Consider the following 115,343-nt stretch of genomic DNA (forward strand, 5'->3'; position numbering starts at 1 on the left):
TAAACTGATAGAGGCAAATAAGCGATATTGCCATCATTTAGTGCTTTTTGTGTCTCTGCAATACTTTTACAACTTGGAATGTTTAACTTATCAATCACTTGAGATACGTGTTCACGTGTACTGCCTAATTGCAAATGTCCGTGAATAAGCACTCTAAAGCCTTTATTTGCAAGAATTTGTGCTGCATATAGCTGCCATGATGGACCTTGAACCTGACGTTTACCTGCAAAACACGCCCAATCAATATCAACGTTAAGATCTTTTAATTCAGGTGTTTGAACATAACGAATAAACTCACGAATGGCCGTGGTAAATCCGCTGATTTCATCAACCGTTTCATTCTGAACACGAATAAGCATCATCAACATCGCCATTTTATCGTTACTAATATCGCCAGAAAGATACTCTTTCATCACTTGATAAGCTTGTTCAAACGTCAATGGTTTACGGCTGCGTTCACCACGCCCTACCGTTCTAATGCATTCTATAATTGAGCTCATGACTGTCCTTGTATTTTCTTTATAATTTTCAACTACACAGACGTTATCACATAAACAAAAAAAGCCAAGAGGTTCGTAATAATCTACACACCTCTTGGCTATTTACTCAATCATTCAATATGTTAATGTGCTTTCTCTTCTCGCTCGACACCTCGAAAGAAAATAGGAAACAGCTTAATTAATCGATAGCAAACCCAAATTAAAATACTAGTGACAATAACAGCAACAACAATAGACGACACTCGATATAAAATAGAGAAGAATGCGTCTTTTTGTCCCGGAATTGCACCTGTAATTGGTATTGTTAATGCTGCCATCGCAGAGAACCCTATTCCTTTAATGGCCGGATTTTCACTGGCTAACCATTTACAAAAATAACCTGAAGCAATTGCAAAACTTAAAATATATAAGATTGGATTATCGTATAGATCATATAACACTAACTGAATAGCCATAGCTGCCACACAACCGGCTAACGTTCCTACGATTCGGATACGAGCCATCATCAATGAACCTACAAGTGTCATCGGCGAAAGCATAATTAGCATTGATGCTTGAGCGGATAATGAATCATTTAAATTTGCAATTTCGAAAATCAAAAACACAATCATAGCTACCATCCACCCCAACGCGGTTTGCTCTAGCATGTCTCTTGGATCTTTACTTTGGCCTTCTACTTTCAGGATTGGTGTGTGCTCTTCAATTGGGTCAGGAAACAAATAGAAAGCCATGGCGCAAATTGGCACCATCATAATGGCGGCAACCCATACGCCAATAATAAAGTTCTCTAAATCAAAGGTAGGATATGAGCCGAAATTCAACAAAATTGAACCCACCAATAATCCCGTATATCCAAATAAATAGCTGGCTTTATAATGCATTGCATGGCATTTAAACAGCAACATAATACCAACGGCAACCGTCATCAATAGCGGGTATGGCTGTAAAAAGCCAACGACCAATGACACTTGGATCCCTACCCAAAAAATACTGATTAACAGCTGTATAAACATTTGAGCATTCCAACGGTTCAAATTAGATAAAATGAACAATGGAAACAAAGTACCAAACATACCATTTGACCAACCAAATACGGTACACATGGCAAACCCAACAACGCAACCAAACCAAATTCGTAATGCTTTCATGTAAGCCTCACACTAATAAATATAATGTAAGTAGCTGATCATGGTAATTAAACTATGGCCAATGTAATCAATCACACTGTTTCCTGAAGTGTAAATAATGACGGTTGCACGTGAACCGACAAACAATCTCGGAGACAATGGCGTATCGCTCGTTAAATTAACACGTACACGCTGTGCATCACGCACCCAACGATTACTCACTTCAACACTACTTAATTGACCATTGGCTTTTTGTTGTGCAGAAGCAACACCATAATCACGGCTCTCTACAATTAATGGAAAGACTTCGCCAGGCATTGCATCATACGCGACCTCAGCTCTCATTCCTTTAACCATTTCAGAGGTTGCTTTCTCACGATAATCAGCAGAAACCCACAATGAATCTGTTGGTATGAAAGTTAGCAATGGTTGATTAGCATTTGCAAACACACCCACATGCAATTGCATATTGGTAATGATCCCTTCATTCTGTGCAACCACTTGCGTATGCTCTAAATCTAGCTCCGCTTGTTTCAAGCTGTTTTTCGCTGATAGCACAGCACTGCTTTGCCCATTTCCTTTACCTAACTTCACTTCAAGTGCATGAACTTTCTGCTGTGCAGCCATTAAATTCGCCGCCGCTTGATCTCGTTTAGTTAGTGCTGAGTCCAACCCTGAAGCTGAAACTGCGCCAGAATTCGCTAAACGCTTAATACGATGATATTCACGGTTGGCATTATTCGCCGTCACTTGCGTTGTTTTTACATTTGATCGTGCAGCCTCTATATCTGCAACTAATGACGCTTCTTGTTCTTTTGCTTGCGCTAACGCTATCTTCGCTTTTTGCACAGCAAGTAGGTATTTTTCATCATCAATTTTAAATAACAACTCCCCCTTCTTAACCAACTGATTATTTGTATGGTTAACCTCTACAATACGGCCTGACACCTCAGGAGAAATTTGAACAACAAACCCTTGAACTTTACTTTGAGTCGTTAATGGTGTGAGTCTATCCGCCATCACTAAATAAGCGGTAACGATAAGAAACAATACAATTAGAATTCGCATCCATTGTTTAAATTTTTGTTCTGCAGCTTGCATATATATTCTCGATAAAACCAAAATTGACGTGATCTAGCTCTCATTATAAGGCGTGATTTCAAAACGAATAGATGGCAAAATAGAGCACATAAGACCTATAAATAGGACAATACTATGTATGAAAACCGTAAATCCTTACCTTCATTTGATGATGTTTATCTTTTTGTCCTTGTAGTAAGGCACAAAGGGATAAGTGCTGCAGCACAATTCTCAGGCCTACAACGCTCGAAAGTCAGCCGTCGATTACAAGAATTAGAAAAAGCGTTAGGTCATCAATTATTAATCAGAACCACAAGGTCAATTGAGTTAACCAAACAAGGAGAATGGTTATATCAACAAGTATCAAACCCAATTAACACCTTGGTTGACGCAAGTTTATTAATGAGAGATCACCATGTAACACCAAGAGGAACTTTAAGAGTCGCAATACCTCCTGCTCTTGGTATGACAGAAGTATTCTCAACCCTTATTGAAAAATACATAGAAGAAAACACTGAGGTTAAATTAGAAATTGAGCATCATGTTCAATCATTAGACTTACGCAGAAGCAATATAGACTTACAAATATTACCAAGCTACATCGAACCACTGCATAACGATTACATCCAGCAACGTTTAATTCAAATCCCATATAGTATGGTGGCTTCTCCAGATTATTTACGTGTTAATGGTCACCCAGATAACGTTACTCTATTGGATCAATTCCACTTATTGGCTAGTCGATATAATAAAAGTTTATTGCCTCAAGGGTTAAATTATCAGCTATTTAGTGATGATTTGAACTTATTACAAAAATTAGCAATATCAGGAAAAGGGATCGCTTTACTGCCATCCATTCTAATTGAAGAAGATATTAAGCAAGGATTGCTTGTTGAAGTATTACCCAGAAAATCATTTACTGATTTAACTATTACTCTAATTTATCCGACACCGCATTATTTACCTGAAAAAACACGAGCAATGGTGAATTTATTCAGAGCCACCTTCTCAGATTTACCTTAATAATCAGTAAAATAACTGACAAGGACTTAAATGTTAGCATTTTAAATAGAATCGATTTTTAAAATGCTATGTTCTAGATTTTTGAGCAATATATTATTAACCACATGAATAGGACGGGTTAGCAAAAACGGAAATAAATGTCCATAAATGCTACAACCTTTGTCTCAAAAATACGATTTTTTTGACAGTTTGTCAGAGAGATAACCAAATTTAGGGCACGTTATTTTTTATTATAACTACTCAACTAGCCCAAGTGAGCCCTAAATATAAAGCCAATATCATCAAATGATATTGGCTTTATTCTTTTTACTTAAACTGTAAACTGTAAACTGTAAACTGTAAACTAAATAATTAATTATCTAGAGCTTCAAGATGAATGTATTTACCCATATTTTTGCGTTTCACACTTGGCATATATGGGATTTCACCTAATTTTGGTGCAGGCATTTTATCTTCTAGCATCTTAATAATTTCCGCGTAGTTTTCTGTGCCTGGGTTTACACGGTTAGCTACCCAACCAATGATCTCTAAACCATCATGTTGAATTGCTTCAGCAGTTAGCATTGCATGACTTAAACAGCCTAGTTTAATCCCAACAACCAATACCACTGGCAATTTTTCTTGCTGTACCCATGTTGATAAGCAATCATCTTTAGAGACAGGAACACGCCATCCACCTGCACCTTCAACTAAAACAACATCTGATTTCTCTTTTAATGAAGCTAAACCTTCAGATAATACGGAGTAATCAATAACCACATTTTCTGCTTCTGCTGCAATATGTGGTGATGCTGGCATTAATAACGCGTATGGATTTACTTCTTCATAACTTAATTCAACATTGGCTACAGCACGTAAATGGATTGCATCAGAGTTTTGAACACCTTCGCCTTTGTCTTCAGAGCCTGCAGCTACTGGTTTATAAGCAGCTGTTCGTAAACCTTTCATGTTTAACGCATCTAAAATCGCTTTTGAAGCAACGGTTTTACCCACATCTGTATCTGTTCCTGCAATAAAAAATGCATCAATCATTACTTATAACTCCGTAGCCTACCTGATATGTAGCAGGTAAGTGGTTTAATTCACTTCTAAATATTTGATACGCTTCTTCCACTGCTAATAGCTTTTCTTTGCTCAATAATCCTGAGCTGCGACCATTAGGTAAATGCGTTGCTCCAATTCCTTTTAAATCTTTCATTAAAGCAAGAGCGGAAGAATACGTCATCTCGACAGAGGTGCAGTGTAGTGTAAAGTTGTTGCATTCAGATTGCGCTAACGCAATTTTTACCATAGATGGCGTAATAAAATCGTTAACATGTTGATATAAATCAACCTTTGACCATGCCTTTTTCAATTCAAACAGTGAGCCATCTAACAAAGTTGAGAAAATAACCTTGCTTTTATTATGGCTAATTCGTTTCATTTCTTTTAATGGTACCGATAAATCTTGGCACCATTGCAGCGCTAAACTGGATACGACACCATCAAATTCATCATCCATAAATGGAAGATCTTCAGCATCACCTTGAATATAGGTAATATTGTGCTCACCACATCGCTCTTTCGCTTTCTCTAACATGACAGACGATAAATCAAACGCTACGACACGTGCTCCACGTTTTAATAAGGCTTCGCAGCAATAACCTGTTCCACAGCCCACATCTAAAATCCGTAAACCAGTGAGATCATTTGGTAAATAAGACAAAAGCGTATCTGCCACTTGGCGTTGAAATTCTGCTGAACGATCATACGTATGCGCCGCTTTACTAAATGCGGCTTGAATCGCTTGTTTTTCTTTATTTGATGTTGAATTAAACATATCGATGGCAACTGCTGGATTCACCATAACACCTCATCCTAATTCGTTTATCGCTTGTGTCAGCGCTGATATATCTTCTGATGAATGATTAGCACTTAAGGTCACTCTTATTCGAGCTGAACCGACTGGAACTGTTGGAGGACGAATTGCTGTTGTCCATAACCCTTGTTCTTTTAATGAATCAGCGAGTATCATCGCATCGGTTGCTTCACCTATGATAATAGGCTTAATTGGTGTTGGTGTTTTTACAGCACCAACAAAATTCATTAATTCTGACTCGAATTGTTGACTTAATTCATTGAGTTTTTCACGTCGCCATTCTTGTTGTTGGATCATCAATAAAGCGTGTGATAAAGCATGTGCTTGAGCTGGAGGCATTGCCGTAGAGTAAACATGATGACGTGCAAATTGCGATAAATAATCACCACACTCTTGGTTGCAAAGCACTGCTGCACCAGAAAGTCCAAATCCTTTACCAAAAGTCACAATTAATATATCTGGTGTTATAGAATAAACATCACAACAGCCTCTACCATTGCTACCTAACACACCACACCCATGGGCATCATCCACCATTAACCAAGCATCATTTGCCTTAGTAAGTTGTGCAATATCGGCTAATGGAGAAAGATCCCCATCCATACTAAATACACCTTCCGTCACCACCAATGTTGGCGTATCTGATGAACGGTTTAGCAAATTATTTAAATGCTCAATATTATTGTGTTTAAAACGTTTCATGACTGCGGGAGATAACATTCCCGCTTCCATTAGCGAAGCATGGTTCAATTTATCTTGTAATACGATGTCACCCTTTTCCAATAATGAAAAGAGTACCGCTTGATTGGCACTAAAACCTGAATTAAACAAAATCGCACAATCAAAACCAAGCCATTCTGCCAACTGAGATTCCAAATTGGCATGCGGCTTTGAGTAACCAGTGACTAATGGAGAGGCGCCACTGCCACTTCCATATAAAGATAAGCCCTCCTGCCACGCTTCCATCAACTCTTTACTACTAGCCAATCCTAAATAATCATTTCCAGAAAAATTCAAATAACTTTTTCCATCAACAACTAATGTGGCCTGGTTTCCTTGCGACACCACTCGACGTGAGCGATTTAGCCCTGCTTGCTTACGTTGATTAAGTGCAGAGCTAATACGTTGATTAAACGCTTGCTTCATAGAACAAGTCATCTTTATTTGGACGAGCTGCAACACGTTCTGCCACTCTATCAAGCAACTCATGCTCTTGAATTTGATCAGGTTTTTGCGCTACTTGCTCACTATTCACACCCAATTTTTTGAAAAGTTGCATGTCTGTGTCTTCATCTGGATTTGGCGTAGTGAGCAACTTACATCCATAAAAGACTGAGTTAGCACCCGCCATAAAGCATAGCGCTTGCATTTGTTCATTCATACTTTCGCGTCCTGCAGAAAGACGTACAGCAGATTCAGGCATCATAATGCGAGCAACAGCGATCAAACGAATGAAATCAAATGGGTCAACGTCTTCAGCGTCTTCTAATGGGGTTCCTTTTACTTTTACCAACATATTCACAGGAACCGATTCTGGATGTTGAGGTAGATTAGCTAATTCAACAAATAGACCAGCACGATCACTTGCACTTTCCCCCATACCAATGATGCCACCTGAACAAATTTTCATCCCAGCATCGCGGACATGAGATAGCGTATCTAAACGATCTTGATAGGTACGAGTGGTAATAATATTGCCGTAAAATTCAGGAGAAGTATCGAGGTTATGGTTATAATAATCCAAGCCAGCTTCTGACAGTTCACCCGCTTGATCGGCAGTGATCATACCTAGCGTCATACACGTCTCAAGGCCCATTTCTTTCACGCCTTTAATCATATCCAATAGATATGGCATATCACGTTCTTTTGGATTCTTCCAAGCCGCCCCCATACAGAAACGAGTAGACCCTGAATTCTTTGCTTTTTTCGCAGCGTCTAAAACACTCTCCACTTCCATTAAACGTTCACGATCAACATCAGTGCGGTAGTGGGCGCTCTGTGGGCAGTACTTACAATCTTCAGGGCAAGCGCCTGTTTTAATTGAAAGTAGTGTGCTCACCTGTACATGGTTAGCTTGTTGATATTTTCTATGTACCAATTGAGCCTCAAAGATCAAATCCATAAACGGCTTGTCCATCAAGGTTTGAACTTCAGCTACGGTCCAGTTATGTCTCACTTCCACGTGTAAATTCCTTTATTATTTTATGGCTCAACAACCATGTAATGACTGTTTTTATACTTGGCTAGTCTACGGTTAAACGTTACACTGTCAACCTAAAGAAAAGAATAAAGTTTACAACTGGTGAATAAATGAGCATTAGCGTCGATTTGGATTTTGACCGTCAACACATCTGGCACCCATATACTTCAACATTAAACCCACTGGCTTGCTATCCAGTAACTCATGCAAAAGGGGTTAATATTTATCTAGAAAATGGGACCGAACTTGTTGATGGCATGTCGTCATGGTGGTCTACCATACATGGATACAGCCACCCTCACCTGAATCAAGCATTAAAAGATCAAACCGACAAAATGGCACACGTGATGTTCGGAGGCATTACTCATCAACCGGCTGTTGAACTTTGTAAGAAACTGGTCGAGCTCAGTCCATCTCGATTAGAGCAAGTATTTTTAGCCGATTCAGGCTCAGTAGCCGTTGAAGTCAGTTTAAAAATGGCACTTCAATATTGGCATGCAAAAGGTCAGCCTCGATCTAAATTCTTAACCGTGCGTCATGGTTATCACGGTGATACCTTCGCAGCCATGTCAGTAACCGACCCTGACAATTCCATGCATGGACTTTATAAAGGCTTTTTACCTGAACATCTGTTTGTTGAATCACCAAGCAGTAAGTTTTGTGGAGTGTGGAATCCTGAGGATATCCTTCCGTTAGAAGCCATGTTGGCAGAGCGACACAATGACATTGCCGCCATGATCCTTGAGCCTATTGTTCAGGGTGCTGGCGGAATGCGTTTATACCACCCTCAATATCTAAAAGAAGTACGCCGCTTGTGTGATAAATATGGCTTACTTCTGATTTTAGATGAGATAGCAACAGGGTTCGGACGAACAGGAAAGTTATTTGCTTGCGAACACGCAGGCATTGAACCCGACATTATGTGTATTGGTAAAGCGCTCACTGGGGGTTACATGACGCTTTCAGCAACACTCACCAGTAAAGTGGTTGCAGACACGGTATGCAGTGGTGATGCAGGATGTTTTATGCATGGTCCTACATTTATGGGCAACCCACTTGCTTGTGCCGTTGCCAATGCCAGCCTAGAGCTAATCCAACAAAATCATTGGCAAACTCAAACCAAACAGATAGAAACCTGCTTTTCTGAATTATTACCCCAACTTAAAAAACATAACGTTGTAGCAGATGTTAGATGGTTAGGCGCTATTGGTGTGGTAGAGCTAACCACGCCCGTTGATATGGAAAAAATTCAAGCACACTTTGTTGAACAAGGGGTTTGGATAAGGCCATTTGGGAAACTCATTTATATGATGCCACCATTCATTTCTCAACCTGAGCACATCACGAAATTGGTTAACTCCATTGATAGTGCCCTAGAAACTCTGTTCTAATAATAAAAAAACCGATGCCTTTACAATAAAGGCATCGGTTTTTTAGACGCTCAAATTCAACGTCGATATTTGTCGTTATTTAACTTTAGGCTCATTAGTAAAATCATCTTCTACTAACTTATAAATAATAAAGATAGCAAGCTCGAGTAATGCAGTAAGAATCAAGCTCATGATCACGTAGCGTTCAGTGAAAACACCAATACCGTGTAAGATTGTTGATTGAATAACAAACGCGCCAACTACGCCTAAAATCAACAGCTGTAAAAATTTAATAAACTTCAGCATTTAAATTCCTTCTTTATCATTATCTTAAATAATTGAAATCAACCTTTATAGAGTACACCAAAACAGTGATGACATAATGATTAATTTCAATAAGATGCTTTATCTTTTCCTTTAGAAGCGACTTTTCTTACTTTTATGACGTATTACTCTGGCTTCCAATCATCATTAATTTTAGACGTTAAGATGTGATCTTCCCATTTACCATTAATATATAAGTACTTTTTCGCTTCACCTTCTTTAGTAAAACCAAGCGCAGCAAGTACTTTTGCACTCTTTTCGTTACGCGGAATATAAGCGGCCATAATTCGATGTAAATTTTGAGCTTTAAACATCCAATTAACAGTAAAATTCACCGCTCGTCGCATGATCCCTTTTCCTTGATACTCTGAATCCAAAGAATAGCCAACATGCCCAGCATGAAAAGGAAAACGAGTAATATTACTGTAACTTACCGTCCCTATTATCTTATGCTCGTTTTTATCAACCACTACAAAGTAAAAAGCCAAGTTATGTTTATGCAATTCAACAAGCTGCAATAAACGTTGCTTCCAGCCTTCAGGCGTAAAAAAAGCGTGGCTTCGTTTAGGCTCCCACGGAGCAAGATGATGGCGATTGCGCATAAAATAGTTAGCAATCGTCACTGCGTCACTGCTTTTTATTAAACGAACTTGGTAATGATCAAACTCAAAACTTACATCCATGTCGTTTCTCTCTATTTTTTACCAATTCCATAATCACGCAATTTATTTGCAATTGCAGTATGTGATACACCTAAACGCTTAGCTAACTTACGACTTGATGGGAACTCATTATATAAACTAGATAAAATACTCGACTCATAAGATTTCATGATTTCATCCAGTGAACCATCAGTATTAATATTAAGACTTCTTGGCGCATTTTTATCAACAATTGGAAGCATAAAATGAGAGGTAGATAGTTGATTTCTATCCATTTGCGTTAATGCTTTTAATGTTGTACTTCTTAGCTGGCGAACATTGCCCGGCCACGTATAACTTGCTAGATAATCGTATACTTCTTCGTCTATGCTTGGCTTAACAATTCCTAGCTCTTTACTTAGTTGCGCTACAAAAAAGTCAAACAAGGTTGCCACATCAGAAATGCGATCACGCAATGGCGGTATCTCTAAAAACAGCACGTTTAGACGATAGTACAAGTCTTCACGGAATAAGCCTTGCTCTACTAATTCAAGTAGCTCTTTTTTACTTGCTCCGATGATACCTACATCAACATGGATCTCTTTTTCTTCACCTACTCGACGGAAATTACCATCTTGAATAAAGCGTAAAAGTTTAATTTGAAGTAGCGGACTCATCTCACTGATTTCATCAAAGAAAACCGTACCACCATCAGCTTGTTCAATGATCCCTTTCTTCCCTTCTGGCATATTAGGGAACGCACCTGGTGCATAACCAAACAGCTCAGTTTCAGCCACATCATCAGGCATCGCTGCACAGTTCACAACCATAAAGGCTTTACCTGACCGAATAGATGCATTGTGACATGCACGAGCCAGCATCTCTTTACCCGTTCCTGTCTCTCCTTGGATCAATAATGATTGATCAATATCAGACAGTTTTTTCGCTTGAGAAATAAGTTGTTTATATTTAGTTGATGAACCAACAAAGTGCTCAAAACCTAAATTTGATGATTCCGGTATAAATGGGCGTGCGTTTTGGGCTTCAATAGCGGGTTTGATAATGACAACCGCACTGGTCAAAATTGAGGTATTACTGTCATCTGTAATGTAAACTGGCATAATTTCCATGATGTAGTTCATGCCATCAATCAGTATAGGTTCACGTTGTCGAATACGAGATTCTTCTAACCATAATTGAACATTAAAGTCTGGTAATAAAACCGTAGCTGATTGGCCAATAAGCGACGTTTTATCCAATTTAAAGAGCGATACTACCGCATCATTAATTGTGTCTATCTTGCCTTTTAAATTGATAGAGAAAACAGGGTCTGGCAAGGTACTTAATACGGCTAATAACTCAGTATTTCGACGTTCACTTGGTAAAAATTGAATTTTTCTGACATCCATCACACCATCAAGTCGACGAATTTTCGCCATTAATTGACTAAACTCATCGAAATCGATTTCTGGAAAGTTAAGATAGATTAAGCCAGATTTATCAATTTCAATGTCACGTAAATCAATATGTTGAGAAGCTAAAATATCTAATAACTCACGAGTAAGACCTAAGCGATCCTTGCATTGCACTTCAAGACGCACAAAAATTCCTCAATAATAAGGGTGTCAAAATATGTTTACACCAGTTTGCGTGAGAGAAAAAAAAGAGTCAAGAAAGAAGTGATCTAAAAACTGTTTTAATTCGTTATACTTTTTAGTACATGGATGGGGGGAAATTATCATGGCTATTAATGTTGGTATCAGTTCTTGTGTTATCGGAGAAAGTGTTCGTTTTGATGGCGGGCACAAGAGCAATAAATTCGCATCAAAAGTATTATCACCATATTTTAATTACATACCAATCTGCCCAGAAGTAGGCAGCGGTATGTCTGTACCACGACCAACCATCAGATTAATGACAAACGATGAACGCATCGCCTTAGTTGATTCTAAGGATTCAAGCATTGATTACACGGATTCCATGCTTGAATTCTCAAATAAAACCGTTGATGCCCTGATGGATGCAGAGCTATGTGGCTACATTGTCTGTGCCAATTCACCAAGTTGTGGCATGGAACGCGTTAAAGTTTACAGTAAGAACAATGCCACTAAAAATGGCGTTGGCTTGTATACCGGAACGCTAATGAAAAAAATGCCGTGGTTACCTGTTGAAGAAGACGGTCGATTAAATGATCCCGTTTTAAAAGAAAACTTCATTACACGTGTTTTTTGCTTACACGATTTATATCAGTCTATGGATGGACAACCTACCGCTGGAAAAATTGTCGCTTTCCATTCTCGTTATAAGTACACATTAATGTCCCACTCTACTGTCGGCTATAAAAACCTTGGTAAATTGGTGGCTCGTGTTGCTGAATACGATATTCACGAATTTTTCAATCTATACCGAACTCAGCTAATGCAGACTATGAGTATTCGAGCTACCCGTAAAAATAACACCAACGTATTAATGCACTTACAAGGTTATTTCAAGAAAGATTTAGATTCACCTCAGAAGCAGGCTTTAGCTGAGCTCATTCAAGAGTATAATCAAGGTTTATTGCCTTTATTATCTCCTATCACTTTGATTAAACACCATTTAAGTATGCACAATAATGATTACTTAAAACAACAATCCTTCTTAAACCCTTACCCACAAGAGCTAAGATTACGCTATGGATTATAAACACAACTTACAATGTGTTTGGTTCCGACACGATTTGCGAACCATTGATAACCCAGCATTACAGGCTGCTGTTGAGAATCAGCAGCCTACTTTTGCTCTATTTATTTATTCTGAATCTCAATGGAAAAAGCACAATAAAGCGCCGATTCAAATCGATTTAATCAAAAGACGGTTAGTGGAATTAAAAAATGAATTAGGGCAACTCAATATTCCATTAATCGTTATTTCTAGTCCTTTATTTTCAGAGATACCAGCAAAGATAACTGAGCTATTTAGCGAACTCAGTGTTAATGCATTATTTGCAAACAAAGAATACGAGCATGATGAACGACTTCGTGATACTCAAGTATACGAATCATTACTCAATACAAACTGCTATTTTTTCGACGCCAAATGCATACTACCCGTTGGTACTATCATTAACCGAACTCAACAGCCTTATAAAGTGTTCACGCCATTTAAAAAAGCGTGGAAAGCCTCGTTTTATCAACAACAGCCACATATTACCAAAACCGGAAAATCCGTTCTGTGTGATCCCAAATTGATTAAAAAGCTATCCCTAAATAATGATGACTCTTTTGCTTTTTCATCTTCAAATGAAAGCGGAAGTTGGCCTGTTTCGACAAAAGCAATTATTGATATATTACGTCAATTTTGCCGTCAAAAAGTAAGCCAATACCATAACAATCGAGATTATCCCGAGATACAAGGCACAAGTCAGTTATCCCCTTATTTGGCAATCGGCGCTATATCAGCAAAGCAATGTGCGTTGCGTTTACACCTAGAAGCGAATTATGAATTAAATCAAGGAGAGGATATTTGGCTTGATGAATTAATATGGCGTGAATTTTATACGCACCTACTTCATTTCTATCCTAATTTATCAAAAAATCAGGCATTTCTTTCTTATGATAAATACATTAAGTGGGATAACAACCTAGACAATTTTGAACGTTGGTGTAAAGGTGAGACGGGCTTCCCGATTGTTGATGCAGCCATGAAACAGTTAAATACCACAGGTTGGATGCATAACCGATTACGCATGATCACCGCCAGTTTTCTAGTTAAAGATTTACACATTGATTGGCGTTGGGGCGAACAATACTTTATGTCAAAGTTAATTGATGGTGATTTTGCATCGAACAATGGTGGTTGGCAATGGTGTGCGTCTGTTGGATGTGACAGTTCTCCTTACTTTCGCATCTTTAACCCAATAACTCAGGGGAAAAAGTTTGATGCAGATTGCACCTTTATTAAGCATTGGCTTCCTGAATTAAAAGCGCTAAGCAACAAGGAAATTCACCATCTCAATCCAGCACCGTTATTGAAATCTGATAACTATCCTGATCAAATTGTTGATCATGCTCAGCAAAGAATCAAAGTTATCGAGGTTTATAAGCAGGCAAAACAACTGGATATTGCAAGTTAACCACGCTTGAGTATGATTAATACATCTATTACTAAGAGATGTATTAATCGATGCCTTTACCTTTTGTTCTCGCAGGTCCTATTGTTCGAAAATCCTCAGAAAGTGAAATTAATTTGTGGATTTCAACATCTCAAAAATTAACAGGGAAAGTACTCATTACTGTTAAAGGGCATCAGCAATGCTTCGATATAACCCCATCGCAAGGAATCCAATTAGGAACCAACGCATGGGTTTATCTTTTACATTGCCAAGCCACATTCCCTGCAAACGAAGCTATCTCTTACGATATTGATACTCAATATGGATTGCTCTCAAAACTATTACCTCATGCTCTGTATGATAATGAATCTTCATTTACACTCATCATCAAAAATACAGCCGACTACGTGTTACATGGCTCGTGCCGCAACCCACACTATGCAAGTAAAGACAGTTTAGTTATTGCTAATCAACAACATCAAGCGCAGCAACCAGAAGAAAGAGCAAGCCTATTGATGATGAGTGGTGACCAAATCTATGCCGATGATGTGGCAGGACCAATGCTTTACGCTATTCAGCAAGTAATACCTAAACTGGGCTTATTTGAAGAAACCTTGCCCCACTCTGAAATACAAAATTGCTCAGAACTCTTTGTGCACCCTCATAATTTGTATCATAGGGATAAAATCCTACCCCATTATGTAGAGAAGAATAATTTCTTATCCCGCTGCAATTTGTATCGCTCTCGTCCAATATTCAGTTCGACTAAGCATGAAAATCATTTAATAAGTATCTCTGAGTTCTTTGTTATGTACTTATTAGTATGGTCTCCAACGCTTTGGGAAACGATTTCTTTACCAGAAAAACACCCTAATTTAGAGGGTAAATGGCAAAAGATGTGGCAACAAGAGAAACAACAAATTGATCTTTTTGTCGATGGACTAACTGATGCGCAGCAATTATTTGCGCACATACCGACTTATATGATTTTTGATGACCATGATGTTACTGATGATTGGAATCTAACCATTGGTTGGGAGAATGCCGTAAATGGCCACCCACTTGCCTCTCAAGTCATTGGTAATGGATTAATTAGCTACTTTCTTTGTCAAGGTTGGGGAAATAACCCAGAGCAGTTTGATGCTGAGTTTTTAGATGCATTTAGAGATCTTTTTTCTCAATATAACAATGAAGAACATCAAAAATTAATTTGGACTCTAACTCGCTTTGAACAATGGCATTACTCAATTCATACTACTCCGAAAGTTGTGGTTCTGGATACTCGTACTCGTCGTTGGCGATCAGAATCAAATACCAATAAGCCTTCTGGATTAATGGATTGGGAGGCTTTACTCGATTTACAACACGAGTTAATCGATCAAGAGTCGATCATTATTGTGTCAGCTGCACCCATTTTTGGGGTTAAGTTTATTGAGGCATTACAAAAAACCATGACATTACTAGGTCAACCTTTGGTTATTGATGCTGAAAACTGGATGGCACATCCAGGCTCTGCAAATACCTTGCTGAGTATTTTAACCCACCCTAAAACACCACAAAACTTTGTTATTCTATCTGGCGATGTGCACTACTCATTTGCCTACGATATTAATGTACGTCACAGCAAATCAAGCCCTGATATTTACCAAATTACGTGCAGTGGGTTCAAAAATGAATTCCCTAATGCTCTCTTACGTTTTTGTGATTTTATGGACCGTATTCTTTATAGTCCGCACTCACCATTAAACTGGTTTACAAAGCGAAAAAATCTATTGGTATCAAAACGAGATCCATCAACATCAAATCAGCATAAGTTGATTAATCAAAGTGCGATTGGAGAATTAAAGTTAGATGATAAAGGCAAGCCAACACAGATATCCATTCTGACTGCAGAAGGAAAATCTATCTCGTTCTTGCCTAAATAAACGCTAGAAAACTAGCTTGGGGAAATTAATCGTTGAGTGTTGCGTCTAAGTCGCACTCAACTTCCATTGAATTATGGAAATACAGACCGGCTTCAATTGCATCTAGCCATTCTAATTCCATCTCTTCACGATATTTTATTTTATCGAGATAATTATTACTCATCTATCATTTCCTTATTTGAGTATATGAGTGTTCTGATTATACAAACCTGCTATGACATTACTGTGACAGAGTTAAAACTACCATTCTGTAAATTTTAAATTCATCACACATACTGAGAATGATTCTTATTTATATTGATAATCATTTCCATTTAACCTAAGCTATAGGTTTGTTATCTAATGAATTCTTATTATGAAATCCACACCACTACTGTCACTTATTTCATTATTGCTTTTGTCAGGATGTAGTCAAAACATTCACCAAAAGACTGACGTTGAACCTTCTGTAGAAAGCTTTTACGATTACCAACTGCATTCTCCTCGTAGTGACGTCATTGCGCTTACCTCTCTACCTGACGAAATACGCAATGCTGATGTTGTTTTGATTGGTGAATGGCACACACATGCGGGTATCCATCGTTTCCAAACGGATTTATTTAAACAATTAGCGCAAGAAAACCCAAACTTGGCGTTATCAATGGAACAATTTACCCGTGATAAACAAGAGATTCTCACTCAGTATCTGTCTGGGGAAATTGGTGAACAAACCTTAATGAAAGAAGCGAACGCTTGGCCAAATTATGAAAGTGATTATCGTCCATTAGTTGAGTTAGCCAAATCTTATCAACGTGATGTTATTGCATCAAACGCGCCAAAACCGATTGTAAAGTGTATTGGCCAGCAAGGTATTGGTTATCTCGACAAACTCAATGACACCGAGCGTACATGGCTTGCCGCTAACATAGATACGGCTGATTCTGCTTATAAAACGAAATTCTTTAATTCAATGCACCATGGAGATGAATCTCAAACCAAAAAACAGTATGCAGCTCAGATAACATGGGATGCAACGATGGCTGAAAGCATTGTTAACTACATCGATCAGCACCCAAATTCACAAGTCATGCATATTGCTGGTAAATTTCATATTGAAAACGGATTAGGTACCGCAGCGCAGGTTCTAAAACTGAACCCAAACCTGAACGTGGTTGTAGTGACACCAACTGAAACGATAAGCCCAGAGAGTAAAGATTATCAATTAAAGGTATTAACACCGCCTAAGCGTTTCGTTAAAAAAGAAAACATGATGAATGCTTATAAAGATCTAAAAAACCGTAATAAAGATCTGGTGTGTAAATAATAATAAAAAAAACCACCTACCTTTGACGGGGGAGTAAAAAGGTAAGTGGTTTTTGTGTTTTTTGAGTGCGCTATTTTCGGATCACAAGTACAACTTCACCGACTTGTATTCCCCATTTATAAATGGCGGTTTGATTGATAACCACTGACTCTGATATTTGATAAATCCAATCATCAAATTCCACTTCATATTGTGAATCATCCACCTCCAATACCATGGCATATTTCCAATGTAGCGCATTACCCGCACTTTCTCCGGTCGCTTGTTCAAGAATGTCATTGGCTTTACCTGTATAGGTTTGGTTACCTAAATCTTGAATAACCCAAGTACGATTTTGTTTTTCACCATCGTTAAATAAAAACTGTTCATCTAACGTTAATGTGTTTTCTTTCCAACTGGCTTGCAAATCAACCGTGAATGTTCTTACTACTTTGCCATCAAATCCTTTGACTATTCCCTCTGCTTTTAAGTCGCCTTGAAAAAATTCTTTCATTGAAAATGATGGGGTAACCTCAGCGTAATCACTGACCTCTTGAGATGAACACCCCATTAAAACGAAACTGAGCAGCACAAAAATAAGCTTTTTCATTACTCGGCTCCTATCAGTTCTAATCGCAGATCGGGATACGTTGTTTTTTCTGACACCCAAATATCCAAGAACAGCTGTGAGAAATCGGAATTTGCGATGCTTCCTATGGGTTTATTATTTAAAAAGAATGCATTTGTTCCGTTTTCATCAATCGTAAAAACCAGTTTATCTTCTGGTTTAACATCAGGAAAAACGTTCTCTAATTGCGCTAACCAACGATTTAACTCTGGATGGTTGATGGCTTGTTTTTGCCATTGCTCTTTTGTCGCTTTTATTAAGTTTTCTTTGGATATATTACGGTAATACTCTATTTCTAATGCTTGTGGGTACTCACCATAAGTAAATTGACCAGATGAAGTAAAAAGTTGTGCCTGATAAACAGAAATAAGATACCAAGTTAATTCCGATTTACCGCTACTTTCTAACCCAGATAATGGCGCAGATTGAACACTACTTGTTATTAACAACCCTGCTAGAATGAGCATGTTGATTCGCTTCGACATGTGAACTCCCCCTTTCCTGTATTCTTTGATTTATTCGTTTCTGAATAATAATAAATACGGGTAAATTGATAGCCCAGATCACCGCAACGGCAAATAAAGTGATATTTAATGAATAAAAAAACTCAACACCGCCAAGTCGTTGTCCAGCGAGATAGTTTAATGGCCCTGCAATAGCACCAAATAAAGAGATAGCGACAATATGAAAACGGCTTAACCATTTTAAGCTATGATTTAAAGCAATAGAGAAGTGAGCCCAAATCATAATTAACCAAATAGGAATAATGACATTATTGGCAAAAGAAAAGATATTAATTAACGATAAGAAGGAATCACTAATCACACCAATAATGCCTACAACCGTGATCATGATTACATCTTGTTTTCGGCTTGGGGATACCCACAAATGGATCAATACAGAAAGTAATAAAAAAGGAATGGCTTGCTGCTTGTAAATGATAGCAGCAAGCCAGGCAAGCTGAAACCACACGGCATTAATCAGAGGGAAATAACGTTGCATGGCAGCCTCCTAAACGATAATTTGCAAACATTAATCTATAAAATCATTTGCAAAAAAACTTCACTAACAATCTATATTAATGGACTTAAATAACACCATGTTGTGGTTTTGCGGCCACAAGGTGAACAGTACTGATTTTTCTTTCAAGAAACCCACCTTCGCAATAACATAAATAGAATTTCCAAAGACGAATAAAGTCATCACCATATCCCATCTCTTTTAACTCACTGGCAGATTTATCAAAACGTTGATACCAGTGATTCAATGTTTTGGCATAATCCAGCCCAATATCATGCAGCGACGTGATCACCATATCCGTGTTCTCAGCCACTTTATTTGCCATGACACTCACTGAAGGTAAACACCCACCAGGGAAAATGTATCGCTGGATAAAATCAACACTCTTACGGTATTTGTCATAACGCTGATCAGAAATGGTAATTGCTTGAATAAGCATCTTTCCTTCCGGCTTTAAATGCTGGCTACAAACATCAAAGAAAGTACTTAAATATTCGTGTCCTACTGCTTCTATCATTTCAATCGACACTAACTTGTCATATTGACCTTCTAAAGTACGGTAGTCTTGTTTTAACAGGGTAATAGAGTCTTCCAAGCCCAGCTGTCTCACTCGCTGCTCGGCATACTCGTATTGAGCGTCCGATATGGTGGTGGTTGTGACTTTCACACCATAATTCTGTGCAGCATAAATGGCTAATGCTCCCCAGCCGGTGCCGATCTCAAGCAATGTTTCACCGGGTTTTAGCTCCAAACGTTCACAAATGGTTTGTAATTTAAATAACTGAGCTTCTTCCAAATTCGCTTCTTGATGAGGATAAATGGCACTTGAATACAGCATTTCTTTATCAAGGAATGTTTTATACATTTCATTACCTAAATCATAATGAGCCAGTATATTTTTCTTTGAGCCATGCTCGGTATTCTTATTACGTTTATGGTTTAACAAGTCGAAAAATTGGATGAATTTACTAAAACTGTTTTCAACTCTGTCTAACACACCCTGTTCACGACCTAACACTTGAATCACTTTGGTTAAGTTCGGACTTGTCCACCATCCAGCGACATAGGCTTCACTAGCTCCAATACCACCACCGAATAAAATTTTTCGATACGCTTGCGTATTATGAATCTCAACAACGGCTTCTAACGTTGCATCTGGATTTCCTAGCGTGACTTGGCTAACTTGATCGTAAATGGTTAAAGACGATTGGGACATTTTTCCCAGATAATCTATTAACACCTTTCTAGCTAACCCATCAATCCAACTCATCGGTTCTACTTGTTGATTTTCTATCGAAGCAGAATTCATTTGATTATTAGACATGGTTCCCCCTATTTTTCTGGATGAGGCACAAACGGTATTCGTTTTAAGCATAATTTCAGTGCCTGCCAGTAAATTCCATATACTATTTTTACGGTCATCATCGGAATTGAGATCACTTGTTGTTTAATATTTTTTGAATTAAATGCCTTTCTTGTCATAGAAATGGTCGCATCGAAGATTTTTTCTTGGTTTTTGTCCAGGCCGCGATTTTCTAAATGCAATGAGAGGTGTTTATTCGGTGCTTTAACAAACCAATGATATTTCATATCTAAGTTTAAAAAAGGTGAAACATGAAAGGCTTTATCAATGATTTTTTCTGAGTCCATTTCTATTAAATAATAATGGGTTTGATTCCATGGTGTATTACTCACTTCCGCTAACAAATAAGTCAATTGGTCATTTTTGTCGTAACAGTAATACAAATTAATTGGACTAAAATAGACGCCAAAACAGCGCACTTGACCAACAAATAACACTCGTGTTTGAAGTGATAAACCACCAAGTTCTTCCACTTTATCCCACACCGCTTGTTTTAATGGTTGATCAGTTTTGCCGAGATAATCTGAACGGCGAAACGACAACGGTGAAAAACGATTTTTCCTAAACCAGCCAACGGATTCTGTTTGCTCTAACTCATCAAGATCTAAAGCAATAAAAAACATTTCATAACTAAAACTGTGCTCACGTGTTTGAAAACGGCGATGTCTAACATCACCGTGATAAATGCATGAGTGAATCAAATCTGCTTGATGCGCACTCATAAACTTATCCCAAAGCGTTGGCACACATCTAACGCACTTCTTACTCCATCTTCATGGAATCCGTTGTACCAATAAGCGCCAGCAAAGTGCGTATGATTATGTCCGCACACTTCTTCTCTGCGTTGCTGAGCTTCTAATGTATCTAAATTAAATACTGGATGATCGTATTTATACATTCCCAGTATTTTATCTTTATGAATAAGCGGTGAATTGTTCAACGTTACGCAAAAGGTGGTTTCTTTGGTTTCTAGGCCTTGAAGAATATTCATATTATAGGTCACGCTAGAAGGACGGTTTTTGTCGGTCACATCCAAGTGATAATTCCATGCTGCCCATGCTCGCTTTTGCATAGGTAACAAACTCTCATCCGTATGCAGCACCACTTCATTCTCTTGATAAGTCAGTTTAGACAGAACTTCTTTTTCTTGCTCTGAAATATCAGTTAGCATCGCGAGTGATTGGTCACTATGACAAGCCAAAATCACCTCATCAAATTCATGCTCGTGCTGATTATCAATGGTTAATGTCACTCCATTATCATGACGAACAACACCAGTAACGGGACTGTTAAGATGGATATTATCTTTAAATGACTCAATCAAAGGGGCGATATAAGAATGCGATCCGTTAGGAATAACATACCATTGTGGACGATTTGCTATATCCAATAAGCCATGATTATGGAAAAAACGAACAAAGAAATGCAGTGGAAAGCTTTTCATATCTTGCAGGCTAGATGACCAAATTGCGGCTCCCATCGGTAAGATATAATGCTCAGCAAAATAGGTACTGTAACCATCTTCGTGCAACATATCACCCAAGGTACAATCAGCATCAATATGCTCTTTGTGCCATAAGGCTTTACATTGCTTATTAAAACGTAGAATTTCGCTAATTAAAGAGAGAAATTTAGTATTAAAAATATTTGAGCGTTGAGCAAATAACGTGTTTAAATTATGTCCATTATATTCCAAACCCGAAATCACGTTTTTTACACTAAAACTCATTTCTGTTTCTTGCCCAGATAAACCAAGTTGAGTTAACAGCTCAATAAAATTAGGATAAGTTCTATTATTAAAAACAATAAAGCCGGTATCAATATCCCACTCTTTTCCTTCCGCTTTTACTGTTTTTGTTGCAGTATGCCCACCAATGTAGTCATTGGCTTCAAATACAGTAACTTGATGCTCTCGACTTAATAAATGTGCGCAAACTAAGCCCGAAATACCTGTTCCAACTACGGCAATTTTTTTCATTTTCGTTTCATCCTTAAAGCCATCCATTGCCAGATACACGAAGGAAGCGCTCCCATTAAGATGAGAAAACGAGTAAAAGGAAATGGAAAATGAATGTGTTGTTTATTGTTATTAATTCCATAAATAATGTGATCGGCGGCTTTCTCCGGCTCTATCAACATTGGCATGGGGAAATCATTTTTATCGGTTAATGGTGTTTTTACAAAACCAGGCGCGATAACGCTGATGGTTAACCTATCTTTTGGTATATCAAGTTGCAGTGATTGTGCTAAATAATGAATAGCGGCCTTACTTGCTCCATAAGCTTCAGCCCGTTGAAAAGGGACAAAAGCAGCACTTGATCCCATTAATGCAAGATGGCCTCTTTGCTTCATTTTGGGAAGTAACGCTTGCAAGCAATAACCTATAGATATCACATTGGTATTAATGACTCGCTCAAATAACTCAGCGTCAAATTGCATGGCATCATCAATATATTCACAAGTACCCGCATTAAGAATCGCAATATCTAAAGACTCAACCTCGGTAAGTACATCAATAATTGCATCATGATGATTCATATCAAATACAATCTTAACTAACTGATCACTCTTCTCTGCATCAATAAGAAATGATGATTTAAAGTACGTTTGGAAATTGCGACCGCACGCATACACTTTGTCACCTGCTTGTAGGTACTTTTCAACTAAAGAAAGTCCAATTCCGGAAGTGGCACCTGTAATTAATACATTTCTCATGCTTGTACCCTCTTTTTAATGAACTTAACCATAGGGCCAATAAGAGGTAAATGCTCGTAAACCATTTGCCCCATATCAAGAAAGTCTCTGTGGTAAAAGACTTTATCATTGAATTTAATATGAGAGACACCTTCAACACTGATGCTTTTACCTTTGCCTATTTTGGGATGCTTATAATTCATCGTCCAAAAAAGCGTAGCTTCACCTTGTGTTAAATTAATATCTTCAATTACATGATGAATCGTAAATTTGCATTCAATAAGATTAGTGTACAGATGAGTGAAATAGTCGGTGAGTTCATCAATTCCATTAATTTCGTGGACAGCATCAATGAACTGAACATCATAAGAATAGATTTCTGAGAGATGATGCAGTGTATGTTTATTTAGCCCGCCGTATAAGGCGATAAATTTTTGAATAAAGCCAGAATGATCCATATCTGTACTTCCTTTTATCTTAGTCATACACCTATATACGCTTAGTGAAATATAAAAGATCACATCCTGTGATCTTTTATATTCATTATTTAAGTATGGTTGTTAATACAATAAATTTCCAATTGGATTGAATAACTTACTTAGCCCTTGTTTAAAGTATAGTGGTGCATTTTGAACCGTGTAACACAAACAACCTTCTGACGTTTTAGGACTGTGACTATTTGATGCGTCTAGCCAAATAAAATCCCCTTTCTGGTAATGACCAGATTCATCTTCAAAGCTGCCATCGAGTAATAGAGTTAGCTCAAATCCTTTGTGGGTATGATGGGGAATTTCACCACCGGGCTTGATATGAAGTAGGTTAGAACGCGTGTCTTGTTCTTCATTTAAACGAGTTCGACTCACTGCACCTAAATGGTTCCATTTTAAGTTATCGTATCGATGCAAAATATAAGGGACCTGATACTCTTTATCATCAATAAATAATGTGTATACAGGTTCTGGAGCTAAATGAGTGGGCTCTATTTCTAATGCCATGATATTAGCCAGCATGGAATCGAAACCATCATTATCATTTGCTTCGTTATTCGCTTCGTTTTGTTCTTTACTGGCTGTTGAATCCCAAGTTTTGCTCGCAAGACGATTTGTAATAGCATCAACCTTGTTTTGGCACTGTGGACACAATTCACAATGTAACGAAATGGCCACTGCTAATGACTCAGGTAAATCACCATTTGCATGAGAACTCAAAAGCTCATCTTTGGGGTGGTAAGTGATCTTATTCATGCTCATACTCCTGACGCAATTTAGTTAACGCTAAACGTAATCGAGATTTTATCGTTCCTATTGGCTCAGCAAGTTGTTCTGATAACTCTTGTTGAGTTAATCCTTGCACGTACAAACCTTCAATAACAATCCGTTGAGGTAATGGTAGTTGTAGAAGTGCCTTTTCAAGATTTTTGTTTTCAAGAAAATCGACCGAATTGGTTTCAATTTGCTTGTCGTATAGCGGCCACAAATCCTCACTAATTGTATCTTCTTTATTCGTTTGAATTTTTCTTAACATATCGAAACTATGATTACGCATGACAGTAAAAATCCAACCAGAGGCATTGCCTTTGCTTCGGTTGAATAATGTGGCTTTTCGCCAAACTAGCGTCATAGTTTCTTGAACTAAATCCATGGCTAAACTTTGATCGTTAAATCGCTTTAAACCATACATTTTAATCTTAGGAGCAAACCACTTAAAAAGTTCAGCGAATGCAACTTTATCTTGCGTTTCACCGACTTTCCTTAACCAAGAATCTATCTGAACCGAACTGTCTTTGTCACTGTTCGGTCTATCTGCAATGCTCACTCGAGTGACAACCTCTACCTGTTGAATATGCATATTGACTCCCTCTATTTTTTATCTATTACGAGAGAGAGAATAAAAAAGATCACTATAAAATATATAACATCTTATTTTGAGCATAGTTGAATGATCACAAAACCGGAAGAAAACTGAAAAAGTAATAATATAAATAAGTTAGCAAGTTAAATGTACTTACAATTAATCAGTTGAATTACTGGCAGATTAAATAATAATGAATTTTTTTAATCGTGATTTTCTATGAAAAAATTCATTCTGCTTCTTCTAATTTCATTTTCTGCGTCTGTTTCCAGTTATGAATATGGAGATCCTATAAAAGGAAAAATAAAAGCGCCTAGTTGCATTTTCTGCCATGGTGAAACAGGTAAAGCAAACAATAGTGCATACCCAAATTTGGATATGCAAAATGAAATGTATTTATATTTATCGATGAAATCCTATCAAAATGACGAAAGAAAAGGCCCTCTTGCACAAATGATGAAGGCCCAATTACAACGATTAAATGATCAAGATTTAAGAGACATTGCGGCTTTCTATGCAAAGGCATCTAAAAGCAAAAATAAATAATCGATTTCTTCTATGGTGTTGTAGTGCATAAAACCAATGCGTACAACACCTCCTCGCTCATAGAAACCTAGTTGTTTAATTAAACCAATCGCATAAAAATGACCACTCCACACGCACACATTATGCTCAGCGAATACTTTTGCGATCTCTTCTGGCTTTGTGCCATCAATACGAAGTGCAAACGTTGGAGTACGCTCTGAAAGTTTATTCTTATCACTGATACCATATAAATGTACCCACGGACGTACCGCAATTTTATTTAAAAAATGTTGTGTTAATTCATCTTCATGTGTTTGGTATTGTTCAAAACTCTTTTTCAATCTATCCCTTAAAGAAAGGGACTCGTCTCCCCACTGAGCCAAGTATTCAACAGCACTCGTTAAACCCGCTAAAGCCTCAAAACTTTGAGTTCCCGTTTCAAATCGCCCTGGTCCAACATTTGTCGCAGGCTCAACTTTATAGGGGGATAATGCATACATCCATTTTGGTGAAACATAAGCAATGCCTACATGAGGCCCAAAAAATTTATATGCCGAACACGCTAAAAAGTCACACCCAAGCGCTTGAACATCGATAAGATGATGCGGTGCATAATGAACAGCATCAACATAAACCATTGCGTTGACTTTGTGCGCCGCTTCAACAATCGATTTAACATCAACAATTGACCCTGTTGTGTTAGATGCATAAGTGGTTGCGACTAATTTAGTCTTTGCTGTTAATAGTGAATAAAAGTGTTCCATATCCAAAGTACAGTCATCTTCTTTGATTCTTACTTGGTGAACAATCACTCCTTTATCTTCTGCAGCTTGCTGCCAACTTGATACGTTTGAATAGTGATCAAGTGCCGTAACAATAATCTCATCTCCTCTTTTCCAGTCTCGGCTAATAGAACGGCTCAGCTGAAAAGTAAGTGAGGTCATATTAGGGCCAAAGATGATGTTTTCTTCGCTCTTCGCATTGAGCAATGCCGCGCAAGAAAGTCGAGCTTGATTTAATACATCATTCGTATTTTTACTGGAAAAAAAATGCCCGCCCAAATTTGAATTGGAAAAACCAAGATAGCGAGACATGGAATCAATCACCTTTTGAGGCACTTGTGATCCACCCGGCCCATCAAAAAAAACAACGGGTTTATTGCTAACTTCTTGCGTTAAAGAAAGAAACTGCGTTCTAACGTTATTAGGAGTGAAATTCATCAACATTATCCTTAGCAGTTAAAACAAAAACATCCATATGACCTTCTTTTTGCTGATCAATTAAGCGGATTGGTTTTCCGTTGTGCCAAAGTTTTCTATCGTCAACAAGAGCAACATCACCATCGGCTAAGATCTTTTTAAAGAATGGGGTTTCATCAGAATTTTCATAAACCAATAACTCTCCACCATCTATATTAGAGCGATCGATACCAATAATGGCAATGTGGTCGAAACCATCTTGGTGCACACCTTCTGGCGCTATTTCAGTTTCATCATATATCGCAGCAATGCGCATTTGATGAATTTCAATTTCTTGTCCATTTGGAAGATCATTTAAATCCATAAAGATCTGGCACATTTCTAACATACCGTCACTATGTAGAATACATGACTCTATGGCTTCAAACTCACGAAGAACATCACCTTGAAAATGATTTAGATCTTCGCTTTGAACAAAATTATGCTTATTAGTTTCGATGATTTTTTCATTAACAATGCGGATAACTGAATACCGTCGTAAACGATAATTACCATCTGCATGAGTTGTTTTTGGAAGGCCAGAAAAGGAAGGTGCAAGTTGATGAACAGCATCATGACTTAAATGAGTAAGCTGTAATGACATTTCGTGTGAGTGATACATAATGCCTCCTGCATAATATATTTAACAATTAAGTTACACTTTATTATTTACGCAGAAATCCTGATAAATCAAACTAAACAGTTATTTCATTCACTCAAATATGCAAACTCAAGATATAAGTTCAACTTTGTTGATTTATTTAGTCATTAACACCAAAAACAAATAAGCTAAAGATGAAGTTGCAGCATCCTTCACTAAAATAACTCTAACGCTTTAATTTAAAAGATTTTATTCAACTTGAGTCCTTTTATTCCACAATAAAACCAACAACATGCTTATTGTTATTATTAAATAAAATATACCTAAACTTGTTTGGTCTGTTACCCAGTTTTTTACTAAATAACCACCTAAAAGGCCTGAAAGACACATTTGCACTGAGCCTGAAAGAGCTGAAATGGTGCCTACTTTATGTGTATGTGGTGCAAGTAATAAATTGATCGATAAAGGAAAGCTGATCCCTTGTGCTATTGCTAATAAAGTAAAAGCAAAAACCAGTGAAAATATCGATGTTGAAGATAATAATAACCACAAGCCTGAAATAGTCATAATGACTAATGCTAAGCACATTAATTGATTAATCGACCATCGTTTATTTAAGCTATTAAGCAAAAAGCTTCCCATCATAAGCCCCGCGGATGGAATGATCATAGTTTGACCATATTCTGCAGCAGTTAGACCAAAGCCGTCTTGTAGTAAAAATGGCAAAAGAGAAACGGAAACTAAACTTGCGAGATAACTTACCCAATTTAATCCTGCACTAGAGATAATCTGAGGGTTTCTAATTAATGCAGTGTAATCTCGTAACGTCTGAGTAATACTGAACTTTTGAGGAGCATAAGGTAACGTTTCAGGCAAAATAAAGTAACCGATTACCAATATTGAAATTAGATAAATAAGTACAAATCCAAATACCCATTGCCAACTAAAATGCCATGCAATCCATCCACCAATAACAGGTGCAAGAATAGGTAAAATAGACGCAGTAATCGATATATAAGACATGGCTTTAGTTAGGTGATAACCACTATAACTATCTCGTAAAACACTCCGCCCTAAGACTGATGCACTACCGGCTCCCAATCCTTGCAATAAACGCCCTAAGACTAAAGCTGTAAAATTATCTGTCATTGTGAAGCAAAGTAAGGTACCAACTAAATACACGCCCTGACCTAATATAAAAATAGGACGTCTTCCTAACGCATCAGATAATGGGCCATAAAATAGCTGTGAACCACCAAATCCGACCAAAAATAACGTCACAAGTAACTGAACATCAGCAGAAGATATACCCAGTTCTTGACTAATAAGTGGTAAAGACGGCAAATAGATACTCACACCGACTTGCCCCGTAGCGATGATCATCATAGCTAAAAGCAAAGGTGTTTTATTTAATCGGCTTGGTGACAATGTATTCGTATTATTTTTATTCATAGTGTTAGTTTACATTGACCCTATATAAATGATAATAGACTATATAGGAATCACATTAATTCCTAACAGGACTGAATTATGGATTGGATTGAGAGTGTTAAAAGTTATATAAAAGTCGTTGAAGAAGGCAGTTTTAATGCAGCAGCTTACCAACTAAATACTTCAGGTTCTGCAATTAGTAAACGTATTAATTGGCTTGAAGAACGTGTTGGAGTTCAACTCTTAACTCGAACCACACGCTCTGTTCATCAAACAGAAGCTGGGCTGCTTTTTTATCAACGAGCAAGGTTACAGTTAGATCAATGGCAACATTTAGTTGATGAAACACGTGCCATAAACCAAACTCCTGCTGGCCTATTAAAGATCGGCGCAACACTTGCTGTTGGTTCCAAATTTATTATTAAATATCTTGATGAATTCTTAGCAACTTACCCAAAAATCAAAGTACAGCTAATTACCACCCTTCCGGGGCAAGTTCCTGAACATAATGTCGATGTGTTTATCAGTCGTGAATTAGAGCAACTCAACACGTTTAGCTACAAAGCCACGCATTTATTTGAGCATCACTCTGGTTTTTTTGCTTCTAAAGATTATCTCGATAAATATGGTACACCAAGTAACATTAATGAATTAAAGAAGCACAATATGCTCATTTGGGGTGAACGACCAATAAGGGAAATTAAGCTAGCTAACAATAAAAGAGTTACGTTACGCGGTAACTTTGCGACCACCAATCCAGAAGCTTTATTTCATGCTGCAAAACGTGGAATGGGAATATTATTAACCAGTCAACAAATGGTGATAGATGATATTCAATCTGGTGCCTTAGTTTCTATTCTTCCAGACATTACGGCCGACCATACCAGAGTAAATGCGTATTACCATGCTTTAGATTATGAGCACACAAGAACTCAATTATTTATTAAATATCTAAAAACTAAACTAAGTTGAACTTACATCACATTATTAACCAAAAGGATGTATTGCATTAGATTATAAATTCCGTACTCTGTGCCTTTACCTTTGTTGATTAAGTTGTAAGTAAATGAATACGGCAATTCTTTGGGCTTTCATCCCCACTTTCTTTTTTGTATCTGTGACTCCGGGTATGTGTATGACCTTAGCATTAAGCCTTGGGATGAGTATTGGGTATAAACGCACTCTTTGGATGATGCTTGGTGAGCTAATTGGCGTGGCTCTTGTTGCCGTCTCAGCTGTATTAGGGGTTGCTGCAATTATGCTTAATTATCCATGGTTGTTTACAGTGTTTAAAACCATCGGAGCGAGTTATTTAGCCTATATAGGCATACAAATGTGGCGCTCTAAGGGAAAACTTGCCATGTCAAGTGAGCAAACCGAAGTCGTGAAAGGTAAAGATTGGGATTTAGTTGTTCAGGGGTTTGTTACAGCGATTGCAAATCCGAAAGGTTGGGCATTTATGATATCTTTATTACCACCGTTTATTGATGGCAATCATGCAATTGCACCACAATTACTGGCTTTGGTCTCAATTATCTTAATATGTGAATTTCTGTGTATGACGCTTTATGCGGTTGGTGGGAAAGGGTTAAAACGTGTTCTTGGACAATCCAATAACGTCAAAATCATGAATAGAATTGCGGGTAGCTTAATGATTGGCGTTTCAGTATGGTTATTCATGAGCTAAATCTGATTTACACTCAATAATACAAATCGGTGCTAGTTCTTCATCACTAGAGCTAGCATATCCAACTCTTCATCAGTAAGAATTGCATTATCTACACGCTCATTTGCTGCCGTTTTTTCTTTCAGTTTTTGACTTACCATTGACTGAAGATTGCGCAGTTGTTGTATACTTAAGCTATTCAATTCAATTTTTACGCTTTCTTGATGATTCATAAATATTCCCATTCATTTTTTATTAATCATTGACAACATTGATAGTAGTTTCCTTTTCCCTACACATTGTCAGACAAATGTAAAAGATAAAAGTTGCAAAAATAAGTTAAACTGATCGCACTATTGTTATATGGAGGAAACAAATGCGCATTCAAGTAGATACACACACCCATACTTATGCTAGTGGCCACGCATACAGTACAATAATTGAAAATGCATTTGCTGCATCGAAACTCGGTCTACCGATGTTCTGCACAACCGACCACGCCTCTTCCATGCCTGGCGCACCACATTACTGGTTTTTTAATAACCAACGAGTTCTTCCTAGATTTATACATAACGTTGCTATCGTTCGTGGCTGTGAAGCAAATATTTGCAATGATGGTGAAATAGATATTCCACTTTCAGTTGATCCTCATCTCGACTGGGTCATTGCTAGCTTCCATGAGCCTGTATTTCCATCTAAAGATAGCCTAGTACACACTCAAGCATTGATCAAAGTAATATGTTCAAATCGAGTGGATGCTCTGGGGCATTTAGGAAATCCAAATTTTGATTTCGATTTTGAGGCTGTTATTGCTTGTGCTGCAGAATATAATGTTGCTATAGAGCTAAATAACACCTCACTAAAAGGTGAAACTAGAATTGGAAGTATTGATCGTTGTTATGAAATAGCCAAAGTCGCAAAAAGACTGGGGGCTTACGTAACAACAGGCAGTGATGCGCACTTCTGTGAGGACATTGGCAAATTTAATAAAGTTGAACAACTTATTAATGATATTGATTTTCCACTGGATAAAGTGATTACCCATACACCTAAACAATTTTTAGACTTCTTGGCGCTTAGAGGAAGAGCTCCGATTGAAGAATTTAAAAAGTTAATGGTTTAAATAAATTCATCAGGAAAGTGTATTAGCACTTTCCTGGCTTAAACTTAACTTTATATACTAAGAATCTTCACTTACCTTTCTTAGATTTGATAGATAATTAACCCAGCCTTTTGTTTCATTTGTACTGGTAATATCATTGGCTTTTTTAGCTTTAATTAAGCTTTCTTCTATACGATTTAACTTATAGTATGCTTTTGCTTGTGCAAGTAAAACCGCTTGTTTTTTCTTAGGATCCTTCACTTTAGCTAATGAAGCCAAAGCCAATTGGTACTCTCTTTGTTGAAGCAATAACTGAGCTTCTTGCCAATAATATCGTGGAGAGACTTTAGCCGCTTTCCCCCAATAAAGAATTGATTGCTGCCATTCTTTTGCTTGTTGCCAATACACAGCTTGTTCAACCAATAAATCAACATCTGTATTTGCTTTTGATAAACGCTTCAACGTAATAGCAGCTTGCTCTGGAATACCTTGCTTTGCATATAGTTGAGCTAATAACATAATATCTTGTTCAGGCAAGGGTAAGCCTTTTCTATCTGCTAATACCAAAACACTTAATGCTTGTTTTGTTTGATGTAATTGTAAATGTGCAGTCACAAGTTGACGCCACCATGTCAATTTTTCTGGTTCAAGTACAATGAGTCGCTCTAAAGTTGGGATCACAGATTTCCATTGTTTTAATTGCACTTGAGAGCCAAATTTTAGTGATAAAGGCGTTAACGAATCTGGTTGGCGATAAGATTCATATCGCTGAATCGCTTTTAGTGTAGAGCTAAATTCCGAGAGCTGATAATGAATTTGAGCTATTCTAAGCCAAAGTTCATTTCCTTTTTCATTCTTAGGTATAGATTTAACTAACTGATAGTAATGAGGGAGTGCTTTTTTATATTGTTGATCCATTAATAAAAGATCAGCAAGCATTCTCTCCGTTACCCATGCTTGAGTATCTTTTAGTTCTCCACTGGATACTGCGTAGTCTAAATTTTTTATCGCTAACGATTTTTGGTTATTTTCCCAATAAAAAACGCCAAGCATACGCGCAACAAACGCTTTATCATAAGCTTTCGATGTATTGACACCATCAAGCACTTCTATTGCTTCATTTAACTTTTCTTGCTGTTGTAAGCTTTGTGCTCTTTGCACTTTATTGGCTGTATATTTGCTTAATTCAGCCGAATGTACATTCACAGCCCACGCAACTAACATGCTCATTAGTACTAATTTCTTCATCATTCGGCTAATTTAAACTCCAATCTTACGGTTTGGTTTTGCTGAATAATCGCTTTTCCTTCGACTAACTTAGGCTGATATTTCCACTGTTTTAACGCACGCATCGCATCACGATCAAATAGTCGTTTTGGCTTTGCTTCTTGTACAGAAATCGCAAATGGCTTCCCTGTTTCATCAATAGAGAATGACATAATCACATAACCTTCAATACGTCGTTTTAAAGCACGGCTTGGATATTTAGGTTCAACTCGATACAAAGGCATCGCTTGCTGATTTGTTTTAAAACTTCCAAATGTTGGGGCGCTAATTTTTAAACCATTAATTGCGGTATCTAAGCCAGATGAAGACATTGGTGTCACAGGCATCACTGAAGAAACTTCAGATTGAGACTGTGAAAACTTTGCTTCTGGCGGCTGCTCTAATGGTTTAGGCTGCTCAGGTACAGAACGTTGGCGACGCTGTATCTCACTTTCCGGTTCAACCATCATCATGGTAAAGCTTAACTGTTCACTTGCATCTGGCTTTGCTTGATTACCATTATCAACCATCCATGCCATTAAAGAAAACAAAGCAATACTAATGGCAACAGCAATAGGCAAAGCCATTAATAACCTAAACATTATCGCTTCTCCGCTGCTAATGCGATTTGCTTTACACCAGCACCTTTTGCAGCATCCATTACTTTTACTACCGTTCCGTTATAGGCATGTTCGTCAGCTTGAATCACTAGTGAGGCTTCAGGTTGTTCTAATAACAAATGCTCAAGAGTGGCTTGCACACGCTCTACATCTACCACTCTCTTATCAATATAAATGTCATTTGACGAATTAATCGCAACAAATATGCCTGCGTCTTTCTGGCTAACCACATTCGATGCTTCAGGTCGATTGACCTCAACCCCTGATTCACGCACAAACGAACTGGTTACAATGAAAAAGATCAACATAATAAATACGATATCTAACATGGAAGTAAGATCGATTTGTGCTTCTTCTGTTTTTGTATCACGTCTTCCGAGTCTCATTTCGGACTCCTTAATGATTTTTCAAGTTTTAATTCACGTAAATGGCAGGTCTTTGAAAGTCGAGCATGAACAAATAGGCCAGCTAGTGCTGCAACCATTCCAGCCATTGTAGGCAATGTCGCTAAAGAAATACCGGATGCCATTAGCTTAGGCTGACTACTGCCTAATGTTGCCATCACATCAAACACGGAGATCATTCCTGTTACTGTGCCTAATAACCCAAGCATTGGGCAAATTGACACTAACCATTTAATAAAATTCAAATGCTGATTAAGTTCTATATGCGCTTGATTTAGCCAACTATCTCGAATTGCATGGGCATGCCAAGAATCATGCTCTTCACGTTGATGCCATTGCGAGATCCATAATTGACGTCGCTTTGGAAAGTAAAAAAACAAATAAATTACTCGCTCAACGACAAACAACCAACATACAATTACAACAGCAGCAAGCCACCACAGAATATGTCCACCCTGCTCCATAAACTGCATTAAGGTATCAAGCCAATTATGTAGCCATGACACTGCCATTAGATCTCATTTCCTACAGTCGATTTTGCTTGTTGTATTTCAGCTTGAATAGCTACTAAACCAATACCTTGTTTTTCTAAAATACTACGAACATTTTCAGCTTGAGTGCTTAAAATATTGTGTGCAAACAGTAAGGGCATTGCTGCGACTAAACCAAGAACTGTGGTAACAAGTGCCATGGATATTCCGCCAGCCATCACTTTAGGATCACCATTACCAAACTGAGTAATCACTTGGAAAGTTTCAATCATACCTGTTACGGTTCCTAATAGACCTAACATCGGAGCCAGTGCTGCAAGTAGCTTGAGCATTGAAAGTCCTTTTTCAAGCCCTTGCTGTTCATCTACTATCGCTTCTAATAGTCGTAACTCAAGAGACTCTACATTACGATGCTTTTCTTCATCATAAACAGATAAAATTCTTCCTAATGGGTTATCTGTAGGGGTTTCGGGTGTCTTTAACTGTTTTTTGATTTGCTGCTGTACAAGAGCAAGTTTACTTCCTCTAAATATCGCAATAATTAAGCCGATAGCAAGTAAGGTAAGAATAATCTGACCAACGACACCACCTGCTTGTAATCTCTCAAATAAGCTCGGTGTTAGTGCCAATTGATCTAGCATAAAACCTCTTGAAGGATCGACAATCATAGTCTCGACATTACCTTCTGACAGTTCTGATAGAGAGCTTAGCGTTGGTCCATTTTCAGGTTGTTTACTGTAATAAGTGGCGTCTTTACGTTTACCATCCCAATGTAAATAACCTTGCTCAGAGATTAAACCAATAGAACCAATACGGTAGGCCAACTGTGGAACGATATTCCCTTCTCCATCAATCACCTTTACCTCTGATTCTTTTAGTTCAGCACTTGCTTGAATCTGCTCATCCATACTTAGCCATAGATCCGTTAACTGAGGTAACGTAGGTAATGTTTTTGCAGCAACTATGCTTGTGACCGCCTGCGAATATTGCGAGCTATCCGCTCCAGTAACACTGGTTTGGTTTTCACTTTCTAACTCTTTTGCTGCCTGTCTAACCACGCCAAATAGCTCACCTAAGCTCCCTGTATCTAGGCGTAGTTTTTCTTCCTGTTTAGCTAATTCACCTTCGTTTTTACTGAAAGTTTTAGCTAGCATATCGATTTGATTTTGAACCTTGCGTTTACGCTCTTCTAGCGCTTTCTTTTGAGCTAAGTATTCTTTCTCTGTTAATTTAAAACCAGACTCTCTTTGAGCATTATGTGTTGCTTGTTCTTTATTATGGGTCTGTGCACTCTTTGTTAACTCACTTTGAGCACTCGCAGTAAAAGAAAGGCTTAATAAACCGATGCAAAGAAGTTTTACTACATAATTCATTTTATTTCTTCTCCGCAATATTTAGTGATACAGGTAAAGTAAGCAAACTTGGGGCGATTTCTTTATTTGCTACCGCATAAGCTTTATCTAACTCAGAATTCAACGAGGAATCTAATAAGACCCACGCTTTTACTTTCTGATCCCAAGTCCAATATTTATCTTGGTTAAAGTTACGTGCAATTAAGGATATGCGACCTAAATAAAGGATATTTGCTTGAATTTTCTTACCATTATCAAAAGAAATTTCTCCCTGATAAACTCCAAGCTTAGTTCCATAATCTAGCTCTATTTGATACGCCTCTAAAATACGACGATATTTCTCAGCATCGCTCACATTTGCAATAGTCATCATTGTTTCTAACTTTTCAATACGCTGATAACGTTGTTCTGCACGAAGTGGCTTGTCATTTTTAACCGTATTTTTCAAACCATCGATCATTTTATACATCAAAGGCACAACACCTTGTCTTGTTTGCTCAATGTCTGAAATTTGTTGATTAATGTTCTTTAATTCACGATGCTGATCATCAACTAACGCGGTTAAATGCTTACGATAAACATCTAAATTTTTTAACTCATCTTCTAGTTGTTCAATATCAGCTTGATATGACAGTGTATTATCTGCACTCTTATTGATACGCGTTTGGCTTTGAGATGCTTCGGTATTTGTTTTATTTTGAATTGCTTGAGCCGAGCTTAAATCACTCGCATTCGCGACTACCGTTTGGGTTATTGCTATCAACAACAATGCTTTTTTCATCATAATCAAATTCTTTATTAAAAATAGTTTAGCTACTACCTTTACAGGTTAGCCATGAGTGAACTCTATAAGTCCTTAATATTTAGAACGCTGTCCTTTTATCAGCAAACCAATAAAATACAGCCCTCCGATCACTGAAACTAATGTTCCTGCAGCTATTTGGGATGGGAACAAAATATGCTGACCGAACCAATCCGCAATAATCATTAATAATGCTCCAATCAATGCCGCAACAATGATTTGTTCTTTGGCTTTTTTAGCCCCTAAAATAACCGCCATATGAGGAGCTAATAAGCCAATAAAAGCAACAGGTCCCATGGTAGCAGTAACCGCACCACAAAGTAATGCAACACAAATAAGCAATGCGATAAAACTCTTAGTTACGCTTAATCCTCTCGCTTGTGCGAACAATCGTCCTGCCGAAATTAACGTTAACCAGCGATGTGTCAGCAAAGCAAACATCAGTAATAAAACGATACAAACAAACAATATCAACGCTGATTGCGCCGATACTCGATACGTAGAACCTGCAAGCCAATTAAGTAAGATGTACGAATCCTCATTTCCCTTGGCTAATGAGAACTGGACTAACGCATCAATTAAGGCTGTTAACGCTATCCCAGTTAAAATTAACATAGAGGGAGCATACCCATGTCGGTTGCCTAAAATTAGTAGCAAAACTAAAACCGTTAAACTTCCACAAAAGGCAACTAACGGTGCAGCCTCAAAAATATTAAATCCTAAGAAAACACTACCGCCAATCAGTGCAAAAGTGGCTCCCGCAGAAATTCCCAAGATATCAGGGCTCGCTAACGGATTATAAATCAGTCTTTGCAACAACACTCCTGCAACCGCTAAACCAGAGCCTGCAGATAATGCAGTTAATAATCTTGGCCACTTCAACTCCCAACTAAATTCACTTGGAATAAGAACTGTCCATGGATGAAGTGTTTGAGTCGAATCTTTTGTTACTATCACGGCCAAAAATAACACCACAATTAAACCAAAGCCCAACGAAGGAATTAGCCATATTGGTAATATTGATTTTCCTTTTGGCAAGCTAATCGACAATTGATCTTGTGAACTCATGGTTCGACGTGTAAACCAAATCAATGCGGGTGCTCCAATCAACGCAGCCGCTGTTCCGCTTGGTACAATATCAGTTGTGTATTGGCTGATAATACTAGCTAAAAGATCAGTACCAACTAAAAGAGTTACCCCTAATAACAAACTAAAAAACAATTCATCTCTTGGGGTTCTTGCTCCTAGATGACGAGCAATATTCGGGGCTAATAATCCGATAAAACTAATTACCCCCACCGTTGTTATTGACGAAGCGACTAACCACAAGCCTAAGGCAAACAGTCCAAAGAAAGCAGGAATAACATTTAAACCACGAGCGGCAGCACCTACATTACCTAATCGTAGTAACGCAAGAATTCTTGGGGCAAAAACAAATATAAGTAGAGAAACGGAAAGTTTAGGAAGTAACCACTGCACTTGCTCCCATCCATTTTGAGCTAAATCACCAGCTCCCCAAATAAACAAATTCTTCGCATACTGATCATTTAGTAAAATAATTGCCGTCGCTACTGCACCCAGGAAAATATTAACTGCCATACCAGAGAGTACAATTGGTAGCCCAGATAAATTATTAACTCCAGCGATCGCAACAACCAATGCAAAAGTGATTAAGGCACCAAATAATGCAGCTATTGAAGCATAATCTGCAACATAGTCAGCAAACCATACATTCATTACAACGAGCGCTAACCATGCACCAGAAGCCGTACCTAACGTCATTGGCGACACAAGTGAGTTTTGAGTTAATTGTTGCATCAAACTACCCACTAAGCCCAACATCCCTCCAATTAAAATAGCCATTACCAAACGTGGTAATTGTGATTCAATAAAAATTATCTTATCAAAATCATCTAATGAAGAAGGGTTAGCAATAACTTGTAGTATCGCATCAATTTGTTGAGGCAAACTCAACGTTGCATTCCATTGAAATGACATCCACACAACAAGGAATAGCGAAATAAAAGCCAATAAATATCTAATGGGAGTAGTAATAAATGAATTAGACATAATTACTTAACACTATTGCTCAACATTTTTGATTGAGGTGCTATCTCTAGCAAACTTTTAGCCAGTGCCTTTGCAGTATATTTAATCGACATTGCCCCACCATAACTCCAAACAGGTTCAACACTGCTAACCTTATTTGCTTTAACGAAAGGCATCGCATTCCAAATTACTGATTTATCTAATTTGCTTTCTTCATTAAAAGGCTCGATATACAGCGCTATACCATCATTAACTTTTCTGAGTTCAGGTAATCGAATTTGAGTGACTCCCCATTGAGTACTCTTTTGAGGAATCGCACTTTCAAACCCAAGCAAATTTAAAGCATATTGAGCGGTTGAATTATCACCATAAAGATAAACAGAAGTCATATTTGCAAAACGAAACAAGGCTACTTTTGGCATTTTGGTTCCGTAAGCTTCTGCAAGTTGTTGCTTTAGTTGCGCGATCTCAACATCCATTTCAACTAATTTTTTCTGTGCTTCAGCTTCTTTTCCTAATATGACAGCAATAGCTTTAAAGTTATTAACTGCCATCAAACTATTATCATGATTTTCTGAATAAGTGTGAAAATACAAAACAGGTGCTATTTTTTCTAATTGAGGAATTAAATCCGCTTGAGGTGAAGCGACCAAAATAACATCTGGGTTTACTGCTGCAATCTTTTCAAAGTTAGGTTCTGCACGCATACCTACATCTTGCACATCACTTGGTATATCAGGTTGCACAACCCATTCTTTATATCCGGCAATATCGGTTACTGCCACAGGAGTAACACCAAGCTCTAGAACTTGTTCTGCGATATCCCAATTTAATGCGACGACTCTTTTAGGCACAGATTCTAAAACTTGCTCTCCTCTACTGTCTTGCACCACAAACTGAGCCATTGCCATGTGACTAAACAAAACAATAAAAAGAGAGGCAATAGTGGAAGTGAGATTTTTCAACATACGATAGCTACTTTATGGTTGTATTCAGGATGGTCGATAAGTTTGATAGATGTGGCATATAAATCGGATAATAGTGTCTCATCAAGTAAATGATGAGCTTTACCATGAAACGCAATGTCTCCACTTTTTAAGGCAATGATATCGGTGGCATAACGCAAGGTTAAATTTAAATCATGCAGAATAACAATGATGCCTTTTCCTGTTTTTTGATTCAAATCGCTCAGTAATTCCATTAATTGGTATTGATGATGGATATCCAAGGCTGACGTTGGCTCATCCAAAATTAAAATATCCGATTGCTGAGCAAGTAACATTGCAACCCAAGCTCGCTGTCTTTCTCCACCAGATAATTGATCCGCTAAAGTATTACGAAATCCGTTTACACCAGTTTTAAGCATTGAGTCTTCAATAATTACTGCATCATCTTTATTAAAGCGACCAAGTACGCCACGCCAAGGATATCGACCTAAACGCACTAGCTCTTCAACATTAAGTCCTGCTACTTCAGGTAACTTTTGAGGCAGAAATGCCACTTTTTTAGCAAACTCTTTAGCGTTTAATGCCGTTAATTTTTGTTGGTTTAGCATGACTTCTCCTTCTTCAGGAGCAAATTGATTCGCCAACAAATTAACCAATGTCGATTTCCCTGAGCCATTGTGTCCAAGAACAACGGTCAATGCATTTGGATCTATGGTTAGATTTTCCACATTCAAAATAACTCGTTCTTCTCTAACGACTTTAACGTCTTTTAATTGATACATGCTTTCTTCTTCAATAAGCTTAGCTAATACTTATACTATTCTCTGTTAAATAAAATGCAGAAAAGAAGTACGCAAGATCCACGTACTTCTCTCTATTTTTAAATCAACTTCACTTAGAAGTTATAATTAATGCTCAGTTCAACGGTTTGTTCTGCACCGTACCAGCAGTTTGCTGAATCGTAACAGCTATAATATTCAGTATTAAACAAGTTAGTCGCACTCAATTGAGCCGTTGCTCCTGTTAATGATTCACTGATCCCATCAAGCTCATAACCAATAGAAACATCAGCAAGCGTATAATCTGGTACTTTGTCCGTATTGGCTGCATCCATTTCCATTTCACCTACATAGCGTAAGCCACCACTGATACGCGTTCCAGTTAAGATACCATCATAAATATAGTAGTTAGACCATAAGCTCGCCGCATGTGTTGGCACATAGATAGGTGTTTTACCTTCTAAATCGTTACCGCTGTCTTTAGTTATCTCCATATCAATATAAGTATAATTAGCTGCAATATCCCAGCTATCATTGACCATCCATTGACCTTGCAGTTCTAAACCTTGTGAACGGATCTCACCTATTTGCAATTGAGGTCCCCATGGGTCTGAAGGATCAGACATTAGGGCATCACTTTTTACTATTTTAAAGACAGATGCTGAAGCCGTTTTTGTATAATCTGCTGATTCATATTTTACACCAGCCTCAATTTGCTCACCCAATTCAGGGTCATATGCATTACCTTTCGCATCTAAGCCTGCTGCAGGTTCAAAACTCGTTGCATAACTAATAAATGGAGAAAAACCACTTTCTAATTCATACAACGCACCTACACGGTAAGAAAACTGACTTTGATCCGCATCTTTAGATGTTGTACTTGTTGTATTGCTAGATTTATATTGATCAAAACGACCACCTGCAATTAATACTAAGCGATCAATTCTGATTTGATCTTGGGTATAAAAACCTAATTGTTCGACACTGATCTTTTCCTTAGACTCATAAGATTGAGTTAATTTACCTCGATCAATCATGTTGTTATTAGGGTTAAATATATTAAAATTCCCAAACTGACTTGTCGTACCAAATTCTTGATATAGTGAATCACCATCCAGTTTTTGATAATCAATACCGAACAATAAATTATGCTCAACACTTCCAACCATCACTCGACCTGATAGCTGGTTATCAATGGTATAGCCCGTTGAGCTTTCATCGGTACTATAAATATTGCGATCAAGATTACCCGTTGATGGATCAAAGTTACTTTCAATATGATAAGTATTTTCTTGATACAACGACGCATTCATATAACGGAAATTTTGTAAGAACGACCAATTATTATTGAATTCATGGTTGATCTTATAGCCAGCCATAAAGAATTCACGTTCAAACGTACTCCAATTTTTATCACCTACAAATGTAGACGGATCTGTACTTCCATTTGGGTTATCGTAAATCATGCCTGAAGCTGGCATTGCAGAGTTCATACCCATTGATGGATCATTTTGATAATACATATTGAAGTTAATTAATGTACGATCACTAACTTGCCAATCAACCGACGGAGCTATTACATAACGCTCTTCTTCTGTGTAATCAACTTGACCGTCTTTTTGACGTGCTAATGCAATAAAACGATATGAAAAATCACTGTCACCAAATTGACCAGTTGTATCAATAGAAGCTTCCACTAAATTACCAGTACCCGTCGCAACTTTTACGTCTGTACTTTTTTCTTTTTGTGGTGTTTTAGCAATCATATTTACCATGCCACCAGGTGGCATAGAACCGTACAAAACTGACGTTGGACCTTTAAAAACTTCAATTTGCTGAATCGCAATTGGATCAATTTGTGGCTGTAAATTCCATCCATTTAAATATTGCAATACTAAACCATCATAATAACTTTGGTTTACATCAAAACCTCGAATGTTAAACGTATCGTACATCGTCACCGCACCACCCTTTTGTTCAGTGGTTACGCCAGGTACATAACGTAATGCCTCATTCAAAGATTTAACACTGCGTTGATCTAATACTTCACCATCAAGTACAGTGATCCCTTGAGGGGTTTCTTCTGGTTCTAAAGATGTTTTGGTTGCTGTATTACGGTAGGCTTGACCAAATATTGAAATGGTTTCAACATCATCAGAAGCACTATCATCATTAGCCATTGCTGAAATAGGAAATAGAAAAGATGAAGCAATTGCTGTTGCCAAAAGAGTGACATTAAATTTTGAATATTCTGTAGATACGTTCATTATAATCCTGCTTACAACGCTTAAATCAAAATGCAAATGAGAATGATTCTCTTGCGCAAGAGTATAATGATTTATCCTTAATGAAAGTTAACAATTTGGTGCATGAAGAAAATTATTTATTGATAAATTGATTTATAATAAAAATCACAAACTGCGGATAGGCAACCAATATTCGACATCTATTATCCCTTGAGTCGTATCTGATCGATAAATTTCCAAATCAAAGCCCTCGATACCTTGATGGCCTGATGTCGGTAACCATTCAGATATGAGCCATTCAACAGATTTAGAAAAATCTTGGGCAGCACCTTTAAAGGGCAAAACAGCATACTCTTGTTCTGGAATCGTGATTATTTGTAAATCAGCTTTGTGCAGGTTCAACTCATCACTAGAAAGAGCGTCACAACTAATACCAGCCCAATAAAGTAAAGAGTCAGCATTCTCTTCACGAGTATCAATAACCGCATATTTCTGCTCTGGAATAGATGATAAACACGTAATATACGTATCTAATGCATTCCACACTGAAGGGACTTTTTCGATAAAATCTGGAGTATCAGATAAGATACCTTGTACCATTGTGCTTAATCCTAGCACTTTGAAACTGGGTTTATATTCAAGACGAACACGATAAAAATGTGAGTTAAGTAATGGGTCTGCATTTACTTGCTTTAAAAATGGTTTTTGAATCCCTATTTTTTTCGCTTGCTTTTGATACTCACGTGGTGACTTATGAAAATATTGTTTAAATGCACGACTAAATGCAATTTCAGAAGTAAATCCATAAGAATAAGCGATATCTAACATACGCTTTTTTTTATCCAAAACCTCCAGAGCAGACATACTTAGACGTTGTTCTCGAACATATTGTGCAACATTCATACCTGTGTAATTCTGAAACACTCTTTGTAATTGCCATCTAGACCAACAACTCATTTCTGCTAAAATTTCGACAGTTAATGGCTTATCTATATTTTGGTGGATAAATACCAAAATATTCTCAATTCGATTAAACGATTTATCTATTTCAAAATCGGTCGACATATAAAACTCCAAACACATTAACTCTATATAGCTTACATTGTGTTCTATGGCTTATCAAAAACATAACCGAGAAAATAGTAAAATAAAAAACGGAAGACCCATTTGGATCTTCCGCTTTAAAAGTGAATCAAATAATACAGTTACAAATTGTACTTATCGAGAATCTGATTCTTATATATCTCCGCTTGTGTGCCGTAAATAATTTGAACACCATTACCAGAGCGGATTACCCCTTTTGCTTGTAGTGAACGCCAAACCTCGTCAGAAGCGACAATATCCGTGTCTTTTACTGTGACTCTCAAACGAGTAATACATGCATCAAGGCTCTCAATATTGTTAATGCCTCCGAGTTCCTTCACGATATCGTCAATTAATTCTGATGATTTGTTCTTTTTATAGCTGTCTCTTGTTTGCAGTTTATTATCTGCATCATTTCGCCCTGGAGTTGAATAATTGAACTTACGGATCATAAAACTAAAGATAAAGTAATAAACCAGTGAATAAATTGGTCCTAAAATCAGAATCCATTGATAATCCGTTTTCTCTGTACCTTGTAATAGACCAAAGAAGGTAAAATCAATCAGACCTCTTGAGAAAGTAATGCCTACCGCCACATCTAGCATGTGCATTAACATGTAAGATAAACCCTCAAGTACGGCATGAATCGCATACAGTGCAGGAGCAACAAATAAGAAGGTAAACTCTAGTGGCTCAGTAATACCGGTCAAAAATGACGTTAGCGCTGCCGAAATTAAAATGCCTTTAACCATCTTTTTATTTTTGTTATCGGCACAACGATACATAGCAAAAGCTGCAGCAGGCAAACCAAACATCATAGGTAAAAAGCCACCCGTCATTGTTCGAGTTGCTTCAGAGCTAAAATGCGTTACTGTTGGATCAGCAAGTTGTGCAAAGAATATTTTCTGACCACCAGAAACCATTTGCCCAGCAACTTCCTGCACTCCACCTAATTCGGTATACCAAAATAGAGGATAAATAGCGTGATGTAAGCCAAATACATTAAGAATACGCATTCCAGAACCATAGAAGAATGTACCTATGTATCCCATGGCGGAGAATGCCTCACCCGCTGCTACAATGCTTTTAAAAATAGTTGGCCAAATAATCGGAAACAAAAACGCCAGAGGAATAAAGTAAAGCATTGTCATTACTGGGACTAAACGGTTTCCACTAAAGAATGCCAGATAATCTGGTAACTGTTTATTTGAGTATTTATTCGTTAAATATGCTGCTAATAAACCACAGATGATCCCACCAAACACCCCTGTTTGTAAGGTAAACATTCCTAATTCATGCGTATAAAGAGATGACAGGCCTACTGCTTCTACTGGGTCATATCCCGAAGCAATTAACCCATCAACCGTTGTCGTTTCAGGCGTTAATCCTTGAAAACCTAATATTGTTCCAATAACAGTGTGAAATAATAGAAAACCAATCACCGCAGAAATTGCAGCCGTTTCTTTGTTTTTGTTTGCCATTCCGATTGCAACACCAACAGCAAATAAGAGCGGTAAATTCATAAAAACAAACAAACCGGCTTTGAAACAAAGAATCAAAAATTGGTTAGCCACAGTACCGGGCTGTAAAAAGGTTAGATTATATGTATCAATAAGTGGTCCACTGGTAAACGCTCCACCGACTCCCAGTAAAATACCAGCCATCGGCAACACTGCTATTGGTAGCATAAATGCTCGACCAATCCTTTGTAGCATTGAAAATATGTTTTCCATTTTTATCTCCAGTTAACAAATAGACCCAACCAATAGACAATCTGATTTTTATTTCACTAAATAAATTATTATGAAGTTATGCTCCAAAAGATAACATTATGGAGTTTAACTTCAAGATGTAAAAATTGTAATGTAGATCTACTTCAATGAATTTTTGATAAAACGAAAATTAACTGTGATTTAGAGCGGATTAAATCGAGGAGGGAACATTTTTCTATAATGCCAAATTTAGAACAAAAAAATGGAAGCGATGAGTCGCTTCCATTTAATTTGATTAAAGGAAAATCAGGAATTAACCTTTAAGACCTTGTTTCTTTAAGTATTCTTCGTATGTACCGTGGAAATCGTTCACGCCATCTTTTGTAATTTCGATGATACGTGTTGCAATTGAAGATACGAACTGACGGTCATGAGATACAAACATTAATGTACCTTTGTAGTTTTCTAGCGCCAAGTTCAATGCTTCGATTGATTCCATATCCATGTGGTTTGTTGGTTCATCCATAAGAAGGATGTTTGGCTTTTGCATGATTAGCTTGCCAAATAACATACGACCTTGCTCACCACCTGAAATCACTTTAACTGATTTCTTAATGTCGTTTTGAGAGAAAAGCATACGACCAAGAATACCACGAACTACTTGCTCATCATCACCTTCTTGTTTCCACTGCCCCATCCAATCTAATAGGTTTAGATCTTCTGCGAAGTCGTGACCGTGATCTTGAGCATAGAAGCCGATATTGTTGTTTTCAGACCATTTGATCATGCCTGACATTGGTTCCATTGCACCAGCTAACGTGTTTAAGAACGTTGATTTACCGATACCATTCTCACCGATGATCGCGATACGCTCACCCACTTCAACCATTAGATTTACACCATTGATTAAAATGTTTTCGCCGTAGCCTTGCTTCAGACCTTCTACTTCTAACGCATTACGGAAAAGCGGTTTTTCTTGGTCAAAACGAATAAACGGAGATTGACGGCTTGATGCTTTGATCTCTGTTAATTGGATTTTATCTAATTGCTTTTGACGAGAAGTTGCTTGTTTCGCTTTTGATGCGTTTGCAGAGAAACGGCTTACGAACGTTTGTAAGTCAGCAATTTGTGCTTTCTTCTTCGCATTATCTGCCTGAAGTTGTTCACGAGCTTGTTCTGCTGCTGTCATGTACTCATCGTAGTTACCTGGGAACAGGCAAAGCTCACCGTAATCTAAGTCAGCCATGTGCGTACATACTGAGTTTAAGAAATGACGGTCGTGCGAAATGATGATCATTGTACAGTTACGAGCAAGAAGAATATCTTCTAACCACGCGATAGTGTGCATGTCCAAGTTGTTCGTTGGTTCGTCAAGAAGCATGATGTCAGGTTCTGCAAATAGAACTTGTGCTAAAAGAACACGAACTTTAAGACCAGGAGCAACTTCACTCATTAAACCAAAGTGCTGTGATTCAGGAAGACCTAAGCCTAATAGAAGTTCACCCGCACGAGCTTCAGCAGAGTAACCATCCATTTCAGCGAATTCAGTTTCTAAATCACCAACACGCATACCATCTTCATCAGACATTTCTGGTAAAGAATAGATACGGTCGCGTTCTTCTTTGATTTTCCACAGTTCTTTATGACCCATGATAACAGTGTCAATTACTGTGTATTCTTCAAATGCGAACTGATCTTGACCTAATTTAGCCATACGCTCATTAGGATCAGTTGATACTGTACCAGCTGATTGCTCCAACTCTCCACCCAAGATTTTCATAAAGGTAGATTTACCACAGCCATTCGCACCGATTAAACCGTAACGGTTACCGTTACCAAACTTAACAGAAATATTTTCAAAAAGTGGCTTATCGCCAAATTGCATTGTGATGTTAGCAGTCGTTAGCACAGTACATTCCAATTATTGATCAATGAGACAGAAAAAAGCTGGCACAAAAACCAGCTTTTCAAATTTAGGAGGAGTATAGCAGCATTTGTGATTTCCATCACTTTTTATTCTGTTTCTGCTTAATAAACGCTAGAGGTGTCTGCCCTACTTGCTTTTTAAAGAAGGAAATAAATGCACTGTCTGATGAAAAATCAAGCTGAAATGCAACATCACTTACTTGCGTATTCTCACACAGTAATTCGATTGATTTTAACACTCTCCATTGTTGCTTCCATTCCTGATATGACATTCCAGTTTCTTTTTTAAATAATCGAGTAATCGTTTTACTGCTCGCACCTATCTTTTTAGACAATGTTTGCAGATCTGGAGCAAGAAAATCCGGTTTCTTTACCTGCTCACTAAATGTGATTAAACGTTTTTTTGTCGGTAAAGGTAAGCTAAACGGTTGTTGATGTGCTTCATAAAAAGATTCCCAAAAGAGTGCCGTTGTGTGTAACGTTTCTGATTTGGGTTTATCCCATGCCCACATTGCCATCTTATTAATTAACGCTCTAAGTAATTCGTCCACCTCGATCATCATAATGTCTTCAGGGCATGGGAACTTATCACAATCAAAATACAATGATCGGTATGCTACAACATTGGTCATAAACGCTCGGTGAGGTGTATTAGCTGGTATCCAAACGGCTTTTGTGGGTGGCAAAACACACATTGAATGAGATAAAGCAAAACTCATACAACCTTCAGGAGCATACAGTAACTGCCCTTTCTGATGGTAATGCATACCTGAATCATGCCGACCTACATCAGCAGCAATACCAATCACATCCGCAGGCAATCTATCTGCATCAAATTTAGTCTCATCTGAAATAATAGCCATAATGTCCGAATCTTATTGTTTTTGGTTTTAATGTTGTTAATAGAACAATCGTAATTACAAATATACTGTTTGCCAAGTTAATTCACACGAGACACACAATGAACACAAAACCTTCACTCTGGCTTATGGTACTTCTTTTGATGTTTCCTCAAATCGTTGAAACCATTTACAGCCCAGCACTTGGCTCAATAGCAGATTCATTTGCTGTAACTTATTCACAGGCTTCACAGACTATTTCAATTTACTTTTCAGCTTTTGCTTTTGGTGTCGTGGTATGGGGAATATTAGCGGATAAATTAGGCCGCAGGCCCACCATGCTACTCGGCCTAGTCATTTACAGTTTAGCTGCCTTATCTGCTGTGCTAACAGACAGTTTTATTTATCTGATGATCGCTCGTGCTGTTAGTGCATTTGGTATAGCAGTAGGCTCAGTAATCACACAAACCATGCTACGTGATGCGTTTAATACCAAAGAGCTCAGTAAAGTATTCAGTTTGATGGGAATGGGGATTTCTATTAGTCCCGTTTTAGGGATGCTACTTGGTGGTCAACTTACGCAATTCGGTGGGTATCATTATGTATTTATTGCTTTATTTATTATGGCTCTAGTACTAGTTGCATATAACCTCGTGGCTTTACCTGAAACTCAAAAAACAAAACAACCTTTAAAATTAAAACAACTCGGACTAAAAATGCTAAGAGATATCAATATCTGGCGTTCTGGTTGCCTTGTCGCTTTATTTAATATTGCTTTGTTTTCATATTACCAATTGGGAGCTTTTAAATTCGAGCAGTTAGGACTGTCCTCACAAGAGTTTGGTTATAGCGGAATCGTGTTAGGTCTAGGTACATTTATAGGGAGTTATTTAAATAAGTATCTTATTTCTAAACAAGTTTCATTACTGCGTTTATTGCAACTATCTGCCCTCTTATTGATTTCAGGTGGAGCATTAGTCACTTATTTAATCGATTCAATCTTGTTTTTACTGCCTATGATCTTAGTTGTTATGTCTTTTGGTATCGCCATTCCAAATATTCTTAGTGTGGCATTAATTGACTATAAACAACAAGCAGGTAGTGCTGGGGCTCTGTTTGGACTTATGTATTACTTAATGATAGGTGCAGGGCTTAGCTTGGCAGGCTCAATTCAACACCTTGGCATTGTTTTACTGATGTGTGGAGTTATCTCATCTCTGCTTGTAGCTTTTAAAAAATAATAACATGCTCGCTCTTACATTAAATGAGCGAGCATATCTAATTTAGTGAATAGATTTAATATCTTATCAACGACTTACACGATAACCAATTAATGAAGGAACTTCACAATCCATGGTTTCTATATAGATATTTCGCTCTCTCCACATCACTTCCATATCGTATAGACAAAATGAATATTGTTTAGGATCAATCAGCCATTTATGTTTAATTTTTACTGATACAGACGTAAATAACTCATTATCATTTCCCCACCATGCTAAAACTAAATACTTATAGTTCTCTCCATCATGATAAATAGCAAACGCGGCGGTTTCTCGCCAATTAACCTCTGATTGAGACTTAACTGTAGCAAGTCGTTTATTAAACATTGAGATATTAATTGGTTTATTTGTCGCTGATATTGTATAAATTTTAATTCCATCAATATCTATCCAATGCACATCACTTTCTATTGTTCTCGGTTGGTACATGACTCATCCCTAGCCAGTAAATAAAAGATATAAAACAGTTGTCATTATTATAGGTTATGGAAATAGAATAAGATGACCAATCTATATTGTGTATAAATTAGCCACTAAAACCTTTGCAATGCGATCAACTACTCTTTTATCTGAGCTTTTATTGCAACAAATACTTTTAATAAAAATACAGTACATAAAAAAGGCCTAAACCGAAGTCTAAGCCTTAATCATCTTAATTTTACTCGTACTCAGCAGAATACGTTTCTTTATATGTATGAGAATAAAGTTCAAATAAGTTGCCAAATGGGTCTTCTAAATACACCATTTGTGATGTGTTGTTATCATCCTCTGGGTGGTAACGCATAATATCCATTCGTACTTTACCACCAAACTCTTCAGTACGAGCGATCACGCCGTGAAAGTCATCTGTTTGAAGACAGAAATGGAAGATACCGATTCGAGAGAAATCAACTTCGTGACGTTCTTGACGCTCTTTCATTTCAAATAACTCAAAACCAATGCCGTCTTTTGTTAATAAGTGCGCAATATTGAAGCCTTTAAAGCCTTCACCAAATACAGCAATACACATTCTGCCAATTGCGGTTTCACGCTCTTCTTGAACTTTTGTGTTACCCATTACCACTTCAAGACCAAGCGCTTTTGTGTAAAATTCAACCGCTTTGTCCATATCGCCAACCATGATGCCTACGTGATTCATTTTCATAATTTACCTCAAATTCAGTTTTATAATTCGTTGTTCGTTTCGATGAGGTAATAATAGTAAACTCTATGGATAATATGAAATTATCAATATTTATTATTTTAATAATTTATTGTTATATAAAAGTAAGAGGCTCAACCTAAATCAGAGCCTTTAAACTAATATCAATTAAGAGCGTACATTCTTTATAAAATACCGCTCTAATTCTTCAATGTGACCACTACATAGAATCTCCACTGCATTTTTAATGTGTTGCAGTGGCCAATCCCACCACTTTATGGCTAATAATATTTGAATTAAGTTTTCATCAAACCGTTTTTTAACCACCACATTATTTCCTACCACAACGGAATAAGGTGTCACATTTTTAGTAATAACGGCTCTAGCTCCAATGATTGCCCCATCTCCAATATGAACGCCAGGCATAATCATTGCCTCACTACCAATCCATACATCGTTACCTACAATGGTATCGCCAGCTCTTTGAAAGCCATCTTTCACCCCTTCACCAAACTCTTTTTTTGAAAAGGGAAATGTTGATATCCAATCGGCTCTATGTCCTTGATTGCCAGCCATCATAAATGTTGCCCCTGATGCAATAGAGCAAAATTTACCTATTCGGAGTTTATCAACCTCTCCAAACTGCCCGCTCTCCCACACCTCTTGTGTAGAAGCATCTCCTAATAAGTAACGAACAGCTTGTTCCTCAAAGGTCTTAGAATGATAAAAACCCGAATAATAGCTATAGTCTCCAACTTCAATATTTGGGTTTTTAACATGATCTTTGAGGTTTTGACCTTCAAGCCAACTATTAAACGCTTCCATTTATTCTCTCTCTTAAATTAATCTTGCTGAAAGTATAATCAGTCTCTATTATTTCCAGTAGAGACCATTCAGATAAACAGAATTACCATATGGAAATAAAGTGGCTTAACTATGTCCCTATTTATGTCGCCTTATGTGAAGAAAAAAGCATTGCTGGAGCAGCGAAAAAATTAAAGTGCTCGAATGCACACATAAGTAGACAACTACAACAATTAGAAAGCATTTTATCTGTTCAACTCATTCACAGAACAACGCGACAATTCAATCTTACTTATGATGGAATTGAGTTTTACAAACAAGCAAAGCATCTACTAGACAGTGCCGAAGCCATCAACGCAAAATTATTATCACCAGAAAGCATGGCTAGTAAGTTACGTATTGCTGCTTCTGCGTCATTTGGTTCGATATTACTAACAGAACCCCTCGCTGAGTTCTGTCGAACATACCCGAAAATAGATATTGAAGTTATCTTTACAGAAAGTCCTTTGGATCTTATCGAGTCTGGTTTTGATGTGGCTTTTTATCTGACTAATTCCCCAACGGAAGGCTATGTAGGGCATTATTTTCGCTCATTGCAGTGCAAACCCTTTGCTCATATAAATTATATGCGGAACCAAGGGGAAATTACCCACCCTTCACACTTAAATAAGTTAAATCATATTCTTTATAAAAATACAGATTTCACATTAAATAATTGGACCTTTAACAAGATAAAATCAAAAGAGAATATAACGATTAATCTTGAAGGCTCTTTTAGCGTTAATTTAGTTGCATCTATGGTAGACGCAATGCTAAATGAGTGCGGTGTTGCTATGTTGGATGAGTTAGCCTTGTCTAAATTGTCACAAACAAAAAGAAATGAAATCGTTCAATTAATCCCAAGTTGGGAAACACAGCCAATACTCCCTTTATATCTTCTCTATCCTAAAAGAAAACATTTACCTCAACGAACAAAACTATTCGTTGATTTCTTTCGGGATTACTTAGGTAATATTTAATAAAACACACAGTTTGAGTAATGTTGTCGTATTTATTCAATATATAAAAAAATACCTCTCGTAGACTTAAATCCAATAACGAAGCTACAAATGCTTCAGTAGTAATTTAATAAAAGTACGAGTGTTTCAACAAATGTTAAAAATAAAAAAGATAATCAATATTAATGACTTAACCTTACTCAAAGAGCACTATTTTTCTCATTCAATAGGTCCTCTAGATGGTATGTGGCATTTTGGTTTCGTTCCTATGTCTGATCATTTTGGTTTTTATGAAGAGAACAAATTGATAGGTTATTGTTGTATTAACAGCGATGGTTTTCTATTACAGTTTTATTTATCTAAAGAAGCACAAACCAACATCTCTGAACTATTTAAACAACTTATAAATAATGAGATATCTACTATCAATATGATAAAAGGGGCGTTTGTCAGTACTGCTGAACCTGAATATTTATCATTATGCTTGGACAATGCCAACACTGTAAATGCTCATTCAATGATGTTTCGCCATGAGGATTCTATAAAAACGAAATCAATAGCACAGATTCAAATGGATTTAGTAAAAACAGAAGAACTTGCAGAATTAGTTGAATTTGCATCACAAACCATTGGAGCACCAAAAGAGTGGTTAAATGTATATTATAAAAACCTCATTACACGCCAAGAACTTTGGGTATATCGGAAAAACGACCATGTGATTGCAACAGGTGAATGTCGCCGATTTGATGAGTATCAAAAGAATTATGCTGATCTAGGTATGATCGTCTCACAAAATCATCGAGGTAAAGGCATTGCTACTCAAGTCCTTAACTTTTTAGTTCAACAGGCTAATAGACATAATTTACAAGCAATATGCTCAACTGAGAGCATGAACATTGGCGCACAAAAAGCGATATCTAACGCAGGGTTTACCTCAAAAAATCGCATTGTTCGATTTGATTTTAACTAAAACAAACTCTTCTTTTATAAAGCCTATATAATGTCTATATGGGCTTTATTATTTCGAGTACATATCTAAACATACAAAATCGTATTGTTCGTAATATACTCATTAAACATTGGAAAAGTTATGTTGCATTGGTTAAAGACACCTCAATCACCTATTGTTGCTCAATATATTGAGTGTTATTGGACCATAGAGAAAACAGCAAAAACAAATCTCAACGACTTTCCAAAATTAAACCCTGATCCAGCAACTCATTTAGTTCTATCACCAAGTGAACAATCTTTTACCTACAAAGTCGATGATACAGCGATTACAGGTAAAGGAAGTCATTGGCTTTATCCTCATCGTAATACATTTCAGTTAGATCACTCACAACCATTTATCCATTTGGGGATTAAGTTCCGAACAGGAGCGCTTTACTCATTAACACTCCCTAACTACGAACACCCAACATTAGATGATGTGCATGGACTAAAAAGTGATATCCCTATCCAACAACAAGATATTCCTAACCTTATTGAGATGGCAAAAAACAACGTTGATATGTGTTGTCAGAAACTGGATGAACTTCTCATTCCTTGGTTAATAAAGAGTAAGCAAGATCGTCACTCTGAGCTTGTAAAAAAAGCGCTTTCATTATTAGACTCAGTCTCTATAAATGAGTTAAGTGAAAAACTATTTTGCTCTCAACGCACTCTCGAACGCAGTTTTATTCGTGTCACTGGGTTAACTCTAAAGCAATGCCAATCCATGAACAAACTAGAGGTCATTTTAGAATACCTTTATCAACGTGATGCTGACGATATTGATTGGGCTGAAATCGCTATAATGTTTGGCTTTAGTGATCAACCTCATTTAATTCGTTATCTAAAAAATCAACTAGGTTTAACCCCAAAAACCTATGAAAAAGAACGAGGATTAACCATTGATGTTTACGGTGGCGTTGATTCTTTATAGCTCAATTTCATACGACAAAAAAACAAAAAGCGAGCCATCATAGCTCGCTTTTCAATATTCTGTATATTATACCAATCGTAGTAAATAACTGATCGCTCTAGCTTGTTAAAATGCTCGATAACTACGTTAGAATTTTTGATTGTAGAATAACTACTTATCGAAAAATTCTGCCTTATTCTCAAGCATTTTTCCTTCGCTATTTCTAATCACTTATTCACTGTGATTGGCATTAGAAGAAATTACAGCAGTTCAACAGATTGTTGAGCAATTACGAATTCTTCGTTAGTTGGGATAACCATAGCAACAGCATTCAGCATTTCTGATTTAGCAATAATGCCATCAGCGCCAAAACGAGCACCTTCGTTACCTGCAACATCTTCAACAAAACCAAGAATCTTAAGATTGCTTAAGATCTCACGACGGATTGGTAATGAGTTCTCACCGATACCACCAGTGAAGATGATACCATCTAAAGAATCTAATGCCGCTAGGTAAGAAGCCACGTACTTAGCAACACGGTATGTAAATACTTGGAATGCTAGTGTCGCACCTTCGTGTCCCTCTTCCATAGCTTCAAGGATACCACGAGCATCACTTGTTAGACCGGACACACCTAGGAAACCAGACTCTTTATTTAGAGAGTTAAACACTTGCTCTTGTGACCAACCTTTCTTAAGTAGGTATTCAATGATACCTGGGTCTAAGTCACCACAACGTGTACCCATCATTAGACCAGAAAGCGGAGTGAAGCCCATTGATGTGTCTACACTGTTACCGTCTTTAATTGCACAAACTGATGCGCCATTACCTAGGTGAACAGAAATAAAGTTCGACTCTTCAATCGGTTTATTGATCATTTTTGCAGCTTCACGGCTTACAAAGTAGTGACTTGTACCGTGGAAACCGTAACGACGAACACCAAAATCAGTATATAACTCTTTAGCAATAGCACCAGTGTATGCACGCTTAGGCATAGTTTGGTGGAACGCTGTGTCAAATACCGCAAATTGAGGGAGAGAAGGGAAGGCTTCAACAGCAGCACGAATGCCAATAGCGCCAGCTGGGTTATGAAGAGGAGCTAAGTCAGATAGACTTTCAATTTCTTTTGTTACTTCTTCATTAATACGAACTGTCTTAGTAAATTTTTCACCGCCGTGAACGATACGGTGACCGATAGCAACGATACCATCAGTAAAACCTAACTCTTCGGTTAGACCTACTAATTTACCAATAGCTATCTTATGGTGGTTTTCATTACCTTCAATGGCAATTTCTGTTTTCTGTCCTTGATACTTCCAGCTCATACGAGCATCTTCAAGGCCAAAACACTCACCTAACCCGCTTAATACTGCATCACCAGAAACAGAATCGATTACAGCAAACTTAAGTGAAGAGCTGCCTGAATTGATAACTAATACGTATTCGTTGTTCATCATTATTCTCTTTTATAGATATGTAGGTTGCACATTAGAGTCGTGCCTTTTGTTGCTACAACCCATTATTCAACTATTTTTTAATGATTCAACTTTTGTTTTAGCACCTATCTACATTTTTGTCATAAACATGTCTTAGATCAATTTTTGAGAAATTATTTTTTAACTATGTAAACGTTTTCTTTAAATAAATTTTACAAACATTCTGTTAACTAGCTCGTACTTGAATTATTCAATATAGGATATTTATTGATTTGTAACTAACATCACTTAGGATGATGTAACGACTGTAATTAACTAAAAATAGTAATGAAAATATTAATTTGCGATGATTCAAAAATCGCTCGGAAATCATTAGCTCGTAATATAAAAAACACCAGTGAAGTTAATGTTTTCTATGCTGAAAATGGTAAAGAAGGATTACAAACTTTATCTGAGCATGACATTGATATTCTCTTTCTTGACCTTACCATGCCTATCATGGATGGCTTTGAAGTATTGGCTTCTTTACCGGTAAATTCTTATCAAACTCATATCATTGTTGTCTCTGCTGATATACAAGAAAAAGCCAGACAACGATGCTATGAGCTTGGTGCAAAAGAGTTTATTGAAAAACCATTTAGCAATGACGTTATTCAACAAGTATTTAAAAAATATCAAATACCATTACTCAGCGCAGTTACATCTTCTCAATCAAACAGAGCAAAAAACAGTTCATCCATTGACATTATCTCCAGTATTAAAGAAATCAGTAACGTAGCTCTTGGTGCCAGCGCTGCCCTTATTTCTGAACAATTTGATCGCTTTATTGATATGCCATTACCAAATGTCGCAACACTGCATCGTTCGGAACTAAAAATGGTACTTCAAGATATTATTAATAATTCAGAATACCGTGCTATCTCTCAACGTTTTGTTGGATATGGGATCAACGGAGAAGCTCTTGTTTGTTTGCATGGCGATAACTTAAAAGAACTGCTTAATGCCAACGATGAAGGAAAAAGCACAACAACGAACGAAGCCATTCTGGATATCGCAAACCTGTTGGTTTCAGCCTTCCTTCTCTCTTTTAGTAAGCAATTAGACATATCTATTTCATTACGCCAACCCATTGTCTTAAATAGCGAACAATTAAAAATAGCACTCAAAGATAATCATCAATTCTTAGGTGAATACGAAAAAGATATTTTTACCATTGAGTTTGTTTATTCAGCAGAAAGTATGGATTTAAAATGTGATGTTATTTTCTTAATGGATAACGATTCTTTATCTGCCATCAAGTCAATTTTAGAGAGTGTTTTATAATGAATTCTGATATGAGTGATTTTCATTGGGCCATGCAGATCATAGGCGATTTAGATGCAGGATTAATTGTAGTAGATAAAGATTTTAAAGTATGTGCTTGGAACAACTTTATGCAATCTTATAGTGGTATTACTGCTGAAAAAATTCTTGGCAAAAATCTATTTGAGATAGTTCTTGATTTACCCAAATCTTGGTTAATTAAAAAAGTCATGACCTCCTTTAGCTTAAATACTCGTGGTTTTTCCTGCTGGGAAGATAGACCTTATCTATTTAAATTCAAGAACTTTACGCCTATTTCTAATGGGTTAACTGAAATGCGTCAAAACATTACGTTCTCTCCTCTAACAGACGTAAATGGTAACGTTTCTCACATCAGTTTGATCATCCATGACGTTACAGAAATAGCAAAAAATAAACTCCACCTTGAACATTCAAATCACCAACTTTCAACATTGAGTAAAACCGACGGTTTAACTCAACTTTTTAATCGAGCCTATTGGGAATCACGTTTAAAAAAAGAATTCAATGAAGCAAGAGCAGCAGAAAGAGTATCATCCATTGTTATTTTTGATATAGACCACTTTAAGCAAGTTAATGATAACTATGGGCATACCGTTGGTGATGACGTTATTCGTGATGCAGCAGAACTATTGAGAAAAACCTCTCGTAACACGGATATTTGTGGTCGATATGGCGGTGAAGAGTTCACCGTTATCTTGCCCTACACTAATGCCGAGCAAGCGTTATACTTTACTGAACGGTACGTAAACGCATTGAAAAAAGTACCATTTCAACAGAAAATGGAGAGATCCATTATCGTGTTAGTTTAGGGGTCTGTGAGCTATCTAATGAACACTCTGATTATTTATCATGGTTAGAAGCGGCTGATAAAGCACTTTATTATTCAAAAGAGAATGGACGAAATCAATCTAACGTATTTTGCACGACCTTAATGCCATAAATCACATCAATCCATTTCATACAGACAGAAAAAAACCGAAGTGATAATACTTCGGTTCTGATTACAACAAGTAAAGTCGCTTCCTGCAACACTTACCCAGCTATGCGTAATGCCAATATTGCGCTGAACACTTTACCGATCGGCGACCAAACCATCATAAAGCTCTTCACGCAGTGGACCCTGCCCAAAAATGTACGGGTCCGTATAATTATCGTTATCCTTTTACACCACCGGCTGTCAAACCACCTACGAGGAACTTCTGAGCTAGTAAGAAAACCAATGTAATAGGTAATGCTGATAATACTGCAGCGGCCGCAAAATCACCCCATAAGTAGTTCTGAGGGTATAAATATTGTTGCATACCAACTGCTAATGTGTATGAGTTTACATCAGAAAGTAGTAAAGATGCTACAGGAACCTCAGTAATTACACCAATAAATGACAAAATAAATACAACCGCCAAAATTGGAACCGATAACGGCAGTAAAACTAAACGGAAAGCTTGCCATGGTGTAGCACCATCTAGCGCTGCTGCTTCTTCTAACGAACCATCAATCGTTTCAAAGTACCCTTTGATCGTCCATACATGCAATGCTATCCCACCAAGATAGGCGAAGATCAAGCCACCATGCGTATTTAAACCTAAGAATGGTATGTACTGACCTAACTTATCAAATAAGGCGTACAGAGCAACCAAAGCCAATACCGCAGGGAACATTTGAAAGATCATCATGCCTTTTAGTAGTGTTTCTTTACCTTTAAAACGCAGACGGGCAAAAGCATAAGCACTGGTTGTTGATAAAGCGACAATTAATACAGAGCTGATTGCTGCAATTTTAACTGAGTTCCATAACCAAGTTAACACCGGAAATGGAGGCTGAGTGGTTGAACCATCAGCATGCTCGACGGCAATACCTAGTGCAAGTTTCCAGTGCTCTAACGATGGACTTTCTGGAATAATACTCCCTGTTGCAAAGTTACCTTCACGGAATGAAATAGTAATAACCATCAATAATGGGAAAATGATCATTGCTAAAAAAATCCACATTGCAATGTGTGTTGCCCAAACGCGATATTTTAAGTTTTTTCCTTGAACCATTGGCATATCAATGAATCCTTATTTTTTGAAGTTAAGTAGCTAACTACCCCGTTGGATAGATAGCTACTCAAACATTAATTATTTGATAATTTAGTAAAACGTAGGTTCAGTAGTGCCAAACCACCTACCAGTAAGAAGATCAACGTCGCTATCGCACTTGCCAGACCAAAGTCTTGACCACCACTGCCTTCAAATGCAATTCGGTAGGTATAACTCACTAATAAATCCGTATAACCAGCAGGTTCTGTTGTGCCGATCATATTTGGACCACCTTTAGTTAATAGGGCAATCATTACGAAGTTATTAAAGTTAAAAGCAAACGCAGCAATTAATAACGGAGTTAATGGCTTCACCATCATAGGAACCGTGATTTTCATGAAGTTTTGGAATGGTCCAGCACCATCAATTGCCGATGCTTCATACAAGTCTTCCGGAATCGACTTCAATAACCCCATACATAAGATCATCATGTATGGAAAACCTAGCCATGTATTTACAATTAACACCATCACTTTTGCGGTGAACGGGTCAGAAAACCAATTTGGTTGAATCCCAAACATGCTGTCTAATAGCATATTGATCTCACCAAAGCTTTGGTTAAACAAGCCACGGAAAATCAAAATAGAAATAAACGCAGGTACCGCATAAGGAAGTATCAGTAATAAACGATAAACGGCACGTCCTTTTAATTCTTCCCATTGTACAACGGCAGCAAGTACCAAACCGATCGCTAGTGTGAACACAACGGTACAAGTTGCAAAAATTACTGTCCAAATAAAGATACTGATGAAGGGCTCTTTGATGCCGTCATCTTTCCAAATTCGCTCAAAGTTTGCGCCACCAACATTAACGATAAAACCAGGAGAAATTGGGTCACCAACAAATGCATCGTTATCATCTACTTCTTGATAAAAACCCGTATCGTGATTCGCTTTAAAGTACGTTTCTGTTTTGTTGTTATAGAGCGTTTCGCCATCTTCTTGCATAACGAACAATGGACCAACCGCTGCAAACTTGCGTAATCCGCTCATTTGGATCTCTTCACCTGATGGTAAAGAAAGCGTAATAAGGTTTAAATTTGGGCGCTTAGCAATAATCTGTTTAATGGTCGCTTTTTTTCCTTTTACAGAATCAGTAGGAGTCAATTCCAGTTTACGCTCAACAGCCTCAGCTAAATTAAAGGTTTCTGTTGCAAATAATTGTCCAGAATCTTTAATCGTTAACGCATACCCATTACCTTGGTTCATCAACTGAAAACTATAACTTTTTCCACTTTGATAAGTTTTAGATAAATGTACCGCTTGTGCTCGCTCAAGGGTGACTTGGTTTGTTGCACTGTAGTTTGTAAATGCCAAACCTACCGTATAAACCAATGGAAAAATAATAAATAAAATCATCCCTGCGATACCTGGATAGGTATAACGGTGAGCGTAATTCTTTTTACTACCAAACACATAAACTGCTAATGCTGTTAATACCAGCGTTAGCATTGCAAATGCAGTTTCACCACGAGAATACATAAGAACACAAACGTAACCATTAAGCGCTGCTACGGCAGATAAAATCCCCCATTTCAGTACCGATTTATAATTCGTTTGAGAAGCAACTGCTGTTGTCATAAGCTTCAAGACCTTTTAAAAATACCAACCTAGTAAGCCCACTTAGATAAAATAGGCTTACTCATGTGGATATTAAAAAGAGATAATTTGAATCGTTATTATTAGGAGAGAAGCAAGCCTCCCCTCCTAATGTTAAGACTAATAATGCGTTATTTAGTCATACGTTTTTCAGCAGCAGCTAATGCATCAGTCACCATTTGACGACCGTCAACAACGTTACCTAATGCTTCTTCCATGCTGTACCAGAAAGTAGTGAATTGAGGAATGTTTGGCATGATTTCACCATTCATTGCATTATTCATTGTCGCAGCGATACGAGAGTCAGTATCAAGTTGCTTTTGGAATGAGTTTAAAGCTACAGCACCTAGAGGTTTATCGTCATTTAAGCTTTTTAGGCCTTCATCAGTTAGCAGATAACTTTCAAAAAACTCAACCGCTAAATCTTTGTTTGGAGATACCGCACTGATACCACCAACCCATACACCAACGAATGGTTTAGATGCCTGACCATGGAATTTAGGCAGTGTCGTTACCCCATAATCAATGCCCGCTTTTTCGATGTTTGCCCAGCCCCAAGGACCGTTAATCATCATACCCACATTGCCTTTAACAAATTCAGATTCAGCAACGGAGTAATCCATGTCAGCTGAAATGGTTTTGTCTTTCACCATGGTTTCGATGAACGTCATTGCATCTTGAACGCCTTTTTGGTTTACACCAGCGTTTTTAATGTCGTAACCTTCAGCAGTTTTCTTAAAGGCATATCCGCCATCAGCTGCTAGTAAAGGCCAAGTGAAATAAGCGCCACCGCGAAGTGGCCACATGATCGCTTTTTGGCCATTCTTCATCATTTCTTTATCTAAAGCAGGAATTTCTTCCCAGTTTTTAGGTGGGTTTTTAATAAGAGCTTTATTGTAAATTAGAGATACAGATTCAATTGCAACTGGATAAGCAATTGTTTTACCTTTGTATTCTACTGCATCCCATGCAAAATCAACGATTTCAGACTTCAACTCTTCTGAAGGTTTAATTTCCGCTAATAGACCCGCTTCAGCAAAGCCACCAAAACGGTCATGTGCGTAAAAAATCATGTCAGGACCATCGCCTGCTGCAGCTACTTGTGCAAATTTTTCTTCTGCTTTATCTGGGAATGATACCGTCACTTTAATACCTGTATCTTCTTCAAAGCGTTTACCTACTTCAGCCATACCTTCGTAAGCTTTATCACCCGTTACCCAAATAGTTAATTGACCTTCTTCAATTGCAGCAGAAGCGTTAATAGAACCAAGAGCTGCCATTGTGCATAATGCGACAGTACTGAGGACTTTTTTCATTGTGAATCCTTCCTTTTATAATTAATGAATCATCGGTAGGGTTGAAGTAAAAGTAGATGATGATTCAATTCTCAAGGTGTATTTTCATCAATTCATCACTCTTATTCATCCTCCTACTCTCTACGCCTTTTTAGTAGCCAACCAAAAGCGTGATCTCCATCCTGATATGTGTAGTGTAAGTTCACAAAACCAAGTTGAAATGAGATCGCGTTCACATTGAAATTTAAAAAAAGTTTGAACTCCATCTAATTAGTCTAAAAACGTGATCCAAGTACTCCTCCCCCCTACTCCCCCAGAAAAAAAACAAAGGAGGAGGATGACTCAACCCGTCTTTTGCTTAAGAATGGAGTCATAAAGCCAATTCCATTGGTAACGAATTTTTAAAATTGAATGAGGATGGACACAATGACGAGTGTCACTTTACGCAACGTTTGCAAATCCTACGGCGACGTTAAGATCTCGAAAAATGTAGACTTAGATATCAACTCTGGCGAGTTTGTTGTATTTGTTGGCCCATCTGGCTGTGGTAAATCTACATTATTACGCTGTATTGCAGGCTTAGAAGACATTACCTCAGGCGATCTATACATGGGTGATAAACGCATGAATGATGTTGAACCGTCTAAACGAGGTGTCGGCATGGTTTTCCAATCTTATGCTCTATACCCTCATCTTAACCTATTCGATAACATGTCTTTTGGCCTTAAATTGGCAAAAGCGGATAAAAATGAAATCAAAAAACGCGTTGATCATGCTGCTGATATTCTGCAATTAGGTCACTTGCTAGAGCGTCAACCAAAAGCCTTATCTGGTGGTCAACGTCAGCGTGTTGCCATTGGACGTACTTTGGTTTCTCAACCTGATGTGTTTCTTTTAGATGAGCCTTTATCAAACCTTGATGCAGCATTACGCGTTCAAATGCGTATTGAAATTGCCAAGCTGCATAAAAAATTAGGCTGCACCATGATCTACGTAACCCATGATCAGGTTGAAGCGATGACAATGGCTGAAAAAATTGTCGTACTTGATGGTGGTTACGTATCGCAAGTTGGCGCCCCTCTTGAGTTATATCATTACCCTAAAAACCGTTTTGTTGCTGGTTTTATTGGTTCTCCAAAAATGAATTTTATTAGTGTCTTTATTGAGGAAGTTGAGAAGAGTCAGGTTAAAGTTCAATTTAAAAATGGTGCTTCATTCTGGATCCCAGTTGATGGCTCAAACGTAAAACGTGGTGAACGCATGTCTTTAGGTATTCGTCCTGAGCATTTAGTTCCTGCTGAAAACGGGGATGCAGTCATCGATGGCGATATTTTAGTCGTTGAAAAATTGGGATATGAAACACAAATCTACTTAACAATAGAAGATGGTGATGCGGATATGATATACCGTGTTCCTGATACTGCTCTAGTAAAAGCAGGAGAACAATTCTCCGTTGGCATACCTGCTCACCGTTGCCATTTATTCCATAACGACGGGAAAGCTTGCCAAAGACTCTATAAAGAAGCTGGCGTATAACAAAGTAAAAAAAGAGCCCAACAATGTATTGGGCTTTTGTTGTTTTATGCCAATACTATACTTAACAGACTAATAGTAAATTGGTATTAGTATGAGAGGAATATTGTGAACACACATCAAGCTTTTCCCTTTCCTTTAGGGGCAACATTAACTAATACTGGATGCAATTTTGCTGTTCATCATGATTCTGCATTCCCTTTATCTCTTATTATCTTCAAAGAAGATGGAAGCCATACTGAGCATTCCTTTACTGAAGAATACGGTACAATCAAATACACACACCTAACAGGTATAAAAGAAGGTACCGTGTATGGTTTTAAAATTATTAAAGATGAAGAAGACCTACTGCTGCTGGACCCTTACGCTAAAGCATTAAAAAATAAGCCAAATTACCAAGTCCCATACACGGCAAAGCAAAGCTGGGCTTTAGCGCAATCTATCGTTGTTAATGACACTTTTGATTGGCAGAACACTGCTATGCCAATGATCTCTCGTTCAGAAACCGTTTTACTTGAAACGCATGTAAAGGGTTTTACGTTTTTAAACCCTGATATTGATGCAAATGTTCGCGGTACTTATTTAGGCCTAGCCGATCCAACAACGATTGCTCACCTAAAAGATCAAGGCATTACAAGTGTTCAGCTTCTCCCTATTGCTGCTTGTATGCACGAACCACATTTGCTTGAAATGAATATGGTGAATTATTGGGGTTATAACTCCCTCTCTTTTATGGCACCGGATCCTCGATATGCGATTAATGATGCAGTTACTGAATTAAAAACAGCCATAAGAGAATTGCATAAAAACAACATCGAAGTCATTTTAGATGTGGTATACAACCATACTGCTGAAGGTGGAAATGGAGGCTGTACTTTTAATTTAAAAGGCTTAGACCAAGATTATTATTTACATCACAATGGTAATTACACCAACTATACAGGTTGCGGTAATACATTAGATATCACGCACCAACCTAGCCTTAATTTAGTAATGGACACATTAAGATATTGGGTTGAACATTATCATATTGATGGTTTTAGATTTGATCTGGCCGCAACTCTAGGTCGTGAATACGACCAATTTAATCCCCATAACGCCTTTTTCAAAGCCGTCGCTCAAGATCCTATCTTAAAAAATACAAAATTGATTGCTGAACCTTGGGATATAGGCCCTAATGGTTATCAAGTTGGCGAGTTTCCTGATGGTTGGAACGAATGCAGTGATAAGTTTAGAGACACAACAAAAAGTTTTTGGTGTGGTGAACAAAACTACTTAAAGTCCATGGCAACACGTTTGATGGGATCTCGAGATCTTATCAGTGCTTCTCGCTGGCCTCACAAATTACCAGTTAATTATGTCAGCTATCATGATGGGTTTACTCTTCAGGATTTAGTGAGTTACAAAAATCGTCATAATCATGCCAACGGTGAAAATAATCGTGATGGCCATGGTGATAACCGCTCTGATAACTATGGTGTTGAAGGTCCTACAGATAACCCAAGGATTATTGCCTTACGTGAAAAACAAAAACGCAATATGATGACAACCCTATTATTTAGTTTTGGTATACCTCATCTTTTAGCCGCTGATGCATGTTCACACACACAGCAAGGCAATAATAATGCCTATTGCCAAGACAGCGAAATCAGCTGGATAAATTGGGATTTAGATTCAACTGCACAGGAATTTAAATCTTGGCTGTCAGACATGATTCACGCAAGACAAAAACATATTGTTCCAATTATTAATGCTTTTAGTGGTTCAAAAAGAAGTCAGCAAAAAGTGGAGTGGTACACCCCGGATGGAAGAACCATGACACATAACGATTGGCATGGAGCAAAATCACTGTGCTTACATTTGAATATTTACGATGGTGAAAAAGAGCTATTAATTATGATTAATCAATCAGATATACCGACTCGATTTGTTCTCCCTAAACTGAGTAAACAAGTGAATTGGTCTTTAGTCTGTGATACCCAATATTCCAAAATCAAACCAAAGCCGATTGTTTTCGATTACAGCTTATCTCCTCTTTCTATCGCTGTATTCTGCAGCAAATGAAATAAATAAACCAAGTATCACACAAAGTACATAATAAAAAAGGAGGCTAAAAATAGCCTCCTTTTTGATAACTAAGCTGAAATTAATCGTCTTGCTTAACCTCAGATTTCACACGTCCTTTGTGATATGTCCTATACGCTAAAACCGTCAGCGTTATTATTAATTTGGATGTCATCCAGATCATATGCGAACAATCTACCTTTATTCAAAATGGTGTGTAAAAGAGAAAGTCTCTTGTTCTTAGTAGCCCCAATGTCATGGAACAGTCAAAATTATATCAAACCACACAACTTTTGTCACACAAGCACACATAAAAGCAACAATGCGTACATTTTTATATAAAGATATCGCTTTTACTGCTAGATAATTTCAGCCAAACGATCTTGCACTACACCTACGATCAAGTCTGGTTGGAATTTTGAAATAAAGCGGTTACAGCCTACTTTTTGAACCATTGCATCATTGAAACTGCCACTTAATGAAGTGTTCAATGTGATGAATAAATCATTCATACGATGATCGTTTCGCACTTCATGAGTTAATCGGTAACCATCCATCTCCGGCATTTCGGCATCAGTGATCATCAATAATATTTCATCATTAACGTTTTTGCCTTCATCACACCAACTTTTCAACAGATCTAAAGCTTGGCGGCCATCACTTCTTTCTATCACTTCAAGCCCTAGTTGTTGTAATGTATTTCGAACTTGAGCTCTAGCTGTACTTGAATCATCAACAATAAGTACTTTTCTTCCATGCATATGAGCAGCTAAACGCTCATCTAGCACACCCTCTGAAATAGTAATGTCATAATCAATAATATCCGCCAGCACTTTTTCTACATCGATAATCTCAACAATACGTGTTGTATTTGGTTCTACTTCAACTTGAGTCAATGCGGTTAAGAAGTTATTACGACCTACCGTTTTTGGTGGCGGTTGGATGTCTGCCCACGTTGTATTAATAATGTTCTGTACTTGCCCGACTAAGAAACCTTGAGTGGTACGATTATATTCAGTAATAATTAAGTTCGTTTCTTCTTCACTCCCCATCGGTCTCATACCAATGGCGCCACGCAAATCGATAACAGGCACTGATTCACCACGTAAACTTGCTACGCCAGATATATGATGGTGTGAACCTGGTAATTTGGTTAATGCTGGAACTTTTAAGATTTCTTTTACTTTAAAAACGTTAATTGCAAAAATCTGAGTGGTATTAAGTTTAAAAAGTAACAATTCCAATCTATTTTCACCCACTAGTTGGGTACGTTGATCAACGCTATTTAACATTCCACTCATAGATATAGCTCACTTAATAATATAATGCCGTTCAAAATAAACGACGATGATTTTTATAACACTTTAATATATAGGTTATCGGCAGATTTGAGATGTCTTTAACAAGTTAGTGCAAAAAAATAGACAATAATGTTACTATTCTTCGCATAAGCACCAGATAAGGTGTGTGTTGTACTAAAATTAAAGGAATTTATATGTCGCAAGCCCAGCCATTACTCGTTCGTATGATGAATACAAACATCGTTATACAAATTTTAATAGGTATTATTGCCGGTGTTGCATTGGCAACATTAGCTCCTGATTTAGCTATCTCTGCAGGACTTTTTGGTGAACTATTTGTTAGTGCATTAAAAGCCGTTGCTCCAATACTTGTATTCATTCTTGTTGCTGCTTCTATCGCTAATCAAAAGCGTGGACAAAACTCGAATATGAAACCAGTTATCGTATTATATCTTGTTGGTACGTTCTGCGCTTCATTAACTGCTGTCGTAATGAGTTTTCTTTTTCCTACCACGTTAACTCTTGTTATCGACGCAGCAACTAACACCGCTCCAGAAGGTATTGTTGAAGTCATTAATACTCTGTTATTTAAAATCATTGATAACCCAATCAATGCATTAATGACGGGTAACTTTATTGGTATTCTTGGTTGGGCAGTTGCTCTAGGCTTAGGTCTACACTCAGCTTCTGATGCTACAAAAAAAATCTTTGTTGATTTATCAAACTGTATCTCTGCAATCGTAACGGTTGTAATCCGTTTTGCACCAATCGGTATCTTCGGTCTTGTATCTCATACTTTTGCGGAAACAGGTTTTGCAGTACTTGCTGGCTACTCTCATCTGTTGGCAGTATTACTTGGTTCAATGGCGTTCATTGCTTTAATCGTAAACCCATTAATCGTTTATATCCGTACTCGCCGTAACCCTTACCCATTAGTATTCTTATGCCTACGTGAAAGTGGTGTAACTGCATTCTTCACACGAAGCTCTGCGGCAAACATCCCAGTTAACATGGCATTATGTGAGCGTCTTAACCTACATAAAGATACCTACTCTGTATCTATCCCACTAGGTGCAACCATCAACATGGCAGGTGCAGCTATCACAATCACAGTGCTAACACTTGCTGCTGTAAATACTGCAGGTGTAGAAGTTGACCTAGCAACAGCACTATTACTAAGTCTTGTAGCAGCAGTGTCTGCATGTGGTGCATCAGGTGTTGCTGGTGGCTCACTACTACTAATTCCACTGGCTTGTAGCTTATTTGGTATTTCAAATGACATTGCGATGCAAGTTGTTGCTATCGGCTTTATCATTGGTGTTGTACAAGATTCAGCAGAAACGGCTCTAAACAGTTCAACAGATGTATTGTTCACTACAGCGGCGTGTCGTAAAGCTGATAACCCATACAAGCCACTGGTTCAGCCAACTAACTAATCACTGGTTTATAAAACACATAGTAAAATGGCCGCTCGTTTGAGCGGCCATTTTTGTTTTTAAACCAACCTAAATATCTTTATGTTGATACAAATAAATAGAATACGACATAGCTAATAGAGCACATAATGTTGCAGGTATCGCTAATGTATTAATTTCTAATAATGGATAAAAATAACCGCCAATCGTACCGCCAAAAATAAATCCAAACGTAATATAAAGATATAATGCTAATCGACGATGATGAATAGGTTCCCCTTTAATCTTCATTCCAAGCATGATACCTAAATCAGTTAATACACCAGTTACATGTGTCGTTCGAACAACTGCACCACTATACGTAGTTACCAAACCATTCTGTAAACCACACGCAGCAGAAGCAAAATAGTGCCCCCATTGACTACCCTCATTAAGAACAATCATTGCAGCAAACAACAACCCACTTTCAATAATTAAAGCAAAATTATAACGACGACCAAGCTTTAATGCTGAACATCCAACGATCAAACTACTCAACGAAGAACCTAATATAAAACTAATAATAATAAATAATAAGTGCCAAGTCGTATCATTAAACCCAAGTAATTGAGTGCCTAATAATGTTGCAGTCCCTGATAAATGCGAGATAGATTGATGTTGAAAACCAAGTAAACCAACAGAGTTTGTAATGCCTGCTAATAAAGCGAGAAAGAAGGTGCCGTATTCGACCCATTTAGGAAGTTTTGAAATCACGATACATTACCTAGCCAGTAAAGAGCGTTATTCTATACCTTAGAATCAAAATGTGCATGATCTACCGCAAAATAAAAGGAAGACATTACGCCTTCCTTTTAAAGTTTATTCATTTTTGGTTATTTATTAACTATTTATAGCTGTTCGATACATTTCTATGTATTTTAATGCTGCTTTATTCCAACAAAAATCTTGTTTCATAGCATGTAATTGAACTCGTTTTACTTCATTGAGGTTTTGACTATAAAGCAACAATGAGCGCATAAGTACGAGCAATAACTCCATAGGCTCCGGATTCTTAAAGCTAAATCCTGTCGCATTTTCAACATCATCGTCGTAATTATTTACGCTGTCTTTCAACCCTCCTACTTCACGAACTATTGGTAAAGTCCCATAAGCCATGCTGTAGATCTGATTTAAACCACAAGGTTCAAATTCTGACGGCATGATAAAGAAGTCGGATCCAGCCTCTACCCAATGAGCAAGTTTATTATTATATGCTTCAACAAAAGCAAACTTATCACTATGTTCTTGCGCTATTTCTGTTAGGTGAGTTGCAAGTACGGGATCTCCAGTACCAACAATGACAAGCTGCAAATCGTTTTTCAAAAACTGCTCTAAAATAGGCAGTAAATACTGAATACCTTTTTGATTCGTCAAGCGGCAAACCATACCGTACATAGCAACGTCTTTTTGCGGTAATGAAACTTCTTGCTGCAACGCTGCCTTACATGCCTTTTTACCTCGAACCATACTTATTCGATTCGCTTTAAATTGCTTAGGAATATAACTGTCTTTTTCAGGGTTCCATTCGCTGTAATCACAGCCATTTAATATTCCAATCAAGTCCGATTCGCGATCTTGAAAATCACTTGCCATACCATGAGAACCTAGCTCAGTAAGCAGTTCTTTTGCGTAATTTGGACTCACCGCATTAATTTTATCGGCGCACTGAACCCCTGCCTTGAGCATACTAATATGCGTATGACTTATCGATGCTTCTGGAACAAAATGAGATTTAAATTCAGACAAACAAGCTATTTCATCGTAATGAAAAATACCTTTAAACACTGCATTATGAATTGATAATACACTTCGAGTTTGATGATAAAAGTCATTTCCTGCATAGCGTTTTTTCAATAGATAAGGAATAAGTCCTGTATGCCAGTCATTTGCATGAATAATATCAGGAGCCTTACCCAATAATTTAGGAAGTAAGTCTAATGTCGCAGCACTAAAGAAAGCAAAACGTTCGCCATTATCAGGATAGGCTTGATTATTTTCAGCATACATTTCAGTACGTTCAAAATAATCTCCAGATTCGATGGCAAATACTGATATTCCATCAACATTAAGCGAACGTACTTGATACGCAGTATGAGGCCAATGCTCTAATTGCGTCGTTAGAGTAATTTCAGCATCATCTCGACCAGCAATCGTCTTATAAGCAGGCATAACAATCTGAACATTATGCCCTTGCTCTTTTAATGACTTAGGTAGAGCCTTGGCAACATCTGCCAAGCCTCCACTTTTTATTAACCCGTCAACTTCAGATGCTACAAATACAATTGATAGCGTCTTAGTAACCAACTCTCTCTCCTTTAGGGATAACAACAATACCCTCATCTGATACGTGGTATTTTTTCTTATCTTCTTGAAGATTTACACCAATTTCAGTTCCAGGAGCAATATCAGCGCCTTTATCGACAATCACTCGACGCAATACGCAGCCTTTACCGACTTTCACATTACCTAAAAGAATACTTTCACTAATATCACATGCCGATGCAATATTACTTCTAAAGCCCAGTACTGATTTTTCGATACGTGAACCACGGATGTAACTACCACCACAAACAAGACTATCAATAATCTGCACTCGACCATTATCTGAATCAGAGAAGGTCGCAGGCGGTAATGGCGGGTAATAAGTATGAAGTGGCCATTTACGGTTATATAAAGAAAATGGCGCATCTTTCTTTAATAAATCCATATGAGCTTCCCAATACGATTCAATCGTACCTACATCACGCCAGTAAACCTCTTTCTTTTCACCAGTAATATGATTAGTACTGAAGTCATAAACATAAACATTGCCTTCAGGAAACATTTTAGGAATGATGTCTTTACCGAAATCATGTGAAGAGTCGTCAAGCGCAGCATCATGAATCAATTCTTTACACAAACTTTCTGCTTCAAAAATGTAATTCCCCATTGATACCAAAGCGATGCCTGGTTGGCCTGGAATGCATTTAGGATTGGACGGTTTTTCCTCAAAGCCGATCATTTTGCCATGTTCATCAACTTCAATAACACCGAATCCAGAAGCATCTTTTGCAGGCATACGTAGTGCCGATACCGTTAATGCTGCTTTTTTCTTTTTATGAAAATCGAGCATTTGGCGAATATCCATTTTATAAATATGATCAGAACCAAAAATACATACGTGCTCTGGATCCGTTGATTCTATAAAACTGATATTTTGATATATCGCATCAGCCGTTCCTTCATACCAACGCTTACCTGTTCGCATTTGAGCAGGAACGGGATCAATAAAACGGTCTGTTATTCCATTCACATTCCAACCTTTTTTCATATGTTGAAAAAGCGATTGAGATTTAAATTGAGTTAATACATAAATTCGCATTAAATCTGCATTTACAAAATTATTTAATGCAAAATCAATTAAACGATAACTGCCACCAAATGGTACTGCAGGTTTTGTACGTGATTCCGTTAATGGGCGTAGACGTGAGCCTTCGCCACCAGCCAAAATCATCCCTAATACACCAGCCATGTGTTCTCCCTGAGATTATTATTAATATAGATAGAATTTCTTGAATTCTTTATTTTGAGATTAAGTTAACATAATTTTTTTACAAATCTGTGAAATGTTTCATTTATATTCACTTGCAAAATAGATTCATTCAATACTGTGCTCTAGCTCAATCTTTAGCCCACAAGCAACACAATTAGTTAACATTACATTTACCAAGCCAATATATCATCATGCATACTTTAAAATATGTATTGAAACTTAACTATCTCAGTGCAATGATTTAAATACATTCGCTTTCAGGAAGAATAGATATGGCAGTAAGTCTTTTTAAGCAGTTGCAAACAGTTTGGGATTACCATCTTGTAAATCAAGAAGTTAAGAAATCAGATGCTATTTTTGTTTTATGTAGCTACGATCTGAGAGTGGCTGAACACGCAGCTCAGCTTTATTTAGATGGTTATGCTCCGTTGATTATTTTTTCAGGGGCACAAGGCCGAGCAACAGAAGGATTGTTCACATTAAGTGAAGCAGAAACGTTTGCAAATGTAGCGAAAGACATGGGGGTTCCCTCCTCTGCAATTATCCTTGAAACAAAAGCAACAAACACTGGTGAAAATATCTTTTTCACTCAAGCATTATTAAAAGAAAAAAACATCTCTGTTTCATCGCTTCTTTTAGTTCAAAAGCCTTATATGGAACGTCGATTATTGGCGACATTCTTAAAAAACTGGAATGATATAGAATTCTGTATAAGCTCTCCTAATATTAGTTTTATCAATTACCCTACCGATGAAATTACATTTGACCATATCGCAAGTATTATATTAGGCGAGTTACATCGTTTAAAAGTTTATCCCACATTAGGTTATCAAGAAGCACAAGAAATACCTGATGAAGTATGGCATGCATTCGAAAATTTAACTCAACTTGGATTTGATGAATATTTATTACCTAACGATTAATTAATACCAAGTGAAATAAAACCTGATCATTCTTTCTATTAATAAAAAAGCCCTAAATCAAAAACTGACTTAGGGCTTTTTTCATTCATACTTTGTTATTTTAAACGATAAAAAACAGTAGAAAGTGGTGGTAATGTAATAATGATAGATTGAGTAAGCCCTTGAGATTCAACTTGTTCTGTAGATACATTACTTACAACAGAGTAATCACTGCCACCGTAAAAATGAGCATCACTGTTTAAAATCAATTCATACTCACCTGCGATTGGCATCCCTAAACGGAACCCCTCTCTTGGGGCTGGCGTAAAGTTACTGACAACCAAGATTCGTTCGCCATTATCACCCAAACGTTCATGAGCTAATACACTCATTTCAGCTTCATCTTGTAGTCGCCACTCAAAACCAGCAGGCTCACAATCTTTTTGATAAAGTGCAGGCTCTGTTGTGTATAATTTATTTAAATCACGCACTAACGATTGCATGCCAGAATGACGTTCAAATTGAGTTAAGAACCACTGTAATTGACCATCATGATCCCACTCTGCACTTTGAGCTATTTCAGCCCCCATGAAATTTAATTTCTTACCCGGCTGACCATACATATACCCCATATAGGCACGTAAGTTTGCCGTTTTTTGCCATTCATCACCAGGCATTTTATCTAAAATAGATCCTTTACCATACACAACTTCATCATGTGAAAGTGAAAGAACAAAGTTTTCACTAAATGCGTAAACTAGCGGGAAAGTAATGGTATCGTGATGATATTTTCGATGAATTGGGTCTTCTTGAATGTAATTTAAGCTGTCATGCATCCAACCCATGTTCCATTTAAAACCAAAACCTAAACCGCCAGCAAAAGTAGGTGCAGAAACCCCAGGGAAAGCCGTCGATTCTTCAGCAATGGTCATCGCATTCGGAAAATGAGAGTAAACTTCTTCATTCATCCACTTTAATAAAGCGATAGCCCCATGGTTATGGTTTCCCCCTTCCCAGTTAGGGATCCATTCGCCATCATTACGCGAATAATCAAGGTAAAGCATTGATGCTACAGCATCGACACGTAAACCATCGATATGGAAATGCTCAAACCAATATAAAGCATTAGAAACTAAAAATTCACGCACATGAGCTTGATCATAATTATAGATAAAGCTCTGCCAATCATTGTGCCACCCACGACGAGGGTCTGGATCATTAAACAAGGATGTTCCATCAAAATTGGCCAAACCATGAGAATCAGATGGGAAATGAGCAGGAACCCAATCTAATACTACACCGATGCCAACTTGGTGGCATTGATCGACAAAATATTTGAAATCATCAGGCGTACCAAAACGACTCGTTGGTGAAAATAACCCAATTGGTTGATAGCCCCATGAACCATAAAACGGATGTTCTGATACAGGCATTAATTCGATATGCGTATAACCCATATCTAAAATATAAGGAATTAATTGCTCGGCTAATTCACGATAGGTTAAGAAATCGCCATTTTCATTTCTCTTCCAAGACCCTGCATGCAGTTCATAGAATGAAAGCGCTTCTTTTTGCTTTTCAGTTACTGGTCTTTGCTGCCATTTGGCATCATTCCACTGATAAGAGGTTTGATCATATACCACTGATGCAAATGATGGATATTGCTCATTATGAGCTCCATAAGGATCCATTTTATGAGGAAGTGATTCGCCACTTGGTCCTTTTAACTCAAATTTATACTTAGTACCAACAGCATGTTCAGGTATAAATAACGCCCAAAGTCCGTTATCTATCCGTTGCATAATATGACGACGACCATCCCACTGGTTAAAATCACCAATAACGCTAGCTGAAGAGGCATTAGGAGCAAAGACTAAATAGCGAACGCCTTGAATTTGCTTACCTTCACGAACAACGCTAAATAGATGCGCACCTAAATGGTTATACATCTCTTTTGGTGTATGAACTTGCGCATCCGTAGGGGAAATATTGTGGTATTGATATGGGTCATCAAGAATTTGTTCCGTTCCATTCCAATCGATAATTAATTGATAATGAACTTCTGTCATATCAATGCTTTCATTTAATACAAAAACACCTGAATGTTTCGGGTCTGAAAGCAATTGATATTCAGCATGGTCAGCTAGTCGTACTTTTACCGATGTGGCGCCTGGAAGCCAAACTCGTAGTGCAATAGTTTGACTTTGATATTGTGGACCTAGAAAAGAAAATGGATCAGAAAAAGCAGCCCTTTCGAGCTGCATGTAGATGTCCTTTTCTTTACGTTCAACAAGTAAGTTCAACGTAAATACTCCTTTTATTTTTGACTTGCTTGAGCGCGAATGTCGGTTAGTCGTTTGGTTAATTCATTAACCTGTGGACGATTAAAAATGTCGTCCAGAGTAACAGACAATTTACGACGCCAGTTTGGATATTCATTTACCGTTCCCGGTATGTTAACTGGTTTATCCATCTCTAGCCAATCTTCAAGCTGTAAACTGAGAAGTGTGCTCGATCCCGCTGCAAGATGACATTGCAACGCATCGCTTAAGTATCTATCCATAGGAACAAACGAAGCATCACGTCCCACACCTTCTGGTAAGTAGCCATGGAAATCAACGCTGTTTAAGATCTCTTGTTTTGATTCTGCACGAGTATTAAACAATTCTTTTAATTGCTCAGGATCAGGATATAAACCAATCTCTTCACCCATTTTTAAATCATCACAATGCCAGAAGCCACGTAACGTTGGCATATCGTGTGTACATAAAGCCGACATTGATTGCTCTTGGTAATGCGTTGGTGAGTAGAAACCACCATCTTCAGCTGTTTCAAAGAAGAACACTTTGTACGAGTGAATCCCTGCATCAGCAAGTAAGTCAACAATCTCATCTGGAACCGTACCAAGATCTTCACCAATCACAGAACACTGGTAACGATGGCTTTCTAAAGCAAGAATTGACAGCATATCTTCTACAGGATAGTGCATGTAAGCACCTTTCGTTGCATCCTCACCTTTAGGGATCCACCACAGGCGTAATAAGCCTAATACGTGGTCAATTCGAAGAGCACCACACGCTTTCATGTTGGCACGTAGTAATTGAACATATGCTTCGTAACTTGTCTCTTTTAACACATGAGGATTTAACGGTGGTAAACCCCAGTTTTGTCCTAATGGCCCTAAGATATCTGGTGGTGCACCAATGCTTACATCCAGACATAGATTACCGTGGTCAGCCCATGTTTCAGAACCTGAATCAGCCACACCTACAGCTAAATCACGATACAAACCAACATCCATACCTTTGTTTTCAGCAAATTGTTGAACATCGTTAATCTGAGTAAATGCCACCCACTGCAAATACATATACAAATCGACTTGATCACGGTTATCCGTAATGTATTTTTGTACCGCTTTATTATCAAAATGCTGTAGTTCATTAGGGAATACAGGCCAACCCCAAACGCTGTTATCTTGGCTGTATAAACTATTATGTAAAGCATCAAATGCAGCTTGATGTAATAAGCTCTCTCCGCCTTCTGCAACAAATTCTAAAAATGCTTTTGCTCGTGCGCTTTTCTTATCTAAATGACGAGTTTTAAACTCTTTAAATAACAATGGAAGCACACTCATTTTTAACGCAGAAACTTCAGAATAGTTCACCCAATGAGACTGACGCGCATCCGCTAAACGTTGTTGGAATTCTGCACTGCCAACCAATTCTTGCGCTTGATTACACAATGCGAATTCAGGCACTGAACACACATCGATATATAAAATGTTTAACCAACGACGAGACGATGGGCTGTATGGGCTCGCACCTTCAGGGTTTGCAGGAAACAATGAGTGAATTGGGTTTAGACCAACAAAATCACCACCACGAACCGCAATATCACCTACTAGTTGCTTAAGATCGCCAAAATCACCAATCCCCCAGTTATGTGCGGTTCTCAATGTGTATAATTGCACACTTGGGCCCCACATTTTTTTGCCTTTATGCATCGCTTCTTGTTTGAAACACGCTTGAGGTGTCACAATTAATGTCATTTCATAAGGCGCTTTACGACGCTTACGAATCACCTCTAATTTATGATACCCCCACGGTAAAGTTGGCAAAGAGAATAACAATGTACCATCATTTTCACGCTCATCAGAAACGATTTGAGACTGTAAGTATCCTTCTAATACTTCACCTTCTTCAGTAGTAATTTTCCAACTAAATTCACTGATACGAGCACTTTTACCAAGATTCATTTCTACTTGAAGTGGTTCACTATCACGAACAACTTGTACGGTAGAAAGTACGTCTTTTTTATGTTTCTTTTCAGCAGAACTTAAGAGTGTTTTATCATTCTTAGTGTCATAACCTAAAGAAGCCAGTAGACGAATTAAGGTTTCATCACTGACTTTTGCTTCATTGCCCCAAGCACTTACATAGCTATTTTTTAACCCTGCCAGTTCTGCGACTTGATGGAGTACATTGTTATTATCTTTCATCGCTTTTCTCCAAGGGCAGCACAACACTGCCCTCATATTATAATTTTATTAATTAACGGTTTACTGATTCCAGTTTCCAAATGTTATTCACATAATCTCGGATACTGCGGTCTGAACTGAATTTACCAACCAAAGCAGTGTTTAAAATAGCCATTTTCGCCCACTGTTTTTGGTCACGGTATGCTGCATCAATGTCGTTCTGAGCACGAACATAATCAGCGAAGTCCGCAAGAACTAAGTATGGGTCGCCGCCATACAATAAGTTATCGCGTATTGCAGATAGAAGACCCATTTGACCCGGAGTGAATTCATCCCCTGCTAATAAATCTAATGATGCTTGTAATAATGAATCAGCTTCATAATATTTGTATGGGTTGTAACCTGATGCTTTTAACGCCTCAACTTCATCAACTTCTAAACCAAAGATGAAGATATTTTCGTCACCTACTTCTTCACGGATCTCAACGTTTGCACCATCCATCGTACCAACAGTCAATGCACCATTAAGCGCCATTTTCATGTTACCTGTACCAGATGCTTCTTTACCTGCGGTAGAGATTTGCTCAGATACATCCGCTGCTGGAATGATGATTTCAGCCATACTCACACGGTAATCAGGAATGAAAACAACTTTTAGTAAATCAGACACACGAGGATCGTTATTTACTTTCTCAGCTACTTTATTGATAGCAAAAATGATCTCTTTTGCTAAGTGATAGCCCGGTGCGGCTTTTGCTGCAAAGAAGAACACTCGTGGGTGCATATCAAAACCAGGTTCATTCAATATGCGGTGGTATAAAGAAAGAATATTTAATAAATCTAAATGCTGACGCTTGTATTCATGAAGACGCTTAATTTGCACATCAAAGATCGCATCGGTATTTAGTTCAATACCCATGTTCTCTTGTACCCAATCCGCCAAACGTTGTTTGTTTTGTTTTTTCACTGCCATGAATTCTTTTTGGAATTTCTCATCATCGGCAAAAACAGCAATGTCACTTAGTTGATCAAGATGTGCAGGCCACTCATTCCCAATTTTTCCAGAAATAAGGTTTGAAAGACCAGGGTTACAGAATTTCAGCCAACGACGAGGAGTAACACCATTAGTTACGTTCGTCAGTTTTCCTGGGAAATATTCATTAAACTCTGGGAATAAATCACGCTTAACTAACTCAGAATGAAGTGCTGCCACACCATTTACGGCATAAGATGAAACCACACATAAATTCGCCATGCGAACCATGCGATGTGTGCCTTCTTCGATGATTGATAACTTGCGTAATTTATCAACATCACCAGGCCACTTCAGTTTCACGCCTTCTAAGAATAGGTAGTTAATCTGATAAATGATTTCCATGTGACGAGGTAAAAGTCGAGAAATGAGTGATTCACTCCATGTCTCTAGTGCTTCAGGTAATAACGTGTGGTTGGTATAAGCAAACGTGTTTGAACAGATTTCCCATGCCGCATCCCACGATAAACCACGTACATCGATAAGTACGCGCATTAACTCAGGAATACCAATTGTTGGGTGTGTATCGTTTAATTGGATCGTTTCATATTTAGAAAGATCTTCAATCTTATGACCCGCAGCATCATGACGACGTAAAATATCAGCGATAGAACATGCACAGTGGAAATACTGTTGCATCAAACGTAATGTTTTGCCTTTCTCGTGGTTATCATTTGGATACAGAACTTTCGTTACGTTACCAGCATCAATTAAAGCGTGCTGTGCTTCAAAGTAATCGCCATTATTAAAACTTGCAAGGCTGAATGGTGCTTTTGCACGACATTCCCACAAACGTAATGGATAAACTGTATCACTTTGGTAACCAACAATTGGTAAATCCCAAGGCATACCTTCAACAGACATACCTGGCACCCAACGACGTTTCTCTTGACCATTTTCAGTGTAGGTTTCTACATGGCCATAAAAACCAACGTGTTGTGCAAAATCAGGACGAGCCACTTCCCAAGGATAGCCTTCTACACCACACCACGCATCAGGCGCTTCTTTTTGGCGGCCATCTTCAAAAGATTGGCGGAACAAACCGTACTCATAATGCAAACCGTAGCCAATCGCTGGATATTCTTGCGCAGCTAATGAATCCATAAAACACGCAGCTAAACGGCCAAGACCACCATTGCCTAATGCAGGATCACGCTCTTCTTCTAATAAATCCGTTAAATTATAACCAAGCTCACCCATCGCTTCAGTGATCTCTTCATAAAGACCCATACTGATTAGGTTGTTTCCTGTTAGACGTCCAATTAAAAACTCTAAAGATAGGTAGTTTACGCTGCGTGCGTTTTTAATTTTTTCATCATTTTCTGTCGCAACAAGATCAAATGTCGTTAATTCAGCTAGAGCTTTACCCATTGCTAAATACCATACTTTAGCACTCGCTGTTTTTTCATCTGCAGCGAATGTTGTCACTAAGTGCTGCTTTACAGAGGCTTTAAACGCCGCTTTATCGAATTTCTCTATGTTATTCGTTTTCATCTTAAATCTCTCACGAAGGTTCATAATCAACTGTTATCAATCCTGCCTTGTTCGTATAAGAGTCACATCCTCCTTTTTGGGGGATGAGATAAGGGTGAGATAAAGGCGTAGTCCTAATTAATCAAATAACGTGTGACACGACTCAAAGTTTGTAGGCTGACAGTAAAAACCCGCGTGATATTGGACACGTTTTTACAGCATAAAAAACAAAATGATAACAAGGTCACAAATTTAAAGATTAAATAAAACTATTTAAAAAACGTATTAAATAAAACTCATGTATAAATTCATCAAGATAAAAATAAAGGTTTGATCACATTTATAGGGCGTAGTGGATAGATTAAATCTCATTATTGGGGATAATCAGCTCAGTATTTTTTAAAAGAACAATAATTATGTTAATACCATCGAAACTGCATTTTCCAAGACGATTACATAATGCCATTCTCCGTCAACGTGTTTTAGATACGCTAGAGAATGCGATGCATTACAAACTTGTTTTATTTCGATCTCCGGCTGGCTACGGAAAAACAACCATGGCTGCACAGTGGTTATCAGACAAAGACGCTACTGGTTGGTATAGCCTAGATGAGAGTGATAATGATGAATATAAATTTGCAAAATACTTTGTACAAACAATAAGTAATGCAACTCATACTGAATTATCTCACTCCAAAGCGTTAACTGAAAAACGTCAATTTGCTTCATTATCAAGCTTATTTTCGCAAGTATTTACTGAGCTAATCTCGTTTCAAGATGAAGCTTATATCGTTCTCGACGATTACCACTTAATTACCAATGACACCATTCACCTTGGTCTAAAATTCTTCTTAAAACACCTTCCAGACAATTTGACACTGGTAATAACAAGTCGCTCTCAGCCACCTCTAAATACAGCAAATCTACGTGTGAGAGACTTATTAATTGAAATTGATAATCAAAGTTTAGCATTTGACCAATCAGAAACATCTCTATTTTTCAATCAACGTCTAAACGAAAATATTGACCAAGAAGCCATTACTCATGTTCGTGAACATGTTGAAGGCTGGCCATCTGCACTCCAATTGATTGCACTGCACAGTATTCAAAACAATCAATCTTTAAATAATTCAGCACAAGTCATGGCGCAATTAAACCATGCGCATTTATGGGATTATTTAGCGGAAGAAGTGTTTGATCATTTGGATCAAGAAACGCAACAATTTTTAATGCGTTGTGCTGTTTTTGATCATTTTAATACCACACTACTATCCAAAGTAACGCAACGGAAAGATGCGCAGTTGCTTATTGAAAATCTAAACCGATTTGGATTGTTTATTAACACAAATGGTGAGCAAGGTGATTGGTATAAATTCCATAATCTCTTTGCTGAGTTCTTAACCCATCAAAGACAAAACCACCTAGCACATGAAGAAATTGATCTACAAAAATACGCAGCAGAAGCTTGGCTTGAACATGACAATATATATCAAGCACTTCGTCATGCTAAAAACGCCAAAGATGATATTCTGATCGCTAATATACTTACGCAACATGGCTGGCATTTATTTAATAATGGGGAACTTTCTTTATTAGAAACCACCATTTCAGATCTTCGTCCTGAGGTATTATTTACCTCTCCTCGCCTTGTTATTATTCGCGCATGGTTAGCTCAAAGCCAACATAATTATCTACAAGTGGATGATCTACTTTCTGAAGCCCAAAGAGAAATGGCAGATCGCAACATTGTTCTTGATAGACATATGCAAGGAGAGATTGATGCACTTCGAGCACAGGTTGCTATCAATAAAAATGAACCTGAAGCTGCACTTGCCTTTGCAGAAAAAGCACTTGAAGAGTTAGAAACCAATAAATACCGCAGCCGCATCGTCGCAACATCTGTTATTGGTGAATATCACCACGTTTCAGGAAACCTTGCACAAGCACTCGCTCTAATGCAGCAAACTGAAAAAATGGCCATGACCTATGGCATTTATCATCAAGCTTTGTGGGCAATCTTACAACAAAGTGAGATTTTAATGGCACAAGGGTTTATGCAAGCGGCTTTTGATCTTCAAGATAATGGATTCAAATTAATTGAAGACCAAGATTTACACCAGTTGCCATTGCATGAATTTTTACTTCGCTCTCGTGCACAAATTTACTGGTTCTGGTTCCGTTTTGATGAAGCTGAACAATGTACTTGGAAAGGCTTAGATGTTCTTTCTCCTTTTGATGAAACAAAACATTTACGTGGCTATTCAATGCTTGCACGCTTGGCCGTTGCTCGTGGTGAACTCGATAAAGCTGAACGATATCTAGATAAATGCCAACAGCTACTTGGACAATCTGATTATCATATTGACTGGAAAGCAAATGCCTCTTCAGCTCAACTTTTCTATTGGCAAGCGAAAAATAATTCAGAAGCCATTCAATATTGGTTAGCCCAAGCAGAAAGACCAGAAACTCGCTGTAATCACTTTACCCAACTGCAATGGCGCAACATTGCACGAGCTCAATTCCACCTAGGTGATATTGATACTGCAATTGAAACACTACAAACATCTCAGGCTATTGCTCAACAACATAAATTGCTCACCGATATCAATCGTAATGCGATCTTAGCTGCAATATTACTGTATGAAAATAAACAGATTGATGAAGCGGTTGAAGCAATGCACCTTGCAATTAAGCAATCAAACCAAACTGGAATCATCGGTAGTTTCTTAATGGCGGGACGAAACGTTTTAAAACCACTTGGAAAATTACAACAAAAAGGTAATGTTACTGAGCTTGAAAAACATCGAATTGAACAATTACAGAAAGCACTCTCAAACAATGAACGCTCTCGCTCTGCGCATTTTGACGAAGCTTTTATTGAAAAAGTATTAAATACACCAGAGGTTCCCGAACTAATAAGAACGAGCCCACTCACCCATCGTGAATGGCAAGTGTTAGGTCTTATTTATTCTGGCTTTAGTAATGAACAAATTGCAGCTGAATTTGATGTCGCACCAACAACAATTAAAACTCACATTCGTAATTTGTATCAAAAACTGAATCTTCCAAATCGAAAAGCCGCTATCGCTATGGCTGACGAATTAGTAGGAATGATGAAGTAATCAAATTTACGACATTTTTTACACAGAACTTATGTATAATCATGCCATCTTCATGCATTGTGCATAAGTTTTTTATTTGTATCGAGATAAAATGAATTATTTAACAACGTTCTTTAAAGGTATGGCAATGGGAGCTGCTGATGTGGTTCCGGGTGTATCGGGTGGTACGATTGCTTTTATTACTGGCATTTATGATACGCTTCTAGAAAGCATTCGACGTATTAATCCATCAATTCTAGGTTTATGGAAACGCGAAGGTTTTAAAGCAGCATTTAACCACATTAACGGCTTCTTTCTTATTTCTCTATTTGGTGGGATCTTAACAAGTATTCTGACATTAGCGAAATTCATTACGTGGATGTTGCACACTCACCCTATTCCATTATGGTCGTTCTTCTTCGGCTTGATCCTGATTTCAATCGTACATATTGCGAAACAGATTGAAAAATGGTCTTTAGATCGCTTTGTTATGTTATTTGCCGGAGCAGCGTTTGCTTATAGCATTACGGTTCTCAACCCGATGACAATGACTCCATCGACATTCACTTATATTCTTGCGGGTTCTATTGCTATTTGTGCGATGATCTTACCAGGTATTTCAGGAAGCTTTATTCTTCTACTTATCGGTATGTACGGTCCTGTACTTGGGGCTGTTAAATCTCTTGATTTGGTGACTATGGGACTGTTCGCATCAGGCTGCTTAATTGGCTTATTAAGTTTCTCACATGTCCTTTCTTTCCTACTAAGAAAGTTCCGTGATATTACGCTAATTTTCCTTACAGGCTTAATGGCAGGCACATTAGGTAAAATCTGGCCTTGGAAAGAAGTGTTAGAATGGCGCATTAATTCAAAAGGTGAGCAAGTTCCACTAATAGAGCAAAACCTATCTCCATTTAACTACGAACAAGTAACGCAGCAACCTGCACTCATTGGTTTCGCAGTATTTGGCGTTATTTTAGGTATTGGTTTAGTTCTAGGGCTTGAAATGTACGCTAAGAAAAACGAGAAAGAATCGTAATTGATTGGTGCAAACTGATACATCAATAGATACAAAAAAGGAGCATTCAATATGCTCCTTTTTTACATCTGTAATACGACTAATATTAATTAGTGATGATTTGGCTCACGAAGATAAATAATCCAGTAACCCATACCAACGAAGATGCCACCACCAATGATATTACCAATCGTTACTGGGATAAGGTTATTAATCACAAAATTATGTAATGTTAAATCTGCAAAATCCAATGCAGAATAACCACTTGCTGCCCAAAACTCAGGAGAAGCAAAAGTTTTAATGCCAATCGCCATTGGGATTTGGAACATATTCGCAATACAGTGCTCAAAACCTGCTGATACAAACATTGCTACAGGTAAGATCATAACCAAAATTTTATCTGTTAATGTACGACCTGAAAACGTCATCCATACGCCAACACAAACTAATACGTTACACATAAGACCGAGTGCAACTGCTTGCCAAAAACCATGGTGCAACTTGTGTTGTGCAATTTTCATTGTATTGATACCAACCGCACCACCGTCGTTCATGTATTGTTTTGCAACTAACATGATACCAACAAGTAGCATGGCACCAATAAAGTTACCAACATACACAACAGCCCAGTTCGCACATAGGTTTTTCCAGCTGATTTTACCACTTGCGCGAGCAACTAAAGTTAACACCGAGCTGGTAAATAATTCACCACCGGTTACCACAACTAAAATAAGACCAAGACTGAAAGCCAAACCGCCAACAAAATGGGACATACCCCATGGCATTGATTCAGCACCAGTAGTTACTGTGGTATAGAAGATAAAAGCAATACCGATATGTATTCCGGCAGTAATTGCTAATAAAAATGATTTAAATGGATCTTTGGTTGCTTTTGCTACGCCAACTTCAGCAGCGCGTTCTGCCATTTGTGGCGGTAGTAAAGAATCGAATTGGTTCATAGTAGAAACATTTTGATACAAGTGAATAGGAGGGTCGGATAATCCTCCTATTTTGTTCGGAATACAAGCAATTTTATTATTGAAGAGTATTAATTTTAAGATTTGAATAAAGTATAAAAAAATATTTATTGAAACTAATAAATAAGCACTGATTAAGTAAAAATAAGATTTAAATTTTGATATCTATGCTTTCTCTATGACGACGATCTTTGTTTACTCTACGATCATACAACACAGGTTTCGATGGATACGTTCGTCGCTCTTCTTTTTTTCTAAGCTCTGCTTGGTAGGTTCCATCCACATCTACGGTATCAATAATTTTTTCATCAACATTTGGTAAGGATTTTTTACTCATATCCCCTCCTTAACTCTTCTTTTTTTACAAAATAGCAATTGTTACTTATTTGTTATTATTAACATAACAAGGGCAATTAACCAAGTGATCATTCACAACCCCCGTTGCTTGTAAAAAGGCATAACAAATTGTAGACCCTACAAATTTAAACCCTCGTTTTTTTAAATCTTTACTTAATTTGTCGGATAATTCCGTTGTTGCAGGTACTTCAGACATCCCTTCCCAATGATTGATAATCGGTTTTTGATCGACATAAGCCCAAAGATAATTTGAAAAACTGCCGAATTCTTGTTGTATCTTTATAAAAGCATTCGCATTCGTAATCACTGAATTAATTTTAAGTCGATTACGTATAATTCTGGAATCTTGCATTAAGGCTTCCACTTTATTTTGGTCATATTGAATTATTTTTTGTAAATCAAAATCATCAAACAATAATCGATAACCTTCTCGCTTTTTCAAAATTGTCGACCAACTTAGTCCAGCTTGCGCTCCTTCTAATATCAAATATTCAAACAATTCATGATCAGAATGAACCGGAACACCCCATTCATTATCATGATATTCCCTATCTAAATCAGAAACCTCCGCCCAACTACATCGCTCTTTTCTCATTTACCTACCAACCTTTTTTTATACAATTTAACTGAGTTCACACAACAGATAATGTCTACCCACCCAAATTTTAACTTATGCTACCATTCGTTAACGAGTTTAGTTGAGTCGATATATATGAAAGCATTCACAGTTTTAATCAAAGCCTTTCTTATCTTATTACTATTTTGTACTGGTTTTTTCTTTACTGAAATAAGCACTTATGTAAAAAGCTATATAAGTCCAAAAATTCAACTTAATAATACTTGCCATTTATCAACACAAGTTTGTCAGCAAAATGACATATCCATCATTCTTGAAAAGGATACGCTAACTCCTCTACAGCCTAGTTCTATTTCAGTGAACTGGCCAAACAATAATGCCGACAGCCTTACTATTACGTTACAAGGTTATGACATGGCAATGGGCAATCCTACATTTAAATTATTACCCAATGCAGACAAAAGCTATTCTGGCGATATTTTACTTCCTATTTGTACACAAAATACCATGATTTGGGTCGGAACAATTAGTGATGGTAAGACCTCTATTAATGTTTCGTTAAAGGCAGAACAATGAAAAAACTCTTAATTATCATCATTATTATTTCATCAGGGTTTGGGTTAAAGCAGCTCTATTTATCAAAGACAGCCAACAGCACTCAGCTTTATGGTGCGAAAAATCAACCAATAAACCTTCTTGATGAAACCGATCCTAGAATACGTATTGTTTATTTTGGCTTTACTCGATGCCCCGATGTTTGCCCGACATCTTTAGCTATGCTATCAGGCGCATTGAATCAAATTGATAAAACCACCTTATCTCAATTTAGACCTGTATTTATCACGTTAGACCCAGAGCGAGACGATGCCAAGCATGCCGCTGAATATGCCCACTACTTTCATCAAACAATCGAAGGTAGTTCTGGTTCTCTTCAGACCATTACACAATTAGCTGAACGTTATGGCGTCGTTTTTCGTAAATCTGAACTACCTGAATCTGAATTAAAGTACACCATAGATCACTCATCTTACTTTTATTTTTTAAAACCAGATGGCACCTTACTTACCAAAGTGCCACACACCATGACACCAGAACCCATAGTGAAAGCAATTAATGAACTTTCGCAGCTATAACGACACTTTAAAAGGAATATTAACCATGAAAAAAACATTACTTGCTCTTAGCGCCCTATTTATTAGTTCGACTTCTTTCGCACAGAGTGAATTGATTATCGAAAATCCATATGCACGAGCGACGCCACCAAATGCAGTAAATAGTGCCATTTTCATGACCATTAAAAACGATGGAGATAAAGATCGAACACTGGTATCTGCGACAACATCAGCCGCAAATAAAGTTGAACTTCATACTGTGATAAAAAGCGATGGCATGATGAAAATGCGCGAAGTAGATTCAATGACAATAGCAAAAAACTCAGAGACGGTTTTAAAACCTGGCGGATTACACATCATGCTTTTTGAACTAACTGGCCCACTCAAAGAAGAGCAATTTATTGATGTAACGCTTAACTTTGCAAACGGTGATAAAGAAGTATTTAAAGCACCTGTTAAGAAAGTCATGGCTGGAATGAAGCACAAAATGTAATCATGTCTTATTAGTAAGTCAGCATGTCCGATTGGAGATATATGTAATTAATTGTACCTGTCAAACTGCATCCCATTATCCTCTGATGAGATGCAGTTCACATGTATTATCTTTTACCGCTATTCACCGTACTCATTTGGGGCGGAAATTCTATCATCAATAAAATGGCAGCTTCTGCTATCGAGCCAAGTGCGATGAGCTTTTATCGTTGGGCTTTTGCCATGCTGATTTTAACTCCGTTTTGCTTACCGTCTGTTATAAAATCTCGTCATGTGATCCGTCCATATTTAAGTAAATTGGCTTTCTTAGCATTACTAGGAATGGTGTTAAACCAATCTCTTGGTTACTACGCAGGTTTAACGACTACGGCTTCAAATATGTCGTTAATCACTTCACTAGTGCCATTAATCAGTATCTTTCTTAGCTTACCGTTATTGGGTAAACGCATTTCAGCATTAAGTATTGTCGGTGCAGTCATTTCACTTGCAGGTTTAACATTTATGCTTGGTCATGGAGATATGACTTTCTTTTTACACCAACCAATTACAGAAGGTGATGGCTTGATGGTACTAGCAGCTCTCGCTTATGGTGCCTATTGTGTATTATTAAAACGCTGGAAAATGCCAATTACTAACTGGCAACTTATTTATATGCAAGGGATCTTCGCTGTCGCTATGCTAACGCCATTGTGGTTAACAAGTGATAGTCTATTACCAACAGAAAGCTCAATTCCACTCATCATGTACGCTTCAATTGCCGCTTCTATCTTAGCGCCTTGGATGTGGGTAAAAGCGATTGATGTTATTGGTGCAGAATCAAGTGCAATGTTCATGAATTTACTACCAGTAGTTGCGGTATCGTTAGCTGCAATCCTACTAGGTGAGAAGATTGAAAGTTATCATCTGATGGGCGGAATAATGGTTATTTCTGGTGTTATATTGGCTCAAATTAAAACCAAGAAAGCCAAACAAGAAGCAAGCGTTCTCGTTAAAGCCTAATTAAAATTTCTAGTTTACATACATAATAAAGCCGACTATTAATGTCGGCTTTTTAATACAAAGAATAAGTCATTTAACAACGATTACACTTTCCCGATTTAGATTGATATTCGATTAAATTCCCTTGAACATCTATAGAGAAATCACAACAATCCGTAAATAAGCCATGTAATTTTTCACGGCTTTTCTTTACCCTCGATTTTAACGTTGAGTATTTTAATCCATGCTTTTCCGCATACTCTTTTTGAGATATTCCTTCGATTTCAATAGCTGATAATAATTCAGCATCTTCATTCGACAGCTGTTCAATAAAAGGCAAAAGGCATCGTGAAAGCTCTTTCATCACTTGCTCTTCATTTTCTTCATCAAACCATAAATCATCAGCTAGTAACTCTGTGCGCCTGTTATTTTGGCGGTAAAAATCAATAATCGTATTATTGGCTATTTGAAATATCCATGATTTTACTTTTTTAGCATCCGAGATCGTTTTAAGATTTTTATGTGTTTTAATCAAGATCTCTTGAAGCAAGTCTTCAACATCTTCAGGATTAGAAACTTTGCTGCGTAAAAACGCTTTTAAACTTGATTGATACTCGAACCAAATCACTTCTAATTTCATATAAATTACTTACCTTTATACTTTCTAATTTTTAGGCGATACAAACAACTTAAGGTAACCAATAATTGATTACCTTAATTAAAGTCTACTATTTGTTGCTATGAATACAACTAATTACAGCATGAGCTTGAATCAGTTGAACAACGTCCTTCTGCACATTTCGCCTCTATACCATTCATTACATGAGCTAAATAGGTATTTTTTAAATAAAAACCACTAAAGGTTGCAACGAAATCTTGCGGTACTGTTTTCTCTGCTAGACCAGAGTCAATAAGTGAAGCCTGCCATTTTTGAACTTTAGGGAAACCATCAAGCATATCAAACCCTGATTGATCTTTAATGACAACTGCACGATGTAGCAATGGAAGCCAAGCAATATCAACATTTGAGATATAGTCGCCTTTAAAAAACAACGAATCACTCAATTTACCTTCTGCCTTAGCGAACGCTTTAGAAAGATTAGCCAAACGTGTTTCAAAGGTTTCTTTATCTTTACTTGCCATGGTTCCACATTGCGGCATGTAATGTTTACTAGCTTGATATGACCATGCACGATCAATTGCTCGCTGTTCTGGTGTCATATCTTCAATTGGAGCGTACTTATCATCAAGGTATTCAACAATAGCGTCCGACTCAAACAACACGGTCTTATCCGCTGTAATCAATACTGGTACTTGACCATTTGGCGCAATATCCAAGAACCACTGTGGTTTATTATTCAATTCAATGTATTCAATTTCAAACGGCACATTCTTTGTTACTAACGCTCCCATTACACGTTGTACAAATGGGCAATTTTTAAAGCTAATTAATTTAATCATGGTGTTACTCCAAAGTGGTTCGTTATTTGTATTTACATCTATAAGACGAAACCAATTTAGAAAAGACGACATTTTAATAAAAAAAATCCCCATCAAAAATGATGAGGATTAGATATGATTAAAAACGCTCAATAAACTAATGCGTTACTTGCTCATGATGTTCAATTAACTGCTTATGTAATACATCTTTTAGTTCCATACGCTGGCGCTTTAATGCATGCATACTATCATCGCCAATTGGGCTACCTGATATCTCTAATTGTCGAATGTCATAATCAAGTTGATGATACTGTTGGAGAGCAGCTTTAAATTTAGGATCATCATGATTAAGCTGAACAATATCCAATTTAAGCTCTGGAAAATCTAAGATAAAAGCGTGGTTTTCATTTAGCATTGGCACTTCCTTTTCTATCAGATTACCTATCAGTATAGGAGCAATCCATCAAAAGAAATGTGCCGCATCACTCAAAGTTAATCGCGAATCTTCTAGCAGATACTAACCTTCTGCAAGTTGGTCTTCGTGCTTCGCCACTTTATGTCCATCTTCTGTACAGCCCTCTTTCCAGTAGCTGCTAATATAAAGTTCGTCTTTATCGACTTCCTTTTCATTACGGAAATACGTACGAAGCGCTCTCATGTTGTTAAATTCACACGCACTCCATACAGCAACTCGACCGGCTTTCCACTCTTGTAAGCGAACCGTATCTGTTAATCCTTTCTCATCAGATTTAATGACCCATACAAGCTCAATACCTTGTGGTTTCGCTAGATCTTGCTTATCTGATGGATGGTTAATTTCAATAACCGCATAACCTATTGCCGTTGCAGGCAAAGCTTCAAGTTTTGCAGACAATGCAGGTAACGCTGTCATATCAGCAACTAAAAAGAACCAATCTGCTTCTGCATTTAATCCTTTGATACTTCCTGGGCCAGCAATTGAGATCGTATCACCACTAACGGCATTTTGAGCCCAAGCAGAAGCAAAGCCTCCAGTTTCAGCTGTCATGATCTTATTCGCATGGTGATGGCGAACAAAGTCCACATCTAGCTCATTTTGCTCTTTCCTCAAATTACGCACGGTATAAGTACGCATCATAGGACGAGTCCCGTCAGGAATTCCAGAAAGATCGGTTCCGCCATTTTCGTTAAACAGCAGCTTGATGTAACCGCCTTCACTTTCCATATTAAAATCAGATAGATCTTCAGCTTTAAACGTAATGCGCTGCATATTAGAAGTAAATTGCGCACTCTTTAAGACAGTCAGTACACGTGGTGAGGGTTTGTTACTCATAACTTAATCCTTTATTGTCCGTAATACATACAAATACGTTGTCCATTCACTTCATGGATATCAAACTCGGTTTCATATATTTCAGACAACACCTCTTTTCTGATCACTTCAGCAACGGTACCATTTGCGACCACTTTGCCTTTTTTAAGTGCCACTATATTGTCTGAATAGCATGATGCAAAATTAATATCGTGAATAACAATAACAACGGCTTTACCTAGTTCATGAGCCAACGTCTTAATGTTTTTCATGATTTGCAATGAATGTTTAATATCTAAGTTATTTAGCGGTTCATCTAAAAATACATAATCCGTATCTTGGGCAACAACCATAGCGATAAATGCCAATTGACGTTGACCGCCACTTAATTGGTCTAAATATTTATTCTGAATAGGTTCAAGATCTAAATAGCGAATCGCTTTATCCATCACTTCATTATCGTGCTTTGTGAGTTTTCCTTGGCTATATGGAAAACGACCAAAGGCAACAAGTTCACGAACCGTAAAACGCATATTTAAATTATTAGATTGTCGAAGTACCGCTAATTTTTTTGCGAGTGCTTTAGTGTCCCAATCCACCACTTCTTGGTTTTCGATGAGTACACTACCGCTGTCTTTTACTAATAAACGACTTGCCATGGATAACACGGTACTTTTACCTGCTCCATTAGGACCAATGATCGACGTAACTTCGCCTTTAACAAAAGAAGCGGAAGCTTGGTCTACTACTTTTTGCTGACCAAATGATTTAGATAGTTGAGATAATGAAATCATACGTTTCTCTATTGAATTTTTTGTCTAACTAACAGTGATAAGAAGTACAAACCACCGATAAAATTAATTACTACGCTTAATGTCGTTTCAAACTTAAATATGTTTTCGATAACCCATTGGCCTGAAAGCAACATCGACATTGCCATTAAACTGCTTCCCAACAACAAAGTACGATGACGATAGGTATGAAAAAACTCTTTCGCTAAATTAGCTACTAATAAACCAAAGAACATGACAGGACCAACTAATGCCGTTGAAACCGAAATTAAAATTGCAACTAAGATAAGTACTTGTTTTGTCACTTTGCTAACATCAACACCCAAACTGGTCGCGTTATCATTATCTAACCAGAACACATCAAGAATATTCGACATTCTAAAAAGAATCGTACTAATAAGAAGTAATGGAATTACACAAAAGTAAACGAGATCTTTATTAATGTTATTAAAACTTGCAAACATACTCGATTGAATCGAAGCAAAATCATTTGGATCGACTAACATCGTGAAGAAAGAAGAAATATTAGAAAATAGCTGTCCGAAAATCACCCCAAGCAATAATAAAGTAATTACGTTACTGTTATTTTTCTTGAAATAAAATCCAAATAACAATAAAGAAAACCCGACCATTATCACTACTGACATCGCAAAGTTTAAAAATGGATTTAATATGAAAACACTAAAGCTACCAAAAATAACAACAACCAATACTTGAGTAAGTAAATACAAGGCATCAAAGCCCATGATACTTGGTGTTAAAATACGATTATGCGTAATGGTTTGAAAAACCAAAGACGATTGAGCAATGGCAATACTGGCTAAAATCATCGCTAATACTTTAGGTACACGACGTGACAAAAAGTATTCATAATTTGAGGCATCAAGCCCAATACCAATAAACAAAAAGGTGAATAACACGGTAATGAAAGCCAATGCCGTTAATTTAATTGAATCAGACATTTTGCTTACCTTTTACGATAAAGAAAATAAACACCACTCCACCAAGAATACTGATGATCATAGAAATAGGAATTTCATAAGGGAAAATGATCACACGTCCCACAACATCGCACGCAAGAATTAATATCGCACCAACAATAGCTGTTAATGGAATATTTCTACGCAAATTATCACCATAAAATTGTGCCACTAAGTTAGGAACAATGAGACCAAGGAAAGGCAATTGGCCAACAATCATTACTACTGTTGCCGACATAACAGAAACTAAAATAATGCCAAGAAATAGAATTTGCTTGTAATTCAAGCCAATATTAGTTGCAAAGTCTTTACCCATGCCAACCGCAGATAAACGTGTTGCATACCAATAGCTGATCACTGAGATAGGGATTGCGATATACAGAAGTTCGTAATTACCTTGAAGAATGTTGGCGAAGTTTGCCACTGTCCACGCAGAAAGGTTTTGTACTGCATCGTATTTATAGGCAACAAATGTTGCAGCAGAAGAAACAACGTTACCAAAAATAATACCGATGAGCGGTACATAAATGGCATTTTTGAATTGAATACGATGAATAAACTGAATGAAAAGAAGCGTGCCACCAATTGCCATTGCAAAAATAAGCAGTAAATTATCACCATGCCCAAAGAGAACTAAACTCAATACATAGCCCAACATAGCACATTCGATGGTGCCAGAAGTTGATGGTGCTGCAAATCGGTTTTGACTTATCTGTTGCATGATTAAACCGGCAATACTCAAACCTGCACCAGATAATAAAATCGCTAATAAACGTGGTAAACGACTTACCATAAGAAGTTCTAAAGCTTCCGTATCACCGCGGAATATAGCCGACAGCGGTAAATCAGCAACGCCAATAAATACCGAAGCAAAACTCAATACAATAAGAACAAGCAATAACTTTTTCAAAGCTAACCTCAGCCTGCACAAAGCGTGCTATTTCAATGAAACAACACGCTTTACAGTAGAATTAGAAGTAAATTTAAAGATGAATAGATTGTTTTACATCAGCAATCATTTGATCGGTTGCTGTAACACCAGAAATCGCTAAATACCATGCATTAATGTCTAGGTAAGTTAAACTACCGTTCTTATATGCATCAGTTGCTTTTACTAATGGGTTAGCAAACTCTTCACGTGTACGACTTTTATCTTTATTGATCAATTTATCTTTATCAATAATTAGTAGGTTTGATGGGTTTACATCACGGATAAATTCATACGACACCAAATCACCATGGCGAGATTCTTTAATACCCTCTACCGCCTCTTTAAATCCAAAGTCTTTATAAATAGAAGAAAAACGCGATTGAGCTCCGAAGGTTGTGATATTACCACCAGCACTCATAACCGTTAATGCAGCAACATTATTTGCTTTATTGTGTTCAGCAATAGCTTTAAATTCAGCATCTACGCTAGCGATTTTCGCTTCAACTTTATCTTGAATTTCAAAAATATTACCTAGCATACGCCATTGTTGTTGTGTACTTTTCCAATAGCTCGTAGAGTCAGCGGCAAATACGATTGTTGGTGCGATTTCAGACAGATCTTTATACGCTTTCACCGCTCGTGAACCAATAATGATCACATCCGGCTTTTGCATGTAAATAGTTTCAAAATCAGGCTCACTTAAGCTACCAGAAGAAGCATATTCTTTCGTTTTATACTTTAGTAAGTAAGAAGGCATTGTCGTTGCCTGAGTTACCGCTACTGGTTTAATACCAAAATAATCAATCGCATCTAACGTTCCAGTACCAATAACAACAACACGTTGAGGTTTTGTCTCAAGTGTCGTTTTGCCTAATTGATGAGAAACGGTAATCGTTTCAGCATAACTTGATGCAGAAACTAATAAACCAAATAACATTGTAGCGATACTTTTTTTCATATTCTTTACACTCAAGTGATAACTATTCGTATTTCGATTCACTATAATGAAAATGGTTATTATTAACCAGAATAAAAAAGTAAAGATTGTAAAGGCGTAAAAAATATAAGGCTATTAGAAGAGAATTGGGATAATTGCGGTTTTATAGACAAGAAAAAAGGCCATTATAGGGGGAATGATAATGGCCTTAAAAATACATAGCTGGTTTTCTTTAGTGCAAGTGTCTCTTCGTTACTTCACATGAAAGAGTCTCATGATCAAACAAGAAACGAAACGCGTGCGAGTTAAAATATTTCCCGTCACTCCATAACACTTCACCAAAGATCTTGCAGAGATCCATGTCTGAAGCTGAACCTTTCTTATCGATTAATCCAATAACAGATAAAACTTGGCTCTCTATATCCTTGGGACAATTTTTAATTGACCATTTATGAGTCATACTCATTTTTTCCATAATAATAACTAGCCTAATGTGTTTTTATTTATTGTGCTCAAGTCACAAAACACAGTTTAACCCAATGATAACTTAAATCAAGCTTTTTTGTGACTTAAGTCTCACAAAGTAAAATTACTGACAAATTATAGAAGTATAAATAATCAAAAATGAGACCTTTATCATTGATATTTTACATATTTAACACATAAAAATGGCGTTGTATTAATACAAACGCCTTTAATCTACCACTTTAGTGTTAATGCAAGTTATTGGTATTTAAGGATATTTACTTTCTAGGAATGACATAATATCGGCAGACTCATACATCCACTGTGTTTCACCATTTTCATTATCAATGCGTAAGCACGGTACTTTTATTCTTCCACCTCCCGCTAACAAAGCGGCTCTGTGCTCTTCATTATTTTTTGCATCTCGCAATTCAATATTCAGTGATTGACGTTTAATCGTTCGACGCACTTTCACACAAAAAGGACACGCTTCAAATTGGTACAAAGAATAGTTTACTGTTTCTGCATCAATTTCAGCTTGTTTAACAGGATCTCGCTTAACTCCTGATGGGGAAAAGACACAATCCAAACCTAAAATAACTTTACCAAGCACGAAACGAATAGCTTTCATGTTTACTCTCCTAAATAATGCACTAGTAGATAACAACGTTGAGCAAATACATGTTAACTAATGCGAAATTATAATAATTATTGTTTTAAAGTTACTGGATTGTAACAGCTTTATTTATATAAAAAAAAGCCTCAAAAGAAATCATCTTATGAGGCTTTAAGTTTATCGTTGTTAAAAGGCTAGAATTTATTCAAACTCAACAAGGTTACGTTCAAACTCTTCATGCTGTTTTAGTACTTTATCTTCAGGCTTACCTGTTAACTTACTAACGGCAATAATTGCAATCGTTGCAAAGATAATTCCAGGAACAATCTCATAGACATCAAATAAACCGCCAGTTAATTGCTTCCAAACAACAATCGTTACCCCACCAACAATAATACCAGCGAGAGCGCCATTACGATTCATTCCTTTCCAATAGAGGCTAAGTACAATCGCAGGGCCAAATGCAGCACCAAAACCTGCCCATGCATAAGATACAAGACCAAGAACAGAACTATCAGGATTCATTGCCAATAATAAAGCGATAACAGACAAAGCAACAACAGCGAAACGACCCACATTTACGATCTCTTTGCTTGTTGCGTCTTTCTTCACTAATTGTTTGTATAGATCTTCAGATAGCGCAGAAGAAGAAACAAGTAATTGTGAATCCGCCGTACTCATGATTGCCGCCAAAATAGCAGCTAAGAGAATACCAGCAACCACTGGATGGAAAATCGCATTTACTAACAACATAAATACTTTTTCACCATCGATCACTTCACCTGGCATTGAGCTTGTGACATAAAGTAAGCCAACAAGACCAACAAGTACGGCGCCAAACATAGATAAAGCGGTCCATACAACCGCAATACGGCGAGCTGTGGTTAAATCTTTATTTGTACGAGAAGCTTGGAAACGAGCCAAAATATGTGGCTGTCCAAAATAACCAAGACCCCATGCAACTAATGAAATAATGGCAATCGCACTTAGTGGTTTACCATCCATTCCTGTCCATAAAGTCATTAACTCAGGGTTAATTGCAACAAGATCTGAACTCAATTGCCCAAAACCACCTTGCATAGCTGCAATAGGTACAATCATCAGTGCAGCAGACATCAAAAGACCTTGAACAAGATCCGTCCATGCTACTGCTAAAAATCCACCGAATAAGGTATATGAGACGACACATAATGTTCCAATTACCACAGCAATTTTATAATCTAAACCAAATACAGTCTCAAATAACTTACCACCAGCAACCAAACCAGAACTCGTATAGAAAAGGAAGAAAAGCAAAATGAATAGAGCTGAAATAGTTTGAATGAGTTTCGATTTATCATTAAAACGACGGGACAAAAACTCAGGAAGAGTTAATGAATCATCCGTTGTCATGCTATACGTTCTTAAACGTTTTGCACAAATTAACCAGTTTAGCCATGTTCCGACAAGCAAACCACCAGCAAGCCACAATGACTCTAAACCAGCAGCATAGGCGTAACCAGGTAGACCAAGCAGTAACCAACCACTCATATCTGACGCACCAGCTGACAATGCCGCAGGCCATGGACCTAGTGTTCTTCCCCCTAAAAAGTAATCTGATGAGCTACTCGTTCGCTTATATGCATATACCCCAATCGCTAACATCATTATCAAGTAAGCGATAAATGTGCCTGTAATGGCGAAGTTATTTTCAATCATTTTATTTCCTTTGTGTTATTGGCAGTAATTAACGTCATTCTTGCTATGTTGAGCTTTGCTCTATAGTTATGGTGCAAAAATGACGGTGTAATATTCATCCTATTGAATATCAGTGGTTACCACCTCCAAGTTCCAGCAGTGTAGCGTTACCACCTACCGCTGTGACATTAATTGTTCGAGTGCGCTCTGTAATAAAGCGTAGAACAAAATGAGGGTCAGTAATGGTTGTTAAGCTTTCTTGATCCGTTTCTGCGATCAATTGCGCTAATAACCCTTCTCTTTGTGCTAATTGTTGATTCAATTCAATTTCTTTTTGAACATCTCCAACAAAACAAACACCAGCTAATCGATCATTATTTATGTCTACCGTCTCTCTATCAACTTGCTGAACAGTAAATTCAGGTACATGCACTTCATGTAAACTATTAACAATGATAGAGGCCACTTCAGAGTCTTCACTCGAAAGGGCGACAATAATAGCGTTTCCGGCTACTAATGCAGCAGTTATTTGACCAATTAATGCAACAACCGATGAATTTTTACTCGATGTGATGTAAAAAACACCTCTTGGAGCGGTATAGAGTTCATTGCTTTCACCTGTAGGCCCAGGCATTAACTCAATTTCGGTAATAAGATGTTGTGCTCGCTGACATTGATAACGAACCATTTTAGCTGCAAGTACACCAAAATGTGGATTCTCAGCCAGCTGATTTGCCCAAGTAAGCAATTTTTCAATTCGAAGTGATGCAGATTCAGATTGCCACTCAACCAATCCTTGAGAAAGCACTGAATCAATGATTTGTGTCATTTTAGTCATGGAGTTCTCCTTTCTCATTTTGAAGTCGTTGTATTTGCTTTTGTATAACGAATTAAATAACGCGGTCCACCCGCTTTAGGTCCAGTCCCTGATAACCCTTGTCCACCAAATGGCTGAACACCAACGACGGCACCAACTTGATCACGATTGATATAGCAGTTACCAACTTTAATGTTTTTCTCTATTCGTGTGTATGTCACTTCATTCCGGCTATGGATCCCCATGGTTAATCCAAATCCAGTCGAATTAATCTCAGAAATTACTTTATCTATATCACTGGCCTTAAAACGAACAATATGAAGAATCGGACCAAACTGTTCATTTTCTAATTGTTTAATGGACTCAATTTCAAACGCACTTGGTGGAACAAAATCTCCCTTTTCAGACCAATTAGGCAGATCGGCTTGTGCAACCAATACCCCTTCTTTTGTCATTCTCTCAATGTGTGCCATCAGTTTATCTTTCGCACGCACATCAATAACCGGCCCAACATCAGTACTGTGCAACTCAGGCAACCCTACACTTAACTCGGCCATTGCCCCTTTAATAAGATTGATAATTCTATCGGCAATATCTTGCTGAACAAACAACACTCGTAAAGCAGAACAACGCTGACCGGCAGAAGCAAATGCTGAGCGCATTACATCACGCACCACTTGTTCAGGTAATGCGGTACTGTCGACTATCATGGCATTTTGGCCACCCGTTTCAGCAATAAAAGGGACAGGAGAAACCCCTTCGCCCTCAATTGAACGGTTCGCTAAGGTGCGATTGATAAGTTGTGCTGTTTCAGTTGAACCGGTGAAAGCAACGCCAGCAACACGGTGATCAGAGGTAAGTGGAGCACCAACGTTTTTTCCATCCCCCGGTAATAAATGTACCGCTTGCGGAGCTATTCCCGTCTCTAATAACAATTCAATAGCTCGAACTGCGATTAATGACGTTTGTTCTGCAGGTTTAGCTATAACCGTATTACCAGCGACTAATGCAGCAGTTACTTGACCTAAGAAAATAGCAAGAGGGAAATTCCAAGGACTAATACAAACAAAAACACCTCGGCCTTGGCGTTCAATTTGACGAGAAATGTCATCAAAGCCTACGATAGTTTCTGTTGTTGTAAAATTCAATTTAGCTTGAACTGCGTAGTAACGACAAAAATCCACCGCTTCACGCACTTCATCGATACTATCATGAATCGTTTTTCCTGCTTCTTTATGACATAAAGCGACAAGTTCAGGCATGTTCATTTCTAACTTATCCGCTAAAGCTTCAAGATAATCTGCTCGCTCTGCCACTGGCGTTTGCTGCCAAATAGGAAAGTAATCATGAGCAATATCTAACGCATTGGATACTTGTTCTTGTGAACTCCAGACCAATGAACCAACATCATTTCCACGATCATAAGGAGAACTAATCACATGAAGCGCAGAACCATGTTCCTTGATCATGCTTTCGTAATCTCTGATGTTATTCACGATTGGACCACCCTGCCAATACGTTTTCATTTGTTCTTCTACTTGACGTTCAAATGGGTGAGCTTCACTTTCAACATCTAAATTTATGCTATATGAATTTTTACGATCAGAGAAAATATATGGCGGTAGTGGAATTAATTGATTCTCTAATGATGGGCACGCTAATAAAGAATCAACAGGATGAACCGTTAAACTTTCAATTGGGCAATTCGCATCAACCAATCGATGAACAAATGAACTGTTCGCCCCATTCTCTAATAAACGTCTTACAAGATATGGTAGTAAATCTTTATGACTGCCTACAGGTGCATAAATACGAACACTGCGATTAAACATATCCATAGCATGTTCATAAAGTGCATCACCCATACCGTGCAGTCGTTGAAATTCGAATTCATCATGGGTTGCCATAGATGCAATTGCGGCAACCGTATGTGCATTATGACTAGCAAACTGTGGAAATATATTGCCCTTTACATGCTCACTTAATAAATACCGAGCACAAGCTAAATAAGATACATCCGTGGCTTCTTTACGAGTAAAAACAGGGTAACGAGCAAAACCAAACTGTTGTGACAATTTTAATTCGGTATCCCAATACGCTCCTTTAACTAGCCGTAATGGAATGGTATCTCCCTGCTCTTTTGCCAAAGCAGTTAACCAGACCAAAACAGGTAATGCTCGCTTTGAATAAGCCTGAACCACTAAGCCAAACTTTCCCCATCCTCGTACTATTTCGCTACGATAGAGTTTTTCAAATAATTCAAGAGATAACTCTAAACGATCCATTTCTTCAGCATCGATAGTAATACCCACATCCAATTCTCGTGCACGCTCTAATAATTGCAGCACAGATTGGTACATCTCACTCATGACTCGTTCTTTATTTGCAACTTCATAACGAGGATGTAAAGCAGACAATTTAATCGAAACCGTTGGTTCAGGAGAATTGGCAATACTTGCAGCACGACCAACACTTTCAATGGCCATTATATAATCTTTAAAATACTTATGAGCATCCGTTTGGGTTAATGCCGCTTCACCTAGCATGTCGAAAGAATAGGTATACCCTTTTTCTCGCATCGACAAACCTTTTTTCTGAGCTTCTTCTATGGTTCGTCCAAGTACGAATTGATGCCCCATTATTTTCATTGCTTGATTCATCGCTTGGCGGATCACTGGCTCTGAAAATTTATTAACGAGTCGACTCAATGCATTAGAAGGCGAACCATCCGCTTTGACATCCATAGAAACAACTTTGCCCGTTAAAAGAAGTCCCCATGTAGAAGCATTAACAAAGGTCGAATCTGAGTTTTTTAAATGAGACTTCCAATCTGCAACACTCAATTTATCTCGAATTAATGCATCCGCAGTCTCTGTATCAGGAATACGCATTAACGCTTCGGCAAGGCACATTAATAATATGCCTTCTTTCGTATCTAAGCTGTACTCTAGTAAAAGGGCATCTATCATTTGTACGGCTTTTTTATCGTCACGAACACGTTGTATCAACACTGCCGCATGCTTTTCCATCATGACGGCTTCACGTTCTGTCGGTTTAGCTAATGGCAGAAGCTGCTGCAACCATTTGGCTTCATCAACCATGTAGAGAGGGGAAATAGCAGACCATAATGATTCTAACGGTTGCTCAATTATAGATGAGGACAATACTTCTTTCGCTTGAAACATACCTGTTTCCTCTTGTTTATCTGACATGTTCAACTATAAAAACTAAACCTTATAGTTAAGCTAATTATTATTAGAGTTTATTGCGAAAGATTCTATTTTCTATTTGGCCAAAATACTTGTCAAAACCTCCGATTTAATTGCTAAATCATCCACCCAGTTACAAAATGAGAACAAAAGCAGTAATTTTTAATTACGAATAAAGTTCATATTACGATATTGAGTTGGGGATTCTCCCACTTTTTTCATGAAGGCATGACTAAAAGCACTTTGATTAGCAAAACCGGCTTGTTGTGCAATTTCACCAACAGTGAGAGTGCTTTCTCTTAATAATTTCTTGGAGTACTCGATACGCTTTGTGACAATATATTGATAAGGAGTTAAACCAAACTCTTGCTTAAAAATGGCATAAAATTGACTCTCACCTAAAAAAACAGTGCTTGCTAACTGTGCAATTGTGATCTTAGTTCCGAGATGTAGTGTTATAAAATTGTCGATCACATCTGGATTCAAACGTTTTATTTTTTTTGTTGAATTTTCATCAATTAAATGACGCTCTAATAGGGAAATTATCGTGTTACTACATGATCTACTTAGTAAATGATCACCAATGTTTGATTGGATTTCACACACTAATAATTGAATTAGGTGTTGAATCTGACTATCAAGCTGATAATAACCCACTTTATAAAACAATTTTTTAACTCTTGAGGCTAACTCATCATCAGTAAAAACTTGAGGAAAATTAAGGACTAATATTTCAGATTGGTACAGGCTTAAAAAGGCATGCTCTTGAGCTGCCGGAATTATGGCGACTTTCCCTGCATAAATAACATTTATTTTATTATTTATTTCGAACTCAGCTTGACCTTTTAGTCCTATCACTAATTGATGATAGTCATGAGAGTGTAATTCCCTTTCTTGCGGCAACATTATGATTTGAGTTGGTGAAATCCAGTCAATTTCCATCATAAATCCATTCAGTTCATCCAATCTAACTTAAGTGCAGTTTAACCAAGATCATAAAAACAATCTATAACTCCTCTATCAATGAAAGCATGATCATGATGATGTATCTTACTGACAATGTACTTCCTATTAATAAAATACTGACATTGGAAGATGCCAAACAAACAAAACTAATTATATACAATAAGTTAGAGGAACTTATTAAACTTAAGACTCTGTAGTCTCATTAATTAACTTGATCATGCTTTCAGTCTATTGAAACGATGATCAAGGTAATTCAATTTTCCTAGCTCAATTACATATTATTTTGGTATAAATTTTGCTTATTAGTTAATGTTAAATCTATGAATAACGATACTCATCTGCATAGGTCATTTGCTTCATAAAAAGTGAAATATGTAGATCAGTATCAGAATACGTGAACGAAATTTATTATGTCTAATATTAAAAGCAGAAGAATTATGAATCGTAAAGGACTACCCGCACTAGCTCTAATCTTGTCACCAGCGCTCTTTACGCCAATTGCGCTTGCAAATACTGAAACACAAATAACAGCCCCTGCTGCTGATTCGGTTGCCTCTATTGATGCAAAACTTGATCATAAACGCAGTGAAGTTAAGCAACTTGAAGGGACGGTTAGAAATGATCAAAGTCGACTACGTGATTTACGTAATCAAAGTGATTCTTTAGACAAAAAAGCAGATCAATTAGATGCGAAACGTAAGTTAGCTCAGCGTAACTTAGATGAGCAATACAACCGCATGATTGATGATCCTGATCTTGATATCACTCCTTTCCAAAAACAATACCAAGATTCTTGGAAAGAAGTAAAAGAAAATCAGATTGCTAAACTTGCTATTCAACAAGATATCCAAGAACAAACTCGAGTTCTAAAAAGCAATAATGCTAAAAAACAACGTGCATTAGATGAACTAGAAATTCTTGGAGAATCACGTCAAGAAGCTCGTGTACTTCGTTTACAAGAAGAATTAGCAGCACAAGACAGCTTAGATGTTATTCATACCATTACATGTAAAATGTCGATGACCCTTGAAGCATGTGCTAACCAAGGTAAAACATTGAGCATGCAAAAAGCGGTAAATAACTTCCAACAACAACTGATCAATGGCTTTACTGAAACGGATATCGTAAAACAGCATGTTGATAGCGTATCGTTAAATATTCACGTATTAGATAGCGCTATTATTGATAGTGGTTTCAATGGTAGTAACCGTTACACAACTAAGCTTCAAGCTTCTTTACGTGCTCGTCCTAACTCTACTGCTGCTTGTCAACTTCTTGGACTTGAAAACCGTTACTGTATTGAACAGTCAAACTCTTCATCATTAAACGATAAAATCAAGAAAGAGAAGAAATGGGTAGGTGTTACTATCCGTTCAAACCGCCATGAAGATAACGTAACGGTTAATGGTGTTAATTATGGTAGTACACCAGTAGACGTTATGCTTCCAGCTGGCCAACATCAGATCACTGTTGAGAAATCAGGTTTCGAACCTTACCGCCGCCAGATGTCATTAACTAAAGACATTACAGTATGGGCTGATCTTAAAGAACAAGAAAACCGTCCAAAACCAGGTAAAAAATTCTCTGACCGATTAGGTAACAATCAATTAGCTCCTCAAATGGTAGTTATTGGCTCAGGCAATTTCCACATTGGGAAAAACGCAGCTAAAAATGTAACGATTTCTAAAGCTTACTCTATTGGCGCAACACCAGTTACTGTAAATCAATTTAATGCATTTGTTGCTAGCACAGGTTACATCACTGAAGCAGAAAAAGGCGCAGGTTGTAATGCTATCAATGGCGGCGAAACTAAACGTCACCAAAACCAAAACTGGCGTAAACCAGGTTTTGAACAATCTAAAAATGCACCTGCAGTTTGTATTTCTAAAAATGATGCTGAAACTTACGCTCAGTGGTTAACAAAACAAACTGGCTTCAAGTACGCACTTCCAACAGAAGCGCAATGGGAAATTGCAGCTCGTGCGGGCAGCAAAGATGCATACTGGTGGGGTGACGATATTGGTTCAGGTAATGCAAACACAGGTTGGGGCGGCTCAACGTGGGCTAACAAGTCAACATCTCCTGTAGGCAGCTTTGGCGCAAACCCTTATGGTGTTTACGATACGGCAGGTAACGTATGGGAATGGACAAATGCGAAATCAGGTATCGTTCGTGGTGGCGCATGGAGCTTTGCACCGACAAAAGCAAAAGCTTATGAATCATTAGAACTGAACCCATCAACCAGTGCTAACTACACAGGTTTCCGAGTGGTTCGCGAGTTATAATTTTACTCTATCCATAAACAAAAAAGCCGCTGAATAATCATGTTCAGCGGCTTTTTTATTAACAAATAAATCGTATTAACTTAGAATAAATCTTCTCATAGATAATTGTATGTATATTGATGTTTACTGCGCAAATAAACTCACAGTCATCATGTCTTGGTAAATTCCAGCCATTGTATTCGGTGATGCCTGATTTTCAATGTGAATACGTAATACCTCTCCCTTATCTTTAGAAAAAGATCGTACTTCATATTCTATCGGGGCACTTAATTTACGCTTCTGCCCATTAACCGTTACAAAATAAGGGATCCTTTTATTAGATGAATCTAAATTCACTAAATCTCCCCTATTTTCAGAAATCAGCTTTACACGCACATTAGTGTTACTTTGAACCATGAAATCAATGGTTCTGTGATTACTTTTTGTTAAATTACCCATATCTAATCGGATCGTACTCCCTGAATAACTTAACCAACGTCCGCTATAACTATTAATTTTTGCATTAACATAAGGTTTTGCCACGTACTTAAAAGAAGCAATTCTCTCTGACTTAACGCTTACCGTATCTCCTAAATAAAACATCATTTCACTGCTATAAAGGCCGGGCAACAGTTGCTTCCCTTTTGCTATATATAGCCAAAATTTCACTCGATTTTTACCTAAAATAGGCAATTGATAGTTCCCTTTCCCATTTTTTAGTAAAGGTTGTCTATCTGAATTAAATAAAGAGGAAATTACGTCATTCTGTGGTCCTTTGATGATTCGATCACTACTTCGTCCTAATGGCTCTATTTCAATAGCCTTTGCACAATGTCGGAATGCATGACTTAATTCAATATAAGCAGGAAACCATAATCCACCACGGTCCCTAAAAGATCGTTCAACCGGCGTAGTTGATATTGTAACTTTCCATTCACCTTGACATAACTCATCGGATTCATTTGCATAGACTGGAAAGCCCATTACGATGAACAACAAATAAAAAGCACTACGCAACAACCAATTTATATTATTTTTGTTTATCATTGTTACATCCCCCTTCACAGGTTATATAAATAACACCTAAATCAACTAAACTAGCCTCTTGCTTGATAATCTGAATAAGTACATCAGGCATATCCATACCATCTGGAGTCAGTGTGTATTTTCCTGACGTTAGTCCTTGAACAAAAAAACGACCTTGTTTATTGGTAAAAAATCGAACGCTTTTATGATCATTTTTTATTGTCCCTTGGTAATAATCCAAGGGGGTTTCATTATTAAATAACAATACACCTTTCGCGGTATAAGAAGCATCTGAACCAATTTGCATGAAGTGTCCAGTCGCGATGCCTGGTGTAAATGATATTTGTCCTTCCCCCCAGTCATACCCTATCGGAGCATCAGCAACGTTATAATCAACATGATTAGTTGCATAAGGTTGAGATAACGAAAACATTCCATTAATTAAAGACGTCGCTTGTGCAGTTGCTACACCATCTTGTGTCACATCTAAATCAGCTGTGCTATTGGGTAATGTTGAATGTAAAGAAGCAATCACAAATGGCCCTGACGGAACTCGTCCCCAACCAATTTGATTATCAACAATACCTATTGCTGTAGAAGCTCTAAGTGATGCTTGATAGTTTTCATATCCCGTAGCTTGCATTTCATGTCTTGATACCTCACTTTCAACTCGAAAACGATTTGCCGTATAACTTGCAACCGCTTTTTGGTTTACTTGATAATCATCCTTTTCTGCTTCAATTCGATAACCAGTATCCCCAACTCGTTCAAGTCCTTCGTTATTAAAATATATTCTTGAACGCTGATTTTCACTGTTATAAGAAACACCTATTCGATGATCATCATCTTTAGAATACCAACTCCAATCTAGCGTAAACAGCATTCTAGAATCAGCTTCTGTGTAACGTTCAGACTCTTCGTATTCCACTCCGACTCCAACAGCTAAGTTACCTTTTCTCCAATTTAGCAATGTCGTTGCTGTTATTTCTTTATCTGCTATTGGATATGTGGTGAGTCTACCTGATAACGTTAAATCAAACTCAGAAGTGAGCTGCCAAAAGTAATTACCTAAATATCGCAAATATTCATTTTCATATTCACTTTCTAGCCACGGTTGACTAACAAATTGTTTAGAATGTTCAATAGCAAGTCGTAAATTTGGCGATTGGCTATCCCCTCTTCCAATGACACTATGTTCGTAATCCAGTGAGGCTATTTTACCTTTATTATGTCGTTCTCCATCACTTACAGAAAATCGCCCTGTTAAATTACCAAAATCAGAACTCAGCGTAGCAATCCCACCAATAACTTGCCCATCACTTGTGTGCAGTCCATTAACCCCTAAAGTTAACCAACTTAGAACCCCATATTCAATGAAACCAGCACTTACAACAACATCACTATAATCAATCCCGTCATCGTTATAATTTAATGGTTTACCACTCGAAAAAGCGTAATCAAACAACCCTTCTTCTAATAACTTACTATTATAGAATTGTGTGAATTTGAGGGTTTCTTGCCTTCCTGATAAATAACTCACCTCAACCGTAATATCATTCGCTCCATTTCCTAACATTAGATTTTGCAGGTTATATCTCCCTGGCTCTAATCTCCCGCCAGAGATGCGCTCACCATTGACATAAACATCGACTTCAGCTGATTCGAGTAATACTAATTGTTGGCTACTCTCAGGACTAATATCTCTATTAGGTTGCAAATCGGCATAACGACTTTCTATCGAAATCCCTCCCAATGCAATATTAGTAATATGTCCAGACTCGCCACTGTTAATGTCTCCAACAGATATTCGTAAAGGCATATTAGGTTCATCATAAAAAGCTTTCCATTCACCTCGCTGAAATCGAGTTTCTTCTTGATCGCTATAAATATAATTAGCAAAAAGTGCATTCACCCCTTTTGCGCCACCAATGTTCAATTGAGACAGCCAATCAACAGATGTTGACCATGATTCAGTGCTTTTATCCCAACTCATGTCATAACGAGTATTTATGCTATTAAGCCAAGCAAAATTTGCACTTTCTGTTGGAATAAATAAAGGGTATCCATTTGAAAGATTTATGTCTTGCTCTGCTAATAATTCAGACGACACAGTGACCAAAATAACTAAATTTTCAGGATCGAGCTCAATACCTAAGCCATTTTCAGCCAATAATTTAGGTTCAATATAAGCATTTAAGGAAGTGTTTTTCTTTTCTATATTATGCCACCACTCAGAGCTTATCCTCGCTCCAAGTAAAGCTTTCAAATCTTCTTTTCCAATGCCTGTTAATGTCATGCCATCAACTTCAACAGGTACTTCTCCTATTTCTTTATCACTATAAATAATCGGTAGCGTTAAATTAAATGCCGCAAAAGCAGGTGCTGTTATCCATAACGAAATACAACATAGGACAATCCATCGCCACATTATTTATCTTCTTATCATTTCATATTGACTTAAATTAATGAGTCAAATCACTCACTAGCAAACTGGCACTTTGCCCTGGAACTAAATATTGAAGAGAAATAAAAGGCTCAATATCAGACCATTTCCATGTGTATTTTTTATTGTCTAAACTAACATTCCAAGTCTGTTTACTTACGTCTACGATACTGCTCCCTACATTATCAATCATAAGAACGGATTGGTTATTTTCATTTGTAGATAATTGACTTTTTACGGTTTCTTTAGCTTTATTTGGTGAAACAAAAACAAGCCCACCAATTCGGAACAGCATTTGAATACTATCGCTACCCATTTCATCCTTTAGTGGCAACTGGCTTACAATAAGGCGATAAGATTCTGCAATTTCTTTTGGAGAACCAATATATTGTACTTTTATTGTCTGTGAAGCACCGGGAGCAATAAGAGCTTGAGGAGGGAAAACAAAGATATCGGTACTATCAATCAAAACTTCTGATTCTTCTCCAGATACTTGTCTTTTTCTTACTTCAATTTCAACAGGGAGAGGTTGCAGTGAGGCATTAGTAATTTTAAAGAAACCTGAACTGGCTTTACCATGGTCACTAAAAAAATTAACCATCGGAAAAAGCTCAAATGCACTAAGATGAAGTGGACAAATAAGAGTTAATAGGAATAAATATATTTGTTTTTTCATATGAACCTCAATGGGGGATATGATATCCCCCAAAACGACTTTGGTTAACATTACATGTGGAATAAGCTTACATACATAGAACCTGCATATTCACCATGACGCGCACCAACTTGTGGTAACGATTTAATTTTTAAAACATGTTTTGCTGACATTGATTTATCAATACTATTACTAATATCAATTTCTTTATAAATACGAGTAACGTTTGTCGAACCATCGTTTACGACTTTTTCCCCTTTAAACTTATACTGCATAGGGATCACATCCCCATTACCATTTTTAAATTGGAAACCGTCAATAAGCAGATTTGCTTTACTGCCATATGAGTTACACCACGCTTTAAATGCAAACTTTTTCGTATCCGATTCTTTCGCTAGATCAAAGGTAATGGTTTCTAAATTTTTGTTTGCAACCATTTCACAGCGCTTAGGTACTTCACCTTTAAATTTTACATGAAAATCTGCACGCCCTTCATCACTACCAACAACCCAATCAGATGCTGTTGCACCTGTTGAACATAGTAAAGCTAATACAACTCCACCAATTAAACCTTTCATTAGTCTTCTCCTTTCCTTAGTTGACTATTTTTATATACATCAACTTGACTGTACCGCTATAAATATAGAGATAAAGGAGAAATAGGATATAGGCCATATGTCTAGAGTTATCACTTAAAGGGGGGATTATTGGCCTAACTCATCCTATACTGTTGGTGTTATTACTTTCTTTTCATTATCAATAAGTAAGGAGAAAAGTTGCCTACGCCCATTTTTTCCCGTTTTTAATAAAATACTCGAAACATGACATTTTATCGTGCTTGGACTGACATTCATTTGCATTGCAATTTCCTTATTACTACTTCCTTGTAATAAACATAGAAAAACCTGCTGTTCTCTAACCGTAAGCGCATATTTTACCGCTAATATATTAATCGAATGATTTGATTGATGACCAATATGAGTGGCTTGTTTAAGCGATAATGACATCGCCTCTCGACTAAACCATAACTGCCCAGAAATAACCGTCCTTATCGCTTTGGGTAGCATTTCTATCGTATATGCTTTATCAATTAGGCCAGAAAAGCCCAACGCAATAAAACCAGCACTGCTCTCTGTATCACATTGCTTTGCATTTACAATAACCCACTCCCCACCACGTTCACCTGGAGACACTAAATTTAATGATGGATTACCCAAGCTTTCTTTATCATAAATGACGATCGTTCTCGGCCTTATATTCCACAAATTAGATAATGATGTTAAGTGTTGAAAGTTATGGCTAGCAAAGATCGTAGATAACCCTCCAATAAGAATATCGGCCCATTCACTATTTGTTGATACAATATATATTTCGCTGTATTTATTCATTTCAACTCATACTGTCTATAGGTTAAAAGTATTAAGATCCCTCACTGCAATAGTTTATATATTCAGTGCAAATAACATATAACAGAGTAATGAATCACTCTAATGCAGTTATCACAGTTATTAATAAAACAGTATTTAAATCTATTTTTTGAGATGCTCTTCGAATATGTATTAATTTGACGTGTTTGCTTAAAACATACAGCTAAAGCAAACAAGGTGGGGTTTATATCTGCTTCTATTCTATGTGGTCAAACCTGATGTTTAACTTCTGGGGATACATCTCTTGTTCGTGTAAATCGCTATTTTAATAGTTACATTCTCAATATGATGCATATTTAATAGTTTAGAAATAATGTAAATCCTGAGATACTTTACCCATGATTCATTAGCCAATAGAAAATATGCAAGAATCCTTAGATATCAGTTGGTCGTTAATGGGGCTGTTTAGCCTTACATTAGTCATTCCGTTTTCAATTAATCGCATTTACCAATTAGATCTCGCTAAAGACATGACTATCAGTGTGATTAGAATGATTACACAGTTGGCATTCATTGGGTTATATCTTGAGTTTGTCTTTCAATTAAATGATCCATTGTTAAATGCACTATGGATTGTATTAATGATTGCTATCGGTTCTAGCTCTATCATTTCTAAAGCCAAACTACCAAAAAGACGCCTGCTGTTTCCCGTAGCTACTGGTTTATTTATTGGACTTTCACCATTGGTCATTTTACTTAGTTCGGTAATTATCCAACCAACCCCACTTTATAGCGCCCAATATGTGATCCCTCTAGCTGGTATGTTATTAGGCAATAGTTTGAGTGGAAATATCGTTGCTTTGCAAAACTTATTCACTGCATTTAAAGAACGAGAGAGTGAGTATCATGCCGCTATCGCTCTTGGCGCATCTCCGCACTATGCAACCCTTCCTTTTGTCCGTGCAGCAATGCAAAAAGCCTTTGCTCCTATTATGGCATCAATGGCTACAACAGGCTTAGTTACCCTTCCTGGCATGATGACAGGTCAGATCTTAGGAGGGGTTAACCCAATGGTTGCTATAAAATATCAACTGCTTATTTTAATCGCTATTTTTGTTATGCTGACCATATCCGTCACTATCACATTACAGCTAACCCTCAAGAACAATATTTCAAAAGAAGGGAAAGTATTAGTGCATTTTCTAAATTAACAATCCAATAAAAAGAAATAAAGGAGCCTTCATTACATGGAATACTCAACACTTGGCAGCAGTAATCTCTCTGTTTCTCGTATCTGCTTAGGGAGCATGACTTGGGGAAAACAAAACACTCAGGAAGATGCCAATCAACAAATTGATTATGCGCTAAGCCAAGGCATCAACTTTATTGATACCGCTGAAATGTATGCGGTACCGCCATCACCCGATACCTACGGTAAAACAGAAACCATCATTGGTAATTGGCTAGCGGAAAATCCTGAACGACGCAAAGAAATCATCTTAGCCTCTAAAATTGCAGGCCCTGGCCTACCTTGGGTTCGTGATGGGGGAGCAATCACAGGTGAAGCTATTATTGCTGCGGTTGATGCCTCACTTGCACGATTACAAACGGATTATATAGACCTCTATCAACTGCATTGGCCAAACCGTACTTCCCCACATTTTGGTAAGCACTTTCCAAATCAATTCAAATTCAGTGAATTCGATGCAAAGAAAGAAGAAACGGATATGCTAGAGATCTTACAAGCACTAGATACTTGTGTGAAAGCTGGAAAAATCCATCATATAGGATTATCAGACGATACTCCGTGGGGCATCAATACTTATCTAAAATTAAGTGAAAAATACGATTTACCAAGAATGGTTTCAATTCAAAACGAATTCAGTTTATTGCATGCAAAAGACTGGCCTTATCTCATTGAAAACTGTATTCATGAAAATGTGGCTTACTTACCTTGGTCACCACTAGCTGGCGGCATGCTAAGTGGTAAATATTTAGATGGTAAAATGCCAGAAGGCAGCCGTTGGACCTTCTCACAACGTAATGGTATTTTCCGCGATACACCCGCAGCAAACGAAGCGGTACGTGCCTATATGGATATTGCTGAGAAACACGGCTATACACCTTGCCAATTAGCATTAGCTTGGTGTGATCAAGTGGACGGTGTCACATCCACTATTATTGGTGCAACATCTCTAGAGCAATTAAAAGAAGATATTGAGGCGTTCTCAAAACCATTAAGTGACGAAGTTATTTCAGAGATTAATGCGGTATTTAGACAGTACCCAATGCCGTTTTAATGCATACATAGCTAATTAAATGATCACTACATAGAAAAATGGCGCATCCTATCTTGATACGCCATTTTATTCTTTTAATCCCTAGGTAAGAGTTTACTTCGCTTCTAACGATAACAATACGCTACTTGTGTCTTGTTCGATGTCAAAACGGCTATCCAGTAAGAACACACGAGCGGCATCCACTTTTACTACATCAACTAAATACGCTTTTACTGCTTGAGCACGCTGTTGAGCTAATTGACCAAGCTCCGCTTCATCTATTTTTTGCTTGTTTAAAACCAAATTATATAAAGCGATATGCCAGCGTTTATTTAACTCCTCATCCGTTAACTCTATGTCTTTTGCTTCTTCTTCGTCTTCAATTCGATCTTTTACTTCAGTGGCTTTTTCACCATATTCCGCTTTATATATACTTTGCAAAGCGTCTGATAATGGTCCCGAAGTTGGCATCGAACTCGCCGTTAAGTTTTGAGGTAATTCATTTTCAGGCATTTTAGCGGCTTCCACTAATAACTGATTAAAGTGTTCTAGCTCAAGAGCCTTACTGTCTTCTTGCGCATTCACGGCTCCATCTACCGTTAATTTCAGTTTAGGACGAGTCTCTAGTGCTTTACCTAACGTTTGTAGCTTCTCTTGCTCTTCTGCTGTTAAGTCATCAGTACCAAATTGAAAGGCAATCACATTTAATTCTTCATCAGAGCCAGCAAGACCGGCAATGAACGAAAATGGGGCTGTGACTGCTTTGGTGATGATATTTGAAATCGTACTCCAAATAACAGCACCTAAGCTAAATTCCGGATCGTTTACATCACCAGATACTTCAACCCCAAGGTCAATCACTCCATCATTATCTTGCAATAAAGCAATCGCCAGCTCTAATGGTAATGAGGTTGCTAAATCACTGTCACTGGCTTTACCTAATTGCAGCTGATCAATAATCACATGGTTCTCACCTTTTAGCTGATTATTTTCTAACTGATAATTAAGCGCTAAGGTTAATTGCCCTTTATCGATATAGTGACCTGCATATGTGCCTGAATACGGATTTACCGTCGTCAACTCTACGCTCTTAAATACCACATCCAAATCTAAATATGGTTGCTTCAGTAATGGGTTAATTTCCCCCTTCACTTTTACTGGTGCGTATTTCTCAATGTTACCGCTAATATCAACCGTTGCTTTTGTGCCTGGAATACTCGATACATGACCAATGTTGCCTTTTAATTGTTCGATACCAGAAGAGAAATTCGGCGTAAGTGAGTTATCAGCAAAGAAAGCCGATCCATTATTAAACGCTATCTTTCTAACACTTAATGCAAACGGCTTCTGACCCTTTTTCGTCGTTGTCGATTTTGATTTTTTAGCTTTAGGTTGAGCAACAATCAAATCACCGATATTAGTGGAACGATCTTTGTTAATCACCACTCGAGCATAAGGCTGACTAACACTTAGCGTATCAATAGCTAACTTAGACTTTTGTAAATCAAAATCAAATTTGTTCACCGCTAATGAGCGCCATTTTACAAACGGTTTTCTCAGCTTATTATCACGAATAGAAAGATGATTAACTTGCACCCCACCATTCACGATAACCTTACCTTCTGCATTAGCATTTAACTTAGCTTGTGTATTCACTTCACCTTTAGTGAGCGTAGCATTTACTGCTGTTGCTAAATAAGGCTGAAACTGAGCAAGTTTTAATGATTTAACATCAATATCAGCCATTACGGCTTGTTGTTTAGCATCAGCCTGGCCTTTAACGCTTATATCCCCTTTGCTATTAACTGAAGCAAAGAAATCAAAATCAATAGGCTTAGATAAATCACTGACAATTTGACTCGTCGTTAAATTAATAGGAGAAATCTGCCACAGGTTAGCTTTTTTAGTAATAACCTTTTCTTCTACATTTAGCTGATAATCTTTAATTTCTATACCATCAAGCGTTACCAACCATGACGGAGAGACTTCTGTAGATTTTGGTTCTGTTTCTACTGATTCATCTTTATGTTCTTTTGGTGCTTCAGCAATAAACTTAGGTGTGAAGAAGTTAACAAGGTCTGCGCCCTTATCATCAACTTTTGCTGAAACCTGTAAGCCTTGTGAAGTAACAGATGCAATCGTAACAGTTTGCTTTTCTACATTCGTTGCAATGCCATTTACGGAGAAACTAGGCAGTGAAACAATGGATTTATCTTCTGCATTAAAATTTAAGTGATTAACAGAGAAGACGCCTTCATCAGTAGTGATGCTCATCGTATCATCGCTTTCAGTATCACCGATGGTTTGAGCCACATGATAGTTCGATGAAAAATTCACATTCCCTGAGGTTAATTTGGCAATAATGTCTTTTTCAATAAAGCCCCATAAGCGTGGTAATTCAATCTTCTGAACATGAATATCACCGACCACTTCTAACGGTTTTAATTGTACTTGACCTTTGAGCTCTACCTTGCCCGAATCTGCATCTGTAATTTGTAGACGATACTCATTCTTATACTCAGCATTCGTTAATACGCTTTGTGTAGAAAACGCACCCAACGTGAAGTTGATATCTGGATAAACTAACTCTGTTTCAGTGACACCATCAAAAAATCTGACATGACCTTGAGCTAGTCTTGTTTGTTTAATCAAAACAGGAAATAACGCTTTATGACGATCAATTGGCTCTTCTATTGATGGTTCTACTTTTTCTTCTGAAGCCAAATTACGTGCAACAGCACTTAAAATATCATTGAAATTAAATACCAATTGTTCGGTATCATTTAAACGTTCAATATCAACATAAGGTTTATCTAATGCAATATATTCAACTGAAATAGCTGCATTAAAAATCGACTCCCAAAAGTTAA

The 115,343-nt window shown here is 37.5% G+C and carries 103 protein-coding genes and 1 pseudogene (2 of these 104 running past the window's edge); 29 read left to right on the forward strand and 75 right to left on the reverse strand.

Features of this window, described 5'->3' with window-relative positions; genetic code table 11:
* From GNP81_RS13680 to GNP81_RS13690, 3 genes are all read right to left on the reverse strand, one after another.
* Positions 1–500: the 5' end (the start) of a glycosyl transferase family protein gene (locus GNP81_RS13680; RefSeq protein ID WP_155673801.1), read on the reverse strand. 505 nt of this gene lie to the left of the window's left edge; 500 of the gene's 1,005 nt are visible here — the first part of the coding sequence; it begins with the start codon at positions 498–500; the stop codon falls past the left edge of the window.
* A gap of 122 nt (positions 501–622) precedes the next feature.
* Positions 623–1,648 carry a DUF2955 domain-containing protein gene (locus GNP81_RS13685; protein WP_155673802.1) on the reverse strand — a complete coding sequence of 342 codons (1,026 nt, stop codon included), beginning with the start codon at positions 1,646–1,648 and terminating at the stop codon, positions 623–625.
* Positions 1,649–1,660: 12 nt separating this feature from the next.
* Positions 1,661–2,728 carry an HlyD family secretion protein gene (locus GNP81_RS13690; RefSeq protein ID WP_065596260.1) on the reverse strand — a complete coding sequence of 356 codons (1,068 nt, stop codon included), beginning with the start codon at positions 2,726–2,728 and terminating at the stop codon, positions 1,661–1,663.
* A gap of 114 nt (positions 2,729–2,842) precedes the next feature.
* Between GNP81_RS13690 and GNP81_RS13695 the strand changes: the two genes are divergently transcribed.
* Positions 2,843–3,730, forward strand: coding sequence for a LysR family transcriptional regulator (locus GNP81_RS13695; protein WP_155673803.1), 888 nt, complete (start codon positions 2,843–2,845; stop codon positions 3,728–3,730).
* A gap of 351 nt (positions 3,731–4,081) precedes the next feature.
* Here GNP81_RS13695 and bioD read toward each other — a convergent pair whose 3' ends face one another.
* Genes bioD through bioB form a run of 4 tightly spaced genes read right to left on the reverse strand, consistent with a single transcriptional unit; the run spans position 4,082 to position 7,770 of the window.
* The gene (bioD, locus tag GNP81_RS13700) at positions 4,082–4,762 is read right to left on the reverse strand and encodes a dethiobiotin synthase (protein ID WP_017018771.1); all 681 of its coding nucleotides are present in this window, start codon (positions 4,760–4,762) and stop codon (positions 4,082–4,084) included.
* On the reverse strand, positions 4,755–5,576 hold the full coding sequence (gene bioC, locus GNP81_RS13705; protein ID WP_065596263.1) for a malonyl-ACP O-methyltransferase BioC: 822 nt from the start codon (positions 5,574–5,576) through the stop codon (positions 4,755–4,757). Before bioC ends, bioD begins: the two co-directional genes overlap by 8 nt.
* Positions 5,577–5,582: 6 nt before the next feature.
* Complete coding sequence (bioF, locus tag GNP81_RS13710) at positions 5,583–6,734, reverse strand: 8-amino-7-oxononanoate synthase (RefSeq protein WP_155673804.1); 1,152 nt, start codon at positions 6,732–6,734, stop codon at positions 5,583–5,585.
* A complete protein-coding gene (gene bioB, locus GNP81_RS13715; RefSeq protein ID WP_011263575.1) occupies positions 6,718–7,770 on the reverse strand; it encodes a biotin synthase BioB in 1,053 nt (350 codons plus the stop codon). Before bioB ends, bioF begins: the two co-directional genes overlap by 17 nt.
* Before the next feature lie 128 nt (positions 7,771–7,898).
* Here bioB and bioA point away from each other — a divergent pair, with 128 nt between their 5' ends.
* Entirely contained in the window at positions 7,899–9,179 is a 1,281-nt protein-coding gene (gene bioA / locus GNP81_RS13720) for an adenosylmethionine--8-amino-7-oxononanoate transaminase (protein ID WP_155673805.1), read from the forward strand.
* Positions 9,180–9,254: 75 nt separating this feature from the next.
* Here bioA and GNP81_RS13725 read toward each other — a convergent pair whose 3' ends face one another.
* From GNP81_RS13725 to tyrR, 3 genes are all read right to left on the reverse strand, one after another.
* Positions 9,255–9,464, reverse strand: a complete 210-nt coding sequence (locus tag GNP81_RS13725; RefSeq protein ID WP_012535180.1) for a hypothetical protein — start codon at positions 9,462–9,464, stop codon at positions 9,255–9,257.
* 143 nt (positions 9,465–9,607) lie between these two features.
* Positions 9,608–10,165, reverse strand: a complete 558-nt coding sequence (rimJ, locus tag GNP81_RS13730) for a ribosomal protein S5-alanine N-acetyltransferase (RefSeq protein ID WP_155673806.1) — start codon at positions 10,163–10,165, stop codon at positions 9,608–9,610.
* Between the two features lie 11 nt (positions 10,166–10,176).
* The gene (tyrR, locus tag GNP81_RS13735) at positions 10,177–11,724 is read right to left on the reverse strand and encodes a transcriptional regulator TyrR (RefSeq protein WP_336495487.1); all 1,548 of its coding nucleotides are present in this window, start codon (positions 11,722–11,724) and stop codon (positions 10,177–10,179) included.
* A gap of 139 nt (positions 11,725–11,863) precedes the next feature.
* On the opposite strand from tyrR, the gene GNP81_RS13740 reads away from it, so the two are divergent.
* The 3 genes from GNP81_RS13740 to GNP81_RS13750 are packed head-to-tail and all read left to right on the forward strand — an operon-like array spanning position 11,864 to position 16,141.
* Positions 11,864–12,808, forward strand: a complete 945-nt coding sequence (locus GNP81_RS13740) for a YbgA family protein (protein WP_155673807.1) — start codon at positions 11,864–11,866, stop codon at positions 12,806–12,808.
* Positions 12,798–14,237 (forward strand): deoxyribodipyrimidine photo-lyase, encoded by a 1,440-nt coding sequence (gene phrB, locus GNP81_RS13745; RefSeq protein ID WP_155673808.1) that lies wholly within the window; start codon positions 12,798–12,800, stop codon positions 14,235–14,237. Before GNP81_RS13740 ends, phrB begins: the two co-directional genes overlap by 11 nt.
* A 50-nt stretch (positions 14,238–14,287) precedes the next feature.
* Positions 14,288–16,141 (forward strand): metallophosphoesterase family protein, encoded by a 1,854-nt coding sequence (locus GNP81_RS13750; RefSeq protein WP_155657572.1) that lies wholly within the window; start codon positions 14,288–14,290, stop codon positions 16,139–16,141.
* Between the two features lie 25 nt (positions 16,142–16,166).
* On the opposite strand, the gene GNP81_RS13755 is transcribed toward GNP81_RS13750, so the two are convergent.
* Positions 16,167–16,304 (reverse strand): hypothetical protein, encoded by a 138-nt coding sequence (locus tag GNP81_RS13755; protein WP_011263582.1) that lies wholly within the window; start codon positions 16,302–16,304, stop codon positions 16,167–16,169.
* Between the two features lie 192 nt (positions 16,305–16,496).
* On the opposite strand from GNP81_RS13755, the gene GNP81_RS13760 reads away from it, so the two are divergent.
* On the forward strand, positions 16,497–17,444 hold the full coding sequence (locus tag GNP81_RS13760; RefSeq protein ID WP_155673809.1) for a ChaN family lipoprotein: 948 nt from the start codon (positions 16,497–16,499) through the stop codon (positions 17,442–17,444).
* 70 nt (positions 17,445–17,514) lie between these two features.
* Here the strand turns inward: GNP81_RS13760 and GNP81_RS13765 are convergent, their stop codons facing one another.
* The 10 genes from GNP81_RS13765 to GNP81_RS13810 all read right to left on the reverse strand — a co-directional run bounded on the left by GNP81_RS13765 (position 17,515) and on the right by GNP81_RS13810 (position 24,976).
* Positions 17,515–18,033 carry a DUF3833 domain-containing protein gene (locus tag GNP81_RS13765; RefSeq protein WP_155673810.1) on the reverse strand — a complete coding sequence of 173 codons (519 nt, stop codon included), beginning with the start codon at positions 18,031–18,033 and terminating at the stop codon, positions 17,515–17,517.
* Entirely contained in the window at positions 18,033–18,536 is a 504-nt protein-coding gene (locus tag GNP81_RS13770) for a chalcone isomerase family protein (RefSeq protein WP_155673811.1), read from the reverse strand. The genes GNP81_RS13765 and GNP81_RS13770 overlap by 1 nt, the downstream gene beginning before the upstream one ends.
* Positions 18,484–19,053: a DUF2878 domain-containing protein gene (locus GNP81_RS13775; protein WP_155672449.1), complete on the reverse strand. Its 570-nt coding sequence runs from the start codon at positions 19,051–19,053 to the stop codon at positions 18,484–18,486. Before GNP81_RS13775 ends, GNP81_RS13770 begins: the two co-directional genes overlap by 53 nt.
* 85 nt (positions 19,054–19,138) lie before the next feature.
* Positions 19,139–20,380 carry a class I SAM-dependent methyltransferase gene (locus tag GNP81_RS13780; protein WP_419465708.1) on the reverse strand — a complete coding sequence of 414 codons (1,242 nt, stop codon included), beginning with the start codon at positions 20,378–20,380 and terminating at the stop codon, positions 19,139–19,141.
* A gap of 23 nt (positions 20,381–20,403) precedes the next feature.
* Positions 20,404–21,156 (reverse strand): DUF1365 domain-containing protein, encoded by a 753-nt coding sequence (locus GNP81_RS13785; RefSeq protein WP_155673813.1) that lies wholly within the window; start codon positions 21,154–21,156, stop codon positions 20,404–20,406.
* Positions 21,153–22,412, reverse strand: a complete 1,260-nt coding sequence (locus GNP81_RS13790; protein WP_047863325.1) for an NAD(P)/FAD-dependent oxidoreductase — start codon at positions 22,410–22,412, stop codon at positions 21,153–21,155. The genes GNP81_RS13785 and GNP81_RS13790 overlap by 4 nt, the downstream gene beginning before the upstream one ends.
* Complete coding sequence (locus GNP81_RS13795) at positions 22,409–23,149, reverse strand: SDR family NAD(P)-dependent oxidoreductase (RefSeq protein WP_146860761.1); 741 nt, start codon at positions 23,147–23,149, stop codon at positions 22,409–22,411. Before GNP81_RS13795 ends, GNP81_RS13790 begins: the two co-directional genes overlap by 4 nt.
* A complete protein-coding gene (locus GNP81_RS13800) occupies positions 23,146–23,586 on the reverse strand; it encodes a nuclear transport factor 2 family protein (RefSeq protein ID WP_047863326.1) in 441 nt (146 codons plus the stop codon). Before GNP81_RS13800 ends, GNP81_RS13795 begins: the two co-directional genes overlap by 4 nt.
* Before the next feature lie 102 nt (positions 23,587–23,688).
* Positions 23,689–24,372 (reverse strand): ChrR family anti-sigma-E factor, encoded by a 684-nt coding sequence (locus GNP81_RS13805; protein WP_155673814.1) that lies wholly within the window; start codon positions 24,370–24,372, stop codon positions 23,689–23,691.
* Entirely contained in the window at positions 24,365–24,976 is a 612-nt protein-coding gene (locus GNP81_RS13810) for a sigma-70 family RNA polymerase sigma factor (RefSeq protein ID WP_155652008.1), read from the reverse strand. Before GNP81_RS13810 ends, GNP81_RS13805 begins: the two co-directional genes overlap by 8 nt.
* 222 nt (positions 24,977–25,198) lie before the next feature.
* Here GNP81_RS13810 and GNP81_RS13815 point away from each other — a divergent pair, with 222 nt between their 5' ends.
* Positions 25,199–25,525, forward strand: a complete 327-nt coding sequence (locus tag GNP81_RS13815) for a c-type cytochrome (protein ID WP_155672455.1) — start codon at positions 25,199–25,201, stop codon at positions 25,523–25,525.
* On the opposite strand, the gene GNP81_RS13820 is transcribed toward GNP81_RS13815, so the two are convergent.
* The 3 genes from GNP81_RS13820 to GNP81_RS13830 form a co-directional block, all read right to left on the reverse strand.
* Positions 25,492–26,724: a cysteine desulfurase-like protein gene (locus tag GNP81_RS13820; protein WP_155673815.1), complete on the reverse strand. Its 1,233-nt coding sequence runs from the start codon at positions 26,722–26,724 to the stop codon at positions 25,492–25,494. The genes GNP81_RS13815 and GNP81_RS13820 overlap by 34 nt on opposite strands.
* Positions 26,708–27,364: a 2OG-Fe dioxygenase family protein gene (locus tag GNP81_RS13825; RefSeq protein WP_155673816.1), complete on the reverse strand. Its 657-nt coding sequence runs from the start codon at positions 27,362–27,364 to the stop codon at positions 26,708–26,710. The genes GNP81_RS13820 and GNP81_RS13825 overlap by 17 nt, the downstream gene beginning before the upstream one ends.
* Before the next feature lie 228 nt (positions 27,365–27,592).
* A complete protein-coding gene (locus GNP81_RS13830; protein WP_155672458.1) occupies positions 27,593–28,795 on the reverse strand; it encodes a multidrug effflux MFS transporter in 1,203 nt (400 codons plus the stop codon).
* A 78-nt stretch (positions 28,796–28,873) separates the two neighbouring features.
* Here GNP81_RS13830 and GNP81_RS13835 point away from each other — a divergent pair, with 78 nt between their 5' ends.
* Together GNP81_RS13835 and GNP81_RS13840 are read left to right on the forward strand one after the other, a co-directional pair.
* Positions 28,874–29,746, forward strand: a complete 873-nt coding sequence (locus GNP81_RS13835) for a LysR family transcriptional regulator (protein ID WP_155673817.1) — start codon at positions 28,874–28,876, stop codon at positions 29,744–29,746.
* A 94-nt stretch (positions 29,747–29,840) separates the two neighbouring features.
* Entirely contained in the window at positions 29,841–30,461 is a 621-nt protein-coding gene (locus GNP81_RS13840; RefSeq protein WP_155673818.1) for a LysE family translocator, read from the forward strand.
* Between the two features lie 32 nt (positions 30,462–30,493).
* Here GNP81_RS13840 and GNP81_RS13845 read toward each other — a convergent pair whose 3' ends face one another.
* Entirely contained in the window at positions 30,494–30,673 is a 180-nt protein-coding gene (locus GNP81_RS13845) for a hypothetical protein (protein WP_196584522.1), read from the reverse strand.
* Between the two features lie 143 nt (positions 30,674–30,816).
* On the opposite strand from GNP81_RS13845, the gene GNP81_RS13850 reads away from it, so the two are divergent.
* Positions 30,817–31,563, forward strand: a complete 747-nt coding sequence (locus GNP81_RS13850; protein ID WP_155673819.1) for a phosphatase — start codon at positions 30,817–30,819, stop codon at positions 31,561–31,563.
* A 57-nt stretch (positions 31,564–31,620) separates the two neighbouring features.
* Here GNP81_RS13850 and GNP81_RS13855 read toward each other — a convergent pair whose 3' ends face one another.
* The 14 genes from GNP81_RS13855 to GNP81_RS13920 form a co-directional block, all read right to left on the reverse strand.
* Positions 31,621–32,793 carry a tetratricopeptide repeat protein gene (locus GNP81_RS13855; RefSeq protein WP_155673820.1) on the reverse strand — a complete coding sequence of 391 codons (1,173 nt, stop codon included), beginning with the start codon at positions 32,791–32,793 and terminating at the stop codon, positions 31,621–31,623.
* A complete protein-coding gene (locus GNP81_RS13860) occupies positions 32,790–33,410 on the reverse strand; it encodes an energy transducer TonB (protein WP_155673821.1) in 621 nt (206 codons plus the stop codon). The genes GNP81_RS13855 and GNP81_RS13860 overlap by 4 nt, the downstream gene beginning before the upstream one ends.
* A complete protein-coding gene (locus tag GNP81_RS13865; protein WP_005423166.1) occupies positions 33,410–33,814 on the reverse strand; it encodes an ExbD/TolR family protein in 405 nt (134 codons plus the stop codon). The genes GNP81_RS13860 and GNP81_RS13865 overlap by 1 nt, the downstream gene beginning before the upstream one ends.
* A complete protein-coding gene (locus tag GNP81_RS13870) occupies positions 33,811–34,344 on the reverse strand; it encodes a MotA/TolQ/ExbB proton channel family protein (protein ID WP_155672465.1) in 534 nt (177 codons plus the stop codon). Before GNP81_RS13870 ends, GNP81_RS13865 begins: the two co-directional genes overlap by 4 nt.
* Entirely contained in the window at positions 34,344–35,696 is a 1,353-nt protein-coding gene (locus GNP81_RS13875; RefSeq protein WP_155673822.1) for a MotA/TolQ/ExbB proton channel family protein, read from the reverse strand. The genes GNP81_RS13870 and GNP81_RS13875 overlap by 1 nt, the downstream gene beginning before the upstream one ends.
* Before the next feature lies 1 nt (position 35,697).
* Positions 35,698–36,459 (reverse strand): DUF3450 domain-containing protein, encoded by a 762-nt coding sequence (locus GNP81_RS13880; RefSeq protein ID WP_155672467.1) that lies wholly within the window; start codon positions 36,457–36,459, stop codon positions 35,698–35,700.
* Between the two features lie 72 nt (positions 36,460–36,531).
* Positions 36,532–38,547: a Fe(3+)-hydroxamate ABC transporter permease FhuB gene (gene fhuB, locus GNP81_RS13885; RefSeq protein ID WP_155673823.1), complete on the reverse strand. Its 2,016-nt coding sequence runs from the start codon at positions 38,545–38,547 to the stop codon at positions 36,532–36,534.
* 2 nt (positions 38,548–38,549) lie between these two features.
* Complete coding sequence (locus GNP81_RS13890; protein WP_155673824.1) at positions 38,550–39,494, reverse strand: iron-siderophore ABC transporter substrate-binding protein; 945 nt, start codon at positions 39,492–39,494, stop codon at positions 38,550–38,552.
* On the reverse strand, positions 39,488–40,255 hold the full coding sequence (locus GNP81_RS13895; RefSeq protein ID WP_155673825.1) for an ABC transporter ATP-binding protein: 768 nt from the start codon (positions 40,253–40,255) through the stop codon (positions 39,488–39,490). The genes GNP81_RS13890 and GNP81_RS13895 overlap by 7 nt, the downstream gene beginning before the upstream one ends.
* A 113-nt stretch (positions 40,256–40,368) precedes the next feature.
* Positions 40,369–42,519, reverse strand: a complete 2,151-nt coding sequence (locus GNP81_RS13900) for a TonB-dependent siderophore receptor (RefSeq protein ID WP_155672470.1) — start codon at positions 42,517–42,519, stop codon at positions 40,369–40,371.
* Between the two features lie 144 nt (positions 42,520–42,663).
* Positions 42,664–43,563: an AraC family transcriptional regulator gene (locus tag GNP81_RS13905; RefSeq protein ID WP_155672471.1), complete on the reverse strand. Its 900-nt coding sequence runs from the start codon at positions 43,561–43,563 to the stop codon at positions 42,664–42,666.
* Positions 43,564–43,703: 140 nt separating this feature from the next.
* Positions 43,704–45,314 carry a PTS transporter subunit EIIC gene (locus GNP81_RS13910; RefSeq protein ID WP_155673826.1) on the reverse strand — a complete coding sequence of 537 codons (1,611 nt, stop codon included), beginning with the start codon at positions 45,312–45,314 and terminating at the stop codon, positions 43,704–43,706.
* A 292-nt stretch (positions 45,315–45,606) separates the two neighbouring features.
* Positions 45,607–47,202: an ABC-F family ATPase gene (locus tag GNP81_RS13915; RefSeq protein ID WP_005423173.1), complete on the reverse strand. Its 1,596-nt coding sequence runs from the start codon at positions 47,200–47,202 to the stop codon at positions 45,607–45,609.
* 97 nt (positions 47,203–47,299) lie between these two features.
* Entirely contained in the window at positions 47,300–48,082 is a 783-nt protein-coding gene (locus tag GNP81_RS13920) for an AraC family transcriptional regulator (RefSeq protein WP_155673827.1), read from the reverse strand.
* A 98-nt stretch (positions 48,083–48,180) separates the two neighbouring features.
* Here GNP81_RS13920 and GNP81_RS13925 point away from each other — a divergent pair, with 98 nt between their 5' ends.
* Positions 48,181–49,299, forward strand: coding sequence for a multidrug effflux MFS transporter (locus tag GNP81_RS13925; RefSeq protein WP_155673828.1), 1,119 nt, complete (start codon positions 48,181–48,183; stop codon positions 49,297–49,299).
* Positions 49,300–49,365: 66 nt separating this feature from the next.
* Here the strand turns inward: GNP81_RS13925 and GNP81_RS13930 are convergent, their stop codons facing one another.
* The 3 genes from GNP81_RS13930 to GNP81_RS13940 form a co-directional block, all read right to left on the reverse strand.
* Positions 49,366–49,770, reverse strand: a complete 405-nt coding sequence (locus GNP81_RS13930; protein WP_155673829.1) for a hypothetical protein — start codon at positions 49,768–49,770, stop codon at positions 49,366–49,368.
* Between the two features lie 229 nt (positions 49,771–49,999).
* Positions 50,000–50,485, reverse strand: coding sequence for a VOC family protein (locus GNP81_RS13935; RefSeq protein WP_155673830.1), 486 nt, complete (start codon positions 50,483–50,485; stop codon positions 50,000–50,002).
* A 165-nt stretch (positions 50,486–50,650) separates the two neighbouring features.
* Positions 50,651–51,307: a CatB-related O-acetyltransferase gene (locus GNP81_RS13940; RefSeq protein ID WP_155673831.1), complete on the reverse strand. Its 657-nt coding sequence runs from the start codon at positions 51,305–51,307 to the stop codon at positions 50,651–50,653.
* A gap of 89 nt (positions 51,308–51,396) precedes the next feature.
* Between GNP81_RS13940 and GNP81_RS13945 the strand changes: the two genes are divergently transcribed.
* The 3 genes from GNP81_RS13945 to GNP81_RS13955 all read left to right on the forward strand — a co-directional run bounded on the left by GNP81_RS13945 (position 51,397) and on the right by GNP81_RS13955 (position 54,208).
* Positions 51,397–52,305: a LysR family transcriptional regulator gene (locus GNP81_RS13945; RefSeq protein WP_155673832.1), complete on the forward strand. Its 909-nt coding sequence runs from the start codon at positions 51,397–51,399 to the stop codon at positions 52,303–52,305.
* A 133-nt stretch (positions 52,306–52,438) separates the two neighbouring features.
* Complete coding sequence (locus tag GNP81_RS13950) at positions 52,439–53,254, forward strand: GNAT family N-acetyltransferase (RefSeq protein ID WP_155657552.1); 816 nt, start codon at positions 52,439–52,441, stop codon at positions 53,252–53,254.
* Positions 53,255–53,374: 120 nt separating this feature from the next.
* A complete protein-coding gene (locus GNP81_RS13955) occupies positions 53,375–54,208 on the forward strand; it encodes a helix-turn-helix domain-containing protein (protein ID WP_155666662.1) in 834 nt (277 codons plus the stop codon).
* Between the two features lie 239 nt (positions 54,209–54,447).
* On the opposite strand, the gene GNP81_RS13960 is transcribed toward GNP81_RS13955, so the two are convergent.
* On the reverse strand, positions 54,448–55,641 hold the full coding sequence (locus GNP81_RS13960; RefSeq protein WP_012534931.1) for an acetate/propionate family kinase: 1,194 nt from the start codon (positions 55,639–55,641) through the stop codon (positions 54,448–54,450).
* Positions 55,642–55,950: 309 nt separating this feature from the next.
* On the opposite strand from GNP81_RS13960, the gene GNP81_RS13965 reads away from it, so the two are divergent.
* Both GNP81_RS13965 and GNP81_RS13970 read left to right on the forward strand, forming a co-directional pair.
* Positions 55,951–56,946, forward strand: coding sequence for a response regulator (locus GNP81_RS13965; protein WP_155673833.1), 996 nt, complete (start codon positions 55,951–55,953; stop codon positions 56,944–56,946).
* Positions 56,946–57,907: pseudogene (locus tag GNP81_RS13970) on the forward strand (sensor domain-containing diguanylate cyclase). Before GNP81_RS13965 ends, GNP81_RS13970 begins: the two are co-directional and overlap by 1 nt.
* A 214-nt stretch (positions 57,908–58,121) precedes the next feature.
* Here the strand turns inward: GNP81_RS13970 and malG are convergent.
* The 3 genes from malG to malE all read right to left on the reverse strand — a co-directional run bounded on the left by malG (position 58,122) and on the right by malE (position 61,959).
* Complete coding sequence (malG, locus tag GNP81_RS13975; protein WP_005423192.1) at positions 58,122–59,012, reverse strand: maltose ABC transporter permease MalG; 891 nt, start codon at positions 59,010–59,012, stop codon at positions 58,122–58,124.
* 68 nt (positions 59,013–59,080) lie between these two features.
* Positions 59,081–60,625 carry a maltose ABC transporter permease MalF gene (malF, locus tag GNP81_RS13980; protein ID WP_155672482.1) on the reverse strand — a complete coding sequence of 515 codons (1,545 nt, stop codon included), beginning with the start codon at positions 60,623–60,625 and terminating at the stop codon, positions 59,081–59,083.
* A 149-nt stretch (positions 60,626–60,774) separates the two neighbouring features.
* A complete protein-coding gene (malE, locus tag GNP81_RS13985; RefSeq protein WP_005423196.1) occupies positions 60,775–61,959 on the reverse strand; it encodes a maltose/maltodextrin ABC transporter substrate-binding protein MalE in 1,185 nt (394 codons plus the stop codon).
* A 405-nt stretch (positions 61,960–62,364) separates the two neighbouring features.
* On the opposite strand from malE, the gene malK reads away from it, so the two are divergent.
* Together malK and glgX are read left to right on the forward strand one after the other, a co-directional pair.
* Complete coding sequence (malK, locus tag GNP81_RS13990; RefSeq protein ID WP_017018810.1) at positions 62,365–63,474, forward strand: maltose/maltodextrin ABC transporter ATP-binding protein MalK; 1,110 nt, start codon at positions 62,365–62,367, stop codon at positions 63,472–63,474.
* Positions 63,475–63,579: 105 nt separating this feature from the next.
* Positions 63,580–65,535, forward strand: coding sequence for a glycogen debranching protein GlgX (gene glgX, locus GNP81_RS13995; protein WP_336495486.1), 1,956 nt, complete (start codon positions 63,580–63,582; stop codon positions 65,533–65,535).
* A gap of 359 nt (positions 65,536–65,894) precedes the next feature.
* Here the strand turns inward: glgX and GNP81_RS14000 are convergent, their stop codons facing one another.
* Complete coding sequence (locus GNP81_RS14000; protein WP_005423206.1) at positions 65,895–66,836, reverse strand: chemotaxis protein CheV; 942 nt, start codon at positions 66,834–66,836, stop codon at positions 65,895–65,897.
* 194 nt (positions 66,837–67,030) lie between these two features.
* Between GNP81_RS14000 and sstT the strand changes: the two genes are divergently transcribed.
* Positions 67,031–68,272, forward strand: a complete 1,242-nt coding sequence (sstT, locus tag GNP81_RS14005) for a serine/threonine transporter SstT (protein ID WP_005423208.1) — start codon at positions 67,031–67,033, stop codon at positions 68,270–68,272.
* A gap of 69 nt (positions 68,273–68,341) precedes the next feature.
* Here sstT and GNP81_RS14010 read toward each other — a convergent pair whose 3' ends face one another.
* The 3 genes from GNP81_RS14010 to glgC all read right to left on the reverse strand — a co-directional run bounded on the left by GNP81_RS14010 (position 68,342) and on the right by glgC (position 71,801).
* Complete coding sequence (locus GNP81_RS14010) at positions 68,342–69,004, reverse strand: YoaK family protein (protein ID WP_336495485.1); 663 nt, start codon at positions 69,002–69,004, stop codon at positions 68,342–68,344.
* A gap of 126 nt (positions 69,005–69,130) precedes the next feature.
* Positions 69,131–70,594 (reverse strand): glycogen synthase GlgA, encoded by a 1,464-nt coding sequence (gene glgA / locus GNP81_RS14015; RefSeq protein ID WP_196587356.1) that lies wholly within the window; start codon positions 70,592–70,594, stop codon positions 69,131–69,133.
* Positions 70,584–71,801 (reverse strand): glucose-1-phosphate adenylyltransferase, encoded by a 1,218-nt coding sequence (glgC, locus tag GNP81_RS14020; protein ID WP_155673834.1) that lies wholly within the window; start codon positions 71,799–71,801, stop codon positions 70,584–70,586. The genes glgA and glgC overlap by 11 nt, the downstream gene beginning before the upstream one ends.
* Positions 71,802–72,094: 293 nt before the next feature.
* Here glgC and GNP81_RS14025 point away from each other — a divergent pair, with 293 nt between their 5' ends.
* Positions 72,095–72,745: a YdcF family protein gene (locus GNP81_RS14025; protein WP_155672484.1), complete on the forward strand. Its 651-nt coding sequence runs from the start codon at positions 72,095–72,097 to the stop codon at positions 72,743–72,745.
* 95 nt (positions 72,746–72,840) lie between these two features.
* Here the strand turns inward: GNP81_RS14025 and glgB are convergent, their stop codons facing one another.
* The 3 genes from glgB to GNP81_RS14040 are packed head-to-tail and all read right to left on the reverse strand — an operon-like array spanning position 72,841 to position 79,728.
* Positions 72,841–74,988 (reverse strand): 1,4-alpha-glucan branching protein GlgB, encoded by a 2,148-nt coding sequence (gene glgB / locus GNP81_RS14030; protein WP_155673980.1) that lies wholly within the window; start codon positions 74,986–74,988, stop codon positions 72,841–72,843.
* A 53-nt stretch (positions 74,989–75,041) separates the two neighbouring features.
* Positions 75,042–77,222, reverse strand: a complete 2,181-nt coding sequence (malQ, locus tag GNP81_RS14035) for a 4-alpha-glucanotransferase (protein ID WP_196587357.1) — start codon at positions 77,220–77,222, stop codon at positions 75,042–75,044.
* A 52-nt stretch (positions 77,223–77,274) separates the two neighbouring features.
* A complete protein-coding gene (locus GNP81_RS14040) occupies positions 77,275–79,728 on the reverse strand; it encodes a glycogen/starch/alpha-glucan phosphorylase (protein WP_155652029.1) in 2,454 nt (817 codons plus the stop codon).
* Positions 79,729–80,123: 395 nt separating this feature from the next.
* Here GNP81_RS14040 and malT point away from each other — a divergent pair, with 395 nt between their 5' ends.
* Positions 80,124–82,829, forward strand: a complete 2,706-nt coding sequence (malT, locus tag GNP81_RS14045; protein WP_155673836.1) for an HTH-type transcriptional regulator MalT — start codon at positions 80,124–80,126, stop codon at positions 82,827–82,829.
* A 91-nt stretch (positions 82,830–82,920) separates the two neighbouring features.
* Complete coding sequence (locus tag GNP81_RS14050; RefSeq protein ID WP_005423228.1) at positions 82,921–83,847, forward strand: polyprenyl-phosphate transporter; 927 nt, start codon at positions 82,921–82,923, stop codon at positions 83,845–83,847.
* A gap of 89 nt (positions 83,848–83,936) precedes the next feature.
* On the opposite strand, the gene focA is transcribed toward GNP81_RS14050, so the two are convergent.
* From focA to GNP81_RS14065, 3 genes are all read right to left on the reverse strand, one after another.
* Complete coding sequence (gene focA, locus GNP81_RS14055; protein WP_005423230.1) at positions 83,937–84,785, reverse strand: formate transporter FocA; 849 nt, start codon at positions 84,783–84,785, stop codon at positions 83,937–83,939.
* A gap of 169 nt (positions 84,786–84,954) precedes the next feature.
* On the reverse strand, positions 84,955–85,140 hold the full coding sequence (locus GNP81_RS14060; RefSeq protein ID WP_005423231.1) for a hypothetical protein: 186 nt from the start codon (positions 85,138–85,140) through the stop codon (positions 84,955–84,957).
* 45 nt (positions 85,141–85,185) lie between these two features.
* Entirely contained in the window at positions 85,186–85,755 is a 570-nt protein-coding gene (locus tag GNP81_RS14065; protein WP_155673837.1) for a DNA-3-methyladenine glycosylase I, read from the reverse strand.
* A 117-nt stretch (positions 85,756–85,872) separates the two neighbouring features.
* Here GNP81_RS14065 and GNP81_RS14070 point away from each other — a divergent pair, with 117 nt between their 5' ends.
* The 4 genes from GNP81_RS14070 to GNP81_RS14085 all read left to right on the forward strand — a co-directional run bounded on the left by GNP81_RS14070 (position 85,873) and on the right by GNP81_RS14085 (position 88,340).
* Positions 85,873–86,313, forward strand: a complete 441-nt coding sequence (locus tag GNP81_RS14070; RefSeq protein WP_196587358.1) for a hypothetical protein — start codon at positions 85,873–85,875, stop codon at positions 86,311–86,313.
* Positions 86,310–86,870, forward strand: a complete 561-nt coding sequence (locus GNP81_RS14075) for an SCO family protein (protein WP_155673838.1) — start codon at positions 86,310–86,312, stop codon at positions 86,868–86,870. Before GNP81_RS14070 ends, GNP81_RS14075 begins: the two co-directional genes overlap by 4 nt.
* Positions 86,871–86,895: 25 nt before the next feature.
* Positions 86,896–87,342 (forward strand): copper chaperone PCu(A)C, encoded by a 447-nt coding sequence (locus GNP81_RS14080; protein ID WP_196587359.1) that lies wholly within the window; start codon positions 86,896–86,898, stop codon positions 87,340–87,342.
* A gap of 101 nt (positions 87,343–87,443) precedes the next feature.
* Positions 87,444–88,340 (forward strand): DMT family transporter, encoded by an 897-nt coding sequence (locus tag GNP81_RS14085; protein WP_155672493.1) that lies wholly within the window; start codon positions 87,444–87,446, stop codon positions 88,338–88,340.
* A 73-nt stretch (positions 88,341–88,413) separates the two neighbouring features.
* On the opposite strand, the gene sigZ is transcribed toward GNP81_RS14085, so the two are convergent.
* The 13 genes from sigZ to GNP81_RS14155 all read right to left on the reverse strand — a co-directional run bounded on the left by sigZ (position 88,414) and on the right by GNP81_RS14155 (position 102,418).
* Positions 88,414–88,959, reverse strand: coding sequence for an RNA polymerase sigma factor SigZ (gene sigZ / locus GNP81_RS14090; RefSeq protein ID WP_155673839.1), 546 nt, complete (start codon positions 88,957–88,959; stop codon positions 88,414–88,416).
* Between the two features lie 110 nt (positions 88,960–89,069).
* Positions 89,070–89,780: a glutathione S-transferase family protein gene (locus GNP81_RS14095; protein WP_155673840.1), complete on the reverse strand. Its 711-nt coding sequence runs from the start codon at positions 89,778–89,780 to the stop codon at positions 89,070–89,072.
* A gap of 136 nt (positions 89,781–89,916) precedes the next feature.
* The gene (locus tag GNP81_RS14100) at positions 89,917–90,174 is read right to left on the reverse strand and encodes an HP1242/YdcH family protein (protein ID WP_155672496.1); all 258 of its coding nucleotides are present in this window, start codon (positions 90,172–90,174) and stop codon (positions 89,917–89,919) included.
* Positions 90,175–90,276: 102 nt separating this feature from the next.
* A complete protein-coding gene (locus GNP81_RS14105; protein ID WP_155673841.1) occupies positions 90,277–91,071 on the reverse strand; it encodes a siderophore-interacting protein in 795 nt (264 codons plus the stop codon).
* An 11-nt stretch (positions 91,072–91,082) separates the two neighbouring features.
* On the reverse strand, positions 91,083–91,844 hold the full coding sequence (gene vctC / locus GNP81_RS14110) for an iron chelate ABC transporter ATP-binding protein VctC (protein ID WP_155658614.1): 762 nt from the start codon (positions 91,842–91,844) through the stop codon (positions 91,083–91,085).
* An 8-nt stretch (positions 91,845–91,852) separates the two neighbouring features.
* Positions 91,853–92,803, reverse strand: a complete 951-nt coding sequence (locus GNP81_RS14115) for an iron chelate uptake ABC transporter family permease subunit (protein WP_155672498.1) — start codon at positions 92,801–92,803, stop codon at positions 91,853–91,855.
* A complete protein-coding gene (vctD, locus tag GNP81_RS14120) occupies positions 92,796–93,731 on the reverse strand; it encodes an iron chelate uptake ABC transporter permease subunit VctD (protein WP_155658612.1) in 936 nt (311 codons plus the stop codon). The genes GNP81_RS14115 and vctD overlap by 8 nt, the downstream gene beginning before the upstream one ends.
* A 73-nt stretch (positions 93,732–93,804) precedes the next feature.
* Positions 93,805–94,710 (reverse strand): siderophore ABC transporter substrate-binding protein, encoded by a 906-nt coding sequence (locus tag GNP81_RS14125; RefSeq protein WP_155658611.1) that lies wholly within the window; start codon positions 94,708–94,710, stop codon positions 93,805–93,807.
* 712 nt (positions 94,711–95,422) lie between these two features.
* Positions 95,423–95,785, reverse strand: coding sequence for a glutaredoxin family protein (locus tag GNP81_RS14135; protein WP_155658610.1), 363 nt, complete (start codon positions 95,783–95,785; stop codon positions 95,423–95,425).
* A 186-nt stretch (positions 95,786–95,971) separates the two neighbouring features.
* Complete coding sequence (gene putP / locus GNP81_RS14140) at positions 95,972–97,468, reverse strand: sodium/proline symporter PutP (RefSeq protein WP_155658609.1); 1,497 nt, start codon at positions 97,466–97,468, stop codon at positions 95,972–95,974.
* Positions 97,469–97,577: 109 nt separating this feature from the next.
* Positions 97,578–98,285: an aldehyde dehydrogenase family protein gene (locus GNP81_RS14145; RefSeq protein ID WP_155658608.1), complete on the reverse strand. Its 708-nt coding sequence runs from the start codon at positions 98,283–98,285 to the stop codon at positions 97,578–97,580.
* Between the two features lie 14 nt (positions 98,286–98,299).
* The gene (gene putA / locus GNP81_RS14150; protein ID WP_196587376.1) at positions 98,300–101,449 is read right to left on the reverse strand and encodes a bifunctional proline dehydrogenase/L-glutamate gamma-semialdehyde dehydrogenase PutA; all 3,150 of its coding nucleotides are present in this window, start codon (positions 101,447–101,449) and stop codon (positions 98,300–98,302) included.
* 186 nt (positions 101,450–101,635) lie between these two features.
* A complete protein-coding gene (locus tag GNP81_RS14155; protein WP_155673842.1) occupies positions 101,636–102,418 on the reverse strand; it encodes a helix-turn-helix transcriptional regulator in 783 nt (260 codons plus the stop codon).
* Positions 102,419–102,876: 458 nt separating this feature from the next.
* Between GNP81_RS14155 and GNP81_RS14160 the strand changes: the two genes are divergently transcribed.
* Complete coding sequence (locus tag GNP81_RS14160) at positions 102,877–104,724, forward strand: SUMF1/EgtB/PvdO family nonheme iron enzyme (protein WP_196587360.1); 1,848 nt, start codon at positions 102,877–102,879, stop codon at positions 104,722–104,724.
* A 123-nt stretch (positions 104,725–104,847) separates the two neighbouring features.
* On the opposite strand, the gene GNP81_RS14165 is transcribed toward GNP81_RS14160, so the two are convergent.
* From GNP81_RS14165 to GNP81_RS14185, 5 genes are all read right to left on the reverse strand, one after another.
* Complete coding sequence (locus GNP81_RS14165) at positions 104,848–105,750, reverse strand: hypothetical protein (RefSeq protein WP_155673843.1); 903 nt, start codon at positions 105,748–105,750, stop codon at positions 104,848–104,850.
* Complete coding sequence (locus GNP81_RS14170; RefSeq protein ID WP_155673844.1) at positions 105,734–108,157, reverse strand: fimbria/pilus outer membrane usher protein; 2,424 nt, start codon at positions 108,155–108,157, stop codon at positions 105,734–105,736. The genes GNP81_RS14165 and GNP81_RS14170 overlap by 17 nt, the downstream gene beginning before the upstream one ends.
* Positions 108,158–108,191: 34 nt before the next feature.
* Positions 108,192–108,848 carry a fimbrial biogenesis chaperone gene (locus GNP81_RS14175; RefSeq protein WP_155672505.1) on the reverse strand — a complete coding sequence of 219 codons (657 nt, stop codon included), beginning with the start codon at positions 108,846–108,848 and terminating at the stop codon, positions 108,192–108,194.
* A gap of 50 nt (positions 108,849–108,898) precedes the next feature.
* Entirely contained in the window at positions 108,899–109,405 is a 507-nt protein-coding gene (locus tag GNP81_RS14180; protein WP_155673845.1) for a hypothetical protein, read from the reverse strand.
* A 144-nt stretch (positions 109,406–109,549) separates the two neighbouring features.
* Positions 109,550–110,215 carry a response regulator transcription factor gene (locus GNP81_RS14185; protein WP_155672507.1) on the reverse strand — a complete coding sequence of 222 codons (666 nt, stop codon included), beginning with the start codon at positions 110,213–110,215 and terminating at the stop codon, positions 109,550–109,552.
* A 401-nt stretch (positions 110,216–110,616) separates the two neighbouring features.
* On the opposite strand from GNP81_RS14185, the gene GNP81_RS14190 reads away from it, so the two are divergent.
* Both GNP81_RS14190 and GNP81_RS14195 read left to right on the forward strand, forming a co-directional pair.
* The gene (locus GNP81_RS14190; protein ID WP_155673846.1) at positions 110,617–111,405 is read left to right on the forward strand and encodes an ABC transporter permease; all 789 of its coding nucleotides are present in this window, start codon (positions 110,617–110,619) and stop codon (positions 111,403–111,405) included.
* 36 nt (positions 111,406–111,441) lie between these two features.
* Entirely contained in the window at positions 111,442–112,494 is a 1,053-nt protein-coding gene (locus tag GNP81_RS14195) for an aldo/keto reductase (protein WP_155672509.1), read from the forward strand.
* 93 nt (positions 112,495–112,587) lie between these two features.
* Here the strand turns inward: GNP81_RS14195 and GNP81_RS14200 are convergent, their stop codons facing one another.
* Positions 112,588–115,343 carry the 3' portion of a DUF748 domain-containing protein gene (locus GNP81_RS14200; RefSeq protein ID WP_155673847.1) on the reverse strand. Its footprint extends 298 nt past the window's final position, so 2,756 of the gene's 3,054 nt are visible here — the last part of the coding sequence; the start codon falls outside the window, past its right edge; the stop codon is at positions 112,588–112,590.

The sequence above is a fragment of the Aliivibrio fischeri genome, assembly GCF_009727955.1.
Taxonomy (GTDB): domain Bacteria; phylum Pseudomonadota; class Gammaproteobacteria; order Enterobacterales; family Vibrionaceae; genus Aliivibrio; species Aliivibrio fischeri_A.

Bases quoted from the DNA above. Each gene is read 5' to 3' on its own strand.
- GNP81_RS13685 (WP_155673802.1), bottom strand. From the start codon at position 1,648: ATGAAAGCATTACGAATTTGGTTTGGTTGCGTTGTTGGGTTTGCCATG.
- GNP81_RS13690 (WP_065596260.1), bottom strand. From the start codon at position 2,728: ATGCAAGCTGCAGAACAAAAATTTAAACAATGGATGCGAATTCTAATT.
- GNP81_RS13695 (WP_155673803.1), top strand. From the start codon at position 2,843: ATGTATGAAAACCGTAAATCCTTACCTTCATTTGATGATGTTTATCTT.
- bioD (WP_017018771.1), bottom strand. From the start codon at position 4,762: ATGATTGATGCATTTTTTATTGCAGGAACAGATACAGATGTGGGTAAA.
- bioC (WP_065596263.1), bottom strand. From the start codon at position 5,576: ATGGTGAATCCAGCAGTTGCCATCGATATGTTTAATTCAACATCAAAT.
- bioF (WP_155673804.1), bottom strand. From the start codon at position 6,734: ATGAAGCAAGCGTTTAATCAACGTATTAGCTCTGCACTTAATCAACGT.
- bioA (WP_155673805.1), top strand. From the start codon at position 7,899: ATGAGCATTAGCGTCGATTTGGATTTTGACCGTCAACACATCTGGCAC.
- GNP81_RS13725 (WP_012535180.1), bottom strand. From the start codon at position 9,464: ATGCTGAAGTTTATTAAATTTTTACAGCTGTTGATTTTAGGCGTAGTT.
- rimJ (WP_155673806.1), bottom strand. From the start codon at position 10,165: ATGGATGTAAGTTTTGAGTTTGATCATTACCAAGTTCGTTTAATAAAA.
- GNP81_RS13740 (WP_155673807.1), top strand. From the start codon at position 11,864: ATGGCTATTAATGTTGGTATCAGTTCTTGTGTTATCGGAGAAAGTGTT.
- phrB (WP_155673808.1), top strand. From the start codon at position 12,798: ATGGATTATAAACACAACTTACAATGTGTTTGGTTCCGACACGATTTG.
- GNP81_RS13750 (WP_155657572.1), top strand. From the start codon at position 14,288: ATGCCTTTACCTTTTGTTCTCGCAGGTCCTATTGTTCGAAAATCCTCA.
- GNP81_RS13755 (WP_011263582.1), bottom strand. From the start codon at position 16,304: ATGAGTAATAATTATCTCGATAAAATAAAATATCGTGAAGAGATGGAA.
- GNP81_RS13760 (WP_155673809.1), top strand. From the start codon at position 16,497: ATGAAATCCACACCACTACTGTCACTTATTTCATTATTGCTTTTGTCA.
- GNP81_RS13765 (WP_155673810.1), bottom strand. From the start codon at position 18,033: ATGAAAAAGCTTATTTTTGTGCTGCTCAGTTTCGTTTTAATGGGGTGT.
- GNP81_RS13770 (WP_155673811.1), bottom strand. From the start codon at position 18,536: ATGTCGAAGCGAATCAACATGCTCATTCTAGCAGGGTTGTTAATAACA.
- GNP81_RS13775 (WP_155672449.1), bottom strand. From the start codon at position 19,053: ATGCAACGTTATTTCCCTCTGATTAATGCCGTGTGGTTTCAGCTTGCC.
- GNP81_RS13780 (WP_419465708.1), bottom strand. From the start codon at position 20,380: ATGAATTCTGCTTCGATAGAAAATCAACAAGTAGAACCGATGAGTTGG.
- GNP81_RS13785 (WP_155673813.1), bottom strand. From the start codon at position 21,156: ATGAGTGCGCATCAAGCAGATTTGATTCACTCATGCATTTATCACGGT.
- GNP81_RS13790 (WP_047863325.1), bottom strand. From the start codon at position 22,412: ATGAAAAAAATTGCCGTAGTTGGAACAGGTATTTCGGGCTTAGTTTGC.
- GNP81_RS13795 (WP_146860761.1), bottom strand. From the start codon at position 23,149: ATGAGAAATGTATTAATTACAGGTGCCACTTCCGGAATTGGACTTTCT.
- GNP81_RS13800 (WP_047863326.1), bottom strand. From the start codon at position 23,586: ATGGATCATTCTGGCTTTATTCAAAAATTTATCGCCTTATACGGCGGG.
- GNP81_RS13805 (WP_155673814.1), bottom strand. From the start codon at position 24,372: ATGAATAAGATCACTTACCACCCCAAAGATGAGCTTTTGAGTTCTCAT.
- GNP81_RS13810 (WP_155652008.1), bottom strand. From the start codon at position 24,976: ATGCATATTCAACAGGTAGAGGTTGTCACTCGAGTGAGCATTGCAGAT.
- GNP81_RS13815 (WP_155672455.1), top strand. From the start codon at position 25,199: ATGAAAAAATTCATTCTGCTTCTTCTAATTTCATTTTCTGCGTCTGTT.
- GNP81_RS13820 (WP_155673815.1), bottom strand. From the start codon at position 26,724: ATGAATTTCACTCCTAATAACGTTAGAACGCAGTTTCTTTCTTTAACG.
- GNP81_RS13825 (WP_155673816.1), bottom strand. From the start codon at position 27,364: ATGTATCACTCACACGAAATGTCATTACAGCTTACTCATTTAAGTCAT.
- GNP81_RS13830 (WP_155672458.1), bottom strand. From the start codon at position 28,795: ATGAATAAAAATAATACGAATACATTGTCACCAAGCCGATTAAATAAA.
- GNP81_RS13835 (WP_155673817.1), top strand. From the start codon at position 28,874: ATGGATTGGATTGAGAGTGTTAAAAGTTATATAAAAGTCGTTGAAGAA.
- GNP81_RS13840 (WP_155673818.1), top strand. From the start codon at position 29,841: ATGAATACGGCAATTCTTTGGGCTTTCATCCCCACTTTCTTTTTTGTA.
- GNP81_RS13845 (WP_196584522.1), bottom strand. From the start codon at position 30,673: ATGAATCATCAAGAAAGCGTAAAAATTGAATTGAATAGCTTAAGTATA.
- GNP81_RS13850 (WP_155673819.1), top strand. From the start codon at position 30,817: ATGCGCATTCAAGTAGATACACACACCCATACTTATGCTAGTGGCCAC.
- GNP81_RS13855 (WP_155673820.1), bottom strand. From the start codon at position 32,793: ATGATGAAGAAATTAGTACTAATGAGCATGTTAGTTGCGTGGGCTGTG.
- GNP81_RS13860 (WP_155673821.1), bottom strand. From the start codon at position 33,410: ATGTTTAGGTTATTAATGGCTTTGCCTATTGCTGTTGCCATTAGTATT.
- GNP81_RS13865 (WP_005423166.1), bottom strand. From the start codon at position 33,814: ATGAGACTCGGAAGACGTGATACAAAAACAGAAGAAGCACAAATCGAT.
- GNP81_RS13870 (WP_155672465.1), bottom strand. From the start codon at position 34,344: ATGGCAGTGTCATGGCTACATAATTGGCTTGATACCTTAATGCAGTTT.
- GNP81_RS13875 (WP_155673822.1), bottom strand. From the start codon at position 35,696: ATGAATTATGTAGTAAAACTTCTTTGCATCGGTTTATTAAGCCTTTCT.
- GNP81_RS13880 (WP_155672467.1), bottom strand. From the start codon at position 36,459: ATGATGAAAAAAGCATTGTTGTTGATAGCAATAACCCAAACGGTAGTC.
- fhuB (WP_155673823.1), bottom strand. From the start codon at position 38,547: ATGTCTAATTCATTTATTACTACTCCCATTAGATATTTATTGGCTTTT.
- GNP81_RS13890 (WP_155673824.1), bottom strand. From the start codon at position 39,494: ATGTTGAAAAATCTCACTTCCACTATTGCCTCTCTTTTTATTGTTTTG.
- GNP81_RS13895 (WP_155673825.1), bottom strand. From the start codon at position 40,255: ATGTATCAATTAAAAGACGTTAAAGTCGTTAGAGAAGAACGAGTTATT.
- GNP81_RS13900 (WP_155672470.1), bottom strand. From the start codon at position 42,519: ATGAACGTATCTACAGAATATTCAAAATTTAATGTCACTCTTTTGGCA.
- GNP81_RS13905 (WP_155672471.1), bottom strand. From the start codon at position 43,563: ATGTCGACCGATTTTGAAATAGATAAATCGTTTAATCGAATTGAGAAT.
- GNP81_RS13910 (WP_155673826.1), bottom strand. From the start codon at position 45,314: ATGGAAAACATATTTTCAATGCTACAAAGGATTGGTCGAGCATTTATG.
- GNP81_RS13920 (WP_155673827.1), bottom strand. From the start codon at position 48,082: ATGGCTATTATTTCAGATGAGACTAAATTTGATGCAGATAGATTGCCT.
- GNP81_RS13925 (WP_155673828.1), top strand. From the start codon at position 48,181: ATGAACACAAAACCTTCACTCTGGCTTATGGTACTTCTTTTGATGTTT.
- GNP81_RS13930 (WP_155673829.1), bottom strand. From the start codon at position 49,770: ATGTACCAACCGAGAACAATAGAAAGTGATGTGCATTGGATAGATATT.
- GNP81_RS13935 (WP_155673830.1), bottom strand. From the start codon at position 50,485: ATGAAAATGAATCACGTAGGCATCATGGTTGGCGATATGGACAAAGCG.
- GNP81_RS13940 (WP_155673831.1), bottom strand. From the start codon at position 51,307: ATGGAAGCGTTTAATAGTTGGCTTGAAGGTCAAAACCTCAAAGATCAT.
- GNP81_RS13945 (WP_155673832.1), top strand. From the start codon at position 51,397: ATGGAAATAAAGTGGCTTAACTATGTCCCTATTTATGTCGCCTTATGT.
- GNP81_RS13950 (WP_155657552.1), top strand. From the start codon at position 52,439: ATGTTAAAAATAAAAAAGATAATCAATATTAATGACTTAACCTTACTC.
- GNP81_RS13955 (WP_155666662.1), top strand. From the start codon at position 53,375: ATGTTGCATTGGTTAAAGACACCTCAATCACCTATTGTTGCTCAATAT.
- GNP81_RS13960 (WP_012534931.1), bottom strand. From the start codon at position 55,641: ATGAACAACGAATACGTATTAGTTATCAATTCAGGCAGCTCTTCACTT.
- GNP81_RS13965 (WP_155673833.1), top strand. From the start codon at position 55,951: ATGAAAATATTAATTTGCGATGATTCAAAAATCGCTCGGAAATCATTA.
- malG (WP_005423192.1), bottom strand. From the start codon at position 59,012: ATGCCAATGGTTCAAGGAAAAAACTTAAAATATCGCGTTTGGGCAACA.
- malF (WP_155672482.1), bottom strand. From the start codon at position 60,625: ATGACAACAGCAGTTGCTTCTCAAACGAATTATAAATCGGTACTGAAA.
- malE (WP_005423196.1), bottom strand. From the start codon at position 61,959: ATGAAAAAAGTCCTCAGTACTGTCGCATTATGCACAATGGCAGCTCTT.
- malK (WP_017018810.1), top strand. From the start codon at position 62,365: ATGACGAGTGTCACTTTACGCAACGTTTGCAAATCCTACGGCGACGTT.
- GNP81_RS14000 (WP_005423206.1), bottom strand. From the start codon at position 66,836: ATGAGTGGAATGTTAAATAGCGTTGATCAACGTACCCAACTAGTGGGT.
- sstT (WP_005423208.1), top strand. From the start codon at position 67,031: ATGTCGCAAGCCCAGCCATTACTCGTTCGTATGATGAATACAAACATC.
- glgC (WP_155673834.1), bottom strand. From the start codon at position 71,801: ATGGCTGGTGTATTAGGGATGATTTTGGCTGGTGGCGAAGGCTCACGT.
- GNP81_RS14025 (WP_155672484.1), top strand. From the start codon at position 72,095: ATGGCAGTAAGTCTTTTTAAGCAGTTGCAAACAGTTTGGGATTACCAT.
- glgB (WP_155673980.1), bottom strand. From the start codon at position 74,988: ATGCAGCTCGAAAGGGCTGCTTTTTCTGATCCATTTTCTTTTCTAGGT.
- malQ (WP_196587357.1), bottom strand. From the start codon at position 77,222: ATGAAAGATAATAACAATGTACTCCATCAAGTCGCAGAACTGGCAGGG.
- GNP81_RS14040 (WP_155652029.1), bottom strand. From the start codon at position 79,728: ATGAAAACGAATAACATAGAGAAATTCGATAAAGCGGCGTTTAAAGCC.
- malT (WP_155673836.1), top strand. From the start codon at position 80,124: ATGTTAATACCATCGAAACTGCATTTTCCAAGACGATTACATAATGCC.
- GNP81_RS14050 (WP_005423228.1), top strand. From the start codon at position 82,921: ATGAATTATTTAACAACGTTCTTTAAAGGTATGGCAATGGGAGCTGCT.
- focA (WP_005423230.1), bottom strand. From the start codon at position 84,785: ATGAACCAATTCGATTCTTTACTACCGCCACAAATGGCAGAACGCGCT.
- GNP81_RS14060 (WP_005423231.1), bottom strand. From the start codon at position 85,140: ATGAGTAAAAAATCCTTACCAAATGTTGATGAAAAAATTATTGATACC.
- GNP81_RS14065 (WP_155673837.1), bottom strand. From the start codon at position 85,755: ATGAGAAAAGAGCGATGTAGTTGGGCGGAGGTTTCTGATTTAGATAGG.
- GNP81_RS14070 (WP_196587358.1), top strand. From the start codon at position 85,873: ATGAAAGCATTCACAGTTTTAATCAAAGCCTTTCTTATCTTATTACTA.
- GNP81_RS14075 (WP_155673838.1), top strand. From the start codon at position 86,310: ATGAAAAAACTCTTAATTATCATCATTATTATTTCATCAGGGTTTGGG.
- GNP81_RS14080 (WP_196587359.1), top strand. From the start codon at position 86,896: ATGAAAAAAACATTACTTGCTCTTAGCGCCCTATTTATTAGTTCGACT.
- GNP81_RS14085 (WP_155672493.1), top strand. From the start codon at position 87,444: ATGTATTATCTTTTACCGCTATTCACCGTACTCATTTGGGGCGGAAAT.
- sigZ (WP_155673839.1), bottom strand. From the start codon at position 88,959: ATGAAATTAGAAGTGATTTGGTTCGAGTATCAATCAAGTTTAAAAGCG.
- GNP81_RS14095 (WP_155673840.1), bottom strand. From the start codon at position 89,780: ATGATTAAATTAATTAGCTTTAAAAATTGCCCATTTGTACAACGTGTA.
- GNP81_RS14100 (WP_155672496.1), bottom strand. From the start codon at position 90,174: ATGCTAAATGAAAACCACGCTTTTATCTTAGATTTTCCAGAGCTTAAA.
- GNP81_RS14105 (WP_155673841.1), bottom strand. From the start codon at position 91,071: ATGAGTAACAAACCCTCACCACGTGTACTGACTGTCTTAAAGAGTGCG.
- vctC (WP_155658614.1), bottom strand. From the start codon at position 91,844: ATGATTTCATTATCTCAACTATCTAAATCATTTGGTCAGCAAAAAGTA.
- GNP81_RS14115 (WP_155672498.1), bottom strand. From the start codon at position 92,803: ATGTCTGATTCAATTAAATTAACGGCATTGGCTTTCATTACCGTGTTA.
- GNP81_RS14125 (WP_155658611.1), bottom strand. From the start codon at position 94,710: ATGAAAAAAAGTATCGCTACAATGTTATTTGGTTTATTAGTTTCTGCA.
- GNP81_RS14135 (WP_155658610.1), bottom strand. From the start codon at position 95,785: ATGAAAGCTATTCGTTTCGTGCTTGGTAAAGTTATTTTAGGTTTGGAT.
- putP (WP_155658609.1), bottom strand. From the start codon at position 97,468: ATGATTGAAAATAACTTCGCCATTACAGGCACATTTATCGCTTACTTG.
- GNP81_RS14145 (WP_155658608.1), bottom strand. From the start codon at position 98,285: ATGACTAAAATGACACAAATCATTGATTCAGTGCTTTCTCAAGGATTG.
- putA (WP_196587376.1), bottom strand. From the start codon at position 101,449: ATGTTTCAAGCGAAAGAAGTATTGTCCTCATCTATAATTGAGCAACCG.
- GNP81_RS14155 (WP_155673842.1), bottom strand. From the start codon at position 102,418: ATGATGGAAATTGACTGGATTTCACCAACTCAAATCATAATGTTGCCG.
- GNP81_RS14160 (WP_196587360.1), top strand. From the start codon at position 102,877: ATGAATCGTAAAGGACTACCCGCACTAGCTCTAATCTTGTCACCAGCG.
- GNP81_RS14165 (WP_155673843.1), bottom strand. From the start codon at position 105,750: ATGATAAACAAAAATAATATAAATTGGTTGTTGCGTAGTGCTTTTTAT.
- GNP81_RS14170 (WP_155673844.1), bottom strand. From the start codon at position 108,157: ATGTGGCGATGGATTGTCCTATGTTGTATTTCGTTATGGATAACAGCA.
- GNP81_RS14175 (WP_155672505.1), bottom strand. From the start codon at position 108,848: ATGAAAAAACAAATATATTTATTCCTATTAACTCTTATTTGTCCACTT.
- GNP81_RS14180 (WP_155673845.1), bottom strand. From the start codon at position 109,405: ATGAAAGGTTTAATTGGTGGAGTTGTATTAGCTTTACTATGTTCAACA.
- GNP81_RS14185 (WP_155672507.1), bottom strand. From the start codon at position 110,215: ATGAATAAATACAGCGAAATATATATTGTATCAACAAATAGTGAATGG.
- GNP81_RS14190 (WP_155673846.1), top strand. From the start codon at position 110,617: ATGCAAGAATCCTTAGATATCAGTTGGTCGTTAATGGGGCTGTTTAGC.
- GNP81_RS14195 (WP_155672509.1), top strand. From the start codon at position 111,442: ATGGAATACTCAACACTTGGCAGCAGTAATCTCTCTGTTTCTCGTATC.